Annotated in this window: 107 protein-coding genes, 1 other RNA gene and 1 pseudogene; 41 read left to right on the top strand and 68 right to left on the bottom strand. The window is 57.4% G+C overall.

Annotated elements, in window-relative coordinates; genetic code table 11:
• Positions 1-632: 632 nt before the first annotated feature.
• Both VN577_23695 and truA read right to left on the bottom strand, forming a co-directional pair.
• Positions 633-2,204, bottom strand: coding sequence for an aldehyde dehydrogenase family protein (locus VN577_23695; protein ID HWR17853.1), 1,572 nt, complete (start codon positions 2,202-2,204; stop codon positions 633-635).
• Between the two features lie 15 nt (positions 2,205-2,219).
• Positions 2,220-3,002, bottom strand: a complete 783-nt coding sequence (truA, locus tag VN577_23690; protein HWR17852.1) for a tRNA pseudouridine(38-40) synthase TruA — start codon at positions 3,000-3,002, stop codon at positions 2,220-2,222.
• 248 nt (positions 3,003-3,250) lie between these two features.
• Here truA and VN577_23685 point away from each other — a divergent pair, with 248 nt between their 5' ends.
• From VN577_23685 to VN577_23665, 5 genes are all read left to right on the top strand, one after another.
• Positions 3,251-5,263 (top strand): TolC family protein, encoded by a 2,013-nt coding sequence (locus tag VN577_23685; protein ID HWR17851.1) that lies wholly within the window; start codon positions 3,251-3,253, stop codon positions 5,261-5,263.
• Positions 5,264-5,535: 272 nt separating this feature from the next.
• Positions 5,536-6,294, top strand: a complete 759-nt coding sequence (locus VN577_23680; protein ID HWR17850.1) for a glycosyltransferase family 2 protein — start codon at positions 5,536-5,538, stop codon at positions 6,292-6,294.
• A gap of 121 nt (positions 6,295-6,415) precedes the next feature.
• Positions 6,416-6,892, top strand: coding sequence for a hypothetical protein (locus tag VN577_23675; protein HWR17849.1), 477 nt, complete (start codon positions 6,416-6,418; stop codon positions 6,890-6,892).
• Positions 6,893-6,974: 82 nt separating this feature from the next.
• Entirely contained in the window at positions 6,975-7,505 is a 531-nt protein-coding gene (locus VN577_23670) for a DinB family protein (protein ID HWR17848.1), read from the top strand.
• Between the two features lie 70 nt (positions 7,506-7,575).
• Positions 7,576-9,375: a methylmalonyl-CoA mutase family protein gene (locus tag VN577_23665; GenBank protein ID HWR17847.1), complete on the top strand. Its 1,800-nt coding sequence runs from the start codon at positions 7,576-7,578 to the stop codon at positions 9,373-9,375.
• Positions 9,376-9,438: 63 nt separating this feature from the next.
• Here the strand turns inward: VN577_23665 and VN577_23660 are convergent, their stop codons facing one another.
• Together VN577_23660 and VN577_23655 are read right to left on the bottom strand one after the other, a co-directional pair.
• A complete protein-coding gene (locus VN577_23660; protein ID HWR17846.1) occupies positions 9,439-9,939 on the bottom strand; it encodes an acyl-CoA thioesterase in 501 nt (166 codons plus the stop codon).
• On the bottom strand, positions 9,932-10,354 hold the full coding sequence (locus tag VN577_23655; protein ID HWR17845.1) for a hypothetical protein: 423 nt from the start codon (positions 10,352-10,354) through the stop codon (positions 9,932-9,934). The genes VN577_23660 and VN577_23655 overlap by 8 nt, the downstream gene beginning before the upstream one ends.
• 71 nt (positions 10,355-10,425) lie before the next feature.
• Here VN577_23655 and VN577_23650 point away from each other — a divergent pair, with 71 nt between their 5' ends.
• Positions 10,426-10,737: a tetratricopeptide repeat protein gene (locus VN577_23650; GenBank protein HWR17844.1), complete on the top strand. Its 312-nt coding sequence runs from the start codon at positions 10,426-10,428 to the stop codon at positions 10,735-10,737.
• Here VN577_23650 and VN577_23645 read toward each other — a convergent pair whose 3' ends face one another.
• Positions 10,738-11,562 carry an SDR family NAD(P)-dependent oxidoreductase gene (locus tag VN577_23645; protein HWR17843.1) on the bottom strand — a complete coding sequence of 275 codons (825 nt, stop codon included), beginning with the start codon at positions 11,560-11,562 and terminating at the stop codon, positions 10,738-10,740. It lies immediately after the preceding gene.
• A gap of 166 nt (positions 11,563-11,728) precedes the next feature.
• Between VN577_23645 and VN577_23640 the strand changes: the two genes are divergently transcribed.
• Positions 11,729-13,243: a hypothetical protein gene (locus VN577_23640; protein HWR17842.1), complete on the top strand. Its 1,515-nt coding sequence runs from the start codon at positions 11,729-11,731 to the stop codon at positions 13,241-13,243.
• A gap of 2 nt (positions 13,244-13,245) precedes the next feature.
• Positions 13,246-14,487, top strand: a complete 1,242-nt coding sequence (locus VN577_23635; protein HWR17841.1) for a VWA domain-containing protein — start codon at positions 13,246-13,248, stop codon at positions 14,485-14,487.
• A gap of 49 nt (positions 14,488-14,536) precedes the next feature.
• Here the strand turns inward: VN577_23635 and VN577_23630 are convergent, their stop codons facing one another.
• The 16 genes and pseudogenes from VN577_23630 to VN577_23555 all read right to left on the bottom strand — a co-directional run bounded on the left by VN577_23630 (position 14,537) and on the right by VN577_23555 (position 31,937).
• A complete protein-coding gene (locus VN577_23630; GenBank protein HWR17840.1) occupies positions 14,537-14,806 on the bottom strand; it encodes a CDGSH iron-sulfur domain-containing protein in 270 nt (89 codons plus the stop codon).
• A 48-nt stretch (positions 14,807-14,854) separates the two neighbouring features.
• Positions 14,855-17,068, bottom strand: coding sequence for a glycogen debranching N-terminal domain-containing protein (locus VN577_23625; protein HWR17839.1), 2,214 nt, complete (start codon positions 17,066-17,068; stop codon positions 14,855-14,857).
• Positions 17,065-18,135 (bottom strand): glycosyltransferase family 4 protein, encoded by a 1,071-nt coding sequence (locus tag VN577_23620; protein HWR17838.1) that lies wholly within the window; start codon positions 18,133-18,135, stop codon positions 17,065-17,067. The genes VN577_23625 and VN577_23620 overlap by 4 nt, the downstream gene beginning before the upstream one ends.
• Positions 18,136-18,233: 98 nt before the next feature.
• On the bottom strand, positions 18,234-19,343 hold the full coding sequence (locus VN577_23615; protein ID HWR17837.1) for a glycosyltransferase: 1,110 nt from the start codon (positions 19,341-19,343) through the stop codon (positions 18,234-18,236).
• 24 nt (positions 19,344-19,367) lie between these two features.
• Complete coding sequence (locus VN577_23610) at positions 19,368-20,471, bottom strand: glycosyltransferase (protein HWR17836.1); 1,104 nt, start codon at positions 20,469-20,471, stop codon at positions 19,368-19,370.
• A complete protein-coding gene (locus VN577_23605; protein ID HWR17835.1) occupies positions 20,468-21,583 on the bottom strand; it encodes a glycosyltransferase in 1,116 nt (371 codons plus the stop codon). Before VN577_23605 ends, VN577_23610 begins: the two co-directional genes overlap by 4 nt.
• Positions 21,580-22,683 (bottom strand): glycosyltransferase family 4 protein, encoded by a 1,104-nt coding sequence (locus VN577_23600; protein HWR17834.1) that lies wholly within the window; start codon positions 22,681-22,683, stop codon positions 21,580-21,582. Before VN577_23600 ends, VN577_23605 begins: the two co-directional genes overlap by 4 nt.
• Positions 22,671-23,957, bottom strand: coding sequence for a TIGR04295 family B12-binding domain-containing radical SAM protein (locus VN577_23595; protein HWR17833.1), 1,287 nt, complete (start codon positions 23,955-23,957; stop codon positions 22,671-22,673). The genes VN577_23600 and VN577_23595 overlap by 13 nt, the downstream gene beginning before the upstream one ends.
• Entirely contained in the window at positions 23,954-25,063 is a 1,110-nt protein-coding gene (locus VN577_23590; GenBank protein HWR17832.1) for a GDP-mannose 4,6-dehydratase, read from the bottom strand. The genes VN577_23595 and VN577_23590 overlap by 4 nt, the downstream gene beginning before the upstream one ends.
• 21 nt (positions 25,064-25,084) lie before the next feature.
• Positions 25,085-26,203, bottom strand: a complete 1,119-nt coding sequence (locus VN577_23585) for an NAD-dependent epimerase/dehydratase family protein (protein ID HWR17831.1) — start codon at positions 26,201-26,203, stop codon at positions 25,085-25,087.
• Positions 26,204-27,139: pseudogene (locus VN577_23580) on the bottom strand (glycosyl hydrolase). It lies immediately after the preceding gene.
• A gap of 39 nt (positions 27,140-27,178) precedes the next feature.
• On the bottom strand, positions 27,179-28,003 hold the full coding sequence (locus VN577_23575) for a TIGR04290 family methyltransferase (GenBank protein HWR17830.1): 825 nt from the start codon (positions 28,001-28,003) through the stop codon (positions 27,179-27,181).
• Positions 28,004-28,292: 289 nt separating this feature from the next.
• The gene (locus tag VN577_23570) at positions 28,293-28,778 is read right to left on the bottom strand and encodes a hypothetical protein (GenBank protein HWR17829.1); all 486 of its coding nucleotides are present in this window, start codon (positions 28,776-28,778) and stop codon (positions 28,293-28,295) included.
• Positions 28,779-28,891: 113 nt separating this feature from the next.
• Positions 28,892-30,295, bottom strand: a complete 1,404-nt coding sequence (locus VN577_23565) for a sigma-54 dependent transcriptional regulator (GenBank protein HWR17828.1) — start codon at positions 30,293-30,295, stop codon at positions 28,892-28,894.
• A gap of 255 nt (positions 30,296-30,550) precedes the next feature.
• Complete coding sequence (locus VN577_23560) at positions 30,551-31,276, bottom strand: hypothetical protein (protein ID HWR17827.1); 726 nt, start codon at positions 31,274-31,276, stop codon at positions 30,551-30,553.
• A 364-nt stretch (positions 31,277-31,640) separates the two neighbouring features.
• Positions 31,641-31,937 carry a hypothetical protein gene (locus tag VN577_23555; GenBank protein ID HWR17826.1) on the bottom strand — a complete coding sequence of 99 codons (297 nt, stop codon included), beginning with the start codon at positions 31,935-31,937 and terminating at the stop codon, positions 31,641-31,643.
• Between the two features lie 115 nt (positions 31,938-32,052).
• Between VN577_23555 and VN577_23550 the strand changes: the two genes are divergently transcribed.
• From VN577_23550 to VN577_23510, 9 genes are all read left to right on the top strand, one after another.
• A complete protein-coding gene (locus tag VN577_23550) occupies positions 32,053-32,415 on the top strand; it encodes a hypothetical protein (protein ID HWR17825.1) in 363 nt (120 codons plus the stop codon).
• A complete protein-coding gene (locus VN577_23545) occupies positions 32,412-32,993 on the top strand; it encodes a CDP-alcohol phosphatidyltransferase family protein (GenBank protein HWR17824.1) in 582 nt (193 codons plus the stop codon). Before VN577_23550 ends, VN577_23545 begins: the two co-directional genes overlap by 4 nt.
• A gap of 10 nt (positions 32,994-33,003) precedes the next feature.
• The gene (locus VN577_23540) at positions 33,004-33,528 is read left to right on the top strand and encodes a GrpB family protein (protein HWR17823.1); all 525 of its coding nucleotides are present in this window, start codon (positions 33,004-33,006) and stop codon (positions 33,526-33,528) included.
• 94 nt (positions 33,529-33,622) lie between these two features.
• A complete protein-coding gene (gene cysS, locus VN577_23535; protein HWR17822.1) occupies positions 33,623-35,104 on the top strand; it encodes a cysteine--tRNA ligase in 1,482 nt (493 codons plus the stop codon).
• A gap of 153 nt (positions 35,105-35,257) precedes the next feature.
• Complete coding sequence (locus tag VN577_23530; protein HWR17821.1) at positions 35,258-36,262, top strand: DUF481 domain-containing protein; 1,005 nt, start codon at positions 35,258-35,260, stop codon at positions 36,260-36,262.
• 177 nt (positions 36,263-36,439) lie between these two features.
• Positions 36,440-37,210, top strand: a complete 771-nt coding sequence (locus tag VN577_23525; protein HWR17820.1) for an electron transfer flavoprotein subunit beta/FixA family protein — start codon at positions 36,440-36,442, stop codon at positions 37,208-37,210.
• A 31-nt stretch (positions 37,211-37,241) separates the two neighbouring features.
• The gene (locus VN577_23520) at positions 37,242-37,523 is read left to right on the top strand and encodes a hypothetical protein (protein HWR17819.1); all 282 of its coding nucleotides are present in this window, start codon (positions 37,242-37,244) and stop codon (positions 37,521-37,523) included.
• Between the two features lie 75 nt (positions 37,524-37,598).
• Positions 37,599-37,823, top strand: coding sequence for a hypothetical protein (locus VN577_23515; protein HWR17818.1), 225 nt, complete (start codon positions 37,599-37,601; stop codon positions 37,821-37,823).
• Positions 37,824-37,895: 72 nt separating this feature from the next.
• The gene (locus tag VN577_23510) at positions 37,896-38,876 is read left to right on the top strand and encodes an electron transfer flavoprotein subunit alpha/FixB family protein (protein HWR17817.1); all 981 of its coding nucleotides are present in this window, start codon (positions 37,896-37,898) and stop codon (positions 38,874-38,876) included.
• 46 nt (positions 38,877-38,922) lie between these two features.
• On the opposite strand, the gene VN577_23505 is transcribed toward VN577_23510, so the two are convergent.
• Entirely contained in the window at positions 38,923-39,249 is a 327-nt protein-coding gene (locus tag VN577_23505) for a PilZ domain-containing protein (protein ID HWR17816.1), read from the bottom strand.
• Positions 39,250-39,358: 109 nt separating this feature from the next.
• On the opposite strand from VN577_23505, the gene VN577_23500 reads away from it, so the two are divergent.
• Complete coding sequence (locus VN577_23500) at positions 39,359-41,659, top strand: DUF5916 domain-containing protein (GenBank protein HWR17815.1); 2,301 nt, start codon at positions 39,359-39,361, stop codon at positions 41,657-41,659.
• Between the two features lie 682 nt (positions 41,660-42,341).
• Here the strand turns inward: VN577_23500 and VN577_23495 are convergent.
• From VN577_23495 to VN577_23460, 8 genes are all read right to left on the bottom strand, one after another.
• A complete protein-coding gene (locus tag VN577_23495) occupies positions 42,342-43,382 on the bottom strand; it encodes a medium chain dehydrogenase/reductase family protein (GenBank protein ID HWR17814.1) in 1,041 nt (346 codons plus the stop codon).
• Between the two features lie 126 nt (positions 43,383-43,508).
• A complete protein-coding gene (locus tag VN577_23490; GenBank protein ID HWR17813.1) occupies positions 43,509-44,096 on the bottom strand; it encodes a hypothetical protein in 588 nt (195 codons plus the stop codon).
• A gap of 245 nt (positions 44,097-44,341) precedes the next feature.
• Positions 44,342-44,611, bottom strand: a complete 270-nt coding sequence (locus VN577_23485; protein HWR17812.1) for a hypothetical protein — start codon at positions 44,609-44,611, stop codon at positions 44,342-44,344.
• 364 nt (positions 44,612-44,975) lie between these two features.
• Positions 44,976-46,691: a cation:proton antiporter gene (locus VN577_23480; GenBank protein ID HWR17811.1), complete on the bottom strand. Its 1,716-nt coding sequence runs from the start codon at positions 46,689-46,691 to the stop codon at positions 44,976-44,978.
• Positions 46,692-46,877: 186 nt separating this feature from the next.
• Positions 46,878-48,119: an ABC transporter permease gene (locus tag VN577_23475; GenBank protein HWR17810.1), complete on the bottom strand. Its 1,242-nt coding sequence runs from the start codon at positions 48,117-48,119 to the stop codon at positions 46,878-46,880.
• A 2-nt stretch (positions 48,120-48,121) separates the two neighbouring features.
• Positions 48,122-49,381: an ABC transporter permease gene (locus VN577_23470; protein ID HWR17809.1), complete on the bottom strand. Its 1,260-nt coding sequence runs from the start codon at positions 49,379-49,381 to the stop codon at positions 48,122-48,124.
• A gap of 121 nt (positions 49,382-49,502) precedes the next feature.
• Positions 49,503-50,537, bottom strand: a complete 1,035-nt coding sequence (gene galT, locus VN577_23465) for a galactose-1-phosphate uridylyltransferase (protein ID HWR17808.1) — start codon at positions 50,535-50,537, stop codon at positions 49,503-49,505.
• 33 nt (positions 50,538-50,570) lie between these two features.
• Entirely contained in the window at positions 50,571-51,026 is a 456-nt protein-coding gene (locus VN577_23460; protein HWR17807.1) for a YraN family protein, read from the bottom strand.
• An 83-nt stretch (positions 51,027-51,109) separates the two neighbouring features.
• Here VN577_23460 and VN577_23455 point away from each other — a divergent pair, with 83 nt between their 5' ends.
• On the top strand, positions 51,110-51,976 hold the full coding sequence (locus VN577_23455) for a TlpA disulfide reductase family protein (GenBank protein ID HWR17806.1): 867 nt from the start codon (positions 51,110-51,112) through the stop codon (positions 51,974-51,976).
• Positions 51,977-51,995: 19 nt separating this feature from the next.
• On the opposite strand, the gene VN577_23450 is transcribed toward VN577_23455, so the two are convergent.
• From VN577_23450 to VN577_23440, 3 genes are all read right to left on the bottom strand, one after another.
• Complete coding sequence (locus VN577_23450; protein ID HWR17805.1) at positions 51,996-53,357, bottom strand: Xaa-Pro peptidase family protein; 1,362 nt, start codon at positions 53,355-53,357, stop codon at positions 51,996-51,998.
• A 91-nt stretch (positions 53,358-53,448) separates the two neighbouring features.
• Positions 53,449-56,196 (bottom strand): phosphoenolpyruvate carboxylase, encoded by a 2,748-nt coding sequence (locus tag VN577_23445; protein HWR17804.1) that lies wholly within the window; start codon positions 56,194-56,196, stop codon positions 53,449-53,451.
• Positions 56,197-56,307: 111 nt separating this feature from the next.
• Entirely contained in the window at positions 56,308-57,702 is a 1,395-nt protein-coding gene (locus tag VN577_23440) for an acetyl ornithine aminotransferase family protein (protein HWR17803.1), read from the bottom strand.
• Positions 57,703-58,060: 358 nt separating this feature from the next.
• Here VN577_23440 and VN577_23435 point away from each other — a divergent pair, with 358 nt between their 5' ends.
• From VN577_23435 to VN577_23425, 3 genes are read left to right on the top strand one after another with little or no spacing between them, the layout of a single operon-like run.
• The gene (locus VN577_23435; protein ID HWR17802.1) at positions 58,061-58,480 is read left to right on the top strand and encodes a hypothetical protein; all 420 of its coding nucleotides are present in this window, start codon (positions 58,061-58,063) and stop codon (positions 58,478-58,480) included.
• 6 nt (positions 58,481-58,486) lie between these two features.
• A complete protein-coding gene (locus tag VN577_23430; protein ID HWR17801.1) occupies positions 58,487-59,536 on the top strand; it encodes an EamA family transporter in 1,050 nt (349 codons plus the stop codon).
• Position 59,537: 1 nt separating this feature from the next.
• Entirely contained in the window at positions 59,538-60,203 is a 666-nt protein-coding gene (locus VN577_23425; GenBank protein ID HWR17800.1) for a hypothetical protein, read from the top strand.
• A gap of 20 nt (positions 60,204-60,223) precedes the next feature.
• Here VN577_23425 and VN577_23420 read toward each other — a convergent pair whose 3' ends face one another.
• Positions 60,224-60,499, bottom strand: coding sequence for a hypothetical protein (locus tag VN577_23420; protein HWR17799.1), 276 nt, complete (start codon positions 60,497-60,499; stop codon positions 60,224-60,226).
• A 576-nt stretch (positions 60,500-61,075) separates the two neighbouring features.
• Between VN577_23420 and VN577_23415 the strand changes: the two genes are divergently transcribed.
• From VN577_23415 to VN577_23400, 4 genes are all read left to right on the top strand, one after another.
• Positions 61,076-61,231: a hypothetical protein gene (locus tag VN577_23415; protein HWR17798.1), complete on the top strand. Its 156-nt coding sequence runs from the start codon at positions 61,076-61,078 to the stop codon at positions 61,229-61,231.
• 154 nt (positions 61,232-61,385) lie between these two features.
• Positions 61,386-62,222, top strand: coding sequence for a hypothetical protein (locus VN577_23410; protein HWR17797.1), 837 nt, complete (start codon positions 61,386-61,388; stop codon positions 62,220-62,222).
• A 106-nt stretch (positions 62,223-62,328) separates the two neighbouring features.
• The gene (locus VN577_23405; GenBank protein HWR17796.1) at positions 62,329-63,591 is read left to right on the top strand and encodes an amidohydrolase family protein; all 1,263 of its coding nucleotides are present in this window, start codon (positions 62,329-62,331) and stop codon (positions 63,589-63,591) included.
• Positions 63,592-63,729: 138 nt separating this feature from the next.
• Positions 63,730-64,191, top strand: a complete 462-nt coding sequence (locus VN577_23400; GenBank protein ID HWR17795.1) for a cyclic nucleotide-binding domain-containing protein — start codon at positions 63,730-63,732, stop codon at positions 64,189-64,191.
• On the opposite strand, the gene lgt is transcribed toward VN577_23400, so the two are convergent.
• From lgt to mtaB, 13 genes are all read right to left on the bottom strand, one after another.
• Positions 64,192-65,001, bottom strand: a complete 810-nt coding sequence (lgt, locus tag VN577_23395; GenBank protein HWR17794.1) for a prolipoprotein diacylglyceryl transferase — start codon at positions 64,999-65,001, stop codon at positions 64,192-64,194.
• Positions 65,002-65,061: 60 nt separating this feature from the next.
• A non-coding RNA gene (ssrS, locus tag VN577_23390) (6S RNA) lies at positions 65,062-65,253 on the bottom strand.
• Between the two features lie 185 nt (positions 65,254-65,438).
• Positions 65,439-65,750, bottom strand: a complete 312-nt coding sequence (locus VN577_23385) for a cell division protein ZapA (GenBank protein ID HWR17793.1) — start codon at positions 65,748-65,750, stop codon at positions 65,439-65,441.
• 46 nt (positions 65,751-65,796) lie between these two features.
• Entirely contained in the window at positions 65,797-66,087 is a 291-nt protein-coding gene (locus VN577_23380) for a hypothetical protein (GenBank protein HWR17792.1), read from the bottom strand.
• Between the two features lie 83 nt (positions 66,088-66,170).
• Complete coding sequence (locus VN577_23375; protein HWR17791.1) at positions 66,171-67,292, bottom strand: aminotransferase class I/II-fold pyridoxal phosphate-dependent enzyme; 1,122 nt, start codon at positions 67,290-67,292, stop codon at positions 66,171-66,173.
• 62 nt (positions 67,293-67,354) lie between these two features.
• A complete protein-coding gene (locus VN577_23370; protein HWR17790.1) occupies positions 67,355-67,684 on the bottom strand; it encodes a hypothetical protein in 330 nt (109 codons plus the stop codon).
• Between the two features lies 1 nt (position 67,685).
• Complete coding sequence (locus tag VN577_23365) at positions 67,686-69,800, bottom strand: phenylalanine--tRNA ligase subunit beta (protein HWR17789.1); 2,115 nt, start codon at positions 69,798-69,800, stop codon at positions 67,686-67,688.
• Between the two features lie 11 nt (positions 69,801-69,811).
• Positions 69,812-70,084, bottom strand: coding sequence for a hypothetical protein (locus tag VN577_23360; protein ID HWR17788.1), 273 nt, complete (start codon positions 70,082-70,084; stop codon positions 69,812-69,814).
• A 135-nt stretch (positions 70,085-70,219) separates the two neighbouring features.
• On the bottom strand, positions 70,220-71,314 hold the full coding sequence (gene pheS / locus VN577_23355; GenBank protein HWR17787.1) for a phenylalanine--tRNA ligase subunit alpha: 1,095 nt from the start codon (positions 71,312-71,314) through the stop codon (positions 70,220-70,222).
• A 186-nt stretch (positions 71,315-71,500) separates the two neighbouring features.
• The gene (rplT, locus tag VN577_23350; GenBank protein HWR17786.1) at positions 71,501-71,857 is read right to left on the bottom strand and encodes a 50S ribosomal protein L20; all 357 of its coding nucleotides are present in this window, start codon (positions 71,855-71,857) and stop codon (positions 71,501-71,503) included.
• 168 nt (positions 71,858-72,025) lie between these two features.
• Positions 72,026-72,220, bottom strand: a complete 195-nt coding sequence (rpmI, locus tag VN577_23345) for a 50S ribosomal protein L35 (GenBank protein HWR17785.1) — start codon at positions 72,218-72,220, stop codon at positions 72,026-72,028.
• 110 nt (positions 72,221-72,330) lie between these two features.
• Positions 72,331-72,909, bottom strand: coding sequence for a translation initiation factor IF-3 (infC, locus tag VN577_23340; protein HWR17784.1), 579 nt, complete (start codon positions 72,907-72,909; stop codon positions 72,331-72,333).
• Between the two features lie 87 nt (positions 72,910-72,996).
• Positions 72,997-74,349 (bottom strand): tRNA (N(6)-L-threonylcarbamoyladenosine(37)-C(2))-methylthiotransferase MtaB, encoded by a 1,353-nt coding sequence (gene mtaB / locus VN577_23335; GenBank protein ID HWR17783.1) that lies wholly within the window; start codon positions 74,347-74,349, stop codon positions 72,997-72,999.
• A 159-nt stretch (positions 74,350-74,508) separates the two neighbouring features.
• Here mtaB and VN577_23330 point away from each other — a divergent pair, with 159 nt between their 5' ends.
• The 3 genes from VN577_23330 to VN577_23320 all read left to right on the top strand — a co-directional run bounded on the left by VN577_23330 (position 74,509) and on the right by VN577_23320 (position 76,969).
• Positions 74,509-74,967, top strand: coding sequence for a response regulator (locus tag VN577_23330; protein HWR17782.1), 459 nt, complete (start codon positions 74,509-74,511; stop codon positions 74,965-74,967).
• A gap of 190 nt (positions 74,968-75,157) precedes the next feature.
• Positions 75,158-76,018 (top strand): PilZ domain-containing protein, encoded by an 861-nt coding sequence (locus VN577_23325; protein HWR17781.1) that lies wholly within the window; start codon positions 75,158-75,160, stop codon positions 76,016-76,018.
• Between the two features lie 120 nt (positions 76,019-76,138).
• The gene (locus tag VN577_23320) at positions 76,139-76,969 is read left to right on the top strand and encodes a GGDEF domain-containing protein (GenBank protein HWR17780.1); all 831 of its coding nucleotides are present in this window, start codon (positions 76,139-76,141) and stop codon (positions 76,967-76,969) included.
• Here the strand turns inward: VN577_23320 and VN577_23315 are convergent.
• A complete protein-coding gene (locus tag VN577_23315) occupies positions 76,947-77,792 on the bottom strand; it encodes an isocitrate lyase/phosphoenolpyruvate mutase family protein (GenBank protein HWR17779.1) in 846 nt (281 codons plus the stop codon). The two genes, VN577_23320 and VN577_23315, sit on opposite strands and share 23 nt — an antisense overlap.
• A gap of 124 nt (positions 77,793-77,916) precedes the next feature.
• Here VN577_23315 and VN577_23310 point away from each other — a divergent pair, with 124 nt between their 5' ends.
• Together VN577_23310 and VN577_23305 are read left to right on the top strand one after the other, a co-directional pair.
• Positions 77,917-79,128, top strand: coding sequence for an aminotransferase class I/II-fold pyridoxal phosphate-dependent enzyme (locus VN577_23310; protein ID HWR17778.1), 1,212 nt, complete (start codon positions 77,917-77,919; stop codon positions 79,126-79,128).
• Positions 79,129-79,143: 15 nt separating this feature from the next.
• Positions 79,144-79,869, top strand: a complete 726-nt coding sequence (locus tag VN577_23305) for a CpsB/CapC family capsule biosynthesis tyrosine phosphatase (GenBank protein ID HWR17777.1) — start codon at positions 79,144-79,146, stop codon at positions 79,867-79,869.
• A gap of 63 nt (positions 79,870-79,932) precedes the next feature.
• On the opposite strand, the gene VN577_23300 is transcribed toward VN577_23305, so the two are convergent.
• The 3 genes from VN577_23300 to VN577_23290 form a co-directional block, all read right to left on the bottom strand.
• On the bottom strand, positions 79,933-80,460 hold the full coding sequence (locus VN577_23300; protein HWR17776.1) for a peptidoglycan-binding domain-containing protein: 528 nt from the start codon (positions 80,458-80,460) through the stop codon (positions 79,933-79,935).
• Positions 80,461-80,606: 146 nt separating this feature from the next.
• On the bottom strand, positions 80,607-82,211 hold the full coding sequence (locus VN577_23295) for a Do family serine endopeptidase (protein HWR17775.1): 1,605 nt from the start codon (positions 82,209-82,211) through the stop codon (positions 80,607-80,609).
• 149 nt (positions 82,212-82,360) lie between these two features.
• On the bottom strand, positions 82,361-83,272 hold the full coding sequence (locus VN577_23290) for a DMT family transporter (protein HWR17774.1): 912 nt from the start codon (positions 83,270-83,272) through the stop codon (positions 82,361-82,363).
• Between the two features lie 116 nt (positions 83,273-83,388).
• Here VN577_23290 and VN577_23285 point away from each other — a divergent pair, with 116 nt between their 5' ends.
• Entirely contained in the window at positions 83,389-84,249 is an 861-nt protein-coding gene (locus VN577_23285) for an alpha/beta hydrolase-fold protein (GenBank protein ID HWR17773.1), read from the top strand.
• Here VN577_23285 and VN577_23280 read toward each other — a convergent pair whose 3' ends face one another.
• From VN577_23280 to VN577_23265, 4 genes are all read right to left on the bottom strand, one after another.
• A complete protein-coding gene (locus VN577_23280) occupies positions 84,250-84,510 on the bottom strand; it encodes a hypothetical protein (GenBank protein HWR17772.1) in 261 nt (86 codons plus the stop codon).
• Positions 84,511-84,568: 58 nt separating this feature from the next.
• Positions 84,569-86,302, bottom strand: coding sequence for an amidohydrolase family protein (locus tag VN577_23275; protein ID HWR17771.1), 1,734 nt, complete (start codon positions 86,300-86,302; stop codon positions 84,569-84,571).
• A gap of 35 nt (positions 86,303-86,337) precedes the next feature.
• The gene (locus tag VN577_23270; GenBank protein ID HWR17770.1) at positions 86,338-87,627 is read right to left on the bottom strand and encodes a M20/M25/M40 family metallo-hydrolase; all 1,290 of its coding nucleotides are present in this window, start codon (positions 87,625-87,627) and stop codon (positions 86,338-86,340) included.
• 87 nt (positions 87,628-87,714) lie between these two features.
• The gene (locus VN577_23265; GenBank protein HWR17769.1) at positions 87,715-88,968 is read right to left on the bottom strand and encodes a LeuA family protein; all 1,254 of its coding nucleotides are present in this window, start codon (positions 88,966-88,968) and stop codon (positions 87,715-87,717) included.
• A gap of 154 nt (positions 88,969-89,122) precedes the next feature.
• On the opposite strand from VN577_23265, the gene VN577_23260 reads away from it, so the two are divergent.
• Positions 89,123-89,665 carry a GNAT family N-acetyltransferase gene (locus tag VN577_23260; GenBank protein HWR17768.1) on the top strand — a complete coding sequence of 181 codons (543 nt, stop codon included), beginning with the start codon at positions 89,123-89,125 and terminating at the stop codon, positions 89,663-89,665.
• Positions 89,644-90,492 carry a tRNA glutamyl-Q(34) synthetase GluQRS gene (gene gluQRS, locus VN577_23255; GenBank protein ID HWR17767.1) on the top strand — a complete coding sequence of 283 codons (849 nt, stop codon included), beginning with the start codon at positions 89,644-89,646 and terminating at the stop codon, positions 90,490-90,492. The genes VN577_23260 and gluQRS overlap by 22 nt, the downstream gene beginning before the upstream one ends.
• Here the strand turns inward: gluQRS and tatA are convergent, their stop codons facing one another.
• The 3 genes from tatA to VN577_23240 all read right to left on the bottom strand — a co-directional run bounded on the left by tatA (position 90,493) and on the right by VN577_23240 (position 93,034).
• Positions 90,493-90,669 carry a twin-arginine translocase TatA/TatE family subunit gene (gene tatA, locus VN577_23250; protein HWR17766.1) on the bottom strand — a complete coding sequence of 59 codons (177 nt, stop codon included), beginning with the start codon at positions 90,667-90,669 and terminating at the stop codon, positions 90,493-90,495. It abuts the gene before it with no gap.
• Between the two features lie 76 nt (positions 90,670-90,745).
• The gene (gene nikB, locus VN577_23245) at positions 90,746-91,663 is read right to left on the bottom strand and encodes a nickel ABC transporter permease (GenBank protein HWR17765.1); all 918 of its coding nucleotides are present in this window, start codon (positions 91,661-91,663) and stop codon (positions 90,746-90,748) included.
• Between the two features lie 6 nt (positions 91,664-91,669).
• Positions 91,670-93,034, bottom strand: a complete 1,365-nt coding sequence (locus tag VN577_23240) for a hemolysin family protein (GenBank protein ID HWR17764.1) — start codon at positions 93,032-93,034, stop codon at positions 91,670-91,672.
• A gap of 68 nt (positions 93,035-93,102) precedes the next feature.
• Between VN577_23240 and VN577_23235 the strand changes: the two genes are divergently transcribed.
• The 4 genes from VN577_23235 to VN577_23220 all read left to right on the top strand — a co-directional run bounded on the left by VN577_23235 (position 93,103) and on the right by VN577_23220 (position 98,333).
• Positions 93,103-94,788: a hypothetical protein gene (locus tag VN577_23235; protein HWR17763.1), complete on the top strand. Its 1,686-nt coding sequence runs from the start codon at positions 93,103-93,105 to the stop codon at positions 94,786-94,788.
• 246 nt (positions 94,789-95,034) lie between these two features.
• Entirely contained in the window at positions 95,035-96,243 is a 1,209-nt protein-coding gene (locus VN577_23230) for an efflux RND transporter periplasmic adaptor subunit (protein HWR17762.1), read from the top strand.
• Between the two features lie 115 nt (positions 96,244-96,358).
• On the top strand, positions 96,359-97,357 hold the full coding sequence (locus tag VN577_23225; GenBank protein ID HWR17761.1) for a DUF4097 family beta strand repeat-containing protein: 999 nt from the start codon (positions 96,359-96,361) through the stop codon (positions 97,355-97,357).
• Positions 97,358-97,499: 142 nt separating this feature from the next.
• On the top strand, positions 97,500-98,333 hold the full coding sequence (locus VN577_23220) for an SAM-dependent chlorinase/fluorinase (protein ID HWR17760.1): 834 nt from the start codon (positions 97,500-97,502) through the stop codon (positions 98,331-98,333).
• Here VN577_23220 and VN577_23215 read toward each other — a convergent pair whose 3' ends face one another.
• The 3 genes from VN577_23215 to VN577_23205 all read right to left on the bottom strand — a co-directional run bounded on the left by VN577_23215 (position 98,334) and on the right by VN577_23205 (position 99,669).
• Positions 98,334-98,882 (bottom strand): hypothetical protein, encoded by a 549-nt coding sequence (locus VN577_23215; GenBank protein ID HWR17759.1) that lies wholly within the window; start codon positions 98,880-98,882, stop codon positions 98,334-98,336.
• Between the two features lie 8 nt (positions 98,883-98,890).
• Positions 98,891-99,127: a hypothetical protein gene (locus VN577_23210; GenBank protein HWR17758.1), complete on the bottom strand. Its 237-nt coding sequence runs from the start codon at positions 99,125-99,127 to the stop codon at positions 98,891-98,893.
• Positions 99,128-99,210: 83 nt separating this feature from the next.
• Positions 99,211-99,669, bottom strand: a complete 459-nt coding sequence (locus VN577_23205) for a transposase (protein ID HWR17757.1) — start codon at positions 99,667-99,669, stop codon at positions 99,211-99,213.
• A gap of 230 nt (positions 99,670-99,899) precedes the next feature.
• Here VN577_23205 and VN577_23200 point away from each other — a divergent pair, with 230 nt between their 5' ends.
• Positions 99,900-100,241, top strand: coding sequence for a tetratricopeptide repeat protein (locus tag VN577_23200; GenBank protein ID HWR17756.1), 342 nt, complete (start codon positions 99,900-99,902; stop codon positions 100,239-100,241).
• Here the strand turns inward: VN577_23200 and VN577_23195 are convergent, their stop codons facing one another.
• From VN577_23195 to VN577_23165, 7 genes are all read right to left on the bottom strand, one after another.
• Entirely contained in the window at positions 100,242-100,697 is a 456-nt protein-coding gene (locus VN577_23195; GenBank protein HWR17755.1) for a DUF3592 domain-containing protein, read from the bottom strand.
• A 2-nt stretch (positions 100,698-100,699) separates the two neighbouring features.
• Complete coding sequence (locus VN577_23190; protein ID HWR17754.1) at positions 100,700-102,079, bottom strand: sigma-54 dependent transcriptional regulator; 1,380 nt, start codon at positions 102,077-102,079, stop codon at positions 100,700-100,702.
• Complete coding sequence (locus VN577_23185; GenBank protein ID HWR17753.1) at positions 102,072-103,820, bottom strand: ATP-binding protein; 1,749 nt, start codon at positions 103,818-103,820, stop codon at positions 102,072-102,074. Before VN577_23185 ends, VN577_23190 begins: the two co-directional genes overlap by 8 nt.
• A 6-nt stretch (positions 103,821-103,826) precedes the next feature.
• Positions 103,827-105,035: a type II secretion system F family protein gene (locus VN577_23180; protein ID HWR17752.1), complete on the bottom strand. Its 1,209-nt coding sequence runs from the start codon at positions 105,033-105,035 to the stop codon at positions 103,827-103,829.
• A 27-nt stretch (positions 105,036-105,062) separates the two neighbouring features.
• Entirely contained in the window at positions 105,063-106,172 is a 1,110-nt protein-coding gene (locus tag VN577_23175; GenBank protein HWR17751.1) for a type IV pilus twitching motility protein PilT, read from the bottom strand.
• Positions 106,173-106,193: 21 nt separating this feature from the next.
• Positions 106,194-107,915 carry a type IV-A pilus assembly ATPase PilB gene (pilB, locus tag VN577_23170; protein ID HWR17750.1) on the bottom strand — a complete coding sequence of 574 codons (1,722 nt, stop codon included), beginning with the start codon at positions 107,913-107,915 and terminating at the stop codon, positions 106,194-106,196.
• 276 nt (positions 107,916-108,191) lie between these two features.
• Entirely contained in the window at positions 108,192-108,587 is a 396-nt protein-coding gene (locus VN577_23165; GenBank protein HWR17749.1) for a hypothetical protein, read from the bottom strand.
• A 179-nt stretch (positions 108,588-108,766) separates the two neighbouring features.
• Here VN577_23165 and VN577_23160 point away from each other — a divergent pair, with 179 nt between their 5' ends.
• Positions 108,767-108,985: a hypothetical protein gene (locus VN577_23160; GenBank protein HWR17748.1), complete on the top strand. Its 219-nt coding sequence runs from the start codon at positions 108,767-108,769 to the stop codon at positions 108,983-108,985.
• The coding region (locus VN577_23155; protein ID HWR17747.1) for a chemotaxis protein CheB at positions 108,986-109,960 on the top strand (975 nt) is incomplete at its 3' end.

Below are 109,960 nucleotides of genomic sequence, written 5' to 3'. Positions count from 1 at the left end.
CCTGGAGTTCACCCTCCCCCCCTGTGCTTCTAATGGAATCAACGAGATACCCCGGAGTATCTCTCAATTTGCGTTGCAAACAAAGCTACTTAGATCTTTTAATCACAAAATTTGTCATATCAATCGCAACCACAAGCTGTTGTATTTGGCCGAGTTGCAGCCTGGGGTACCCCCTACCCCCTCCAAGTGAGAAAACAAAGCACTTGCACGACGGACTATGAAAACAAAGGACTTGTAAGTAGATGATTTTACAGCTAGTTAGGCTATAGATTTGATTCTAAAGCACTTGCGAGTAGCACAATCTGTTGTATCTGGCCGTCAGTTTTCGGTTGTCGGTCGTCGGTAAAACCTCTCCTTGTTTCAGCGTCAGGCTCAGAATGACAAAACCCAAACTACAGAGGTTCTTCGGCTGCGCCTCAGAATGACAACCCCCAAAAAACAAGTACAGGGGTTCTTCGGCTGCGCCTCAGAACTCGAATGACAAAGAACGAAAACCAACTACAAATTCAGAATAGCAATTGGGCTGGGGCATCATGCCAACATTCTGAGATTTATATTTGCCGTTAAATCAGGAACTTGCGGGAAAACGGGAGCGCCGACCCACTTGACACCCGAATTCCCGATTCAGGAATTCAGGGCATCTTACGAAACAACGCTCCGGTCGATTTGAGAGTGCCCGATATGCGCGTCAACCAACCACGGGCGAATACCATATCGGCGAAAGCGTACATCTGGTCTCGGAATCGCGGGCCATAGCCATACCACCAGGATTTCTTGATCCCAGGGATCAAGTCAGCGTCGATAAACTTCGGACGCACCATCTCCTCAAGACCCACAAGCCCATGCGTGCGTCCAATGCCGCTGGACTTAACTCCGCCGTGTGGCGCCTCGGAGACGCCAAACCCGCTCAGCACATCATTGATAAGAACTGTGCCGGCCTGGAGTTTCGCTGCAACGCGTTCACCCCGCGCACGGTCACGAGTCCAGACGCTGGCGGCGAGCCCGAACTCCGAATCATTTGCCATGCGTACGGCGTCTTCCTCGGAATCGAAGGCGATGATCGGCAATACCGGGCCGAAGGTTTCTTCGCGAACGACGCGCATATCAGGCGTCACGCCGGTGAGTATGGTGGGAGCGTAAAAGTTGAGCCCCAGTTCGGGAATCAGCTTGCCTCCGAACCGAATCGTGGCGCCCCTCTCGACCGCATCGCGGACATGCTCTTCCACAATCAACAACTGCCGTTCATGGATCATGGGACCCATATCGCAGGCCGGATCTGAAGCAGGCCCGACGCGCATCCTTGAAGCTTTATCCACGCAAGCCTGGACGAACCTTTCGTAGATGCCCCGCTGCACATAGCAACGCTCCACCGAAAGACACGTTTGACCGGCGTTCATGAAAGCACCCCAAACGGCTCCGCTGGCGACGACATCTATGTCCACGTCGTCGAAAACGAGCATGGCGTCTTTGCCGCCGAGTTCGAGCACTACCGGAATCAAACGCCGTGCCGCACTTTCTGCCACGCGTCTTCCGGTCGCGACACTTCCGGTGAAGATGATTTTGTCTACGTCGGCTTCGACGAGAGCCGCGCCAGTGGCGCCCTCACCGATGACGATTGAGAAAACGTCTGCGGGGACGCCAGCCTCGTGCAACAGACGCCCAAGTTCGACGGCGACCATCGGCGTGAACTCCGAGGGTTTGAGCACTACAGCATTTCCGGCAGCCAGCGCCGCGAGGGACTCAACCGCCGGAGTAGAAAATGGGTAATTCCAAGGCGCAAGAATGCCGATGACCCCAAACGGCTCGCGAATGATGCGTCCATGCTTGGCTTTGAGGATGAGGTTCCCGTGCGGGACGGGTTCCGGGCGGAGCGCGCGATACGCATAGCGACGCAGAAAGCGAACGACATCGAGCACAACCAGGACTTCCGACGTAATCGCTTCAGCGACGGGCTTTCCGGCTTCGCGGGCAATCAGCTCAGCGACTTCTTTCTTACGCTTCAACAACAGACCTTGAAAGCGCTGCAAAATCTGAAGGCGGCGGCGAACTCCGATGCGCTGCCAGGCTGGTTGCGCAACCCGCGCACGGGCGACGGCTTCCCGTACGTGCACCGCAGTCGCAACGGGCAATTCTCCGACGACCGTACCATCCGCTGGATTGCGCGAAATCAGAACGGACTGCGCGAGGTCAGTCTGGGGATTCATGACACTTCCTTGCGGCTAATACTCTACATTGACCAGCACAAGTCCGCTTGCCGGAGCCGTGGCGCCGGGGTTGGCGGACCTCTCGCGCGCGGCGAGGATCGAAGGAATGTCGGTTGCTAGCAGCGATCCCTTTCCGACCAAAAGAAACGTGCCTACGAGATTCCGCACCATGTGGTGCAAAAAGCCTGTGCCACGGACCTCGTAGATCAACTCGTCTCCTTGGCGCCTGAAGGTTGAGGAAAAAATGGTGCGGATATTCGAAGGAGCGTCTTCGTCATCGTCATTGGCTTCGGCGATCCGCCGGGCGCGATCGGGGTCCACCGCAGCGAAGGAGGTAAAGTCGAATTCACCCTCAACCTGCCTGGCGCTGTTGATCATGGCAACTTCATCGAGAGGCCAGGGGTGGTGATAGACGTAGCGCGCCACGAAAGGTGAACAGACCGCCTCGCGATAAATCCGATAACGATAAGTTTTGGCTCGCGCACACTTGCGCGGATGGAAATCCATGGAAACGACTTCGGCGGAGGTAACTCGAATGGTGGATGGAAGGGCATCATTCAGAGCGATGGCGAGGTTGGAGGGCGGAATGGGCGACTCGGAGAGGAATGCCGACACCTGTCCCAATGCATGAACACCGGCGTCGGTTCGTCCCGAACCATGGACGGTAACTTGTTCGCGGGTGACGCGCTCGATAGCGCCCGCGAGAGCGCCCTGCACGGTGCTTCGACCGGGCTGGACCTGCCATCCGGAGAAGTCGGTTCCGTCGTAGGCGAGTTCCAATTTGAAATTACGTGCCAAATTCACGTTCCTGTGCCGCAACTTCCGGCGTTGACGCGGGTGTTCTCAATTTGCAACCCAAACAACAATGGCCGTTAACGACTTGGTCCGTCAGATATACTAATTTGTTTCCTAAACCCAAATTCAAGCTCACTGCGGAAGAATTCCAGCAGATTTCTTGAACAATCCGGCGGCAGTTTGCGTATCAACGGTTGACGAATTGGGATTTGGGCAGTCTTAGAGAAGTATTTTTATTTGGAGAAGAGCGAATGCGCTTCTTGGGTCGTAGTTTGTTTTCAGCTCTTGGCATGGTTTTGGCGCTCGCCGGTCTTGCGCAGGCGCAAACCAGCAATGCAACTCAACAGAAAACCAGTTCGGGTCATGCGTACTCGGCGGAAGATTACAGCAAGCCGAAATCCCATATCTTCAATTTCATAGCTCCGTTCACGGCACGGGAAGTGCCGCCGCCGAACTTTTCCAATAGCCCGCGCATCGACCAGGCCGTTCGCGACGGCAAGATCTACATCTCGTTATCGGATGCAATTGCCCTTGCGCTCGAGAACAACCTGGATATCGCGATTGCGCGTTTCAACCTCTCCATCGCCGACACGGACATCCTTCGTTCGAAGGCGGGAGCATCGTTGCGCGGCGTTAATACCGGCGTGGTATCGGGCACTCCCGGCGGCGGCGTAGGCAATATCGGATCGGGGGCAACGGGCGGCGGCGCAGGCGGCACGAGCACGGGTGCGGGCGGCGCGGGCGCTGGTTCCAGCGGCATCGTATCCTCGACCCTCGGCGGCGGCCCCTCTTTGCCATCGTTCGACCCAAGTCTGAGCGGCACGCTTTCCGTGGGACAAAGCGGCAGCCAATCGACGAACCCGTTCACCGGTGTGCCTATCGTTCGTCAGCACACCGGAACTGGCAACTTCTCGTACAACCAGGGGTTTGCCACGGGCACGTCGTTATCAGTGGGCTTCAACAATACCCGCACGTCAACCAACAGCTCTTTTAACTATCTGACTCCTCAACTCGCCAGCAACTTCCGCGCCACCGTCTCGCAGCGCCTGTTGCAGGGACTCGGCTGGAACTTGAACACGCGCAACATCCGCATCGCGAAGAACAACCGCGAGATTTCGGACATCGCCTTCCGTCAGCAGATCATTTCGACGGTTGTCCAGATCCAGAATATCTACTGGGACCTGGTCAACGCGTATGAAGACGTCAAGGTGAAACAGGAGTCCGTTGCGCTGGCGGAAAAGACGCTGGCCGACAACCAGAAGCAGGTTGAAATCGGGACCCTGGCTCCGATCGAGATTGTGCGCGCACAGTCCGAACTTGCGGCCCGCAATCAGGACCTGATCGTTTCTCAGACCAACCTCCAGTTGCAGCAGTTGCTGATGAAGAACGCAATCAGCCGCAACCTGACGGATGCAACGCTGGCCGGCGCCCCGGTGATCCCGACGGACACGATGTCGATTCCAGCCGTCGAGCAGGTGGTTCCAACGGAAGACCTGATCAACGACGCACTGGCGCACCGTCCCGAGTTGGCTAGCTCGCGTATCGACCTTCAGAACCGGCAAATCAGCAACAAGGCGGTCCGCAACGGATTACTGCCAAGCGTTGACGTGTTTGCCTACTACGGCGCTTCGTCAGTCGGCGGCAACATCAATCCGAATTTCTCTGGCCTGGGTGGTACGGCCACTCCGAATGTCACTTACCCGATCAGCTACGGCGGCACTTTCGGCAACTTGTTTGAAAGTATCGCGCCGGATAAGGGCATTGGATTGAACATCCAGATCCCGATCCGCAACCGTGCGGCACAAGCTGACCAGGTGCGAAGCGAACTGGAACTGCAGCAGGCGCAGATGCGTTTGCAGCAACAGCAGAACCAGATCCGCATTGACGTTCGCAACTCTCAGTTCACGCTGACCCAGAACCGCGCCCGGGTGGAAGCCGCCCGCAAGGCCGTGGACCTGGCCCGCGAGAGCCTTGACGCCGAGCAGAAGAAGTATGCGCTCGGGGCGTCGACGAACACGTTGGTGCTGCAAGCACAGCGCGACCTGACGCAGTCACAATCGGGGCTGGTTTCGGCGATGGCCGCTTACGAGAAGTCGCGAGTGGACCTTGACCGCGCCACCGGCATGACGCTTACCAATTACGGAATCGACATCGTCGACGCCGAAAGCGGCAACGTCAAAAGAACGCCGCAGATGCCGGGTGTGGTTCCCAACACCAATGTGCCGGGTCAACAGCCGGTTCCTCAGCAGCAACCGAACAAATAAGCAAGTTTGCATTTCGAGCCCGGGGCTTCGGCTCCGGGCATTTTCTTTTTCTGGAACATGAAATCCCGCTTTACTGATACATCGTATTGCGATACTCTTTGCGGCAATCCAAACAGGCGTTCACAACGCCAGAACCAAAGATCCAACCCTCAACGGGAGAGGCCAATGCCTCTCCTTTTTCGTTGTGTGATGAGTCACGATGAGGTGCGTGCGGTCGCGGCGACGATGAATCTTCGTGTGAGATAATGCGCCTTCATCGCGGAACAATCCTTATGGGTCTCTCCGTCGCCATCGTGGCGCATAACGAAGAAAAGAATATTGCGCGGACGCTTGAGGCGGTCCGCTGGGCCGATGAGATCGTGTTGATGGACTCCGGCTCAACAGACCGGACCTGTGACATCGCCCGAGAATACGGAGCCAAGGTCATTCATGAACCCTGGCGCGGGTACGTCGCGCAGAAAAATTACGTGCTCGAGTTCTGTACGCAGGATTGGGTACTGGCGCTGGATGCAGACGAAGAGGTTACGCCGGGTCTGGCCGAAGAAGTGCGGAAGGCCGTGGCCGCAAACCTTGATCAGGGGTATGCGATTCCACGAAAGAACCTGTTCATGGGACGCTGGATGCGCTTCGGCGGCTTCTATCCCGATCCAAAGTTGAGGCTCTTCCGCTGCGGGGATGGATACTCGACGGGACATGATCCGCATGATCGGTACGAGTTGAAGAGTGGGCGTCCGGTGGTTCGCACAAAGAACCCCATGATTCATTACACCTACCCGACGCTGACGCTGTATCTCGATCACATGAACCGATATTCATCGCTTGGTGCGAAGAAGGTGGTCGGGAAACGTCCGCGCGGATTCAGCTTTATCGACATCGTGCTGCGGCCGGTGTTCACGTTCATCTACAACTATTTCGTGCGACTGGGATTCCTGGACGGGCGGGAAGGGCTGCTGTTGCACATGTATCACGCGGTGTATGTGTCCTGGAAATACTCGAAGGCGTGGGAGATGTCGCGCGAGAAGCAGTTGTAAATGATCCGGGTATGTGAGCCGGGCAATCCGGAGTGGCCAAAGCCACGTGTTCGGCGTCACTGCGAAGCGTTTCGCCTCGGACGAGAATGAGGGCAATCGGTGGTCTGTTGCAGGAGGCGCCATGATCGCCCTGAAACTCGTTCGCCTGATCGAGACCCACTCCGACCAACTTGCCCGAGCACTCATACACAAGGTTGAAACCAGCAGTAAATGTGCCGAACTGAGAAAGCTTGTACCTCACGCGGAGCTTCAGAACCGTGTCCACGAGGTGTACAAGAACCTTTCGGATTGGCTGAATGACAAAACAGAGCACGACATTTTCTTGACCTATACGAATCTCGGAAAGCGCCGCTTCGAGCAGGGCGTGCCGTTCCATGACTTCATGTGGGGCCTGCTACTTACCAAGCAGACGCTCTGGGAGTTCCTGGAATCCGAGGTGGTGGAGGACTCGGGAATACAGTTGCGCAGCGAATTTGAACTGCTTCAACTCATCGCCCAGTTTTATGACAAGGCGCTGTACTATGCGTCACTTGGCTACTGGGAAGCACACCAGTTCGAAGAGCAGACGCATGAACACAAGGTGATGCACGCGGTGTAAAGCGGCACCGTCAATAAGGTCGCCTGTCCCATCGAATGCCTCGAACGCGCCTCATCTGGTAGGCTCGTGTCGAGGCATTTTTATGCAAGAGACCGCCCAGCAGTACATCGCTCGACTGACGTCGTATCTGGAAGGCAAAGACTTCTTACAGGTTCTTAAGGCCACTCCGACACTGCTTCGGCAGCTCACAACGGCTGTGGCGGATGCGGAGTTGCGCAGACGTCCTGAGCCGAACAAGTGGTCGGCCATGGAGCAGGTGGCGCATCTGTCAGATGTGGAGATCGTGCTGGGGTATCGCGTGCGGGTGGTTCTCGGAGCAGAAGACGGCGTGCCGATTCCTGCGTTCGACCAGGATCGCTGGCAACAGGCGTTCCGGTATAACTCGCGCGAACTTGAGCCCACGCTTGCGGCGTTCACCGCCGCCCGGGAGAACAATCTCCGCCTGTACGAGTCGCTGTCACAGGCAGAGTGGAACAAATACGGAATGCACTCGGAGCGAGGCAAGGAGACGGTGGAGGCTATCGTGAAACTCGCAGCCGGGCACGATATCAATCACTTACGCCAGATCGAAGGATTGCTGGGAAAGCCGGCGAGTACCGGGACGGGGCGGTAGTCGCAAAATCGCGCCTCCTTGCTCATGAAACGGGCATCTCTTATGATCTAGGGTTATATAACCCGCACTTATGGCTCCTAAAAATTCAGACAATAAGCAGGTCCGTGAGTCGGCCATTCAGGACGTTTTCGAAGGCCGCCAGCCTTCGGAATCAGAACGTCAGTGGGCCGAACGAACGTTAGCTCCATTGCTCGAGAAGTCACCGGAGAAGCCGATTGGCGCCCCCACCGGCACCAACCTCGACGAGAACGGAAATGCCCGCTTCAGCACCATCTCCAACGTGCCGATCCGCCGTCTTTACACCGAGGCCGACTTGCCGGAGGACTGGAACTACGACCAGTATCTCGGATACCCGGGACAGCCCCCGTATACCCGCGGCATTCACGCGTCAGGGTATCGCGGCAAGCTGTTTACCATGCGCCAGTTCTCGGGGTTCGCCTCTCCCGAGGAGACGAACGAGCGCTATAAGTATCTGCTCGCACACGGAGGCGGCGGTCTTTCGGTGGCGTTCGACCTCCCTACCCTGATGGGTTACGACTCCGATCACTTCTTCAGCGAAGGCGAAGTCGGCAAGTGCGGCGTTGCGATTGATTCTCTGGAGGACATGGAAATTCTCTTCTCCGGAATCGACCTGGAGAAGACGACCGTTTCGATGACCATCAACTCGCCCGCCTCGATCCTCTGGGCGATGTACCTGGTGGTCGCCGAAAAACAGGGGGCTGACTGGAAGAAGGTCTCCGGCACTATCCAGAACGACATCCTCAAGGAATACATTGCGCAGAAGGAGTACATCTACCCGCCTGCGCCGTCGATGCGCCTCGTGATCGATACCTTTGAATTCGGCTCGAAGTTCACGCCGCGCTTTAACACCATCTCGATCAGCGGATACCACATCCGCGAAGCCGGATCGACGGCACTCCAGGAACTCGCGTTCACCATCTACGACGGTGTCGAGTATGTGGAATGGGCGCGCCGCCGGGGACTGGATGTCGACGAATTTGGTCCGCGCCTGAGCTTCTTCTTCAACGCTCATAACGACTTCTTTGAAGAGATCGCGAAATATCGTGCCGCCCGGAAGATCTGGTATCGCCTGATGAAGGACCGCTTCGGCGCGAAGCAGGCACGCACGTGGCTGATGCGATTCCACACCCAGACTGCCGGCGTGTCACTTACGGCACAGCAGCCGATGAACAACATCGCGCGTGTCGCGATCCAGGCGCTCGCGGCCGTGCTCGGCGGAACGCAGTCGCTGCATACGGATTCGTACGACGAAGCGCTCGCGCTACCGACCGCAGACGCCGTCCGCATTGCGCTGCGTACACAACAGATCGTCGCCTATGAAACCGGCGTGGTGAATACCATCGATCCGCTGGCGGGCTCGTACTTCGTGGAACGGCAGACGCTGGATATGGAAAAGGGCGCCTTCGACTACTTCGAGAAGCTCGACGCAATGGGCGGGATGGTGAAGGCCATCGAACGCGGATATCCGCAGAAAGAGATCGCCGAGGCCAGCTATCAGTTCCAGCGCGCCGCCGAAGCCCGCGAGAAAGTCATCGTCGGTGCTAACGAGTTCACAATTGAAGAGGAACCGCCGCAGATCCTCTACATCGACGAGACCGTGCGTCATCAGCAGATGGACAAGCTGAAAGCCTTGAAGGCGCGTCGTTCGAACGAAGAGGTTCAACGCCGTCTGGAGGCCCTGAAGAAAGCTGCTGCCCAGGAACCAAAGGTGAAGGCCGACGGCAGCATCTCCGACGCGAACACCATGCCTTACATCATCGAGGCAGTTCGCGCGTACGCCACAGTGGGCGAAATCTGCGACGCACTCCGGCAGGTGTACGGAACCTACGAGGAGACAAGCATCACCTAGTTTCACCGGGCAAAATGAAAGGCGCGGGCCGAAAAGCTCGCGCCTTTTTGCTGTGTGAGCGATCTAAGCCGGCGCCTTGCGGGCACGTTCTGCCACGCGGTGCTCGCGACGCCGGCCGGCGTCCTCAAAACGGCGCTTTTCCTCGTCGGTCTCGGGAATCACCGGGGGCACAGCCCGACGGCGGCCGTGGCGATCGACGGCAACGAAGGTGAGATAGGCTGTGCTTACGACCCGTCGTTCGCCGGTGATGTAGTTCTCCACAAAAGCCTTCACGCCAACTTCCATGGAAGTGTGAAACGCCCGGTTCACGGTCGAACGAAGGATCACGAGATCACCAACGTGGACGGGGGTAAGGAAATCCAGATGATCGATGGACGCCGTTACCACGTAGCTCTTGGCGTGACGGTGCGCCGACAACGCGCCTGCAAGGTCGATCCAGTGCATCAGGCGTCCGCCAAGCAACGCCCCGAGAGGGTTGGCGTCATTGGGAAGCACAACCTCCGACATTTCCGATTGCGATTCGCGTACAGGCCTGCCCGTCGTCTCAAAGGTGGCTTCAGCCATGGTTCTTCCCTTTCCTATCCAAATACGAGTTCAGAAAACATTCTGCCAAAGGCATGATGCGAACATTGCGCGCGGGTTGAACCCAGCGCCGTTCCGCAACCTGGTAATGCAACATGCCGTGCTCTGCCGGCAGATAGTCCAACTCTGAAACATAACAGATTGAAATCTGGCCGTCTCGCTCGCGTTGGACCGAGAAGCGAACTGCATCGGCGTCGCGATCGTGTGGCAGCCGAGGGCAAGTGCGGGCATAACCGAGATTGCAGCCCGACTTCAGTTCCTCGTCGGTCGGTTGATAGCCTTCCGCTCCGGGCGCACAACACGAGCCTCGAAACCCAGCGCCAAGCGGCAGTCGAAGAGGATGCGCCCATCCAGCGTCGTCGAAGCGCTCCAGTGGAATGAAAAAGGGACAAGGCATGAATCCATGATTCTACTCATTCCAGCCTGTGGATTCTCTCGATGCTTCGCCTGAATTAGAATGAGCTGCCTATGGACCGGATGGAGATGCTGAAGGACTTACTTACCCAGGACCCCAACAATCAACTCGCCCGCTACGGCCTGGCGATGGAGTACTCCAACAAAGGTGACGTGGATTCTTCAGTAGCGGAGTTCAAGAAGCTTCTGGCCGTCAATCCCGATTACGCCAACGCTTACTTCATGGCGGCGCAGGCGCTCGCGAAGGCCGAACGCACCGATGAGGCCAAGGCCATGCTTCAGCAGGGGATCACCGCCGCCGGTAGGACGGGCAATCGTCACGCCGAAAGTGAAATGCAGGCATTTCTCGATGAACTGGAGTTTTAGCTACTTTCCCGCTGCCTTTTCGACTGTGACTTCCTCGCCGGCGTAGATCATTTTCCGCATCGCGCGCTCAATTGCGCCCGGCCAAATCTGGTAGGCCTTAACGATCCACCCGTCACGCCGGGGAACCACGACCTCGCGCTTCCCTTTCAGGTACCCGTCGAGAGTAGCGAGGGCTACCACGTCTGGCGACGGTCCCTTTCGAACCGACGGACCGAGATGTTTGCGTTCGCGCCCACGCACCACATTTTTCGAGAAGTTGGTAGCGATGTAACCCGGACAGACCGTGAGCACGTTTACGCCGCTCCCGTGCAGTTCCACCCGGGCCGCCTTGCCGATCGCGTTGAGGGCGAACTTCGTCGCACTGTAGGCGCCTTTGTAGGGAACGGGAATGTGTCCGGCGACGCTGGAGATATTGATGATGGTTCCCGAGGCCTGCCTGACCATGACGGGGATTGCGACCTGCATTCCCTGAATCGCGCCATAGAGGTTGGTATCGAACATGGCACGGCAAGCGTCCATGTCCATCATCTCGATGGAATCGGCAAGACCATAACCCGCATTGTTGACCCAGATATCCACCCGGCCGCCGAAGTTATGCAGCGTGAGGCTCATGAGACGTTCGAGGTCCTCGCGGTTGCGGACGTCACAGAACAGTCCAAGCGTCCGATCCTGATGCCCGATCCGTTGCCGAGCAGCCTCAACACGGGCCTCGTCACGGGAGCTGAGGACCACCCGGGCTCCTTCTTCAACAAAAAGCCTGGCAATCGCCTCCCCAATACCCATGGAGGCTCCGGTAATTACAGCTACTTTCCCTGCAAGTCGCATGGGCTGCTTGTATTAGGTATGAAGGATGAAGTCAAGGCTTCGCCTGTGAAGAAAACATGAGCCGGTCTTTCCGCGGTAATTCGTGCACTTTCAGGGACCGGCGGCATCTCTTTTCAGGTGCTACATGGGGTAGAATCGCATCAAAGTGGGTGAGGTCCCCGGCCTTATGAGTTATCCCCGGACGCTTGGCGAACTTCGCCAAAGCGAATTGTTTTCTGAGTCCCGCCTGCGCTCCCGCCGTGTGAAAGACGAGATGCGTGAGAACCTGATCGCAAGATTGCGCGAAAAAGGTGAGAACGTCTTCCCCGGAATCGTCGGTTACGAAGATACGGTAATTCCACAGATCGTTAATGCAATCCTCTCGCGGCATAACTTCATCCTGCTAGGCTTGCGCGGACAGGCGAAGAGCCGGATCCTGCGAGCCCTGACTTCCCTTCTCGATGAAGCCACGCCCTACATAGAGGGATGCGAGATCCACGACAATCCTTACGAACCGATCTGCCGGCGTTGCCGCGAGCTGATTGCCAAGTGCGGAGACGCAACAAAGATTGCGTATCTCTCGGCGGACGACCGCTACGTAGAAAAATTGGCTACACCGGACGTGACCATCGCCGACCTGATCGGCGACATCGATCCGATCAAAGCGGCGAAGGGCGGCCACGAACTCTCGAGCGAGATGACAGTGCACTACGGCCTGCTGCCTCGCGCCAACCGCGGGATCTTCGCCATCAACGAGCTTCCCGATCTCGCCGGAAAGATCCAGGTCGGCCTGTTCAACATCATGCAGGAAGGCGACGTGCAGATTAAGGGCTATCCGGTGCGTCTGCCGTTGGATGTCGCCCTGGTATTCAGCGCCAACCCGGAAGACTACACGGCTCGCGGCAAGATCATCACGCCGTTGAAGGACCGTATTGGTTCGGAGATTCGTACGCATTACCCAGCGACGGTGGAGGAAGGAATCTCCATCACTGCACAGGAAGCGTGGGCACAACGCAACGGGCACGAGTTGAGTATTCCGAAGTACGTGGCGGAAGTGATCGAGCGAATCGCCTTCTGCGCCCGCGACGACAAGCGAATCGACAAGCGCTCCGGTGTGAGTCAGCGGCTTCCGATTTCATGCCTGGAGAACGTGATTTCCAACGCCGAGCGGCGAGCGTTACGCAATGGCGAGAACCGCGTGGTGCCGCGCATGGGCGACATCTATGCCGCCATGCCCGCCATCACCGGGAAGTTGGAACTCGAGTACGAGGGCGAAGTAAAGGGTGCCGACACGGTCGCGCGTGAATTGATTCGCGCCGCTATCGCCGGGACCTACGATCAGTATTTCCACGGTGTGAATATGCAGCAGGTCATCCAGTGGTTCGACCTCGGCGGGAACATCCAGATGTCGGACACGGCCTCTGCTGCTGAGCTGGCGAAAACGTTGAGGGACATTCAGGGGCTGAACGAGAAACTCGGCACACTCGGGATCCACGCCAAGGATCCTGCGGAGATACAGGTATCGGCGGCTGAGTTCGTCCTTGAAGGCCTGCACGCGCACAAGCGGATTGGCCGCAATGAAGAGCGAGTCTTCTCCGCCGGAGAACGCCAACCCCAGGCACGGCAACCGGAACGCGACACTCGAGACCGTGAACGGTATCGCGATGAACTCCCGTTCCGCAACAAGCGAGGCTACAACTAGTCGTGAAGCGTATTCGCTATACAAAATACGTACCCGATCCGGCGGGCGAGATGAGCATGGAAGACCTGCTCAACGCGTTGTCGGACTATCTGCTCCAGAGCGGGTTCCAGAATTCATATGGCATGTACGACATGCGCGACATGGAGCAGACGCTTGAGGAACTGAAGAAAGCCATCGAGCAGGCGCTGATGAGCGGCGAACTTTTCGACGAACAGATGCAACAGCAGATCGAAGAAATGATGCTCGAAGGAAAGCTCGATGAATTGATCGAGCAGATCATTCAACGCATGCAACAGGAAGACTACATATCCATTGACCAACCGCACGATCCGGCGCAGAACCCGAGCGTCGGCGGGCAAGTGGGTCAGTCGGAAACGCAGGCGAAATTCGAGATTACGGACAAGAGCCTGGACTTCCTTGGCTATCGGACGCTGCGCGAGTTGCTGGGATCGCTGGGCAAATCGAGCTTCGGGCGCCATGACACACGCGACCTCGCAACCGGCATTGAGGCGAGCGGTTCGTCCAAGACGTACGAGTTCGGCGACACCCTGAACCTGGATATCACGGCGACATTGTCGAATGCGATTCAGCGCGAGGGACTCACCCTGCCGCTGAATATCGAATACTCCGATCTACAGGTGCACCAGTGCGAGTATCAGTCGTCGTGCGCGACGGTGTTGATGCTTGATTGCTCGCACTCGATGATCCTGTACGGAGAAGACCGATTCACTCCCGCGAAGAAAGTGGCGATGGCGTTGTCGCAACTGATCCGGACCCAGTATCCGGGAGATTCGTTGTCGCTGATTCTGTTTCACGATTCCGCGGAGGAAATTCCGCTATCGCAACTAGCACGCGTAAAGGTTGGACCGTACTACACGAACACACGCGAAGGGCTTCGACTGGCTCAGCGCATCCTCAAGCAACAGCGCAAGGACATGAAGCAGATCGTGATGATCACCGACGGGAAACCCTCGGCGCTTACGCTGGAAGACGGGCGCATCTACAAGAACGCATTCGGACTCGATCCGCTCGTCGTGAGCCAGACACTGGAGGAAGTTTCGAAATGCAAGCGCGCGGGCGTGATGATCAACACGTTCATGCTTGCGTCCGATTATGGACTAGTGCAGTTCGTGCAGAAAGTCACAGAGATGTGTCGCGGCAAAGCCTACTTCACCACGCCGTATACGCTTGGGCAGTATCTGCTGATGGATTACATGTCGCGGAAGTCGAAGACGATCCACTAAACACGAAAACCGCGAGCGCACTGCCCGCGGTCGTGTACCTCTTGTCCAGTTAGCCCTTGGCCGGAGTTCCGGGTCCGGGCGGGACGCTCGAACCTGCTTCCTTCTTGACCGCAGCTTCCGCAGCCTGAAAACCGATCTTCGAATGTGTCCCGTCGCAGAAGGGCTTGTTCACGCTTGCGCCGCAGCGGCACAGCGAAAATGCCGGCTTGCCGGTCAGGTCAACTGGCGTTCCGTCCGGATTAATCAACTCGATGCTGCCCTCGGGGGCTTCCACACGATAAGGCCCATTGGGGCGAATCGTGATCTTCACTTGCGCCATTCCGTCCTCCAAGATGAATGCTGATGTCAGTGTAAATCAGTGGCTTGGTCACTGCTTTTTGAACACAACGTTGACCACGCACTTGTCGCCTTCCACATCGACGACATTGCAGAATGTGCGTTCCCCGCGCCGTGAAAAGTCCAGACCCACGCGGCTATTGCCGATTCTGAGGTTCCGGATGTGCAGGTGGTCGAGCCACTCCGGCAGCACCGGATTGATGATGTTCACTTCTTTGCGCGGAGCGCTCGGGCGAATTCCAAGGAGCGAGTTCAGAATCAGGAACAGCGCGCCCGACGCCCATGCCTGCGGCGAACACGAAACGGGATAATGAACAGGGACATCGTGCTCGCGACGCTGGACTCCGCAAAACAACTCGGGCAGTCGATAGTCGCGGAACGTGAGCGCAGCCTGGAAGAGCGTGGAAAACAGACGCAGGGCGGGAGCACGGAATTCATTCAGCGCCATGCCGTGGGCGATCAGCGAATTGTCATGCGGCCACACCGAACCGCGGTGGTAGCTCAATGGATTGAAGACGCTCTCGTCGCACGACATGGTGCGCCATCCCCATCCGCTGAACATGTCGGAGCGCATGAGACGGTTCACGATCGACCGGGCACGCTCGCGGCCGATCATACGCGTGAAGAGAAGGTGTCCCGGATTGGAGGAGATCACCTCCAGCGGTTTCTTCTCGGAATCGAGCGCCATAGCGTAAAAGCCGCGTTGCGGCATCCAGTAGGCTTTCTCGAAACGCTTTGCCATTTCGGTGCAGTCTTTCTTCAGTCTGTCGGCGCGGTCGGAATCCCCGAAGGAGCGCAACAGCGACGCCATGCGATACTTCGCGTCATACACGTACCCCTGCACCTCGACCAAAGCGATCGGCGGAGTAGCGACCTTGCCGTCGCGATGCATGTTGGCATCCCAGGAATCTTTCCAACCCTGGTTGATCAAGCCGCGCTTGGAACGCCGTAAATACTCCACGAAGCCGTCACCGTCGAGGTCGCCGTAGTTGTCGATCCAGTCGAGGGCCTTGTACGCGGCCGGCAACAGGTCGCCGATCAGTTCCTCGTCTGCCGTCCAGTTCCAGGTTTCGCCGAGAAGGATGAGCCACAGGGGAGTGGCGTCAATGCTGCCGTAGTAGGGACCGAACGGCATTTCGCCAGAACGCGTCATCTCGCCCTGGCGATACTCATGCAGAATCTTTCCCGGCTCTTCGTCGAGCCAGTCGTTGTATTCCTTACCCTGGTAGCGCGCGAGGACGCGCAGTGTCTCGGCCGCCAACGTCGGGTTTAACGATAACGATTGGTATGCGGCAATAATGGAGTCGCGCCCGAACATTGTCGCGAACCACGGAATACCTGCGGCGATTACATGCTCGTCGCCGTCCGGAATTTGCAGCGCGTGGAAGTCGCTGACGCATGTGTGCAGGGTGGCGTCAAATACGTCGTTGCTGCTTTTGAACTGGGTCGCCTGTTGCTCCCATTTATGGAAGTTCTCGCGACGTCGCTGGAGGTTTTCGTCGAAACCGCCCTTCGACACCGCCGCGCGCGAGTTCTCCACGACCGCCCGGACCCGAATGTTGAATTCCATCCGCTGGAGGGAGTCCAGCTTGACTTCCCATCGCGCCACTCCGTCTTCGATGGCTGCCGGTGCAGGTTCCATCTCTACGAGTGTGTGTCGCAGGACATTGTCGCGGCCGCGGTAATAGAACCCGATGGAGCTCTCCTTCACGACCGGCTGGAAGTATTGGCCGTGCTGATTCCGGCCCATACCTCTGACCTGGAACACATCGACAAAATCGGCCTGGTATTCGATCTCTACCCTGAACTCGACGCTGTTCAGGTTGAAGTTTTCGAAGGTGATGTGTTCGAAGAGCGCGTCACCGCTGAGCATTTGCTCACGGCGAATGTGAATCGTGTTCTCGGGCAGGTCGAACGAATCGCGCAGGTGAATGTTCGAGGTGGTCAGTTCGATTTGCGACAGGAACGTCTTTTCGGTATTCGACGACAGGAGTACCGTGCGCAGGCCGCCGACGCGCATTTCCATGAAACTGAGAAAACGCGTGTCGTCATGGAAGAAGCCTGTGTCCGGCGCGCCCGGAGGCGCAATGTCACCAGACACTCTCGTCGCCAGGAAGGTCTTGCCATCGATCAAGGTGAGGTTGTCCACCTTGCGCGGACCCATCATCTGGAACTCTGCTTGTGCAGAATACGGGACGGGGATCGGGACCAGGTCGCGCTCAGTCACCATCGTTCGATTCGTCATGCTACTGCCTGTTCGTTGGGCTCATTGAGATCCGAATGAAGCACCGGCGACACGCCGCCAATCTCAAGGTAGAGGTCGGCATAACTCTTGACCATCTTTTCGATGGAGAAATTCTCGTTTACGTACGCCCGGACAAGATCAGGCTTGAAATCTCCAGCTTTTGCGATTCGCTCCGCCATGTGCTCCACGGAGGTGCAGATGTAGCCGGAAACACCGTCCTGCACGACTTCCGCGACCGAACCACCCGGGAACGCGAATACCGGGGTGCCGCAAGCCATGCTCTCGATCATGACCAGCCCAAAGGGCTCGTCCCACTCAATCGGAAACAGCAGTCCGATGGAATTACCCAGTAGCTCGTTCTTGGCGTCGTGATCGGCTTCGCCAATGAATTCGATGAACTTGCCATCAATGTGCGGTTTGATTTCCTTCTCGAAGTACTCCTGGTACATCGGCTGCACTTCGCCCGCAATCTTCAGTGGAATTCCGGTACGCTTGGCGACCTTGATCGCGTTATGGGCTCCCTTCATGGGAGCAATACGTCCCAAAAAAGTCAGATACGAGCGCTGCCCATCGCCGACGCGATACTGAGAAACCTCAAGCCCGTGATGAATGGTGCGGATCTTCGGTACGTTTTCGAGCTTCTTTTGAAACTCGCTGATGGAGACATACCAGATATCAGGGTAGAAGGAATAGAACTGGCTCAGGCCATCTTCGCGCGCGTGGTGAATCGTATAGACGAACGGCACGTTGGAGAACCGGGAGTGTACGATCCCCGGTGCATTGTTCAGGTGAATCAGGTCGCATGACTCCACAGCATCGCGTACCGCCCAGGCGCCATGGTTGATATCGCGAAGGCTTGAATGGATTTCTCCATCCAAGGGCCACTTGCCTTCGGGGTAAATCCAGCGCCTTTCCACCGGGACGGTCGACTCCCCATTGGTGTAAACAACAACATCAAACCCAAGTTGACTAAGGCCTTCCGCAAGATGGGCAGCGAACAATTCCGTTCCGCCGTACCCTCTGGGTGGCACAGAAATGAACGGAGGAACAATGAGGCCAATCCTCATAGCACCCCTCGCTAGGAAAAATATGGGATTCCGCTTGCCATCAGCGGTCATTACTTCTGATGCACTTGGAGGGGTGTATGTTGGCGCACTGCGCATACCTACGCGGTGCTGAGAGCGGGCGCAATCTCCGGTATGTTCGGCGTTCCCACCGATTGGACATAGGATTCAAACTCCTCTGCCCGCTTGCTGTTTGTGTGTTCCGCGAGCACGCGCTCCTGCGCCCGTTTTCCGATCTCAGCTAGTTCCGCCCGCGCAGCATGGGTGAGAAGCCGCACCACGTCGTCGCCTGAAGTTGGCAACAGGATCTCTTCTCCCGGCGTAAAGAAAGTATTAAGACCGGGCCAGTTGTCCGACACGATCGTTGCACCACAGGCGGCAGCCTCGAAGAGGCGCACGGAGGGCGAGTAACCGGCCTGCACCATGTCGCGTCGCGTCACGTTGAGCGTCAGCCGCGACGATGAATAGAAACGTGCGTGCCAACGGGGATTCAGGTGGGTGATACGCCGAACGTTCCTGGGCCAGTGAATCGATTTCGGATACTGCGGTCCCGCAACAATGAATGAAAGGCCCGGCAGCGCCGTCGCCGGCTTACACAGGAACTCGTCGATTTTCGGTTGACGGTCGGGCGCGTACGTCCCCATATAACTGAGGTCACACGCAAACCGCTTGTTCACGCTGAAGCTGCGATACTCCTTTGGATCGAATGCGCAATACAGCGGCACGGCGCGCTTCGCACCGAAACGGGATTCGATCTCCGCCAGTAACGGCCCGCCTGTAAAACTGAAGTAGAAGTCAAAAGTTGGGAGTTGATCGGCGCGAAGGTAGTCCGTGCGGCCCGTTTCACGCAGTTGTGAAATCGTGATTGGCGTATCGATGTCGTAAAAGGTCTTCACCGGAACCGGCGAATCGGCCAGATCGTCAATGAGTTGTAAGCCATCCGGGAAATACGACCCAACCACAACCACGTCCGCGTCAGCCACTTCAGCCAGTGCCTTCGATCGGACCGCAGCATAATCGCCATACAACTCAACGCGGCAGAACGGCGGTTCGGGCATATCGCGGTTGGACGCATACCACTCCACGTCCTTCTCGAAAAACACAATGCGATGTCCGCGTGCATGCAGGCCCTTGGTCAACGCACGAAACGTCGTTGCATGGCCGTTGCCCCACGATGATGTAATCGACAGGCCGAAGATGACGATCTTCAACGATGAACCTCGCACAAGTAAGCGTTAGGCCGATACCACAGTTTCAACACCGGCGCTCGCCGTTTCTGGTTTGCCTTGCAGGATGGAATCAACCGCCTGCACACGCAATTGATAGGTATGCGCATGAAGCGCGCGCCTCCGCGTTGATTCTCCGATGCGATGGCTCTGCTCAACGGAGTGCGAACGCAGATGTTCAACGATTTCTTTGGCCGACGACGCCACCAGAATCTCCTCGCCAGGCACGAAGAAATGATCAATACCGGGCCACTGGTCGGTAATCAAACAAGCTCCCGCGCCTGCCGCTTCGAAAACCCTGGTGGGCGGAGAGAATCCCACGTTTGCCATGGAATCGCGATTGATATTCAGCACCATTCGCGCCGAGCAATTCACAACATTGTGCTGATGAGTGGCAACGTGCCCGATCCACCGCACGTTAGAAGGAAGCTTTTTGCCGCCCCACCCCTCGCCTCCAAGTACAAACTTCATCTCGGGTGCGAGTTCCGCCGCACGGAAGAAGAAGTCCTCGACGCGCTTTTCGCGATCTGGCAGGCGGTGTCCCACAAAGGCAAGGTCGCACTGGAATTTTTGATCCCGCGCAACGGGATGATGGTGATCCGGATCCACACCGTTGTAGATCGGATGGCAGTTCTGCGCCCCTAACCTCAAGTAATGCCGAACTATTGGTGGCCCGCCGCCGTAGGTGAAAACAAAATCATATTGCGGGATGAGTTTACGGAACGGGTCATCTGAATGGCCCTCTACGCGGGCCAGCGTTGCTGGAGCATCCACATCCCAGAAGGCCACGCGCGTGTTCGCCGACCTGCATTCGAGCACCCCGGCTTCGAGCAACTCATCATCCGCGCCAACGCCGCTGTGCTTGATGACAATATCGCAATCCGCAGCTCGCGCCAGGAGTGATTCGATGTCGTCCGGTGTTCGATAGACGACGACATCGACGTAATCGATGTTGCCGGTATCACGATTCTGCTGACGTTTGTAGATGTCCGGCTCGGCGAACGTAATGTCGTATCCGAGCCGCGCCAGATACTTGTAGATGCCGCGATAGTACGTTGCCGCGCCGTTCCAATATGACGAGGTAATACTTGATCCGAAGACGAAGACTTTCATGCGGCCAACTCCCGGCAGATCTCGACCAACTGCTCCGCGCGATGCCCACAGGTATGGCGCTCTTGGATGGTCTCCATACCGTTGGCGGCGATCTGGTTACGTGCGTTCTCGTCTTTGAGAAGGTGCTCGATCTCCGCTCGCATCGCCTTGCCGTCTGGCACACAGACGTAGTCCTGCCCCGGACGGAAGAGTTTCTCCACGTCTTCCCAGGGCGAACACAAAAGCGGGATGCCACACGCAAGCGTCTCGAAAACTCGAATCGTCGGGATGCCGCTCAGTCCGTTGGTGTACTGGCGGCGCGGCACGTGCAACGTAAGTTTGCTGGCGCCGTATACGCGCGGTGCGCTGAGATTCGGCAGGTATCCACGATACTCAATCCCAGCGTCCTTCAGCATCTTCACCGCTTCGTCCGGATAGCGAACGCCGTGCACTACCGTCCGATGCGTGGCTCCGTCGGCTGCCGGTTGAACCAGGAACTCCTGCAACTCGCGCGTCCGCTCTTCGTCTCCCCAGTTCCCTACCCACACCACATCGATCTCTTTGCGAACGCGCATCGGTTTGAAGTTCTCTACGTCCGCTGCCTCGTGGAAGGTCCAGGCCTTGGCGATGCCGAAGCCATCTGTGTAGATACGGCGAATCGCTTCGCCGAAAGCCAATACTCCGTCGAACAGGTCAAGGCGAAACTTGAGGATATCGCCGGCATTCGTATAGGCACGATGATGCGTGTCATGAAAGAGCGCCTTGAATCCGTACTTCTTCTTCAAATCGAGAATGGAATTTACGACCTGCGGATCGTTCCACTCGTGGATGACGACGACATCGGCGTCTCGCAGATGTGCCGCGGCGAATTGCGGAAACGTGTGGTCGTTGTTGTAAAACTGGACGGGAAGTTCCGGAAACTCACGGCGGAAGTCGTCAATGGCGGTAACGGCAAGGTCCCGCTCCTGCCGGACAAGGTTGGTGAGCGACCACGAGCCCAGTTGCTCGTAGCACCGGACGGAGTGGCCAAGCCGCTTCAACTCACGCGCCAGACCACGCAGAAAATGTGCGTTCCCGTGGTTCCAGTCAGATACCCACGAGTGCGCAAAAATGTGGAATCGAAGACTACTCATGCAACAGCTACTCCCGCAGGCACCAGGGTTTGATACAGGTTCATGTAGTCGTCAACCATGCGTTCGGCTGTGAATCTCTGTCGCGCGCGACCGTAAGCAAGATTTGCATAGGTCATGCGCAGTTCAGGGTCGTTCTGTAGACGTTCGAGCTTTCGCGCCAGATCCCTGGCATCGTTGTGCTGGAAGTAAAGCGCAGTTTCTCCCCATAACTCGTGGAATGTGGGAATGTCATTGGCAACGATGGCACAGCGCGACAGGGCTGCCTCCAGAGGCGCGAGACCAAAAGGTTCGTACCGCGATGTCGCTGCGTAGATGGAAGCGCGGCTGAACAGTTGTCTCAGTTGCGCTTCCGACTGCTTGCCGCAAAACCGGACACCCCGTGCCCGCAGCTTCTGGTCGGAACGGAATGCCGAGTCGGGATGCTGCTCTTCGCCGGCGATCCACACGGGCACTTTATGCGAAGCGTCCATCAGCAGTGATACCTGTTTGGCTTTATCCCATAGCCGGCCAACGGCGATCACCAGGTCATCTTTGCCGACATGAGGGTTGAACAGACCAGGGTTGCGTCCGTTATAGATAACGGTACCGCTCTTGCGCGTTCCGTACAGTTCGTTGATCTGGCCCAGCATCCACTTCGACGGGGCAACAACCGTGTCTGCGCCGTCCAGCCCTCTCTGTACGACTTCGCGGTAACCCTTAATCCATTCGTTAGTTGGAGGCTCTTCACCGTGAACGGTGACCCACCAGCTCACCACGTCGCTATGCGCCACCACGACCTTCGGCACCGCAGTATCCATGGCGCCGAAACAGTACTGGCTGAAGTGCAGCAGGTCGGGCCTTTTCTCGGCAATGATGTCGCGCAGGAATTCCGACGCTGCGATCAAGTCGTCTGCCGACTCCTGCATCCACTCGAGTTTGAAAGCCGTGGCTCGAAAATCGACGCCCGGCAAAGCATCCAGCCATTCTGACTGCGCATTCGTTGGAATTTCGCCAAAGCTGACCAGGGTGACCTCGACGCCACGCTTCGCGAGCCCGGTCACGAGCTCGCGCGTGTATGTCCAGACGCCACCCACCGTGTCAGCGGTGACTAACACGCGCATTCAAGATCCTCGAGCGTCGCAGGTTTCTGTTCCTGGATATCGCTGTAACCTTTATCCGAAAACGTCTTGGTGTAATAACGATGTGCACGCTCCCATGCGTCATCGTCCGGATTGCCGAAGAGCTGCACGTAAAGCGGCGAACCTGGGAATGGGAACATCGGCACCGGTTCACTCACCCACACACCGTGAGCCTTTAAATGGTCCTGCCATCTACGGATCTCTTCCTTGTTGTCCTTCTCAGTCAGGATGAGATTCGCCTGTACCCAGTGGATCCGCTGCTTCGCATAGATAAGCAGTTCCGAGATGCGATCGGTGTTCATCTTGCAGTTTTTGTTTAGCTCGTCGCGACCTTCCTCCGTGATCGACTCAATGCCGCACTCCATGGAGATACACCTTGCGCGTCCCAGCAGATCGAGTGTCTCTTCGTCCCAGAGATCAATGCGCGTCTGGAATCCGATGTTCACATTGCGCTCTGCAATGCCCTCCAGCAGGCGTCGCACGTTCTTACCCACGCCGAATATTTCGTCGATGAAGTAGATGTAGTCCACGCCGCGCGCTATCACGCGATCGACTTCGGCCAGCACGGCGTCGACGTCACGCTCCCGGAATTTGTTGCGGAAGAGCGTCTTATTGCAGAAGGTGCATGACCACGGACATCCGCGTGCAAATTCCAGTTCCGCTCCGTGACCTTCACCCCAGAACACATGGTGACGGTGCTTGTGCGCCTCTACGTTGTAGTTCTCGAAGGTGAGCGCCTTAAGCGACTTCATGTCGGTAACGCCCAATCCGGGCGCCACGTGCATGCCGCTTTCGTCTCGCCAGCAGCAGCCGACGATATCGGCCCATCCCTTCGATGCCAATTCCGGGATGGTCTGGTCCGGTTCGCCGCGCAATCCGACGTCGCACCCCATCTTGCGGATCGCCGCTGCCGGCGTGGCAGACGTGTGCGGACCGATGGCGACCTTCACGGCCTTCCCGCCAAGCTGGGCGAACCACTCCTTTGGAATGCGAACTTCCGGCGGAGGACACCGCCAGAACAGATACGACGGTGCCGTAGGAATCACAAGGAAGTCTGGCGCGAATGCGTCAACCCGGCGTTTCGTCTCTTCGGTGGTCAGGTTGTCGGTTTGCGCATCCACCAACATCGGCTCGTGGCCGTCCTCGATGATTTTGTCGAAGGCGAACAACAGTTCCAGCGGATAATGCGGATCGCGGCAGCCGAAATATGTCGAACCGCTGAAATCCCAGTTCGGATTTACCAACGCGAATTTCATGCGGCCCCCTGCAAATCCTGCAGCGTTGGGCTCATCACCGGCTCCGCAACGCGCACGGGCTCGAAGATGTCGCGGTTGTTTTTCCACCAGTCCTGAATTTTCAGCAACGTCTGCCTTACGTTGAACTGCGGCTTCCAGCCGGTGTGGCGTTTGAGTTTGCCGTAGTCGGTCACGTAGACCAATTGATCGCCCGGCCGAGAATCGTCTTTGACGTACTGAACCTTGGTGCCAATGAGCTTTTCGATCTCCGCGAGCAGTTCGAGCAGCGAAGTCGTGTTCTCCGGACCACCGCCCACGTTGTACACATTTCCACGAGTGATCGTCTCATTGCTGCGCACCACATCGAATGCGCGCACCAGATCGTCCACGCAAAGGACGTCACGCACCTGCCGGCCGTCCCCGTAGATTACGAGTGGAATTTGCTGGATCGCGGAGTAAAGGAAGTGCGCGACCCAGCCCTGGTCTTCATTTCCAAACTGTCTCGGCCCGGCAATGCACGACATACGGAACACAACAGTGGGGATGTCGTAAATGCGGGCGTAGTCGTGAACGTACTGATCCGCCGCTCCCTTTGAGCAGCCATAAGGAGAATAGAAGTCGAGCGGCTGAAGCTCGGAGACTCCCTTGATTTCGCGGAATGCCCAACGAGATCCGGCAAGCGTAGTCGAATGTTCGCCCAACTCGCCATAAACCTTGTTCGTGGAAGTGAACAGCAGGAACGGCTTATGCCCTGCCTTCCGGATCCCCTCCAGGACGTTGAATGTCCCTCGGAGGTTGATGTCAAAATCGAGTCTCGGGTCGAGCACCGAAGTCGTCACCGCAACCTGGGCGGCAAAATGGTAGACCTCGGCCACGTCGCGGACCGCGCGTTCCACTTCATCGGCTTCGCGAATATCCGCCACCGTCACCCGCAGTCTCCCAGAGCGACCTGCAATCTTCTTCAGGCTCTCCAGATTGAAGCGCACCCCTCGGCGCGACAGATTGTCGTAGATATGAACGTTGGCATCCGTGTTCTGCAGCAGCCACGATGCCCAGTTCGAACCGATGAATCCGGCCCCTCCAAAAATTAAAATGTTCTGTTTCGAATCGTACTTTCTCATCTTCATTGGCCCCACGCCCCTGGATCCCTAAGCAGTTAAACCGTAGACGGTCAGTTTTTCGACCGCTTCTGCCGCACGGTCTTCCGCCCTTTGTTCCTTCAACCACCCCACCAGTTCTTTCACGCCTTCGGCGAATTTCACCTTCGGCTCATATCCCAGGTGTTTCTTGATCGCCGAAATGTCAGCGAAGCAATGCCGGATGTCTCCTGCACGGTACTTCCCGGTCAACTCCGGCTCGATCTCTGCACCTAACGCTCCGGCTAGAGCAGTCGCTACTTCGCGGACCGAAATCGGCTCACCCGATCCGACATTGAGTGCCATACCATCGGCGCCGCTCTTCTCCATCGCAAGCAGGTTTGCCTGGACAATGTCGTGAACGCTCACGAAGTCACGCATCTGGTTGCCGTCTTCGAAGACCAACGGCGGCCTTTCATTCAGCAACCGTGACGCAAAGATCGCCGCGACGCCCGTGTACGGGTTCGAGAGTGCCTGCCGGGTTCCGTAGATGTTGAAGAACCGCAGCGCCACCGCGGGCAGCCCATAGGTGCGTCCGAAGAGCAGCACCATCTCTTCCTGGTCCTTCTTGGAAAGCGCGTAATACGAACTCACATTCAACGGCTTCGATTCGTCGGTAGGTATGGGCACCAGATCGCGGCCGCACCTAGGACACGCAGGCTCCCACTTCTTTTGCTTGAGTTGATCTTGAGTTCTCTCCTTCGGCGACACCTCACCGCATTCCACGCACAGGTATTTGCCCTCGCCGTAAATGGACATCGACGAGGCAACTATCAGCTTCTCCAGCTTGATCTCCGAATCCAAGATGGCCTGAAGCAGGTTTGCCGTACCCTGGGTATTCGCGCCCATGTAGTGGGATATCTCGTACATCGACTGCCCAACCCCTACGGCTGCCCCGAAATGGAAGATCACGTCGATGTCACGGATCGCGTCCCGAACCGCATCGAGGTCGCGAAGGTCTCCCGTCAGGAAATGGACTTCGCCAGCCAGGTAATCCGGAACCCCGTCTGGATGCACCTGCGGAGTAAGATTGTCGAACACCCTTACTTCATGGCCCTGTTTCAAAAGTGCGTCTGCAAGATGCGAACCAACGAAACCAGCCCCACCCGTTATCAGTACCCTTTTCCCCATTTAGTCCTCTGCTCCTACGCTTAGTCCTTTCGCCCCGGCGCTCACGCTCTTACCTGCCGGCGCGTAGCGTTCGGTCGCCCATGTCACGAAATCGGCAAAGTCGTTCACGTTCTTTGGCGGTGCCGTGTAATGCGGCCAAGTCCCAAGATGCTCCGGGGTGAAACACAGCGTCATGGTCGTCTGGAACGGTGCGAGCGCTTTCATCTGCCGATCGAACCACTGCTCGGAATTGGGCCGAAACCAATCTGCCCAACTCACGCCCGTACGCAGGTACTTCACACCCAATTTCTTCAGCCACTCCACGCCTGGATCCAGCCGGTGATCTTCGAAGTGGAACCACTGGCAAATTCCAAGGCCCTTCGGAAATTCGAACGCTGCCGGCTTTGGCGTCATGTCCTCACGCACCAGGCCCATGTAGTAGTGGCGGTAGTAGGAACTTCCTTCCGATTCCTTGTGTCGAGTGGTGGCCGTCCACGTTGCCGGCAGGTCGAAGAGGCTGTACCAGTGCACGCGATCCACGCGCGGCAACAACAACTCCGCCGTCTTCTGCATTCCGAACACCTGGACCTCTTCCGCCCCGAACGAAGAAGCCCCTGCCTCGGAAACCCAGATCGGCTTATTGGTAACTGCGCGTATCTCTTCGAGCTTTGCCGGCCACTCATAGATATTCCAGTGGTTCCAGTCGAGAGGAAATCCATGTACGGCAACGATGTCGACGTGCTGCAGCACACCGTGCGACTTCATCAGTTGCATGAAGTTGGAATCGATGGGAGAAATCCCGCCGAGGACGATCGGGATTTCCGGATTTACCTTGCGAACCGCTTTCGCTCCTGCAATGGCCAATTCGGCGAACGCCTTCCACTCGGGATCCGACTTGAAGTCCCAATGCGAAAGGTTATTCGGCTCATTCCAGAGCATCACTGCTTCAACCATGAATCCTTCCTCGCTCGCTTCATGCGGGTAGTCCCGCGCAGGTTACAGAGTCCCTTCCAGTTCCATATCGAGGACGTACTTGCCATCGCGCGTTACTTCGCGGGGCTCGCAAATCCAGCTTTCAGGTTCCGGATGAGAAACAATCGTCAGCCCCGAGCTGCGCAGCATCCCTTCGCAGGCGCTGGCGTTCGGAATCCACCAGTTCGTCGGATCATTTGCGTACTGGTGCTCAACGAAGTACATCTGCGGATACTGCGGATCCTGGAACACTTCTTTGTTCCAGAAGTGATAGTTCATTTCGAACGCTTTGGCCTGCTCCGAACCACGAACCATGGTTTGGAACACCAGCTTGCTCCGCACTTTCTTGATGATGTTGTCGAGGGCAAACAGCGGATAGCGCAGGTGATAGAACACACCCATGAAAAACACGTAATCGAACTGGCCGGGAATATTGACCACGTCGTACACGGAACGCTTCTCGAACTCGATTTCGAGTTCAAGCTCCTGTGCGGCGAAGCGTGCCTGGTTGAGGTATCTATCGTCTACGTCGATGCCGAGTACCCGCTCTGCGCCGCGTCGCTTCAGCTGTATGCAATAAAAACCGCCGTTGCAGCCGATATCGAGAACGGAAGCCCCGGTCAGGTCCTCGGGAATTTCCGCGGCAATGTGTTTCCACTTGATGTTCGGGAAGTCGCCGAGAAAGTGGTTCGGCGCAGTGGCGACACCGTGCAGGTCCAGATTGTGAAACCACTCTCCGAGTTCCCTGACCCTGCTCTCCAATTCACTTCTGTCGAAGGCATGCGGCTTCTGAGTCTGGTTTTCCCGGATGGTTTCAGGATTCGTTACAGTATGCAGTTGAGTGGCCATTGGTCCGTGATCATGGGACGACTTCAGCCCATGTGCACGGTTAGAAGTTCTCGAAGGTACTTAGGATGCTTCCCGCGCGCAACCAATTCAGTTTCATGGAATTGCGAACCATCTCTGCTGCGATTGCACAAAACGCGTTTCAGGGGATTTAGATCGCGAAACTCTCACGTAAGCAAATCTAAGAAATTGCAACAGTTCGTTTGCTGCGGAAGAAAGACTCCGGCCAGAGGCGATTGATCCACCCCGGGCCGGACAGAAGATCATTCACGCTCTTAACACTTACGTCAATTTATGCCAGCTCCAGTCGTGATTTGATTCGTCGCGCGATTTCCATGATGTTGTTCATCTGGTTCACCGAAACCGCAGAGAGTCCATCGCCTTTCAAGGCCAACTCGGTCGAGATCAGGATTCCCGTCAGGTCGTTCTTCAGTTCGCTTTGCAGCTCGAATATCGCCTGCTTGCGCAGAATTCCCTCCTCCAGTTGTCGACGACGATTCGCCTTCACCACATGCTTGGCCACGCCATGCGGACGCAGACACGCCATATCCACGATGACCGGAATGGCGGTCCCCATTCTCTGGACCAATCCATCAAGACTGCCCGGGTGACACTCGAGCAGGTTCTCGTCCGCCACCACGGCAGTGAATTGATTGTCGCGAAGCGCAGCCTGTGCACTACGAAGGGTATCGACGGTTTTGACGGAGTCGTGCGTGGCCTGTTCGATCTGGGCCGCGCATTCAGGGGCATTCTTGTAAGACGAGATGAGTAAGATCATGCCCGTTGTAAATGCAATCCGCGGACCGCAAACTGTTCAACGGAAACAAAGGACTTAGAGCGCAAACAAAAAGGCCGGTTTCCCGTAAAGGAACCGGCCCTCCGTTTTAGAGTTCAGAATTGGGAATATTCCTTGAGCTTGCGATAGAGCGTTGTCTTTCCAATTCCCAGCATCCGTGCCGCCAGCAACTTATCGCCACGGAGTTGTTCGATGGCTTCGAGAATTGCCTTTCTCTCCACTTCGATCAAAGGCAGGATTTTCGGAATCGCCTGCTCCACGCCCGCCGCTTTCTGCTCGTGCGTGTTCTTGATGTACGTCGGCAGGTCCGGGAAACTGAGGGTCTGGCCCGAGGTCAATGCCCAGGTCCGCTCCATGCAGTTCTCCAGTTCGCGTACGTTACCTGGCCAGTCGTAGTTCATCAGCGCGTGCATGGCTTCTTCACTCACCATCTTCCGCAAGCCATTCGCCCGGGTGAGCCTATCCATGAAGTGTTCCACGAGGATTGGAATATCCTGCTTGCGCTCGCGCAGCGGCGGAATCCGAAGCGTGAGAACGTTGAGCCGGAAATAAAGATCCCGGCGGAAGTTGCCATCCGCCACTTCCGATTCCAGGTCCCGGTTCGTGGCTGCGAGAATCCGAACATCGATCGGAACCCGTTTTGTGCTTCCCACCGGACGAATCTCATGTTCCTGGATGGCGCGCAGCAGCTTCGCCTGAAGGTCGATGGGCAGTTCACCTATTTCATCGAGGAACACCGTCCCGCCGTTTGCGATCTGAAGCAGGCCTTCTTTTGAACGCACCGCGCCGGTAAACGCGCCGCGAACATAGCCGAACAGTTCGCTCTCGATCAAGCTGGGAACCAGGGAGCCGCAATCAATAGGAATGAAGGGCTTATCGCGGTTCGGGCCGCTGTAGTGAATCGACCGCGCCACCAACTCTTTGCCCGTACCGCTCTCACCAATGATCAGCACGGGATGCGAACTCTGGGCCGCCTTCGTAATAATCCGGTATAGCCGTTCCATCTCTGCAGACTTTCCGACCAGCGATCCGAATCCCAACTTCGAGCGGAGATCGTCACGGAGCGCACGTTTCTGCGTCACTCGCTTCAGTTCATCGGTGGCACGCTCGAGCAACAGGCGAAGTTCTTCCAGCGTGAATGGCTTCGTAATGTAATCGAACGCGCCCTGCTTCATGGCATGGACAGCGGATGCCACCGTCGCATATCCAGTAATGATGATGACGGCCGCATCGGGCTTGCGCTTCTTCACTTCCCGCAACGCTTCCAGTCCACTGGCGCCGGGCAGCTTCAGGTCCAGAAGCACGATGTCGATCGCCTGCGTATCGAGGATTTTGTAAGCCTGCTCGGCGCTTTCCGCTACCAGCGTATTGAAGCCATTCATCTGTGCCGCGTCGCGACAGCTTTCACGCACGGCTTTTTCATCATCGATGATCAGCAGCGTTAGCAAGTCGGCTCCCGCAATTTGCCTGCGGCTCGGTGTGGATTCCATTGTTTGCATCAAGACTCCCGTGGACCAAGCCGATCTGTCCTTGCTCAGACGGGTATTGGTTTTTGTGCACTCTCCGGCGTCCCGAAATGGAACAGTCAAGTAAAAAGTGCAACTTAGGGCGAAAGAGTACCGTAATGGGAATGACTCCGCTGTGACGTAAAACACAATCCCGAGTGCGTTTATCGAACCGTCACCAAAGCAAAACAGGCGACCACGGTAAACTTTCGACCGTGATCGCCTGCTTTTTATGAAACTGTTGCTTTGTTAGCTCTTGGTTGTTAACGACTGAGTCAACCGGAAGCTCAGCCGGCGTTCCGCCGCAAACGAGACATCCTTCTTGCCCGTGGCATATGCGCCGCCCGTTCCCGCGCCGGCGCCAACCGCCGCGCCAATCAGGGCTCCCTTGCCACCACCGGCTAATCCGCCGATCAGAGCACCCGCACCGGCGCCGCCACCAATCATAGCCGCGTTGCGCTTGTTGTGGTTTGCGCCTTTGGCAAACATGCTCGACGTCTGGATCGCATGTTCCTTGCCGTTGATCGTGATGGATGCCAGCGTCAGCCGGAGGTATCCGGAGTTGTGCAGGCGACCCGAAGATTTCGCTTCCACGACGCGGCCCGTGACCGGAGCTCCGCGCGGTGCAACCGTTTGTCCCTTCACTACGAGCGCCTCATCGAGCACGGCGTCAAAAGAATCGCCGGGCTGTGCGGTCGCGCTGGAAACCGTATTCTGCAAACGCACGGCAACAACCGTGCCGGCCGGAATCGTTATGCTCGAGGGAACCTTGGGACTCGAACCGAATAGTCCCTTCTTCCCGGTGTCGGCGCTCTGCGTGTCCGACGATGCAAATGGAGCCGTCGAATTGCTGCCCTCGGCCGTGGTCGCAGGTTGGTCAGCCGCCGCCTGATCGCCCTTCGGGGTCCCGGAACAGGCGGTGAACACCATACTCAGGACTAATACGGCCACAACACTATATAGACGAACCCGCATATCTCAATTCTCCTTCAGTGGCTAAAAGTGCAACTCGGATGCCAACCTAAGCGTCGGCTTTTCAGTGACTTAGAGGTGAGACGCGAATCGCCGACTGTGTATTAATTGCACAGTTCCGGTCAGAGTTCCTGAACCTTTCTCTGATGCTTTCTGCCCCACAGGCGGATGCGTGTCTCGGCCTCGGATTATAGAAAAACAGCTCTCGTCTGAGAACCCGGTATTTCGCTGGTTACTTCGCCTGTTACCACTTCACTTCCAACGTCTAAGGAATGTCGAAAAAGAGGAGTAGATGCGGATCAATCCTCATGGCCGCCGGGCAGCCTCGACCGTGGACGATCTTCGCAAGCGCGTTTGGGCGGCTGAACTAGTCCGCTGCCGTTCTGCGGATACTCAGGGCTTCATGCAGGTAATTCACGACGGGCGTTCCGGTGACGCCGGCAGTCTTCATCGCCGCCTTCAGTGACTCCGAGGCGATGTATTTCCTCGCGTGCTCCAGCGAATCGAAATCGCACAGCACCATCACTTCGTTGGCGTTTTCGAAATTGCGGAAAATGCGGTAGTTCAGCTCTCCGGCATTGCGGCGCATCATCAACGCGTCGTCGAAAGTCGCTCTCCACCGGGTGTAATCCTGCACATCGTGTCGGACCAGTATATGAACCATGAGCCACCTGCCTGGATTGGGCGCAGAGCTTACCTCAGGATGCCCTTGTTCGGCTAGGGCACTCCGCACAACTGAGCTGTTGATTTCTGGCGTGCCAGCCACCAAAATCAAATCAGTGAGCACTTCGACTCAATCGGAAGCAACCAGGTCCGCCTTTGCCCAGGGCACCGTGGTGCTGGTGACACTGAACTCTCCCCGCGAGAAGTTCTGGGGTGCCGTGCTCGACATCAACCCCGCCGGGGTGTCCATTCGCGGCGTTGATCTGAACTCGTTTGACGAAGTCACCGGCATGCTGCGCGCACACGAACCGGTCATGCCCGCAACCGTTTTCTTCCCACTGAACCGCGTGGAACGGATCGAAACCGAAGTCCTGAATGGGCCGATTCCTTCGCTGTCCGATCGCTTCGTGTCCAAATCCGGGTGCCAGATCGCCGACTTCCTGAACCTGACCATCGCCAGTTCCGGAGAGTCCCGGTGATCGGTCAGCTCGCTACCATCGCCAACCAGCTCACGCTGATGCGACTGGTGTTCGTTCCATTCATCATCATCAACGTCGCTGATGGAAACTACGGATGGGCACTGGGCCTGTTCATCGCCGCAGGAATCAGCGATGGCCTTGACGGTTTGCTCGCCCGCTGGCTGAAACAGCAGACTATTGTCGGAGAATACCTTGACCCCATCGCCGACAAGCTTTTGCTGAGCAGCCTCTTCCTGGTCCTCAGCCTTATGCACCGGATACCGTGGCGCTTTACGGTGCTGGTTTTCACGCGAGACGTCGGCATCCTTATGGTCTCGGCCGTGCTCTTCGCAACCATCGGATTACGGGATTTCCGTCCCAGCATCTTCGGCAAGCTGAATACCGGCGCTCAGATCGGCGCGGTCTTTTTCGTGCTCCTGTTTGAGCTTCATTCCGTGCCTTGGCTCTTCATCGCCAAGCGCGGATTTCTTTGGCTGACCCTACTGTTCACTGTTCTCTCTGGGATCCACTACATCTACCTCGTTGGACTTCGGGTAAAACTCCACTCCCAGGCAAAGGGCGCCGCGCAATCTAAGTAAAGAAGCTGCTATGCCTATACCGTTGGAGATTCTTCCGTACGATCCGCAATGGGCGGTTGAATTCCAATTCGAACGCGACCGCCTGGCAAAAGCCCTTGCCGACGTTGCCCTACGTATCGACCACCACGGCTCCACTTCGGTACCTGGCCTGGATGCCAAACCGGTGATCGACATCCAAGTCTCGGTCGAACATCTCGAACGGTTTGAGCGATACGCGGCGCCGTTGCGGTCGCTCGGATACACGCACGTGCCGCATCCAGACGATGCTGTGTGCCCATTCTTCCATCGGCCGGCAACTTGGCCGCACACGCATCACGTGCACGTGGTGGAGTTCGGAGGAGACGAAGAGCAGCGCACACTTCGCTTTCGGGACTACCTCATCACTCATCCTGAAACCGCTGCCGAATACGCTGCCCTGAAGAAGAAATTGGCTGCTTCCGTGGACGCTTCCAACTCGGCTTCACGTCAGGCATATGCGGACGCGAAGACCACGTTCATCTCGAGAGTCCTGGGATTGAGTGCGCGGCAACCCTGAACCGGCACCGTCTTTTATTCCCGTGCTTTGTGAATAGCTGATTTCGCGCGGCATCCTCTACAATCAAAGGTTCCGTCTCACGCTCGATTACTTTATGGATCCGCAATTCTTCAACACGCTGACCGGCCGCATCGAATCGTTCAAACCCCTGCACGACAACGAAGTCCGCATGTATGCCTGCGGACCCACCGTTTACGACTACGGCCACATCGGCAACTTCCGTACGTTCGTCTTCGTTGACCTGCTGCGCCGCTACCTGAAGCAGCACTACAAACTGCGCCACGTTATGAACATTACCGACGTGGACGACAAGATCATCCGCAACGCCGCAAAAGCGGGCGTCTCCATCAACGAATACACGAAGAAATACACCGAAGCCTTCCTGGAAGATTCCGCGGCTCTGAACACCGAGCGCCCGGAAATCGTTCGCGCGACCGAACACATCGAGGAAATGGCTCAGTTCATTCAACAACTGGTGGATAAGGGCATTGCCTATAGGACCGACGATGGTTCCTATTACTTCCGCATCGCCAAGTTCCCGGAGTACGGCAAGCTTTCCAAGAAAGACTTCGCCGGCATGGAAGATGGCGCTCGCGTCGATGTGGACGAGTACGAGAAAGACAATGCTCGCGATTTCGCGCTCTGGAAATCACCCAAACCCGGCGAGCACTTCTGGGAGACATCGATCGGTCCTGGCCGGCCCGGCTGGCATATCGAGTGCTCCGTCATGTCGATGCAGAACTTGGGCGAGACGCTCGACATCCACCTCGGCGGCGAAGACCTCGTCTTCCCGCACCACGAAAACGAGATCGCCCAGTCTGAGTCGCTGACTGGCAAGCCGTTCGCACGCTTCTGGATCCACGCTCGCTTTCTGCTCGTCGAGGGCGAGAAGATGTCAAAGTCTCTCGGCAACTTCTACACCCTCCGCGACCTTGTCCTGATGGGCCACAAGCCGTCGTCGATCCGTTACCTGCTTTCGTCCGTCCCGTACCGGAAGCAACTGAACTTTACGTTTGACGGACTCACCCAGGCTGCGAACGCCGTCGAGCGCATTCGCAACTTCAAGCGCCGCCTCGAACAGGAGCAGCGGCCGGACGGCATCACCGAGGCCATCGCCAAACTGGCCGATGAAACGCGGGCGAAATTCGACGCCGCTCTCGGCGACGACATGAACACCGCACAGGCCCTCGCCGCTATTTTCGACATGGTGCGCGACGCCAACGCTGCCGCCGATAAAGGCGAACTGAAAAAAGGCGACGCCGCACCCCTACTCAAAGCACTCGATGCATTCGACTCCGTTTTCGCCGTCATCCACGACGATGACGCCCAGAAGGTGAAAAAGGCCGTGGAGTGGGCCGAAGCCGAAGGACTCAGCGACAAGATTTCGCCGCAAGCACGTGAGATTGCCGCAGCCGCGGGAACCAGCGATGCCCGCATCGACGCGCTCGTCAAAGAAATGCAGGATGCACGCAAGGCCAGAAACTTCACTCGCGGTGACGCCATCCGCAATGAGCTGAATCAGATGGGCATCATCGTGGAAGTCACGAAAGATGGGGCACGCTGGCGGCGCAAATAGTAGTTCCACTTTTTGTCCATATCACCGTCCAGAGTGTTGCGAAATGATTTCTCGCTTGGGTACCATCGCAGTATGCGGAGCTTCGCCTTTTTTCTTCTATTTTGCTCGTTCGTAAGCGCCTCTGAGGTGGTTCACCTTAAGAACGGGGACCGCGTGACTGGGACCGTGGAGAAGCTGTCCGACTCGCGACTGGTCATCAAGTCGAAGGTCCTGGGCGATCTCAAGGTATCGCTCGACGAAGTAGCGAGGATCGAGTCCGACAAGAAGGTCACCGTAACCTCCAGCACTGGCGTTTATGAAGCTCGTTCGATGAACTTCAAGGATGAGCGGGCGAACCTCTCGATTTCCGACTCTCGAGCCGTTTCCATTCCGCGCGAGGAAGTCGTACAGCTAACCTCCGTCATTCCTAATCCGGCAATTCCCGAATCAGTTCCGACGTTCTGGTCCAACTGGTACAGTTCTCTGGACGCCGGCATGAGCGCCGCTCGCGGAAACTCCAGCACCACCAACGTCAATCTCGGGGCGAAGGCCATCCACAGCACGGAACGGGACCGATTGACCCTCGGCGTGACCTCAATTTTCGCGCAGAACTCCACTGACGGTAACGTTGTCACCAGTGCCAACGCCACCCACGGCGCAGCCCGCTATGACCTCAACGTGAGCGACAGAACGTTCACCTTCGCGCTCGCGAACTTCGATTCCAACCAGCTACAGGGTCTGGACCTGCGTGCCGTCCTGGGTGGCGGACTCGGCGTCCGCGCCGCGCAAACCCGGCGTACATCCTTCGATATTTTCGCCGGTGCTTCGATGAACCAGGAAATTTTGTCTGACGACCCCGACCGGCGCTCAGGCGAATTCATCACCGGCCAGGAACTGAACTTGAAGCTCTCCTCCCGTGCCGACTTCCTCCAGCGTCTCATGTTTTTCCCGAACTTCACCGACGCCGGACAATATCGCGTCACTTTCGATTCCACTGCCAGCCTCAAGTTCAATAGCTGGCTTGGATGGCACTCCACCCTCAGCAACACGTACCTCAGCAACCCCGCTCCGGGTGCGCGTGCTAACGACATGTTGGTCACCACCGGTATCCGCTTCTTCTTTGGAGAATCTATCCCCTTCAAGCCAAAGCTTAAGCTGCCCACGTCATTCGCAAATTGAAGAACTTACACGTGCCAGACGTGCTACACGTATGGCACGTGTGCATATAGCTTCCGTCTTCTTCGTAGTGGCACTTCTACTGCCGACGCGATTTCCCCAATCCCTACCCTGCCATTTATACTCAGCTGTTTTCTTCTCCCTGCCGCGGGGTGCGGTAGTTCTCATACGAGGTGGACTTTGAAGATCCTGGTCTGCATGAAGCAGGTCCCGCAGAAAGACGCTCCGCTCAAGCTGAACGAGAGCGGCAAATGGATTCGTGAAGACGTCAGCTACGAAGTCAATGAGCCCGATGCCTACGCGCTCGAAGAGGCTCTGCGCCAGAAAGAAAAGCATGGCGGCGAAGTTGTCGTCATCACGGCCGGGCCCGCGCGTGCCCAGCAGGTGCTTCGCGAAGCCCTCGCCAAGGGCGCCGATCGCGCCATTCATCTCGAGGACGATAAGTTCACCGGGCTCGACGCACTGAATACCGCCAAGGCCTTCGCCGCCGCCATCAAGGACGAGCAGTTCGACCTGATCTTCACCGGCTTACAGTCAGACGATTACGGCTATGCTCAAACCGGCGTCATCATCTCCGAACTCCTTGGATGGCCTCACGCCACCATCATCATGCAGATCGAGTCGAAAGATGGCGGCATCCGCGTGAAGCGTGAGCTCGAGGCAGGCTTCTTCCAATTTGTTGAAATGCCGATTCCGGCCGTGCTCACGATCCAGTCCGGCATCAACAAGTTACGTTATGCAACGCTCATCGGCATCAAGCAGGCGAAGAATAAACCGCTCCGTAAAGTAACTTGGGCGGAAGTCGAAGGTTCAATCGGGCAAAACCTTCAGCAGATCCAGCGCCTCTATATACCTCAGAAGACGAAGAAGACCGAGCTGCTGGAAGGTCCGCCGGCGGAAATCGCCAAGAAACTGGCGGAGAAGCTGAAGAACGATATCAGGGTTCTGTAACATCCTTCAGCGGTTCGGTCCGGAGGAACTCATGGATGTTGTTCGGATCACCGCTGGAGACAGTACCAGCAAGTTTCAACGGGCTGCGCTCGTCCTTCGTACCATCGGCTGGTTGAGCATCGTTTGGGGATGCATGATCTCGATCTGGATCTGGATGGGCGAGAAGGCGGGTTCGCAGCTCTGGTTGTGGTGGACCTTGGGGCAATTCGCGTTTGGCGGCATCTGCCTGGGAGCAGCGGGCGTGTTGCGGGCGCGGGCTGCCGTATATGCCGGACGTTCCGATCTCGAAGAGCGGGGCGGCCGGGCAGCATAGGACGAACATCGATCTGTGTCGGACTTCACAGAACTCCGTGACCGCCTGTCACAGAATCCGCGTTGGAGGAGACTTATGGCCGTACCTGTGGTCTCAGACAATTCGGAACAGCGTCGTGAAACCGGTCTGAGCCTGATCGTCATCGGCGTCATGCTCTGGTGCTTCGACGCACTCGTTTTCTTCATGCTGCCTTCCGGCACGAAACTCGGTTACCAACGACCTTTTGCGATCATCATCTTGACGGTTTTGTTTGCCGGGCTGGCAATGGTCGGACTCGGCCTTCATCTACGCCGGGAGTAGTTGGGATCAGTCGTGCCGCGGTCGATGCATTCGCCGCGGAGCAGTTAAATTTGTTTCGCGGACGAATACATCATGATTCTTGTCATCATCGAGCAGCGCGAAGGTAAGCTGAACCGCGTCTCCTACGAAACCATCACCGCCGCACAGGCCATCTCGGCCGAAATGAACTGGCCCATTGAGGCGGCCGTGCTCGGCAGCGGCATCTCTGGCATCGCTTCGGAAATCGCTGCCAAGAAGCTCCAGAAGGTGTACGCGGTCGAGAACAACTTGCTCGAACCCTACACCCCCGACGGCTACGTTGCCGCCCTCAAGCAGCTCATCACCGACAAGCAGCCCAAGCTCGTCCTGATGCCGCACACATATCAGGTCCGCGACTTTGCCCCGCAACTTACGACGGCACTGGGACGCACGTTGATCAGCGACTGCACCGGGTACCGCAAGGAAGGTGATGGCCTCGTCTTCACCCGCCAGATGTTCCAGGGCAAGTTCGCGGCCGACGTCGCCTTCACCTGCGAAGCTCCATGGTTCGCCACGTTCCAGGCCGGCGCGTTCCGCGGTGATCAGGCCCAGGATGGCGGATCCGCTGCGCCCGTCGAAACCGTGAACGTCAACATCGACGCCGCTTCCATCCGCAACAAGCCGGAAGCGCCGTTCAAGGAAGCCAAGCAGGCCGTCGATCTGACCCAGGCGGAAATCATCGTGGCCGTCGGACGCGGCATTAAGGAACAGAAGAACATCGATCTAGCCAAGCAACTGGCTGATGCTCTCGGCGGAGAGATCGCCGCATCGCGTCCGATCTGCGACGCCGGTTGGCTGCCCATGGATCGCCAGATCGGTTCCTCGGGCCAGACCGTTTCTCCCAAGCTCTACTTCGCGCTTGGCATCAGCGGTGCCATTCAGCACATTGTCGGAATGAAAGGCTCGCGCGCGATCGTCGCCGTGAACAAGGACGCCGAAGCGCCGATCTTTGAAATTGCCGACGTAGGTGTTGTCGGCAACCTGTTCGATATCGTTCCGCCACTTATCGAGGAAGTAAAGAAAGCGAAGGCTTAGACCGAATAGTCCCACATCTGCCTGCCGCAGGTGTGGGACTGCGCCGCTAGTCTTCTTCCCAATCGGCGGGAGGGAGCGGCACACCCCATATATTCTGCGGTTTTTCCAGTTCGATCCCGACCTTCAGCGGATTATCCGGCGCCACGTACACCACCCGCGCGAGCGCGCTCTTGCTGGTGATGTACACCGTCACCTTTATGTGCGATCCAACCGGCAGAGGGTCCACGATCATGATCAGTGCGCCATGCAGGTTCACCACAGCCGTCGTGCCTTTCAGTGGATGGCCGAAATCTCCCTCCACCTCAATCGACACCTGTAGCGGCACGCGCGTACTCCTCCGGAGATCCGGGAATGTTTTCAGTTCGGGTGTCATTGCGCATAGAGTACTACTCGGAAACGCAAACGAATACAGGCAGTCACGTTAGCCGGACGCCAAGAAACGCCCCCTTCCACTCCCTACATCTCCACAAATACGCTCGGATGTGACATACAACATTGCGCACTGCCTCTCCGATTTTGATAATCTCCCGGTGCTATCTGGCCGACTACTGCCGATTCTGCTCGCGGTGACCTCTCTGGTCGCATATGCCCAGAACAAACCGATCCGCTCCGAGGCCCCGCGCAAGTCCGTCCAGATTCAGCGACTCGATTTACCCTCAATCAAAATCGACGGAAACCTCACCGAGCCTGCTTGGCAGCGAATAGCCCCAATTACCGACTTCATCCAGACCACACCCGATCTCGGCCAGCCCGTCAGCGAGCGCACCGAAGTCCGCATCTTCTACGACGAGAACAATATCTACTTCGGCTTTACGTGCTTCGACCGCGAACCGGAGAAGATCGTCGCCCGCCTCGGCGCGCACGATGGCGTCACAGGGTCTGACAGCGTCAACATCTTCATCGATACCTTCCATGATCGTCGTACCGGATACTTCTTCAGCATCAACTCGCGCGGCATTCAGTTCGACGCACTCGCTAATGAAGGACGCGGCGATGGATTCGAAAGCTACGACGAAACCTGGGATGGTATCTGGCACAGCGCGGCCACCCTGCACGACTGGGGATACTCCGTCGAAGTGGCCATTCCCTTCAAGTCCATCCGCATTTCCAGCGCTGCCAATCAGGATTGGGGCATGAACGTAAGCCGCGACATCGTCCGCAAGAACGAGAGCGCGTATTGGGTTCCGGTGACTCGCTTCGACGGCGTGATGAAGCCCTCGAAGGCCGGCGATATGACCGGACTCGAATCCGTTCGCGTCGGACGCAACCTCGAAGTAATCCCCTTCTTCAGCACCGGCTATCGACGCGCGTCGTGGACACCCGAACTCGACGGAGCCAAAGGAACCGCGGGTGTCGACGTGCGCTACGGACTCACGGCCAACCTCACCGCGGTTGGCACGCTGAATCCAGACTTCGCCGACACCGAAGCCGACGAGTTCACTGCACAGATCTCCCGCTTCGAGATCTTCTTCCCCGAGAAGCGTAAGTTCTTCACCGAAGGCGCCAACTACTTCGAGACGCCGATGAAGCTCTTCTTCTCGCGCCGCATTGGTTCCGTGCTTCCCAACGGCGAACCGCAGCGCATCCTTGAGGGCGGCAAGATCACTGGACAATCCGGCTCATGGACGATCGGTGCACTTCAGGCGCTCACGCAGGAAGAGACCTACGTCGATCCGCAGGACGGCCAGCAGAAGATCGCTCCGGGCGGTTTCTTCGGCGTCATGCGCGTCCAGCGCAAGATCTTCGAGAAATCCGCTGTCGGACTGATTAGCGTGAACCGCATGCAGAAGCCGGGCAGCGTGGGACAGCGCGAGAGCTCGCACGGTGTCGATCTGCACCTGCTCAAGGGCGAGAACACCAACTGGAACTCGCAGTTCATGGTGAACCTGAATTCGGCGAATCCCGGCGTTGACTGGCAACACGTGGGCTTCCAGTCGGAATTCGAATACAACACCGAAAGCTTCGAATACGAGACGGGCGCGAAACTGCTTGGCCGAAAGACCGATCTGAGCCATACCGGTTTCGAGCCGGAGGTTGACCGCTGGTCGGGATGGATGGGCGCGGAATATAAGCCCTTCATCAACCGATTCGGCATTCGCCAGATTTTCACCGGAGTGAACTACGACGAGGCGAACAATACCAGCGGCGCACTGGAAGACTCCGGTGCTGACGTCTGGACTTACGCGCAACTAAAGAACTTCTGGACCGTGCGCTTCGAGCACCGGTACGATCGCGTTCGCTACAACCAGTTCACTTCCGACTTTCAACCGGTCGACTGCGCGACCAGGACATCACTGTGTCCGACGCGCATTTACACCACGCCACAATGGAAGTTCGAGCTCGAAACCAACCGGAACCGGGCGGTGTATCTACTGTTTCGCCACGAGTGGGGAAAGACCGCGCAGTTCGAGGAGTTTTTCTACGGCCACCACAAGACGTATGAACTGCGTTCGAATATCCGGCTCGGAGGCAAAGCACGCCTGGAGGCCGGCGCGGTGCGGGTGCGCGAATGGCTACACACCGGCCAGTTCTATCAGAATCGCGATTACCTGATCTCGCGGCTAACGTACCAGTTCACGCCGAAGATGCGCGCCAGGGTTCTGACACAGTACTTCCAGGACCGGCACGGCCACAACGTCAGCGTAAATTCCCTCTTCGCCTACGACTTCACCGCCCGCAGCGCCCTGTTCGTCGGCTACAACCGCCAGAAGAATTCTCCGCTGGACCGCTCGGCACTGGGCGACTACTTCTACATAAAGACGTCGTACCTGTTCGGGTTCTGATTCGTTTCAGGGGGGACCCCCTCCCCCCTGTTTTGCCTTTATATAAGAAAACAAAGCGGTTACACGTGCGACGGGCTCTACATATATGATTCCAAAGGATTTATAAGCCCTTTGTTTTCATATATGGAGAATCTGTATATGAAAGCAAAGGAGTTACACGGCGCATATATGAAAACAAAGGAGTTAGAAGAGGCCAGTCGTTAGTCCTTAGTCGTTGGTTATCGGCAAAAGCTCTCCTCCTGAAGAGTCGGTGGTGACTAGAGGGATTCTTCCCCTTCCGCTTCAAAACCCAAGTACAGAGGTTCTTCGGCTGCACCTCAGAATGACAAAACAAAAACAAAATTTGTCTTCACCACCTACATTTTCAGGATAGCAATTTGGGAGTGGGCATCATGCCAAGGTTTTGAAATTAATTTTGCGAGTGTTTTCAGTGAGATGCAGGGAAAAGGGTGCGGTGACCCCCTTGACACGTTTCGGAGAGGGTTGTGCCGAAATGGGAAAGAGCAATTGGTAAGTTGGTGATTTGGTAATTGGGTAATTTGAAAACAACTGGCTGCCAGCATTTGCGTTAGCTCTGTGGTGGGGTGAGTCCGCCTGACCCCACCCTTACGCCGCTCCGCGGCTAAAGGATGGGGCACCCACCGAGCTTAACGTTCTTGTTTGACCGCGCCACCCGCACATTTCACTTACACAGCAGCACGATCTTGCCGGTAACTCCGCCTTTACCGAGTAATTCGTGCGCTTGTCTTGCTTCCACCAGCGGAAGTCTTCTTGCGATGATCGGCTTTATCTCGTGCCGGGCAAGCAGTCCAAACAGAGTCGTCAGGTCATCCCGAAACTGCTCAGGCTTTACCCGCTTCAACGTCTGGATGCTGTACGGGACTACGCGCTTGCGGCCCGGGAACAGATATCCCGCGGCGATAAACACGCCAAAGATGGCCAACGCACGGTAAGGATGGCGTCCGCCGGAACGGCCCGACGCTAATCGTCCGCCGCTTAACTCTCCAGTGAGGCCGTAGGCGACGACGGTTCCTCCGCGGCGAAGGGCTTTACGCGAAAGCCAGATGTGCGTGCCGCCAAGACTTTCGTAAACGACATCTACTCCGGGCGGCGTGAGTTTCTGGACTTCCTGAACGAAGTCCTGCGTGCGGTAATCGATCGGAACGCCACCAAGCTCAGATACCGTGGCCGCTCCTCGCGACGAACACGTGCCGTACATCTCAAGGCCGACAAGGCGTCCGAGCTGCAAAAGCGCGGTGCCGACTCCGCCCGAAGCGCCGTGAATCAGCACGCGTTGGCCGGCACGGACCGGTGCGGAACGATGCATCATCTGGTAGGCGGTGATGTAGTTCAGCACCAGGCTTACGGCCTCGGCAGGATCCAACCCGGCGGGCACCGCAACCAGTTCACTTCCTTTCAGGCAGAGAAACTCCGTATAAGCGCCGCTAATTGGCATGGCCGCGACCGTGCCGCCAACTTCGACGCCAGATACGCCTTCGCCGAGTTTATCGACGACACCAACCAGGTCCCAACCAGGTGTGTAAGGAACGCGCGGAGTTTCAGGGTGAATACCCTCGCGGGCCATGACGTCGGGGAGAGAAACACCGGCAGCCAGCACACGCACCCGGACTTCACCGCGCTTCGGTTCGGGACAATCTTCCTCTATGACTTGAAGCGCATCGGGCCCGCCGTAATGCGTTACGACGATTCGGGTGTTCTTCACAAAACGGTGTTGCTTCGCAGAGCATACCGCCGGGGGTGATTAACGCAACGAATTTTTGAAGGGCTCATCTAACTCCACCCTTGCGCCAAAAGAAGGCTAAAGGGTGGGGCACCCACCGAGTCTGCGTTATTGTTTGGCTGGGCCAGCCGCGATTCTTAGAAATCCGATGAAATCATGAATAGATATTCCGATTAACACAACCGCCCAAACAAGAAGGATCAGTGGCGGAAGGATCACAAGGGCTATCCCAAAGTTAATTCCGCCGAAATGCATCCACAGTCGCGATTGCTGATCGGTAATGGCACAGACAATAGCGCCGATTCCGAAGCCGAACAGACCAACTGCCACTGCCAGCTCTCTGAACCAATCAGGAAATTTCAACAGGCTCTTTCCTTGCTTTCTCAGCTCAATTTCAGTGACCACGAAGTACCAAAATAGTGCAATGCTTAAAACAAGAATTAACCCGAACACAATTATTCCGAGGATCAGCGGTGCTCCACCCTCGGGTGATAAGTATGGACTTGCGTGTTCAAGCAGCCAGAGAATGGGGTACCAAGCAAAGACAAGAGGAATGTTTACCGCCCTGATTATGCGTTCTGTGGGTGCTACATAGGTTTGATAAATCGTAAGGCTCTCCCAATGTTTGGCCCACAATAAAACCAGCACCGCTAACACCTGGACAATTGGAACTATGAGTTTTAGCCGTTTGTACATTGATCTGTCTTCGATTTGTGGCACCTCAATCACTGTCGCCGCTTGGTAGCGCCTGAGACGAGAGGGCACAGCACAGGATAACGGGACAGTGAGAAGGACGGATGTGATACAGATCTCAGGGTGAGAGTTCGTCTAACCCCACCCTTACGCCAAAAGAAGGCTAAAGGGTGGGGCACCCACCGAATCAACGTTATTGTTGCCACGCGTCGTTAGGTGGCCACCAGCCGATAGCAGCGGATTCCACTTCACGGCTTGATGTAATGGAGAACATCCAGAATCACCGGCTCACCGAAGACAAGCCCCTGTTCATTCATTGCTTGTTTGAACTTGGGGACAAATGCATAGTAGGTTTCGCGATCTCTCCAAACAGTAACAGTGAAAAATTGTTCGCCTTCTCCAATACCAGCATGAAACAACAGCCCATCAGGCACCGCGACTGGCGTACCTTGACTCCAACTTGCCCTGTACTGTTCGGCAGTTATCGCAGGTGGTCGATACACAACAGCGACCGGCATATAGCACCTCTACCAAGTCTGTCTTCTGTCTAATGTCCGTTCAGACTATAGCTGAAACGGGAATTTAGGGATTTGGGTTGCCGTTGTGGAAGTGGGGCAGTTTCCGTCATCACGCATTTCGGGGAGCGGGCCCATTGCGGTGCTTCGCACCGCCTCTGACAGATGTTTACGCTCGATACCCCGGGTTACGCGCGTAAAGAACACGCGCTCCACCCGGGGCTAATGAATGACGTCCGCTGCGCGAACTGGTGCAGTGGTGAGACGGAAGTGTTTTGCTTTTCTCAGGCGAATGCAAAGACAAAGGCGCGGACAAGAGTGTCTGGCCCAAACAGAAACAAGGTCACAGAATCCCTACCTGCCGGCGTTATGGCAGGACTTCCGCCCGCACCTCGATTTCGGCCATGGCGCGCTGGCGTGTCTCTTCCAGGTCGCTATCGAGTGCGGAGAGCACCACGTCGCGCAGTTCGCGGACGCTCATCAGGCGCGGCAGGTACACGAATGTGGCTCCGAGCTTGTAAAGGTTCTGGGCCTCGGCGAATTTTTGCGAAGTCACCACGGTTTTGGCCGTGGGGGAAAGCCGGCGTAACTGCCGCAGGAGCCGGTGGTTGGTGGTTCCCTTCAGCAGCATGTCGGGGATGGTGCTCACCAGCACCTTGGAGTTGATTACGTGGGCATGCAGCAGGGTGTCGAGGTGGCCGATGTCGCCGTACACGCACTCGATGCCACGCCGGTCGAGTTCGTGCTTCACCTCTGGGTTGAAATCCACGACCGAGATACGCTCAGCCAGCGCCGGATTGACGGCAAGCAGTTCGTGCAAAAGCGAGCTGGCGTCCTGGGCGAAGCCGAGGAACAGGATTTCCTTGCTGTGCTCGCGCGAGGCCTCTCGCCGATCTTCATCGAGATCGCGCATGCCGAGTTTTTTCAACACTGGACGCAGCGCCACGTAGATCTCATGGTTCTTCATGATGGCGTACGTGGAACCGACCGCGGTCAGCACCAGCATGTACACAATGACCGTGAGCAGACGGTTATCGATGTGTCCGCTGGCAACGCCGAGCGCGCAAATGACGAGTGAGAACTCGCTGATCTGCGACAGATTAAGCGCGGGAATGAAACTCGTCCGCATGCCCATTTTCAAGGACGCGAGAACGGGCGTAACCGAGAGAAAGCGGGAGAGCACCAGGAATCCGCTGGCGCCGACGGCAGTGAGGAAGATATCAGTGGTCGGGCGCGGAATACGCGCGCCGAGCGTAACGAAAAAGAGCGTGATGAAGAAGTCGCGAAGGCTGACGACCTTGGCGATTACGTCCATGTTGTAGGGGAAGGTGGAAATCGAAACGCCGGCAATGAGTGCTCCCATCTCGCGCGAAAGTCCGAGCCTGGCCGCGAGCATGGAGATGCCGAAGCACCAGCCAAGCGCGCCGATCACCATGAGTTCCGGCAGTTTGGCGATGGAGCGGAAAAGGACCGGCAGTCCGAACCGGCTGACGAGAAGGCTGAAGCCAACGAGCCCGACACCCTTGACCACCGAAAGAGCAATTGGCACCACGGACGGATTCGCAAGATTTGTTTGCAAGCCAAGAAAGAGAATGGCCCACAAATCCTGGAAGACCAGTACCCCGAGCGTGATGCGCCCGGCAACCGTATCGAGTTCGAATTTGTCGTAAAGAAGCTTTACGACAATCATGGTGCTGGAAAGCGCGGCGGCAACGGCGAAGTAGATGGGCGCGTAATTGCCCTGGCCGAAGCGGAAGCCGAGCAGCGGCGCGACCAGCAGACCTAGCCCGAAGCAGATGACAAACTGAGTGAGTCCGGTGACGCTGACGGCCGCGCCTGCCTTCTTCAGCTTCTTCAGATCGATTTCCAGGCCGATCATGAACAGCAGAAGGATCAAGCCGAGTTCGGAGATCTCTTCGATGTCGCGGGTGGAAATCCAGCCGAGGCCCTCGGTGGGTCCGATCACCAGTCCGGCGGCCATGTAGCCAAGCACCACGGGCTGGCGCAGCAGTTTGGCCACAAAAGCGAAGATGGTGGCGGCGACAATGGCAATCGCGATTTGGGCAACTATGTCGGCGTGCATGTGCACCGGTCCTGGATCAGGTTGTCTGCTTCGGCGGAACCGTGGTGCCGCACTGCGGTGTGGGAACGAACGGCGACACGAGCACGCAGAACCGTACTGGTGCCGCTAAAAGCGCCAGAATCGATTTGGAATAGCGCCCCACGGAGCAACATCTTACACCGGCAGCAACTCCGGACAAAGACTGCGTTATTCGTAGCGGAGAGCTTCGATGGGGTCGAGATTGGCGGCGCGAATTGCCGGGAAAAGTCCGCTGAGAATGCCGACGAACGCCAGAATGGAAGTGGCAATCAGCAGGATGTTTGGCGCCACCACAAGCGTGATATCGGCGGCCTCGGCGTTCTTGGCCAGCGCGCTGTACAGGGTGAGTCGGCCGACGCCGAAGGAGACGATGTAGGAGAGCAGGACTCCGATGATGCCGCCCACGGCGGTGATGACCATGGCTTCGGCGAGGAATTGGAAGAGGATGTCTTTCTTGCGGGCGCCAAGAGCTTTTTCGACGCCGATCTCGCGCGTCCGCTGCGTAACGGAGACGAGCATGATGTTTGCCAGTCCGATGCCGCCGATGGCGAGGGTCAGCGTGCCGATGAAGGTGAGAAGTAGCTTCAAGCCAAAGATGATGATGTTGAACTGATCGAGCTGCTTCTGCGCGTCGCGGATGAAGATGGCGCGCTGATCGTCGACCTTGAACTGGTGCGCAGCGGCGAGTGCTTCGCGTATCGACTGCGTGAGCTTGTTGTGGTCCATACCCTCGAAGTCGAGCCAAATGCCACCGACGTAATAGATGTCCTTGAGCGCACCCATCGAGTTGTATGGAATGTAGACGACCCGGTTGATGTTGTCGTCGCCCTCCTGCATTCGCGCAGCCATTACGCCGACCACCTCAAACGTGACACCGTTGGCGCGGATCGTCTGGCCAATGGCGTTCATGCCCGAGAAGAGTTTCGTTTTCGCCTCTGCGCTAATGACCGCGATCTTGGCACGTTGGACGTTATCTTCATCGTTGATCCAGCGTCCTTCTTCGACTGTCATGTTCCAGATGGTGATAACTGACGGATCGACACCGCGCACCGGAAATGGGAACGAACGGTTCCCATTCTGCACCGTGGCTTGCATCCCGTTGGTCCGCGCAACGTGGCGAACGAGCGGTGCGACGTTGCGTATCATCTCGACGTCGGCATCGGTGAAGCGAATCGGAACTCCGGCTTTGTTTCCACCCGCTTCCTGCGAGGTGCGGCCCGGGAAAATCCCAACGGAGTAAGCGCCGAAGCTTTCGAAGATGGTGTTGATGGCGCGGCCGAAACCATTGCCATAGGCAAGCAGCAGCACCACGGTCGCGATGCCCCAGGCCATGCCGAACATGGTGAGCAGGGTCTTGCGAAGATCGTGGCGCATAGCGCCGTAAGCCTGTTGTAGAAGGTCGCGATGCATGGCTATTCCTTACGCAAGGCCTCCACAGGTTCCAGAAGGGCGGCACGACGCGCGGGATACAAACCGGCGACGGTTCCCGCGACTCCGAGCGACAACACAGCCAATGCAGCGGTCATTGGAACAAGCTTCGGTGGATCGAAGCCCGCGGCAGGATTGTTGCCGAAGAGTCCGGTGAGCCCTGCCATCACACCGGCGGCGCAGAGGATCCCCAGGCCGCCACTGAGCAAGGTTAGAAACGCTCCTTCCACGAAGAACTGGAACATGATGCTTCGGTTGGTAGCGCCGACTGCCTTCCGCAAACCGATCTCCTTGGTGCGGTCGGCAACGGCGACAAGCATGATGTTGATGATGCCGATGGCGCCCAAAGCCAGTGTCACCAATCCGACGCTGCCGAGGAACATGTTCATGGCGTCGAAGATCTTTCCGACGGTGTCCACGGTCTTGATGGTGTCCCATTCGTCGAAGGAGTCTTTGTTGGTGTAATCGAATCCGTGATTGCGGCCGACAATCCGGTGGATCTGCTCTTTCGCGCTCTCGTGCAGGTCACGCCGACGCGGCTGGTAATTCATCATCGAGATCGGGTCGATGGTGTCGCCTACGTTCGTGGGCGGAAAGAGCATCTTCATCGTATTGAAGGGGACGATACCGAACATATTCCGGTTCGTGTTATCGCCGCGTCCAATGCGCTGGACGGTACCAATGACGAGGAAACGAGCACCGTTCAGAAGAAGCGTGTTGCCAATGGCGGGACGGCCCGGAAACAGAACGCGTTTGGTTTCGTCGCCGATGACAATGACGAGGCGCTTTTCGGCGTTATCGGCTTCGGTAATCCAGCGGCCCTGGTCGATGGGGAAATAGCGGATCTCGTTGAACTTCGGGAGAGTTCCGGTGATCCCCGGGCTGCCATTGGCGTAGTCGCTGACGGCACGGAGATCGCCGCGCTGAATGACGGGGACTGCGTCGCGAACGTCGGTGGCTTCGTGCAGAACGTCTTCGTAGTCTTTCCAGGTCAGGTAGTACTGACGCAGAGCGGTGAAGCTGCCGTTCATGGCCGGAGCACGTCCGCCCCAGAGGAACAGCACGTTTTCGCCCAGCGATTCGAACTGCTTTCGGTTGCCGCTGCGGAAGCCCTCTCCGAGGCCGACGAGCAGAAGGAGCGAGAAAACGCCCCAGGCAATTCCGAACATGGTGAGGAACGAACGAAGCTTGTGCGCCCAAAGGGTTCGGAGCGTTTGTCCGAAAATGTCGAAGAGTATGCGCACGTGTATCTCTAGGATACCGGAGTTCATCCTTAAATACGCCGCCAACGCCCAGGTTGTTCCGGGATTTCGTCCCTAAAACGAAAAAGGTGGGCCCTAGCCCACCTTATCGAACTAAATCGGATTACCGAGTGCCAATGGGAATTTCAACGTTCGCTTCACGAAGGAAACGGGCGGCCTCTTCCGGAGGAGTCGGGTTGATATAGAAACCGGTTCCCCACTCGAAGCCCGCGGTCTTGGTCAACTTCGGCATGAACTCGACGTGCCAATGGTAGTGATCGTTCTGAGCGTCCTGCAGCGGCGAGGTGTGAAACACCATGTTGTACGCAGGATTATCGAGAACGAGATCGGCCTTGTTGAGCAAAGTCTTGATGGCACGAGCGAGATTCTCGTACACGCCCGACGATGAATTCTCGAATCCGGATTCGTGCTGCTTCGGAAGGATCCAGGTCTCAAACGGGAATCGGGGAGCGAACGGCGCGATGGTGACGAAGTCGGCGTTCTCGTCGACGACACGAATACCGTTGTCAATCTCCTGCCGGATGATGTCGCAGAAGACACAGCGCTCCTTGTAGATGTAGTACTGCTTGGCGCCTTCCAGTTCCTCGACGACCTGCTTGGGGAGAATTGGCAGGGCGATCAGCTGTGAGTGACTGTGCTCAAGGGATGCACCGGCGGTTTCGCCATGGTTCTTGAAAATAAGGACGTACTTGAAACGCCGGTCCTTCTTCAGGTCGACGATGCGGTCGCGAAACGCCCAGAGCACGTCCTCGATCCGCTTCTCGGGTAATTGCTCGAGGGTAGCGTTATGGTCCGGCGTCTCGATGATGACCTCATGCGCGCCGAGGCCATTCATTTTGTCGAACATGCCGTCGGCCTGCCGGTTGAGGTTTCCCTCGATACCCAGCGCGGGGAACTTATTGGGAACCACGCGGACGGTCCATCCGGGAGTATCTTTCTGGGCCGGCGGTCCGCCGTTCTGACTAGGCCGGTAGGCTAAGACTTCCGGAGGTGTCTTCGATTCGTTTCCATAGCAAAATGGGCAAAATCCGCCCTTGTTCTGTACATCTTCGCGCACGAAATCCGTCGGGCGCTTGGCCCGATCGGTGGAAATAATCACCCAGCGTCCGACGATGGGGTCTTTTCTTAATTCTGGCAATGAAGGGTCCTCTCGCTCTGTCCTTATTGCATATTACGACATTGGGAAGGCGTCTTTGAATAGGGTGAACTCAGGTGTCCCGGATTCGGTGTTGCGGTAGAGACTGACTACGTCGAAACGCACAGGCGGAACCTCTTTCAACTTTCGCAGGTAGGTCCGTGCGGTGGCTCGCAGCGTGGCCTGTTTTGGAGCATCTACCGCAGCTTCGGCCGGGACGAACGAGTGCCTGCTTCTTGTCTTCACTTCCACGAAACAGAGCTCTTTTCCGTCCCACGCGATCAGATCGATCTCACCCCGATGACGCGGAGAGCGGAAGTTACGAGCTACGACGACATATCCCTGTTCACGTAAAAAGAAGTAGGCCGCTTCTTCCCCAAGCTGTCCAGTAACCAGATGCGCTGGTTTTTCGGCAGGATGCGATTTCCCGTTCTCGAGCCGGAAAAACGCGTCCAGGAGCCGCAAAACAGCGCGTGTGAATCTGCCCTTCACGAGGTGCAATCTAACGTAGTTGTGACCAAACCGCTGTGATGTGCAAACCTGAAGCCGTTGTGTCCCGGAGGTAAACTGCCATCATGCTTCGCGCCATAGTGGTTCGCTCATTGCTGGTTGTCTGCGTGCTTTCCGCATTCGCGGCGGCGCAGAAAAGAGAGATTTCCTGGTCGGACCAGGAACGACCGATCGTGGAAAAGATGCGCACGTTGCGGAAGACGTCTGATGAAGTTCGTGGCGGCGTGACGAGGGCCCTGGCGCGCGAGGTGCGCGCACTTGCTGCCGGGGAAAACAAGGTGATGCTGGCAACCAACCTCGCTTCTCTTTCGACGGAAGGCGATTTCGGGATGGAGACTCTGCAGGAGGTGGCAAACACGCTGGCCGGCGCGCTGCGTGAAACACCGCAGCCCGATAAGGATGGCGAGCCTTCCTATTCCTATACGGCGCTGGCGCAGTTGGTGAGGTACGAAGGCGTGCACACCGACCTTCAAGTTCCGCAGTACGCGGCGGCAATGGCCAGGCTCGAAAAGGCCGACGAGGTTCGCGCGAATCTCGACTTCACGCTAACGGACCTGGAAGGCAAAACGTGGAGTCTGAAGGCGCTGAAGGGGAAAGTTGTGGTGGTGAACTTCTGGGCGACCTGGTGTCCGCCGTGCAACAAGGAACTTCCGGATATGCAGGCACTTTATGAACAGCACAAAGACAAGGGTTTGGTTGTGCTGGCAATTACCGATGAAGATAGGGCAAAGATTGTTCCGTTCGTCGAGAAGCGGAAGCTGACGTATCCGATCCTGCTGGACAACGGACGCAAAGTAAACGACGCATTCCAGATCGACGGAATTCCGAAGACGTTCGTTTATGACCGGCAAGGAAAACTGGTCGCACAAGCGATCGATATGCGCACGCGCGACCAGTTCAAAAGAATGCTCGCCAAGGCCGGGGTGCAGTAGCACCCCTTCTTCCCTTCCTTTACTTCGAGGCCTCGCTTCCCACGAGGCGCTCCACTTCGGCCATTTCCTTGGGAATCCCGACACTCAAGATTTCCGCCTCGCCGTCGGTGATCAACACCGTATCTTCGATGCGGATGTGGAGTTGCTTGTCGGGGAAGTCGATGATGGGTTCGATGGTGACGACCTGCCCTTTCTTCACCGGGCCTACCGGACGCTTCACGTCGTGGGTAGACAAGCCGACGAAATGTCCGGGAAAACGGGATCCGAAATAGCCACTCTCGAGCCCGGCCTGCTCAAATACTTTCCGACCGGCAGCACTCGCATCTTCATACGTGTTGCCCGGCTTCAACATGGCAATGATGGCTTTTTGTGCGGCGAGTCCAACCTGGTACCACTTCGCTTGTTCGGGAGTGAACTTTCCGCTCACGCTGAAAGTGCGCGTGATGTCCATGGCCAGGTGATGGAGATCGGCGCCGAAATCGAAGACGACGATTTCGTTGGGCTGCATCTGCTTACGGTTTTCGAAGTAGTGCCAACGATTTGAGTTCGCGCCGGAGCCAACGATCGCAGGATAGGCGACACCTTGTGCACCGTTCATGGTCATCCAGTACCGGGCCTCGGCTTCGACCTGATACTCGAACATGCCCGGTTTTGCTTTCGCCATGGCTCGACGCAGAGCTTCGGCACTGATTTTTCCATTCTTGCGAAGGATAGCGATCTCCTGCGGCGTTTTGATATTCCGCATTTCGTCGACGATGCCAGTGAAGTCTCTGAGTTGAAGTCCAGGAAAACGCTCGGCTAGTTTCTTCAGTGCGGAACGATCACCCGGCGTTGGATCGCCAAGCGGATGCGAATACTGTTTCGCATAATCTCCGGCAGTTTCTGTGCGCGCGCCATCGACTTCATCAGGGAAGCCTGCACGTACCCACAGTTCGCGCGCCGCTGGGTCGCCGAACATTCCGCCCATGATGCTTTCGAAATCGTGCAGCGGAAATATTTGGGAATAACCGTACGCCTTACGTTGTGCTTCCGGTAATCCCAGAAGATTGGGGCCACTGAGGCTGATTTCCCGAGCGGCCTGGATCGGCTCAAACAGAATGCTATGGCCAGTCTCGTTGTTCATCAGCAGAATGGCGCCGGGGTCCTGCAAACCCGTGAAGTAGTAGAAGTCGTTGTCTTCGCGGTAGGTCAACTGTTCCGGTTCATTGATGCGCGCCCAGAGCAGCGTGTAACCGGTCTTCAACTGTTTGCCGAGTTCCGCGCGGCGACGGGCGAACTCCTGCGGGCCTCCGAGTTCGTTCATGGCCTGCAAGTCAGTGAATTGCGCAAAGGCAGCGGAACTGGATATCAAGAGCAAGAAGACAGCGAGCAAACGTCGCACGATTCCTCCAAAATTTGTTGAAAGATGGCGGAGCGAGTGTAGAAGGGAAAACGATAGTTAGCAAATTTCCGAGACTAACACCGCGATTTCATTAACCGGTGTTGTGCAATCCGGCGGCGATCCCGTTGATCGTGGCTGCCAAGGCGTAGTTCAAGTCATCGCTGGTGTCGCCCGCGCGCTTGCGGCGCAACAACTCAACCTGCACCAGACTCATGGGATCTACGTAAGGATTACGGAGGCGAATCGAGCGCTCGAGCACCGGGTTCGTTTCCAGCAAGCGCTGTTGTCCCGTCACTTGCAGCACCATGCGCAGCGTGCGGTCGAATTCTTCGGTGAGCATGGCGAAGACGCGATCACGCAGGTCACGGTCTTCGACAAGCTCGGCGTACAGGCGCGCGATGCTGAAGTCGGCCTTTGCCATACCGATTTCGATGTTGCGAATCATGACGTGAAAGAGCGGGAACTTCTGCATCATCTCGAGCAGCAAGGCCGGATTGGCGTCGTTGGCCAATGCGAACTTCTCCAGCGCATAACCGACTCCGAACCAGGCCGGAAGTCCATTGCGGCTCTGCATCCATCCGAAGACCCAAGGAATGGCGCGGAGATCATCGAGGCTGTGGCTGGTCTTGCGACGAGTGGGCCGTGATGCGATCCGCGCGTGCTCAAGTTCATTCACGGGCGTCGCCTGCTCAAAGTACGGGATGGTGTCGGGATTTTCAGCGATGTTCTCCCGATAGAACTGAAACGCGATTTCCGACATCACTTCCATCGCGGCGTCCCATGCTTCGTGGCGAGGCATCTCGGAGTTGCGCAGAGGCGAGAGCGCCTCGATCGACGCCGCTGCCATGAGTTCAAGATTCCACTCGGAGAGAACCATGTCCGAGTACTTCCAACTCATGACTTCGCCCTGCTCGGTGATGCGTATTTCCCCGGTGAATGCACCGGGCGGCTGGGCGATGATCATGGAATGCGTAGGTCCGCCGCCGCGTCCGACGGTACCGCCACGCCCGTGGAAGAGACGGAGGCGTACGCGGCACTCAGTCGCCACCTGATGCAGTGCACGGTGGGCCTTGTAGATCTCCCACGTACTGGTAAACATGCCGCCATCTTTATTGGAGTCGGAATAGCCGAGCATGATCTCCTGGCGACGGCCCCAGGAGTCGAGCAGGACGGAATACTCGGCCGAGGTCCACAGCCGTTTGCAGATGTCGGGACAGGTGCGCAGGTCTTCAATGGATTCGAATAACGGGACCGGCATGATGCCGGGATCGGTGTCGGTTGAGCCTTCGGCCTTCGCGCCGGCAATTCGCGCAAGACGAATGACATCGAGCACATCCTGCTCGGAGCGCGCACCGCTGATGACGTATTGACGTATGGCCTCAGGTGGGAACTTCGTCTTCAGTTCGGAGACGACGCGCAGCGTTTCGAGGACCTCATGCGATGTATCGGAAAGGGACTCGAAGCTGCCCAGCGTCGAGCCGACTTCTTCTATCGCCTGTCTGTGTATGCGCGCGTGCTGGCGAATGTCGAGCGTGTGGAGATGAAATCCGAAGGTCTCAATCTGGCGCATGAGCGGGTCAAGAACCCGTGATGCGAGCCGCTGCGCACCATTGGCGGCAAGGCTTTCGTAGATGAGATGCAGGTCTTCAAGAAATTCGTGGTGCTCGCGGTATGCGTCGTTGTGGTCTGGATTGTACCGGCTGTGATGGAGTCGCCAATGGATGTATGCCAGAAAACGGCGGTACTTTTCGGCCTCGGGATAACGCAAGCGATCGAGCTCAATTGCGGTGATGTTCTGCTCGTACCGCAGTAGAGAATCTGCGAGGGCCGTTGAGATCGGAGTCTGGAGAACCGAAATGCTCATCCGCGGATAAAGCGAGTCGAGTTGCGAGAGATAGAAGTCGAGGATGAGATTTCTCGCCATCGACAGCGCTTCGGCGGTGCAGCCTGAGGTCACGTGAGGATTGCCATCACGATCGCCACCGATCCAGGATCCGAAAGTGAAGATGGTCGGAAGGTCGCCGGGATCAACGTCGACGCCATAGACATCTCGGAACGAGGTCGCGATCTCCTGGTAGAGACGCGGAATGGTGTTCAAGATCGAGATCTGGTAGTAGTCGAGACCCATGCGAATTTCGTCCGCAACGGAGGGCTGCTTGCGGCGAACTTCGTCGGTCTGCCAGAGCGCGGTGATTTCGCCAGCGATGGCGAGTTCACGTTCGGCGGCGTAGCTTTCGGTGAGCGGGAGCGAGTCGAGTTTCTGGAGTTCGTGCGCGATGCGGCCGCGAGCCTTGAGGACGGTTCTTCTAGCAACTTCCGTTGGGTGGGCGGTGAAGACCGGCGTGATGTGGACGCGGTGGAGAAGTTCCATCGCCTGCCCGAACCAGACTCCCGCATCTTTCAGGCGCCGCAAGGTTCCACGAAACGAACCGGGCATGGGCGAGTGTTGCGTCTCGAGCATGCTGGCCCGACGGCGGCGCTTGCGGTGGTTGGTTTCCGCGAGGTTGGTGAGTTCGAAGTAGATGGCGAATGCTTTGGTAATTTTGTGAGCTTCGGCGAGATTGAGTTGCGCGATGAGTTCGCGAGCTTCTCCGGTGAGTTTCTCTCGGGTCGCACCGGGCTGTGCTTCTTCGCGCTGGCGGGTGAACAATTCGCGCAGGCGCTCAACCTTGGTGAAAAGCTCGTCTCCCTCCTGCTCCTTTAACACGCGGCCGAGCAGCACGCCAAGCGAGCGCACATCGCGTCGCAAAGGCGCGAGCTTGAGCTCAGGGTCGTTGCTGATCAGTTCCAGCAACCGCACCGATTGCTGTTCAGGCTTCCAGAGAGGTTCCGTCGACATTGAAGCTTGCCCCACCCAACCTATGGTAAATGTGCGCTCCCTAAAGACACGAACGCCCGGCTTGTGACCGGGCGGTTCGTGCTCCTGTACTGCTGGGTAAAAGGGGCAGTGCTATGCGCCTACGGGCTGGCCAGCTTTGCTGCGAGTCCCGTGGTGCTCTTTCTCGACAATGCCGATGCACTCTTCGAGGATGTCGAGAGCGATGTCGGCTTGTTCTTTGGTGACGATAAGTGGCGGGCAAATACGGACAGCCGAGGGGCCTGCGCCCAGGATCAGCAGTCCGCGCTCGAACGCCAATTCGGTGACGCGATCACGCTCCGGACCAGCATACGCTTTCGTCTGCTTGTCTTTCACGAGATCGATTCCAATCATGAGGCCGCGGCCGCGGACGTCGCCAACCAGTTCGTGTTTCTTCGGCCACTCCGCAACGCGCGCCATGATGTAGCTGCCGACTTCGGCTGCGTTCTGGATACCTTCGCGCTCAAGAACGTCGAGCGTGGCGAGTGCGGAAGCGATGGCTACGGGATTTCCGCCGAATGTGGAAGCGTGCGATCCGGGCACCCAGTCCATGATCTCGGCTTTCGCCATCAGGACGCTAAGCGGCATGCCGGAGGCGATGCCCTTCGCGATGGTGATCATGTCGGGCTCGACACCAGTGTGCTGGACGGCCCACATCTTGCCGGTGCGTCCGCAGCCGGACTGAACTTCGTCGCACACGAGCAGGATGCCGTGCTTGTCGCAGATTTTCCGCAGTTCCTGCATGAAGATGGTTGGTGCAACTACGTATCCGCCTTCGCCCTGGATGGGCTCGACGAAGATCGCAGCGACTTCTTCCGGCGGCAACACGGTTGTTAAGACCTTTTCTTCGATGAAGCGCGCACAGCCGAGAGCGAACTTCTCCGCTTCCTGCGTGCCGCCGACGCATCCGCGATAGACATCGGGATAGCGCACATGGTGTACGCCCGGCATGAACGGAGCAAACCGGCGCTTCTGCTGCGGCTTGGAAGCGGTGAGCGAGAGCGCTCCCATGGTGCGTCCGTGAAACGCGCCGTAAAAGGCGATGATATTCGGCCGCTTGGTGTGATAACGCGCCATCTTGATCGCAGCTTCAATGGCTTCGGCACCGGAGTTCCCGTAGTAGAAGCGGTGAGGTCCCTTCATCGGCGCCAGCTTCGACAGGCGCTCGGCGAGGGTGACCATGTTCTCGTAATAGAAGTCGGTGCCGGACATGTGGATGAGTTCCGCCGACTGCTTCTGGATGGCGGCAACGACTTCCGGATGGCAATGCCCGGTGGAACACACGGCGATGCCAGCGGCGAAATCGAGGAACTCGTTTCCGTCAACGTCTTCAATCATTACGCCGCGGCCACGCTTGGCAACGAGCGGATAGGAACGGGTGTATGACGGCGAAATGTACTTCTCGTCTCCCGCGAGCACGCGCTTGGCGTTCGGTCCGGGGAGTGCGGTGCGAATGTTGGGACCGGCTTGAGTGATGGTGGTCGGCATGGACTTTCTCCTGTTCTTCTGCTGGGGCGCATACGCGCGAGAATCGGTGCTCAATGAGCAGGAACAACGCGCAAATCAGGAGGGGGACTTAGTCGCAGCCGAACAGATTGGGGCGCTGCTTGGAGGGGATAAACTTCAGGCCCACGCGAGGATAGCTCACGATCAACCGCAGCCTGCAAGGCGGCGCCGCCTGTAAACCAGTGCGGAATGTGGCCATCAGCTTCATCACTATTGATTATAGCCCGACTCCTGAGATGCCGTAACCCCCTGAGTCGAGTTCCGTGTAGCCGCTTCGCAGGCAGACCAATGATTAGCGGCGGCATCTTGTTATCAGGACTTCAAACAGGAGAGATTTCCAATGGACCCACTCGACCGAGTACTCGACCAGACACAACGTATGCCGAAGTTCGTTGATCCGGCAACGCATGCCGTTCTTGACCATCTGACGACTGCCGCTTTCATGATCATGGCCAGCTTCTTCTGGGGACGACATCGTCGCGCGGCTGCAACGGCGTTGATTAACGGATTGATGGTGATGGGCATGTCGATACTGACGGATTATCCCGGTGGACTGAAAAAGCTGAGTTTCCGCACGCACGGTAAAGGCGATGTGCTGCAAGCGCTGGCTGCCGCCGGATTACCGAACCTGCTCGGCTTCAGCAACGAATCCGCTGCACTTCCCTTCCGGCTTCAAGCGTTGAATGAAGCATTGGTGATTGGAATTACCGATTTCGACAGCGAACAAGCACGCGCGCAGGAATACTCGGAAGCCGCATAAACACACATGAGCGGGCGAATTCGCCCGCTCGCATTAACTTCTCTGCATCCGTCACCGATTCTGGCCCATCTATTCTGCTATTGTTCCAACTTCGATTTCATGACGCAGTCCGAACAGCATCGTTGGCGAGTACTGCTCGCGTTCGCCCTGGTTTATGTGTTCTGGGGCTCCACGTATCTCGGCATCGGGATCGCGGTGAAGTACGTGCCGCCATACGTGATGACCGGCGTTCGCTTCGTGATTGCCGGCGCAGTCATGCTGCTTTACTGCTGGCGGACTAATCGCGGCATTCGCGTCACTCTTCCGCAACTTGCAAAGCTTAGTTTGATTGGCGTACTGCTGCTGAGCCTGGCGAATTCCCTGCTGGCATGGGCGGAGGTCGTCGTACCCACAGGACTGGCAGCACTCATCGTTGCGATTACTCCGCTGTGGTTCCTCGTAGTGGACAGCTTCGCGTTTCGCGGAGACCGACCAGGCGGAAAAGGCTACATCGGTCTGGCGCTTGGGATCGTCGGCATCGGCGTTCTCCTGTGGCCCAAGCTAATGTCCACCACGACTCTCGGGCGCAAGCAGTTTTACGCCGCGAGCGTCCTGATGTTGGGATCGCTTTGCTGGTCGATTGGCTCGGCACTGTCGAAGCGGTGGCAGAAAGAGATTGACCCGTTCTCCGCGAGCGGATGGCAGATGACCATCGCGGGACTGGTGAACCTTGGCATCGGAGCCGCATTCGGAGAGTTCAAAGACGCACACTGGACACCACAGGCAATTGGAGCTGTGGCCTACCTGATTGTCTTCGGCTCGTGGGTTGGATTCAGCGCATATATCTGGTTGCTGCAGAATGTGTCGATGTCGAAGGTGGCAACGTACGCATACGTGAATCCTGTGGTGGCGGTGTTCCTGGGATGGATTGTTCTTCACGAACGCGTGGACGCATACATCCTGGCGGGAACGGCGATCGTGGTGATCTCCGTGGCGCTGGTGACCCAATCTAAAGTGAAACGCCGCGCTGGCCGCGCAGAAGAAACCCTGCCTGCCTGCGAAGCGAGCGCAGATTAACATGCACGGCACTCATAAACCACGCGTGAAGATCTGCTGCATCAGCAGCGTGGAAGAAGCCGAACTCGCAATTCGCTATGGGGCGAGCGCACTCGGGCTGGTTTCGAAAATGCCGAGCGGGCCCGGCGTTATTGATGAAGAGCTGATCACCGACATCGCCGCACGCGTGCCACCCGGGATCGCTACGTTCCTGCTTACGTGTGCAACAGAGACTGACGTCATTGTCGAGCAGCAGCGTCGGACCGGCGTAAACACTATTCAGCTTGTCGATCGAGTCTCGGCCAGGGTTCATGGCGAACTTCGCCGTGCACTGCCCGGTATCGCGCTGGTGCAAGTGGTGCATGTAACGGGAGAAGAGTCGGTTCAGGAAGCCGTAGAGGCAAGCGAGAGCGTGAATGCGATCCTGCTGGATTCCGGCAATCCTAATCTGAAGGTGAAAGAACTCGGGGGCACCGGCCGCGTTCACGACTGGACGCTAAGCCGGCGTATCCGCGAGGCAATCAACGTACCGATGTTTCTGGCAGGTGGACTGAATGCACAAAACGTCGCGCAAGCGGTACGCGACGTGGCACCTTTCGGACTGGACATCTGTAGCGGAGTAAGGATGAACAGTAAGCTCGATGAAGCGAAACTCGGCCAGTTTATGAACGCCGTTCTATGTAGTTAAAAACCTGCGGCTTTCGAGAACTACTCCAGAAAAGCGACGGACTGCACTCCGCTGACTTCAAAACGCTTGCGGCAGCGAACATTCTTACAGGCAACCAGGTCGTCTTTCCGCACCATGTAGGAACGCGCTTTTGCGAACTTGGCGCGATCGCGCTCATCGGCACGCCCGGGAAGCTGCTTCTTTTTGCGACGAACCATCCATCCCAGCTCGTACTCGGCTTCCTGCCGGCAGTGGGGACAGATGAGATTGGTTTTCCGTGTTTCCGGCTTCTCGTCGTAGAAATCGCGCTCTTCCATTGCCGATTCGCTCCAGTTCGATTTTAATCTAGCCAAGTTAGGAGCATAGCCCGATGGCGAAAAAGAAGGGTAGAAAAAAGGTATTCACGGCGGAAAAAGCGGTGAAATCAGCGGCCCGGAACGTTATCGGATCCCCGCCTCCGACGAAACGAGAGGTTCCCCGCACGAAGCGCGCTACGGAAAAACACAAACCTACCCTCGGAAGCCTACTTTCTCAGGACGAGTAGTCCTCTATTCCCGGTTATTCCCGATTCCAAAACGGGAAATTTTTCCTACGGTTTTATTCCCTTTAACTTCGTTTTTCTTCGTGTTTTTAGCCGAAATAGCCTGTAATGAACCTGGACATGGAAGTCTGGTGAATTTCGAAGTTTGGAAAAATTTTTTCCTGATACTTCACGTTCACATTACTTTGGTTTAGACTTCCGGCCAAAGTAGTTTGACAGGTTCTGTGGCATTTGCTCCGCGTTCCGATTTGGAACTCGGTTCATACCTGTAGACTACCCAATTTAAAACAACAAAAACGGCCAAAAAGGCCCGAAAAGTACAGAAAAAGTACCGAACTCAGGAGAGAGAATCGTGAAGAATCTATTGCGCGCTACGGTATTAACCCTCGTCACCGCAGGCATCCTGTCAGCAGCAGTCGCCCCCAAGAACGTACAACCGGTATCACCGAATGCCTCGCCGATTCCGTGGTGCGATCCTGGCACGCCGCACTGCCAATTGATCCCCTAGTTATCGGGGGGGGCCGGTTATGAACCGGATATAGAACATTACCCTGGTACTAGTACTGGGATGAAATTTGTCTTGCGATAGGGCACGTAAGTAGGTATTCTCCGCAAGTCGGCGCATTCTTGCACCCTAAAATAGCGTCGTCGCGGACCAGCCTATGATACGTGCCTTAATGCTTAGCTTCTGGACGGCCTCCTGGATCGTGTCACTGGTCCTAGTGGCCTTTGTTTTCAAGAAGAAGCTGAACCGCGACTACCCTATTTTTACTGCTTATCTGGTGGCCCTTACGGCTGCCGATATTCTGAATTTCGTTCTGAACTTCATCTCCTATAAGGCCTATTACTATTGTTATTGGACCAGTGCGGCCATCATTACAGCGCTGGGCTTCTCGGTCCTGCACGAGGTCTTCCGGCACGTTTTCCGGCCCTACGAGCAGCTTCGGACCTTCGGCAGCACCCTTTTCCGGTGGTCTTCGCTGGTACTGCTGATGATCGGCTCGGTGATGGCGCTGAGTTCATCGCCTGGTACGAACAACCCGATAACCAGCTTTATCCTTACCATTGATCGCAGCGTCAGCTTGATGCAATGCGGACTGGTGGTGTTCCTGTACATGTTCTCCCGCCAGCTTGGCCTGACGGATGCCCATCGGGTGTTTGGAATTGCCATCGGCTTCGGCCTTACAGCCGGAAGCCACCTTTCAGTGGTCACATTGCGTTCGCTCTTTACCGGCGTTACTAGTGGCAACGTGCTCAACACCTTGAACCAGTTTGCGTACCTGGCGGCTGTCAGTCTCTGGCTGGTTTACATGTACCGGCCGGAACCGGAACGCCGCAGCGCCTCGGTGTTGGAACAGCCGGAGTCCTGGAACTATGCCCTCACTGCCGCAGCGAACGGCAATGGTGGCGCAGCGTTCCTGCCAAACGTGGTCGATACGGTTGAGAAAGTCCTGACCAAGCGCGCCACGCACATCACCAGCGAGTTCAAACACCGCTAATCCTTTTTTCTACCTGGAACATCCGAATGGCGCCGGTGTGCGCCTGCACCGCGACCGTGCTTTGCGTTAAACTGCTCCGCTTGCAAAATCTTCACCGGAGCAGATCATGTTCATCCGCGTTGCCTCAGTCCTTCTGACACTCCTGGCATCTGCCGCGGCCCAAACCGTCCTGCACTGTGGCTCGGTTCTCGACGTCAAATCGGGGCAGTATCAGCGAAATGCCTACATCGCCGTGGACGGGGAGAAGATCGCCTCGGTCGGCGCCTCTGCCCCAAAGGGAGCCAGCGTCGTCGAACTTGGCAATCTCACCTGCCTTCCCGGGTTGATCGATGCGCACACCCACGTTCTACTTCAGGGCGACATCACGGCCGAAGATTATGACGTCCAACTCCTGAAGTGGTCGCAGGCGTATCGAACGATTCTGGGCACCGTGGCAGCACGGCGAGCGCTCGAGTACGGATTTACCACCATCCGGGACCTGGAAACCGAAGGTGCGATGTACGCGGACGTGGACATCAAAAAGGCCATCAATCAGGGTTTCATACCCGGCCCACGGATGCAGGTAGCGACGCGTTCGCTGAACGTAACCGGAGCGTATCCGCTCCTGGGCTACTCGCCCGATATCCAGGTTCCGCATGGAGTGCAGGTGGTGGATGGGCCGGATGAAGCCCGCAAGGCGGTTCGCGAGCAGATCAGCTACGGCGCTGACTGGATCAAGGTCTACTCCGACCGCAGCTACTTCCTGCGGCCGGATGGAGTGCTGGACGACGTTCCTACCTTCACTATGGAGGAACTCCGGGCCATCGTGGACGAAACCCATCGGCAACGCCGGAAGGTGTCTTCGCATGCATCGGCACTTCGAGGCGTTCATAACTCAGTTGAGGCGGGCGTGGACACCATTGAGCACGGGCAGTACATCGCGCCGGAGGACTTGAAGGCGATGGTGGCGAAGGGGATCTACTACGTGCCGACGCTGTACGTCGGAGAATATGTGGCGGAGGGCCGAGCGAAGGCAGGAGCGAAGGTGTGGCTCGACATGGTGAAGATCCATGCCGATACGTTCAAGCGAGCCCTCGATTCAGGTGTGAAGATCGCCTTCGGTACCGATGCCGGCGGCTTCGATTGGAAGATCAATCCGGCGATCGAGTTCCCGCTGATGGTGAAGTATGGCATGACGCCGCTACAGGCAATCCGCTCGGCAACGACGGTCGCTTCGGAATTGATGGGCATGCAGGATCAAGTAGGGACGATTGAAGCCGGAAAGTTGGCTGACATTGTTGCGGTCCCAGGTGATCCCCTGAACGACATCGCCGCACTGCAGAAGGTGAGCTTCGTCATGAAGGGTGGACAGGTATTCAAAAAGCCTTGAGGATGATTTCGAGTAGTCCACCGAAGTTAGCCATGAGAGGCCGAATCGGCGGATTTTCTGGGTTTTTCGTGACCTGTACACGAAATCGTGTGACTGTTATCACTGCCACTGTTCGCATCCGCCAGCCACGATGGCTTAGTGCCAAGTTCCGGCTCAGCTTCGGTTTTCGGAGGCGATGGTGGCTCCAGCGCCGCTTCGCTGCTGGAGTTTATCCGCCAGGCGGGCGTGTCACTTTCGGTGCCTGCGGGTGCGGTCCTCTTCCAGGAAAATGAGCCTTGCCGTGGAGCCTATTACGTCGATTCGGGTGAACTGGAACTGGCGATCTTCTCAGGCGACCGAAAGCTGCTGCTGGGAGTAGCCCACGCCGGACAGTTGATGGGCCTGCCTTCTGTCCTTGCAAACAGTCCGCACCAGCACACGGCGACGGCGATCAGCGACTGCCGAATCCTGCTGGTCGATTCTGAAACGATGCGGAATCACCTGCAAGCGCATGCGGAATCCTGCTTGTTCACGATCCAGCAGTTAGGAGCGGAATTGCTCGATTTGTCGGCGAACACAATCCTGCCGCTTCGGCTACAACCGAGATATCCCAAACATTAACTAGCGCTGTGCGACCGCGGAGAGATTGGATGCCGGAGCTTTCGTCCGCTTCATCCAGAGAATGCCGCCGGCAATCACCAGGCAGATGGAGATGAACTGCGTGCCGGTCATAGCGCCGCCGAACATCGATCCGCGCTCGGGATCATCGCGGACGAATTCGATGAAGTACCGCGCTACTCCGTAGAGAAACAGGTACGAGCCGATCACCTGGCCTTCGAACTTCTTGTTGCGGATCAGCAGCAGGAGGATGAAGAAGTTCAGGAGTTCAACCACGGACTCGATCAACTGCGTGGGCACCAGCGGGACGTTCAGTGGAGTTCCGCTGATCTGGTTCGCCAGTGCGTTCGTGAACGTCACCCCCCACCATGCATCCGTGTGCTTGCCGTAGCAGCACCCCGCGGAAAAGCAACCGATGCGGCCAATGGCGTGGCCGAGCGCCAGTCCGGGCGCGAAGGTATCGCATGTGCGAAGCACGGGCATGTTGTGCTTGCGGATGTAGTAGATGGCGGTTGCGATCGCGGCCAGCACGCCACCGTAGAACACTCCGCCCGCCTGCAGCATCGAGAGGCTGAAGATGTCTGCCGGGTGCTTCATGTACCAGTTGAAATCGTTGATGATCAGCAACACCTTGGCACCAACGATGGCAGCCAGCACCACCAGCACGCCGAGGTTCCAGGCGTAGTCGGGATTGAGGTTCTGCGACCTTGCGAGCTTGACCGTGACGATCAGCCCGGTAAGTACACCGAGTGCGACAAGAAGTCCGTAGGTTGGAGGAGCGAAATGTCCGATATGAAAGAGGGTTGGGTGCACGTTACGTTTCGGTTCTAGAACCGCCGGTTGGCCTGCATTTAGTGTAGCAGGAAAAGAAAAAGCCAACCCGCGTCGCCGTGAGATGGGCCGTCAATGAACCTAGCCCAGCTAGGTGGGGAGCCTCCGTGATCCATTAGGCATTTCCGTACTGGCGGAACCTTGCTCACCGGACCAATTTCGAGTCAGCTCCCCGAATCATTGACTAATGGTTCAAAAAAACGGTTGCCATCAGCACCAACGTTGCAGGTCGGCTTTGTGGTTCGATGCTCTCAGAAAGCTGCTGCCCACGCAAGTGGAAGCCGCGATTTTCTTGGAAACTGACGTGCTCTGGCGTTCCTTTTCAAGAGCGGTTCTTTTGTGTTAGATGAGGCAATCGGGTGGAAGTCGCAACAGAAAACCCCTTGCGCTTCGGCAAGGGGCTCCAGAAAAATGCGAGCTTATCCGACCTTGCGATTATCACTTAGTACTTCGTCCAGCGCGTCGGAAAGATTGTTGGTGCGCTTGGTCAGGTCGCCGGCGATAGCGTCATATTTGCGCTTCAGGATGTGGTACTCGTCCGCGATGTTCAGTGCGGCAAGCACGGCGAGACGCAATGCTTCGACCGTGGAGGTTTGCGAAGCGACGGCACGTATTCTCGAGTCCACGAATTCCGCCAGCTTGAAAATGTATTCCGGATCGGTTCCACGCAGGTTATATGCCTGGTCGTAGATTTCGACCCTCACGCTGCCGTTGCCGTTTGTCTGACTCAAAGCTCCTCCGTTGCGCCTTTCTCTATTGGCGAAGTGGCTGATTTGATTATCCCGCCGATTCCTCCGCCGTCAACTCATCAATTTGCTTCAGCATCTTTTCTACTCTGGTACGTACCTCTTCCCGTTCCTTGCGCAGGGCGACGACTTCGCCCTTCAAAGATTCGATCTCTTCCTCGCGCATCTCAAGCTGTTCGCGGACACGGGAGGCATCGCGTTCCGCGGCCGCCTTGGCGTCGCGCGCGGACTTGAGCAATTCGATGGTCTTATAGACCTTTTCTTCTAATGAGTGGAATTCGTCAGCAGAGATTTCGGGGGCAATCACGGCGTTTGAAGGCATTATTGAAATTATCCTGTTTCAGTCTTGAAGCGCAGTATAGCGCACCGATGCGCAACGGTTTTCCACAAAAACAACTTAAGCCGCTACGAATTGATCTGGTCCCACGCTTGCCAAAACGTCTTCATCTCTGCTGGTTGACCAAACGAAACACGCAGATAATCCAGCATCGGCGGGAACGGCCGTCCGACAATAATGTTTCTGGCGCGAAAGGCAGCATTCAAGTCCTTTGCAGGGCGCCCGGTCTTAACCATAGCAAAGTTGCAGCTCGACGGGATCACCGCCAGTTTCCTTGCCGCGGCCTGTGCCATGAACTCCGCTCGATCCGCGGCGTTCCGCTCGGCCGCAAACTTCATGGCTACATCGTCATCTAACGAAGCCATTCCAGCCGCAGCGGCGACAATGTTGATACTGATCGGCAGGCTATACTCCGAGAGCTTCTTTGCCGTGGCCGCGGACGAAACCGAATAGCCAAGCCGCATGCCCGCCATGCCGTAGATCTTCGAGAATGTCCGAAGCACGATGAAGCGGTCGCCGGCGCGATCGATGAAGGAGCGGTACCCTGGCATACCGTCGGCGAAGTGATGGTACGCCTCGTCCATCACCACGGTTACATGGGCCGGCAGCTTTCCGAAGAACGTCTCCAGATCGCCCGCAGGGGTAACACTCGCCGTGGGATTGTTGGGATTGCAGATGTAGACGACCGCGGTGTTGGCGTCCACGCGCTTCAGCATGGCATCCAGATCGTGAGCAAAACTGGACGATAGAGGTACTTTTCGGATTTCCGCCCGCAGCTCTGAAGCAAACTCGCCCATGGCCTCAAAGGTCGGGTCGGCGACTACGACATTCTTTCCCGTCCCAACTAGAGCCTGTGCCGAAAGCCGCATTGGTTCGGTGGAACCGCTGCCGATGACCACTTGCTCCGGCGAGATGCGATGATAGGCAGCGATCCGCTCCACCAACGGACCGTACAGCACAAAGGGGTACCGGTTCGCGCGACTGAGCGCATCCTGCATGGCGCTGACGGCCGATGGTAACGGCCCGTATGCGTTCTCATTGCTGCCGAGCTGGATGGCTCCGGCGAGAGGAAGCGTGCGCTGTGGCTCGGGCGAAGCGAAGATGCGCTGCGCCAGCGGCACCTGCAAAACTGCGGCCGAGCCCGCTCCGATTGCGAGCCGCGAAAGGAAATTGCGTCGAGTGAACCCCATCTCCCCACCTCCGATTGGCGGAATCCTACTCGCACCGCAAAGCGAAAGCCAGCAGTATGGGATTACTTACTTAGTTCGAAGTTGTCGCAGCAGAAGAGGTACCCTTCGCGCCCGTCGGCCAGCCGCACGCGAATAGCTTCGTAATCGTCGCCGAAGCGGATACGGAGTACCTTTACGTCGTTTGACGGGGTGAGCATGTCGACAACGCCATCCTCGCGCGAGTGGCGGCTCAGGGAGATATTGGGATCGTAAAGCCGGACGGGGCCGGTGATCCGGACGCGATACTGGCGGTCGTTGTTGATGTCAACGAGCAGCATGGCAATGGCAATCGCGGCCGCCGCGGCTACGATTGCCAGCACTCCCACCAGCATGTTGCGTCGCATGGCCGCCATCTTAGGCTCGCTGGGCTCCCCCAAGGGCATTCAGGGCCGTCACGATCTGAGCCGCCCACAACGCGACTTCCTCGTCGCGAAGGGTGCGATCGTTGGACTGGAACTCCGCCCGCAACAGCACAGAGTACTTCCCTGCCGGCACCGAGCCGCCACGGAAGACCTCCACCGGCCAGAACCTTGTGAGATCCGACAGGCGCAGCGCATCAACGGCGTTGCTGATCTTCTCGAACGTGACCGCATCGTCGAAGATGAACGAGAAATCACGATCCACGGCCGGGAAGTTCGACAGCTTGCGGTATGAGATATCTCGCAATGACTGCTGATACAAACGCTCCAGGTCGAACTCCGCCACGAAGATGTCCTGCTTCAGCTTGCGCTCGGCCGCGACCTTCGGATGAATCTGCCCGAATTGGCCGATGCGGCGACCGTCGATCACGACGCGCGCCGATCGGCCTGGGTGAAAGTACTCGGCGGCGGTCGCGTCAAAGTAGATATTGCTGTACTGGAAGGCCGACAGCATCGTTTCGATGTCGCCCTTCATGTCGAAGAACGTGTAGGGGCGAGACTTTTCGTGCACGTCGCCCGGGACGGCATTGCCGGTAGCGCCCATCGCAAGGCGACGGTACTGCTCAGCCTTCTCGCCAAGCTTTTCGTAGGCGTTGCCGAACTCGAAGACTCGGACGTCGGTGGTGCCGTAATTCAGGTTGCGAGCGAGCATGTCGAGCATGCTGGGCACGAGCGAGGTTCGCATTACGCTGGCTTCTTCGCTGAGTGGGTTTGCTACTTCGACGATGTCCATCGAAGCAAACGCCTTGGCCTCTTCGTGCGAGATGAAGCTTAGCGAGATCGCCTGGTCGTACCCCATCGCCAGCAGATCACGACGCATACGCGTCTCCTTGCGCTCATCCGGAAGTTCCTGAACGGCGCCAGAGAACGTAGGCAGCGTGTTCGGGAAGCGCTCGAAGCCGTAGATGCGCGCGACTTCTTCAATCAGATCGATTTCACGCTCTACGTCGAGACGCCAGGTTGGGACCTGGACGGTGAAGTCGGCGGGCGCTTCGGCAACGGCAGCGTGGGTGCCGCCACTGCCTGCGGTTGCGCCGCTCGTTTTGCTTACCACTGTTGAGCGGCCTGCTGTCACGCCGAAGCCGAGGTGGCGCAAGATGCGCTCAATCTCGGTGGCATCGATTTCCTGACCATCGCTGTTGCGGCCGAGAATGCGTGTGACTTCGGAACGGCGGAGCGAAAGCGTTGGGCGCTCGACCTTCCGGGCAACTACGTCGATCTGTCCGCCTTCGAGCGTTCCGCCTGCGCTTTCGAGAATCAGTTGCGCCACACGGTCGCAGGCCAGCGGAGTGCATCCCCAGTCGGCGCCGCGCTCGAAGCGATGCGACGCGTCGGTGTGCATGCCGAGGCGGCGCGATGTTCGGCGAATCGCTGCCGGATCGAACCACGCTGCTTCGATCAGGACGTTCTTTGTCTCTTCGGTAATCATCGTGTCGAAGCCGCCCATGACGCCGGCAATGGCAACGGCCTTTTTGGCATCAGCGATGACAAGATCGTCCTTCGTGAGTTTGCGTTCCACGCCGTCGAGGGTCTTTACCACTTCGCCGTCGTGCGCGCGGCGGACGATGATCTTCCCTTCCAGTTTGTCGAGATCAAACGCGTGAGTCGGATGCCCAAACTCCTGCAAGGCATAGTTCGTCGCATCGGCCACGTTGTTGATCGGACGCGAGCCAAGCAGCGTCAAACGGTCCGCCACCTTCTGCGGCGACGGTTTGATCGTCACGCCACGAACGATGCGCGACGTGTACCGCGCGCACAGGTCGGCATCGGCGATTTCGATCGTAAAGTTCGCCTTGCCCTTGCCGTCCGGCAACTGCGCCGTTGCTGATATCAGGTCGGCGTTATAGACCGCCGCGCAATCACGCGCCACGCCGTAGTGGTTCATCGCGTCCACGCGGTTCGGCGTGATGTCGATGTCGTAGACGGTCTGTCCGTTCTCCGAGGTGACTCCCTCGATGGAGATGCCGGCCATGGTCAGGTCATCGGCGAGTTTGGTGTCGTCCACCGGGATATTTACGAATTCACGAAGCCATGAAGGTAATAAGAGCATGAGTCCAGTCTTTAGTTCTTAATCTTGTTGCGCTTGATCCCGCGCAACGTAAGCCATAAACGAACGGCAAAATACACGCTGCCCAGTGTTCCCATCAGCAACTGCGTGTGTGGATCGGTTTTCGGCATGCCGAAGTGAAAACGTGCCAGCGGCTTTAGCCACCGCAGAGCCTGCAACGCATCCATGTGATACGCGAGCCAGTGCCAGGCCATGTAGCTCAGGAACAGGCACAGCAGCAGTGCCACTGAGTACAGCACCACGCGAAATTGCACCGCCCGAGTCATCGTGCCGCCCCTCCGGGGCTCTTCCTTTGTCCTGCTCTGCGACCCAGGGCTTCCGCCCTGGGCTGAAAACGCGTCACGCCGCTCCGCGGCTAAAAACAGATGTGCGGCACGGTTAAGCCGTGCCCTTTCAAAACCTCAGGCGAACTGCCGCAGGAACCGTACGTCTCCGTGGAAGAACAGTTGAATGTCATCCACGCCATATTTCATCGCCGCCAGCCGGTCGGCACCCATGCCGAAGGCGAAGCCGCTGACCTTGTCGGCATCGTATCCGACGTAGCCGTAAAGCGCCGGGTCGACCATGCCTGCGCCGAGCAGTTCGATCCATCCGCTCATCTTGCAGACGCGGCATCCCTTGGTGCAGAACGGGCATGTCACCAGCACCTCGGCGCTGGGTTCCGTGAACGGGAAGAACGACGGGCGCAGCTTCGTCTTCACCCTCGAGCCGAACAGCATCTTCATCGCGTGATCAAGCGTGCCCTTCAGGTCGCTGAAGGTGATGTTCGTGTCCACGGCGAGGCCTTCGATCTGGTGGAACATCGGCGAATGAGTCGCGTCGGGCGCGTCGTTGCGGTACACGCGGCCGGGGATCACAACCCGGATCGGCGGCTTATGCTTTTCCATGTAGCGGATCTGCACCGGCGACGTGTGCGTGCGCAATAACAGGCGGTCGCGCTGCTGCTTCCGCTCCTGCCCGGCGATGAAGATCGTATCCTGCATGTCGCGCGCCGGATGGTTCAGCGGGAAGTTCAACGACTCGAAGTTGTAGTAGTCGCTTTCGATCTCCGGTCCTTCGGCGACCGAGTAGCCCATCGCCTTAAAGACGCCGACGATCTCGTCCATGACGAGGGTGATGGGGTGCGTTGCACCGATCTGACGGCGCGTGCCGGGAAGCGTGACGTCGACCTTCTCCGCGAGCAATCGTTTTTCGCTGGTGGCGCCAGAGAGCGATTCCTTCGTCTCCTCGACGACGGCTTCCACCTTCTGCTTGACCTGGTTCACGCGCTGACCCACGTCGCGCTTCTGCGGACCGGGTGCGGCCTTAAGCCAGCCGTCGTTGATCTGCGTAAGCACGCCGTTCTTGCGCGCCATCCAGCGGTTGCGGAACTCCTGCCACTGGGCGTCGTCGGCGACGGATTTGGATTCCTGCTCGAGCGCCGCAAGCATATCGGCTACAGCGCGATCGAGTTCGTCGGATGAGTACGTTTCGAGTTTGGGGACTGTATAAGGCATGTCGTTGGTCGTTAGTCGTTGGTTGTTAGCCAAGCGTCGCAACTTAAGGGTAAATGAGCGAACGACTAAGGACTAACAGCTAACGAACTGTTTTTCTAAACAACAAGGCCGGAGGGTTCTGCCTCCGGCCTTCGCTGACTATGAATGAATTGCACCCCGGGAGTGAATCCCGGGACTAAAGTTGCCTTACGCCAGCGCGGCCTTGGCCTGTTTGGCGAGGGCTGTAAAGCCCGCGGCATCGTTCACGGCGAGGTCGGCGAGGATCTTGCGGTCAAGTTCCACACCAGCCTTCTTCAATCCGTTGACGAACTGGCTGTAGCTCAAACCGTTCTCGTTGGCGGCGGCGCCAATGCGCACGATCCACAAGGACCGGTACTGGCGCTTCTTCTGCCGACGGCCGGCATAAGCGAATTTCAACGCACGCTCAACCGACTCTTTTGCTGAGCGATACAGTTTTGACTTTGTCAGGAAATAACCGCTTGCGCGGTCTAATATCTTTTTGCGCTTGGCGCGCCGTTTGGTTCCACGTTTTACGCGGGGCATTTCAATTCTCCTTTTTCAATTCATTTCTGCGGCTGGAGGCAGGAGATCGTGAGATCGATTACCTCTTCACTCGCGTTTGGTCGTTGGTCCTAAGTCGTTGGCCGTTAGCAAACCAACCTGATTTAGCACGTTCGACCTTCCCGGAAGTCAATTCCGGAACTACCACGTCTAGTAGGGGATCATCCGCTTCACCTTTGCGGTGTCGGCTTTATCCATCATGGTGTCCTTGTCGAGCTGGCGTTTCCGCTTGCTGTTCTTGGACGTTAAGATATGGCGCGCGAACGCGTGACCGCGTTTCACTTTGCCAGTACCCGTCTTCTTGAAGCGCTTGGCAGCGCCGGAGTGCGTCTTTAGCTTCGGCATAATTCCTTTTAGGACCGGGGACAGAACTTCCCCCGATCGGGTCCCTTCATCTCGCATTGTGGCGAGGTTTACTTGCACCCGCAGTGCGCGGGCGCAGTGCGGGGATAACTCTACTGGCTCGGAGCGGCCGGACCTTGCGATCCGCCACCACTGGCCTGCTGTTGCGGCTTCGGCGGCTTCGGTGCCGGGGCCGCTTTCGGCGGCGCCAGGATAGCGTGAAGCGTGTTGCCTTCCTGCCGTGGCATGTGCTCGACAATGACTTTGTCGCCCAGTTCCTGGATCAACTTCGACAGTAATTGTCTTCCAAGGCCTTGGCGGGTCATTTCGCGTCCGCGGAAAAAGATGGTCGCCTTAACTTTGTCGCCTTCGCCCAGGAATCGCAGCACGTGATTCTTCTTGGTCTCGTAGTCGTGATCGTCCACATTGATGCGGAACTTCACTTCCTTGACCGTGATCACCTTCTGGTTCTTCTTGGCCTCGCGTTCCCTCTTTTCCTGCTGGTAGAGGTACTTGCCGAAGTCAAGAATGCGGCAAACCGGCGGCTGGGCGGTTGGTGAAACTTCCACCAGATCCATGTTCTTTGATTTGGCGATCCTGAGCGCGTCCTGCGGTGCCATGACGCCGAGCTGATTTCCCTCGTCGTCGATTACGCGAATTTCGCGGACCCGAATGCGCTCATTGGTGCGAATGAACCTTTTGTCGATACAGAGCCTCCAAAACTCACAAGAGCTTAAGAATTATAGCATTAGGCAGAGTAGGACGGGAACTTGCTGGTATCAATCGGCAACGGCGAATGCAGGCACATCCGCTGAACCAAAAACCGCTTCACCACTGATGCCGCCGATGCGCGCAGAAACCCACTGATTCGCCCCATGACGCCCTTCCAGCCACAGCTTTTGGTAGTTATCGGTCAGGCATTCAGTCCGCGTTCCGTCGAAATTTGTCAGCGTAATGGCTTCCAGCGTGTGCCCAATGAACTGTTCCTGGAATTGCCTTTTCTTCTCGGCCGCCAATTCCCGCAACAGGCGGTTCCGCTCTTTCATCACCTGCGGATGCACCTGGTTTGGCATGGCTGCCGCCGGCGTCCCCGGACGCGCCGAGAACGTAAACACATGCAGATACGTCATCGGCAACGAGGCAATGAATTGGCGTGTTTCCTCGAAGTCCGCGTCGGACTCGCCGGGGAACCCGACCATCACGTCGGCTCCGATGGCGGCTGTCGGCATGGCGGCACGGATTTTGCGAATCTTTTCCTCGTAATGCCACGGCCGATACTTGCGGTGCATCAGGCGCAGGATACGGTCACTGCCGCTCTGCATCGGCACATGAGCATGCTTCGCGATCCTGGGGCTCGTGGCGCACAGTTCGATCAGCTCATCGGTCCAGTCCATCGGCTCAACGGAACTGATCCGGAGCTTCTCCAGCGGGGTTTCGTCCAGGATCCGTCTCACCAAGGACGCGAACTTCGCGGGCTTGAGAAGATCTCTCCCCCAGCGTCCCAAGTTGATACCGGAAATGACGATCTCACGGTAGCCGCGCGAAACCAGCGTGTTAACTTCGCCGATAACGACAGACTCGGGCAGCGAACGGTTGCGTCCCCGGACACTCGGAATAATGCAGAAGGAACAGCGATTGTTACATCCGTCCTGAACTTTGAGGTTAGGCCGGGTTTTCTCGGAGGCGGTGTCGGCCTCGAAGACCGGTGCGGCCATCAGTTCGGTATGGGCAAAGATGTCGCCCACCAGCACTTCTGCCTGACCCAGCGAGGTTACCGGCACAAACTGCTGCGTGCTAACGCCGCAGGCTACCTCGCCGATCTGGTGCTTGTGCGAGTTTCCCACGACCCAGCTAACGCCGGTGATATTCGCCAATTCTTCGGGGGCGCGCTGGGCATAACAGCCTGTAACCAAAATTTTACAATCGGGATTCTGGCGGTGAATTCGGCGTATGGAATTGCGAACATCCTGGTCCGCCGAGGCGGTCACGGTGCATGTATTCAGTACGACAAATTGCGCCTCCTGCGCGTTTTCGGCGCGTTGGAGGCCTTTTTCGATAAACTGGTGTTCAATAGCCGCGCCGTCCGCCTGCGTAGCACGACACCCAAAATTTTCAACGTAGAACCGCGACATGACTTCGGTTATTATAGCCGTCAGCGGTGAGGATTCTCTTCGTCACTTCGAGATCGTTGCGGTACTAAGTCCGAAACCAACTACTCAGCCCGTTGGTGCATCCAACGGTTCACGTTTGGAAACGATTCATTGCTCGACCCGATCCCCTGGAGGTCACTTATGAAACGTCGCATTCTGTTGGTTGATGACGAGCTTGCGATACTGCTAACTCTTAGAGCCATTCTCGAAATGAACGGATTCGAAGTCGAGACGGCCGCGTCCGCTCGCGAGGCCGAGGGCAAGTTAGGCGAAGGCAGTTACCACATGGTCATCACCGACATGCGAATGGAAACCGAAACAGCCGGCTACGATGTGATCCGGGCCGCCAAGCAGCAGGAATACAATCCGGCGGTCGCGATTCTGACGGCATACCCGTCGCTGGGCAGCGATTGGAAGAGCCGCGGCGCGGAGTCCATGCTGGTGAAACCGATGAATGCCAACGACCTGCTCCGGCAGATCGAAGCTCTGCTCATCACCCACGAAGATCACAAGCGCAAGCTCGAAACCCGCAATACACCCGTCAAGGCGGCCACCGCGTCCAAGGACACGCAGGCCGGTCGCGCTCGCCGCGTCAGCTAGCCGAAGGCGGCTTTCGACCGCCTTCCCAACCATCCCTAAGCTCCTGTACATTGCAAGACATCGCTCTTATCCCGCCATACCCCAAAAACCGCGGAAAACACCCCTTCCAGCCAGAGCCGTAAGTAACATTTGCCAGCGCCAAAAATTGTCATATCATGGCCGGAAGTGCAGGTATTTTCGGGAGAATCCTGTGGACCAGTCGGCTGCGGCAGAAAAAGAGCAGGCACTAAGGCGTAGCGATCGAATCCGTTATGCGTTCCGGATCCAAATCGCCGGAACCGATTCGGCGGGACATCCGTACGACACCGAGGCGCTCACCGACGTCGTAACGCGTGACGGCGGCCTGCTGGCTACCTCGCAGTCGCTGAAGAACGGATCACAGTTGACGATTTCCCGCGCCGACAAACAAGTGACGGCGCGCGTCGTCGCGCAGGTGGGGGTTCGCGGAGAAGACTACCTCTACGGTTTCCATTTCCTGCCACCTGCAGCTTCCGATTTCTGGGACATTAACTTTCCCGATCCGCAGGCGACCCCGCAGGTAGGCCGAACCGTGCTGCAGTGCTCACGCTGTTCGCGCCAGGAACTGCTGCACCTCGGCGAAGTCGATCTGATGGTTTACGAGCAGACCCGCACGGTTCCGCATGAATGCGAAGTGTGCAAGCAGGAAACGCTCTGGCAGAAGCCAGTCCTGCTCGGCGACAACGGACTGGTGACCGGCAGCGAGTCGTACCTGAGCCCGCTCAGCGCGCCGGAGCGCAAAGCTCGTAAGGTAAACGACCGAAAGCATCCGCGGGTCGCACTCAAGAACATAAAGGCATGCCTCAAGCGGCAAGGCTATGATGACGATGTCGTAGACGTCCTCGACATGTCACGTGGTGGCATCCGTTTCCTGAGCCTGGTGGACTACCCCCCCGACACACAGATAACGGTGGCGGTACCTTATATGAGCGATGGCGCCAACGTATTCCTGCCGGCCAAGATTGCCCGCGTGCGTTGCCGTCCGACGCTCGACATTCCCGGAGAGTTCGGGCTTCAGTACAAGCCTCGATAGTTTCGAGAGCTTTCGTCCCGCCAAATACGCCAGGTGCATGGACTGTCGTGATTACCCATCGTCCGATTTTCTCCGTCCCGCGCGCATTTTGAAGTAACATCCGTTTCAACGAAGGCGAACATGGACAAGAGCATTCAGGCGGCGGAGCCCGAGGACCGCATCGAAGTTTTGCAGCGCGAACTTGAGGGACTGGAGGGCCGCGATTTTGAGATTTGGGCGATCGGTGCGCTGATCGGTTTGGCCGGGGCTGCCGCCCTGGTGGCTGCAGTCAATCCTCAACTGGCGCTCGATTTCCGGTCGATTGTGAAATCGAAAAACTCTCCGGAACTCGTGCTTGGGCTGTTTGCGTTGATCCTGCTGCTAAACGCCTATCTCTATTACGAGCGCAGGGTGATCCGGGCGAATCGCCGCGAGTTGTTGCGGCAATTGATTATCGTGGAGCGCAGCGCGCAACTGGATCCGCTGACGGGGGCTTTCAATCGCCGATGCCTCGACCGGTTAATGGTGAAGGAAATCAGCCGCGCCCAACGCAAGAGCACGCCGCTTACAGTGCTGATGGTAGACGTCGACAACTTTAAGGACTTCAATTCCCGGTTCGGGCACCTGGTCGGCGACAACGTCCTACACCAAGTGGCGGAAGTACTGGGAAGTTCAGTGCGCGCTTCGGATACCGTGATCCGCTTCGGCGGTGATGAATTTGTGATCCTGCTGGGTGACACGTCGGTGGCACAGGCCGACGTCGTCGTGCACCGCATCCACGAGTACCTCGGGGCCTGGAGCCGGAAAGACAAACAGAAAGAGAAGCACTCGTACGAAGTGACGGTCACGTGTGGCATGTCTGAACTGGCTCCCGGGCGTACGGCCACCGACCTGCTGCGGATAGCGGACGAAGACATGCTCGCCAGGAAAAAACCTCGGGCTGACGAGACTACTTTCTCAACAGCGCATTGACCTCAGGAAATGGGATCGCATACTCGCTGATCAGGTCATAACTGCCGCCGGTCTTTATCTGCTCAACCAGCCGTCGCATCAATCCCATGGCGGTGCGGTATCCTCCCGACCCGATACTCACGCGGCGCACACCTGCTTCCTCCAATTCCGCGATTGACGGCACGCCGGGGAAAGCCAGGATATTGAGAGGTCCAGGACTTTCGCGCAGAAAGAGACGGATCTCGTCGAGATCTTTCAAGCCGGGGATGAAGATGCAATCGGCGCCCGCTTCACGGAAGGCGTTGGCACGGCGAATGGTTTCCTTCATGCGCGTGGCCGGCTGTGCGCCCTTCCACCAGTACGCGTCGGTACGGGCGTTCAGGACGAGAGGAACGCCGGTGTCTTCGGACGCCTGCCGAACCGCCTTGATCTTTTCGAGCTCAAGATCAAGATCGACGAGACGGGATTCGTCGTTGAGGCTGTCTTCCAGATTCAGGCCGACGGCGCCGGCGCGGATGATCTCTTCCGCCGTGTCGTACATCTGGAGGGCGGTGTCTGCGTATCCGGCCTCCATGTCGGCGCTGACCGGAACGCTCACCGCAGCGGCGATACGGGCGACCATCGAGAGCATTTCGTCCCGACTGATGATTTGGCTGTCGGGATAGCCGAACAGGTTGGCGATACCGGCACTCGTGGTGGCGATCGCCGGGAACCCGGCGGCTTCGACGATGCGGGCACTGGTGACGTCCCAGGCATTCGGAAACACGACTGCATGGGGTCCGTGGTGCAGGCGGCGGAGAGCTTCGGCTTTGCGGGCGAGGGGCTGGAGGTCGGCTTTCGTCACAGTGTGTTTAGACGGTCGCGTCCTTCTGGCCGATACAAAAGATGGTTTGGGTGGGGCTAGATCACGGGACGGGGTGTTGCAAGCGGTTCCTTCCCGCGTGGTTAACAAATAGAATAGACGGCGTATGTCCACCACTGAAACGCTTCGTCCCATAGCCCCTGCTTCGCGCCTGGATAATGTCCGCTATGCCATTCGAGACCTGGCCGTACTGGCCGATGAGGTGGCAAAGACCGGCAAGAAAATCCTGCCATTGAATATTGGCGATCCTTTGAAGTTCGATTTCGCGACGCCTCCGCACATGGTGGAGGCTGTCTACAAGGCGATGCGCGACGGCAAGAATGGCTACTCGCCTTCGTCGGGCACGGCCGAAGCTGTCGCGGCAATCAGGGGTGAGGCTGATCGCAAGGGCATCCGCAATGTGCTGGATGTGTTCGTGACCAGCGGCGTGAGCGAGTGCGTTGACATCTGCTTTGCGGCTCTGCTGAACAAGGGCGAATCGGTGTTGACGCCCAGCCCGGAGTATCCACTGTACTCGGCGGTGCTAGCGAAATTGGAGATGCCGCTGACGCCGTACGACCTCGACGAAGAGAACGGCTGGGCTCCGGACATGGAAGACCTGGAGCGGAAGATCACGCCGAAGACACGCGCGATCGTGGTCATCAATCCCAATAATCCGACTGGTGCGCTCTACAGCCGCGACACGCTGATGAAGATCGTGGACTTGGCACGGCGTCACAACCTGGTGATCTTCGCGGATGAGATTTACGACAAGCTGTTGATGGGCGAGAAACCGCTGGTTCCGCTGGCCTCGTTGGCAAGTGACGTGACAATGGTGACGTTTGGCGGACTGTCGAAGTCCTACCTGGCCCCGGGATGGCGGATTGGCTGGGGAATCATAAGCGGCGATCCAGTGGCCTCGAAGGATTACGTGGAGGGCATCAACAAGCTGCTGCGGTCGAGATTGTGCGCGAGCCATCCGATGCAGTGCGCGATCAAGCCAGCGCTGGAAGGTCCACAGGACCACTTGAAGGAAGTGCAGGCGAAACTGAAAGGACGCCGCGACATCACGATGGAGTGGGTGAATTCGAATCCACGCGTGTCGTGTGTAGCGCCAGAGGGAGCCTTCTATGCGTTCCCGAAGATCAATATCCCGGAAGACGACCTCGACTTCGTAAAAAAGCTGCTGTGGGAGAAGGCCGTGCTGGTGGTGCATGGTAGCGGCTTTGGCCAGAAGCCCGGGACAAAACATTTCCGGTCGGTGTTCCTGCCGCAGGATGACGTGCTGCGGCAGGCGTATAACGCCATCTCGGAGTTTATGGCGGAGCACTACAGGTAATCAGGCGGGACGGCGATGTTCGATATCCATTGTCACGTCATTCCTGAAGTCGATGACGGCGCACGCAACTGGGAGATCGCTCTCCAGATGTGCGCCATGGCGTGGCAGGATGGGATCGAACATATCGTCGCGACGCCGCACGCGAACGACGAGTACATCTACGATCGGCGATACCTCGAAGAAACCCTGGATCTTCTGCGCCGGAAATGTGGCGGGCAGCCGGCCCTCTCGCTCGGATGTGACTTCCACTTCAGCTTTGAGAACATCCAGGATGCCCTGACGCACCCCGGCCGATACACAATCGGCGATACGCCGTACATCCTGATCGAGTTCAGCGACTTTTCTCTTCCGCCGTCGATCGACGGGCAACTTGCGCAGATGATGAACATGGGTTTTCGGCCAATCCTTACGCATCCGGAGAGGAACCCGATCCTGCAAAAGACGCCGGATCGCGTGCTCGAATGGGCGAGGGCAGGATGCGTTGTACAGGTGACGGCCAACTCGCTTACCGGCCGATGGGGCAAGCAGGCCGAGGCGCTAGCACGATGGCTTATCGATCAGAATGCCGTGCACGTAGTCGCCACCGACGCGCACAGCACCAATTCAAGGCCGCCAATTCTCTCGGAAGCGCGCGAGCAGGTGCGCAAGATGGCCGGAGACATGGTGGCGGAGGCGCTGGTGAGGGACAATCCCCGAGCTATCGTGAAAGGCGAACTACTGCCCTACCTTCCTGAAGTCTAACTTCCAAAATCAAAACCCCGCATTCGGCGGGGTTCTGAACTGAGTTCTAACGAATTGACCGGGTTACCGGATGGCCGTGACTGCCGGCTGAAGTGCACTCTCCGGAGAAGAGATTTTCTCTCCGCCGCCCGGCTGATACGGACTGGTGGCGGCCGTTTCGGGATTCAGGACCTTGCTGTGGTCGGGTCCGAGTCCCAGCTTGATGAGTGCGCGGGAATCGGGCAAGACCTTGGTCTGCCAGCCATTGTCGCCCTGATAACGGCGGCAAGCTTCCTGTGTCCGGGCATCCCAGGCACCGGTGGGTTCGCCGGAAAGGTACTTCTCGCGGATGAGCGCTTCCTGGATCTCCCGGGCGCGCTCGGAACTCATGGCCTGTTGTCCGCGGCTCTTCCAGGACTTCTTCGCAGTTCTCCTGCTCTTCTTGTGTGACTTCGAGTGCGAAGTGGCCTTGGATTTGGTGGTGGCGGTCTTCTTGACGGTGGTGTGCGAACTGGTCTTCTTGGTGGTTGTACCGAATGCCGAACTGGTGATCGCCAGCGTGGCGATCAGGATGAGCCCGAGTTGTAGTGAAAAATGGCGTACGAATCGCAAACAACACCTCAGCCGGAAGGGATCCAGCTATAGTTCTGGATGCTTGTCCGGGTTTATACGTTTGCTATCAATGTAAGTGCCTGATTTTACAGGAACAGGCACCAGCGTGGAAAGCATTAGACCGCTGGTGCCTGCCTTTGACCAGATTACGGAAGGGTTCCGCCCAAGAAGGCGGTCCCGCTGGACCGTCCGGGGGGGCGGACCAGGAATACGACGTCCTGACCAGATTTGTACCCGGAGACGATCCGGTTGAAATCGGCCTGAGTATTGACCGCCTGCTTGTTCACCTCAAGGATGATCATGCCGCGGGCCAGACCCACGTCGTCGGCGAACGATCCCGGCTTCACGCTCGTGACCACAACTCCTTTGTTATTCGGGAGTTGCAGCCGCTCAGCGATATCCGGCGAGACGTTGTCAACGGAGACTCCGAGTTTTGATTCCTCGGGCTCGGAGGTTTCCGGTGTCTCATCCTCAAGACCCAATTGGCTGCCGAATAGCTTGGTGCGGCTGCCCACGGTAACCGTGGTTTCCGCCGGTTTGCCGTTTCGGATATAGCCGACTTTGATCTTGGAACCGGGTTTACGGCCGGAAATATCCGCCACGAGTTCGTCGCCCGATGTGATCTTCTTCCCTTCGATGGTGGTGATAGTGTCGCCAACCTGGAGACCCGCCTGGGCCGCCGGGCTGTCTTTCACTACGTCACTCAGCGTCACACCTGCACCGCCGCCATAGACACGCGCCACGGCCGGGTTCGGTGTCGCCTGGAAAGTCACGCCAATGGAGCCGCGGGTGACCTTGTGGTCGGGACCGATCAACTGCTTGTAGACGTCGGCCACCAGGTTCGACGGCAGGGCAAAACCCACGCCTTCGTAACCCTGGCCGCCGGTAATGATCGCCGTGTTGATGCCGATCACCTCGCCGGCCATGTTGACGAGCGGTCCACCCGAGTTGCCGGGGTTAATGGCTGCGTCGGTCTGGATAAACGACTGGAACTGGCGCTGCGGAACGATATTCGAGCGTCCCTTGGCCGAGATGATACCGGCCGTCACAGTGCTCTCCAGTGAAAACGGGCTGCCAATCGCAAGCACCCAGTCGCCAACGCCCACGCCGTCCGAGTTGCCGAGTTTGGCGACCGGAAGCGGCTTATTGACGTCGATCTTGATGACGGCGAGATCCGTCTCTTCATCCACACCGATGACCTTCGCGTCGTGTCCGGGGTCTCCTTGGGATTCGCCCTGAAGCTTCACGCGAATGCGATCAGCTTTGTTCACGACGTGACGATTGGTGATGATGTATCCCTTGGAGTCCACGATCACACCGGAACCCAGCGAGCGCTGGCGCAGTCCTTCCGGAGAAGCGCCGGGGCCCTGGCCGCCGAAGAAGCGGTCAAAGAAATCCTGGAAAGGATTCTCTTCATCGCCCTGATCGTCGCCCGGCGGATTGTCGGGTGTAATGCGGCCATGCGGCGAACGGCGTCGGGTGGACGGCTTGATGGTGGATTCAGTGTTGATGTTTACAACAGCAGGTTCTAATTGTTTGGCAATTTGCGAGAACGTCGTTGAAAGTTGCTTTGGCTCCGGGATGGTCAGCGGGGTCGCATCGGCTGAGATGTTTTTGTCTTGTCCGCGAACACCGTAGGAAATAACCGTGCCGATAAGGATGCCGACTGCGAGCGTAATCAGCATCAACAGCGCGGAACCCGGACGATGGGCTTTGACCTTCTCCCAGAAAGCGCTTACGCGCTCATTCATAGTTTGTTCCTCCACTTACTAGAACAGAGATTTGGATAAAAACTGCAGGATTCAGGCCGCCAGATGAATTCGCAGTCAAAGTGTGGGAAGTCCCCTACCACTTAGACGCAATAAATATCCGTTTCGTTTCTGCAATCGCTCTCAAGTCCCTAATGTTTGGACGGAATCGCCGTCTCAAAGTTGCGGTCAGGCTCGAGAGCGCTCCCACGAAGCTCCGAGACAAGGATACCGCCGAGGATGAGGATTGCGCCAACCGTACCCCTCACACCAAGGCGCTCGCCCAACAGTACATACGACGTCAGCGCGGCAAAAACGGGTTCCAGCGCGAAGATCAGAGCCGTGTGAGTAGGCGGAGTGAACTGCTGGGCCCATGCCTGAATCGTAAAAGCAAGGGCGGTACACACCAGCCCAGTGAACAAAACGGCAAATACCACCTGGTTGGTCCAGGCGAGGCGCGGAGCTTCCACGGGAATGATGAACGTGGTCAGCACCGCGGCCGTCGCTACCTGCATGACCGAAATCTGCTGGAACGGGTGCCGCTGGGTCATGTATCCGGTGGTGAAAATGTGAAACGCAAATGAAACTGCACAGGCAAAAGTAAGCAAATCCCCACGATTAATAGACGCCAGCGAGAAGTATTCGTTAGCGGGGATCGTCATCAGGTAAAGGCCGAAAAAAGCACAGACTACGCCCAGCAATGTCCAGCGGTTCGGAACGCGGCGGCCGCTGACGGCAACGATGATCGGCACGAGAACGACAGAGAGTCCGGTGATGAACGCAGATTTGCTGGGCGTGGTGAGATGAAGCCCGGTGGTCTGGAAGGCGTACCCGAGCCAGAGGAAAACGCCGACAAGAAGCCCTCCCAGTGCGGCCGGACGCGTCATGCTCTTCAGCGGCTTATGAAGGATGATGATGAGCGCGATGAGCGCGACGGTCATCCGCAGGGCGTTAAAGACCAGCGGCGAAACCTGCGCGAGCGCTTCCTTGATGACGACAAACGTCGCTCCCCACGCAAACGTGATGAAGACGAGAAGAAGATGTGCCTTGAGCGAACGGGACACGGAAGTAGGGTAGCAGACGGCTGAGAGCATCCGCAGCGACGACAATATCGGCCTGACAATCGCGCGCGTTTAGCGTTTAATGCTGCGGAGCTGTTCCGACGACAGGAGACCTCTTCATGCGGACTACTTCGCTTCGTGCTTTCATTCACACGGTTGTCATTATCCTCTCTGCCGTATTTGCGTGCGCTCAACAGAAACCAGCCAGCGCGACCACCGCCCTTCCGAAGGTCTCCATAAGTGGCTCGGAACTGCATTCAATGAAGTCGGCGAACACGGGTCGCGACTACGACATTTACATTCGCGTGCCGAGTGAGGCCGCCAAACATCCGGAGAAGAAGTATCCCGTGGTGTATATCCTCGATGGCCAATGGGACTTCAAGCTGATGGATTCGGTGCTGGGCGGGTTGGTGTATGACAAGTTCGTGCCGGAGATGATGCTGGTGGCGATTACGTATTCGGGCGAGAACGCGGACTATAACCGTCTGCGCGCGATGGACTATACGACCGCAGCGCGAAGCGACCTGAAGGGTTCCGGAGATGCGCCGAAGTTTTTCGCCTTCCTGAAATCCGAACTCATCCCCTATATCGAAGCGAATTACCCGGCCGATGCAAAGAAACGTGTTTTGATGGGAAGCTCCTTCGGCGGACTCTTCACGCTCTATTCGCTCTTCAATGAGCCAACTTTATTCTGGGCATACTTGTCGGCGAGTCCGGCTGTCACCTATGTCTCCAATTCTTCCTTCAAGCAAGAGGCCGAATACGCGGCGAAACACACTGATCTGCCAGCGCGCGTTTACATCGCAGTCGGAGAAAAAGAGGACTTGGCGGGTCCCGTGAAGGAATTCGTCAAAGCCGTTTCCGCACGCAACTACAAAGGGCTAACCATGAATTCGGTGGTCGTCACTGGCGAAGGGCACGCCAGCAACAAGCCGGAAGCGTATAACCGCGGCCTGCGCTTTCTGTTTACGGGGAAATGATCAGTTCGTAATCACGATTGCCAGCAGCACGCCGCTGCTCGCAACGACAACCAGCAGCGTAACGATCACACCCACGGCGAAGAACGACAGTACATCGAATTCGCTACGCAACGTTTCGGCGAGCCGCGAAAAGCCTGCTACTTCCGAAACGGCCATGACTGGCAGCAGAAGCAATCCGAGCAGTCGGGCGTAGGCAAATGCCGGATACATCAGAAGCGACACGGCAACCGGTACGAGCGAAAGCGCCGGGGCTATGACCATGGGAGCCCCCCAGACGAGGGCGTCCTCACGCCGCCTCCACATGGGTTTTTCGTCCACCCTACTTGGATGTCTTTTCTTCGGCGTTGAACACCGTCTTTCCGGCGACCACCGTTCGCAATACTTTCGTTTTGAGTATCTCCTCGGGCGCGACCTTGGTCAGATCGCGGTCGAGGACTACAAAATCAGCCAGCATGCCGGCTTGAATAAGTCCTTTGTCCCGTTCGGCGAACTCGGCATAAGCCGCTCCGGTTGTGTATGCGGCAATCGCCTGCTCGATCGTCAGCTTTTGTTCGGGATAGTACGTCTTCGTTCCAGCTTCGTTCTTACGAGTGACCGCTGCGTACACGCCGCGGAAGGGAGTGATCGGCTCCACGGGATAGTCGGTGCCGAAGGCGAGCATGACCTTGTTCTTCACGTAGTCAGCCCAGGGATACGAGACCTTCGCCCGGGCAGGACCGATGCGCTCCTCCGCCCAGTTCATGTCAGTGAGCAGGTGATTCGGCTGCACTGAGGCAATCACGCCCAGCTGTTCGTAACGCGGCACCTGTTCGGCGGTCACCACCTGGTCGTGCTCGATCCGGAGGCGGAAGTCGTCGGTGCGTTGCGTGGTGTTGGGATGGCGGAGCTGGTTCTCGCGAATGGCAGTTGTGGCGTCTTCAAACGCCTCCAGCGCCATCTCGACGCCATTGTCACCAATAGCATGGAAACCTATTTGGAACCCAGCCGCGACGCGCTCGCGCGTCATGCGATTGAGTTTCTCCTGATCGAACTGGGGAAGCCCGGTGTTGTGCGGGTCGTCACTGTAAGGCGCAAGCAGCGCGGCCGTACGCGAGCCGAGCGATCCGTCCATGTAGCCCTTCAGCATTCCGGTGTGAAGGTGCGGGTCGGTCTGCGGATGTCGGGCGCGATGCTGCTGAAGTGTCTCGACAGAATCGTTGAAATTAAGCCACTCGGTGACGCGGATGGGAAGCACGCCGTCGCTCTGCATGTCCTCCATGACGAGAAAGTCGTCCCACGAGGAGTTGTCCTGCACGGACGTGATGCCATGACGCACGGCGTCGGCAAAAGCGAGTTCGAGGCCGCGACGGCGTTGTTCTGCCGTCGGATGCGGAATTTTCGAAGTGACGAGGTCCTGCGCGCTTTCGCGCAAAATGCCGGTGGCTTCGCCGTTCGAGTCGCGGTCGATCGTGCCGCCGGATGGAGCCTTGGTGTCCTTCCCGACCCCGGCGGCTTTTAGTGCGGCAGAGTTGGCAACAGCAATGTGCCCATCGACTCTCACAAAGTAGGCAGGGTGTCCGGCGGTCACAGCGTCGAGATCCTGACGCGAAGGAAGCGTCTTGCCGGTCCAGGCAGTGTGGTCCCATCCCCGCCCAAGGATCCATTCGCCCGGAGAAGCGGTCTTCACCCTTGCGGCGATACGCGATTTCATTTCATCGAGCGACTTCACCCCGACAAGATCGACGTTCAGCTTTTCGAATCCACCGTTAGCGAGATGGAGATGAGCGTCATTGAAACCCGGCATGACGAATTGGCCCCGAAGGTCGACCGAGTGCGTCTTTTTGGCTGCGTATTTGCGGACCTCCTCGTTGGTTCCAATGGAGAGAATGCGGCCGTTCTTCACGGCGATGGCCTGCACACGCGGTTTCGCCGGAGGCTTCGCGCCTGGCATATAAGGCAGGACGGCGCCGGTGTACACGTCGCCGTTAAGGAAGATAATGTCGGCGGGTTCACTGTTCTGGGCCACTACTTGCATGGAAGTCATGAGCAGAAAAACAACGACGATAATTTTCATGGCAAACGTATGCGGACTGCGCGGGTCAGTTTATTTCACTTCGGTTGGGTCTGCACGCCGGAAAGCGCCAGCAGAGTGAGGATGATGCGCTTCAGGCCAAGCTCCCGCGTAGTCGGGTCGTACCATTCGTGAAGCGTGTGAGCGCCACCGCCGCTGCCACCGGCTCCGATGGCGACGGCCTCACGTCCGAGCGAGAGCGGGATATTCGCGTCGGTCGAAGCGCGTTGCAGCCGGGCTGCATTGTTGAGCAATGCATCCACAGCCTGCACCGTCGCGAGAATGCGAGAATTCGGCTTGAGTTCGGCGGCCGGGCGATTACCGATCAACTTCATTTCGTAGGAAAGCTGCTGCGTCACCGGCTCACGCCTGCGGCCGCGGACAACGGCCGAAGTTTCAATCATGGCTCTGTCCAACACCTCGCGCAGCGACTTCTCCAGTTTGGTAATTTCGTCCGGTGAAGCGGAACGCAGGTCCACGCGCATGGTGGCTTCTTCCGGAATGGAATTCACCGAGGTTCCGCCTTCGATCACGCCAATGTTGAACGTTGTTTTCGGGTCGGTGGGGACAACCGTCTTGTTGAATTCAGCGATCGCCCGCGACAGGGCGACAATCGGATTCGGCACGCCGAAGTCGCTCCAGGAATGGCCACCCGGCCCGCGCACAACGACCTGAAAGCGCTTGCTGCCCAGTGCCTGGGTGACGATGCTATCTGTACCAGCCCCGTCGAGCACGAGCGTGTACTTGATCACGTCGCCCCACTCGGACTTGTTGAAGAGGTAACGCATCCCCCTGACGTCACCCTCGCCCTCTTCGCCGACGTTGCAGACGAAAAGGATCGGCATAGTGGGCTTAACGCCACTCTGCTGCAATGACTCCGCAAGGGCCAGAAGCGCGGTCAGGCCAGCGCCGTTGTCGGAAACGCCCGGCCCAAGAATGCGATCTCCCTGTCTGCGAACCTTTAACGGAGTGCCGCCGGGAAACACCGTATCGAGGTGAGCCGTAACAGCCACCACGCCCTCAGAAACGGGTGTTGCTCCAGGCAAATACGCAACAACGTTCCCGATTTCATCGATCTCAACTGCGCTCAGGCCGGCCGCCGAGAATCTTTCCTGGAACCATTCGGCGCGCGCCCTCTCCCCGAATGGAGGTGCGGGAATCGCCGTAAGCTCGATCTGTGCATCGCTGAGGTCGCGCTGGTGATCACGAAACCACTGGAAGGTTCGATGAACTTCGGGCAGCGCGGCGACTTGCGTCACCTGCTGTCGAGCCGACCGCGACAGTTCCGATTCGTTCGAGGCACCAGTCTGGGCCGGGAGTGAAGGCATAAGTGCGAATATCGATATTACAACGTGAATTGTGACGGAGGATATGAGTGTTCGCACGATTGTCCGTTCTGCACTAAACGGTCAATTCTACGAGGGAGAACCGGTTGCGGGAATACGGCAACAATCAAGAATTTCCGCTTCGGTTAATACCCGATCAGAATTCTTCGCCCGCGCCAGAATCCGCTCCACCATGTCGCTGTGCACCGGAATGCCACGCTTTTCCAACCAGTACAGGATATTTGACTTTCCGCTCATCGGGCCGATCTCGATGATCTGTTCCAGCCCGAAATAATGCGCCGGCACGCCCGAATACACGTTATTCGCAAGCTCAAGGTCCTTTTTATTGAATGCCTTGATAATCGCCGCAGCATGGACGCCCGTAGCCGTGCGATAGGCGTCTTCACCGATCACAGGGTAATTCTTCGGGATCGGCACTCCCGTGGCAGCGGAAATCTTCTCGCAGTATTCCTTCAGGCGGGTCAGGTCCTGCTTGTCCCATGGCTCGATGCCCATAAGACGCAGGTTCACCAGCATCTGATCCATCTGCGTATTGCCGACTCGTTCCCCGATTCCGAGCGCCGTGGCATGGACGCAAGATGCTCCGGCGACGAGCGCGGCGAAGGCATTGGCCAGCCCCATACCGCGGTCACAATGGCCATGCCAGTCGATGCGTATGTCCTGCCCTGAAGGCGCCACCACTTCCCTGCCGACAAAGCGAATCAGGTTGATGACGCCCATCGGTGTGGCATGGCCACAGGTGTCAGCCACAACCACGGCGTTCGCTCCGGCGTTGATGGCCGTGGTGTAAAGCTTCTTCACCGTCGCAGGATCGCAGCGGGTGGTGTCCTCGGTTACGTACATCACATCGAGGCCTAAACTCACAGCAAACCGCACCGCACGATCGGTTGTAGAAAGCAGGAAGTCTTCGGTCCAGCCTTCCGTGTATCGGCGGATCGGACTGGAGCCGATAAACATCGCCACCGCGATGGGTACGCCCGTGCGCTGAACCAATTCAGCAATCGGCTTGATGTCGTTCTCGTGGGTCCGCGCCGCGCAATTCGGTCGAATCTTCAACCGCGCATCAGCGATTTCTCGCGCAATTGCCTCGCAATGCTGGAACGCACGCGGCCCAGCGCCCGGGAGCCCGATGTCGGCCAGATTGATACCGAGCGCTTCCATCAGGTGCAGAATTTCCAGTTTTTCCGGAATGGAGGGATCGCGGACCGAGGGCGATTGCAGTCCGTCGCGGAGCGATTCGTCGTCCAGCAGCACCGGTGTCTTCGGTTTGAAGTCCGGACCTGGGATGTTATTCCAGTCGTAGATCAGTTCTGCGCAGTTCACGCGAAGAGATGCCCTCAACTACTTGGATGCTTGTTTCCCCACAAAGTCTTGGTGACATTGTATCGCGAGTATCAAGCCCCAACCGGCGCCCATAAGGACGAGCCCTCATAGATGAAACAGCGCCTGGCAAAAGGGCCATCGGTACAATTGACTCATGCCCGAAGTCCAATTGCGCACTGAGCGACTGCTGTTACGACCGATACAGGAGAGCGATATCCCGGTATTGGTGCCGCTGCTCGGCGCTTGGGAGGTCGTCGAAAATACGCTGCGGGTTCCCTACCCTTACACTGAGGCCGACGCACGTGCCTTCCTGGACAAGGTTCGTTCCAACCCCGTCGGCTGCCATTTCGGAATCTACGAAGCCGCCTCGTTAAAACTTTGTGGGGGCATCGGACTTACCGTCGACCCTGACCATCGACGCGCGGAGCTGGGCTACTGGATCGGACATCCATACTGGGGAAAGGGATACGCAACCGAAGCCGCCAGGACAGTGGTTCGCTACGGCTTTGAGGAGTTGAAGATCAATCGCATCTTCGCTGGTGTCTTTTCCGGAAATAAGGCGTCGGAGAATGTCCTTCGCAAACTCGGATTCCAGCATGAGGGCTGCCATCGCGAGGTCTATCACCGATGGGGCAAGTTCCTCGACAGCGAAGAGTATGCTCTGCTGGCACGCGAATGGCGAGGCGACGCGCATTGAGCGGCTATCGAGGACGCATTGCGCCTTCTCCAACGGGCTACATGCACCTCGGGCACGCCCGCACTTTCTGGACGGCCCACGAACGCGCCCGCGCTAACAACGGAATCCTTATCTTTCGGAACGAAGACATTGACCCGCAACGCTCAAAATCGGAATACGCCGACGCCATGATCGAGGACCTGCGCTGGCTCGGGATCGAATGGCAGGAGGGCCCCGACGTCGGAGGTGACTTCGGTCCTTATGTGCAAAGCCAGCGCCGCGACTGGTATTTATCCGTGTGGCGCAAACTGCTGGAAGACGGCCGGATTTACCCCTGCACGTGTTCGCGCAAGGAACTCGCGGAAGTCGCGCAAGCACCGCACGAGTCCAACGACGAGCCTCTCTATCCCGGCAAATGCCGTGGCAACAAGAACAAGGATCCCAAAACCCCGGCGGGAGTGAACTGGCGCTTTCAGGTTCCTGACGGCCGCACTATTCACTTCAACGATCTCAGACAAGGGCCACAGGAATTCGTTGCCGGTCGGGACTTTGGAGACTTTGTCGTATGGCGTCGCGACGACGTACCCGCTTACCAACTGGCGGTTGTCGCCGACGACGCGGCAATGCAGGTTACAGAGGTGGTTCGCGGTATGGATCTACTGAAGTCCGCGGCAAGACAGATCCTTCTGTTTGAAGCCCTGGGCTTAAGACCGCCGGACTACTACCATTGCGAACTTCTGACTGACGAAGAAGGTGTGCGGTTGGCGAAACGGCACGACGCGCTCAGCCTGCGGCAATTGCGCCTGCGCGGACTGACACCTGAGCAAGTGCGTGGAATGTGGCGGTGATTACTGCGCGGGCTTTGCGGGCTCTTCTTTCTTTTCATCGCCACGAATGGCTTGCTTGAAACTGCGGATTCCCTCTCCGAGGCCCTTCCCCAACTCACCCAGTTTCTTGGGTCCAAACAATATCAACGCGATTCCAAGAATCAATAAGAGTTCCGGAACCCCGATTTCCCCAAACATATCTACACTCCTCCCACCCAACGAATTCCATAACCCCCTTGGATGTGAGTAGTTGTGTGGGAAATTTATAAAAAGTTCATTGTCGAATGCGCGGATTTACTGCGCTGTATAGAACGTCGGTAAGCAGGTTGACCGCTATATACGTAAGTCCGATGGCAAGAATGCAGCCCTGCACCAGGTAATAGTCGCGGTTGGAGATAGCCTGGACCGTCAGACGCCCGATCCCCGGCCACGAGAAGATTGTCTCGGTCACGATCGCTCCGGCCAGCAGCGCACCGAATTGCAGTCCGATGACGGTGAGCACCGGAATCATCGCATTGCGCAGCGCGTGCTTGTACACAACAGTCCGCTCCGGCAGTCCCTTCGCGCGGGCGGTGCGGATGTAGTCCTGGCTCAGTTCTTCCAGCATGGCGGTGCGAACCATACGGGTAAGGATCGCCGCCAGCGCGCCGCCCATCGTGATCGCCGGCAATACAAGATGTGCCATCGTTCCCGATCCCGAAACCGGCAGCCATCCAAGGTAGATCGCGAAGAACAGGATCAGTACAGGCCCGAGGGCAAAGTTCGGGAACGATAATCCGAGGAGGCTTACGAACCCAAGCAGTCGATCGTCCCATCGGTTACGCCGTCGTGCCGAACGCACTCCCGCGGGAATCGACAGCACAATAGCGACCAATAACGACGCCAGCGTGAGCCGCATCGTGAACGGATACCGCTCCGCGATAATCTTCCCTACATTCTGGTTAAAGCGGATGGACTGCCCGAGGTCGCCCCGGACTACACCTTTCCAATAATTGATGTACTGCTTCGACAGGGGCTGATCGAGTCCATAAGCATGACGTGCCGCTTCGATGTCGGTGGCAGCCGCGCCTTCTCCGAGCATCTGCTGAATTGGATCGCCGGGGACAAGGTGTATGAGCAGGAATACCACAGACACAACCAGCCACAGAACCGGCAACGTGTACAGCAGGCGTGATGTGATGGTCTTAAGCAACGGGAGCTAATCCGTCTGGACGTCCTGTGGTTCTTGTTTCGCAGCGGTCTCGATTCTCACCTTCGATATCCGCATCCCGTCCATCTCTTCCACAGTGAAGGTTCGTCCTTCGTACTCGAGACTCTCACCTTTTCGGGGAAGCCTCTGCAACTGCGTGAGCATGAATCCCGCAAGAGTTTCGAACCCTTCGTCTTTCGGCAGCGGAAGCTGGTACATCGTCTCCAAATCACGAACGGTCAGCGAACCGTCGAGCACCATCACTGCGCTCGGACTCAACGGCTGCGGAATAATGTCGAATTCGTCCTCGATTTCTCCCACCACCTGTTCGAGAACGTCTTCCACGGTAACCACACCTGCCGTGGAGCCGAACTCATCGACCACAACCGCAAGATGCCGCCGGCTTTTCTTGAACTCGATCAGCAGGTCGGTAATGGGCTTGGTCTCCGGTACTACCAGAACGTCGCGCATGATGTCACGGATCCGCATGCGATCGAGTCTTGCGGCCCAGTCTTCTGTTTCGGCATAAGTGAGCCGAAGCCGCGACCACCGGCTCATGTCTTTGCTGTAGAGCAGGCCAACAATGTACTCGCTTCCCCGCACCGGGTCGTAAACCGGCACGCGGGAGTGTTGTTCTTCGACAACCGGTGTCAGGGCATCCTTCAGCGTCATGTCGGCGGGCAACGAGAATATCCGCGTTCGCGGAGTCATGATCTCACGCACGCTGATGTTGCTGAGGTCCAGCGCACGCAACACCATTTCTTCCTGGTATTCCGGCATCAGGCCCAGGCGGTGTGCGCCGGTCACGATCAATTTCAGTTCTTCCGGCGAATGGGGATGCCCTTCGCTGACGTTTCGAATGCCGAATGCCCTCAACACTAGCGCCGCCGATCTGGTCATGATCGCCAGGAACGGTTTGGAGAGCGTCATGAAGAAGTCCATCGGTCCGGCCACGGCGAGGGCCACTCGTTCCGCTCGCTGAAGCGCCAGCGATTTGGGTACCACTTCTCCGAGGATCACGTGCAGGTAGGTGATGATCGTGAACGCGACGATGATCGCCAGCGTGTGCGACGCCACCTGGCCTAGAGGCGTGCGTCCGAGCCATCCTTCGAAAATGTGGGCAAAGGCCGGTTCGCCGATCCAGCCTAAAGCGAGGCTGGTAAGCGTGATGCCGAACTGAACGCCGTTGAGGACACTATCCAGGTGTGCATGAAGCTTCTGGACCGTGCGGGCGCCGATCCGTCCCTGCTCGATCAATTGGTGGATGCGTGTGCTACGTATCCCAACCAGCGCAAACTCAGCCGCCACGAAGAACGCATTCGCTGCTACGAGCAAAAGGACGGCGAAAACTCGCAGCAGGATTGATCCCAGCATGTCCCGAGGATTCTAACAAAAGCGGTTTCCGCTGGAGTGCCGCGGAAAGTCGCGGTATAAGAACGGTAATGCCCGTATCCGCAGGAAAAGAAACCACTTCGCACCAGCTGCCTTCATGGCTCCTCCGTGCCGCTCTCATCATTACTTTCCTGGTTTACGTGCGCACCGTCGCATTCGACTTCGTCTATGACGATCACTATCAGATCTCGCTCAACGCTTGGTTGCACGACTGGCGCTTGATTCCCCAGTACTTCACTCATCAGCTTTGGGCTTTTCGCGACTTGTCGTCCCCGGCGAACTTCTACCGCCCAATGTTCTCGGTGTGGCTTGCGGCCGTTTATCACCTCACCGGCGGCGCTCCCGGCTGGTATCACATGGCAACCATCCTCCTGCATTTAATAGTGGTGATGGAAGCTTACGTCCTCGCGCGATTGTTGCTCCAAGACCGGCTGGCGGCAGCTATCGCGGCGGCGCTGTTTGCGCTGCATCCGTCCAAGGTCGAAGCCGTGGCATGGGTATCTGGAGGCGGTGAGCCGCTTTTCGCCGCGTTCTTTTTTGCGACTTTCATTCTCTATTGGAAGGGTCGCGAATCGGGATCTTGGGCTGTGCGCTCTGCCTCCGTCATTACTTTTCTCGCCGCATTGTTCACCAAGGAGCAGGCGCTTGTAGCGCCTTTCATCATCGGCATATTCGAGATCGCCAGTCATCGGCAAGAATCCTGGCGGATGCGGCTCTGGAAGGCCACACGAGTCGTGCTTCCCTACTTCATTGTGTTCGCCGCTTTTTGGCTGGCGCGCATGCAGGTGATGAAAGGCGTCGGCGACGGGCTTCCCGGACTGTCGCTGTCGAGCACGCTCTGGACGCAACCTATCGCCTGGCTCTGGTACATCGGACACGTGGTCTTCCCATTCAACTTGAGCATGATCTATCCGCGGATGATCGTGCGCGGCTTCTCGGTGGTTTGGGTGCTGCTGCCCGCGATAGCTCTGGCGTTCCTGGGCATTGCGGCATGGCTTTGGGCCCGGAAGTCGCCGCGAGGCGTAATGCTCCTTGCATGGTTCATCCTGACTCTGGCGCCTCCCGTTGCAATGATTTTGCTGGTGCAGCCACATGATCGTTACCTGTATCTGCCGACCTTCGCCGTCGCAGTCGGGTTGGCAGGGGTGCTGCGCAGACTGCCTCCAAGGTGGCAGGTTCTTGTAGCCGCATGCCTCTGCGCGATCTTTGCCACTGGCTCCTTCTACGAGTCGCGTTACTGGGACAGTGACCTCTCGCTCATGCAGAGGGCCGTTGAACGCGCCCCATCGAATCCGTATTCCCATCTTCTTTTGTCGGTTGCCTATGGTCAGCAAGGCGATCTTGCGAGAGCTAAAAAGATTCTCGTTAACGCCGCTGATCGTTTTCCGCATGAATTCGACATCTGGCAGGCGCTCGGCATTCAGGAATACTCCGCTGGTAACTACGACGAGGCCTACGCCGCCCTGACGCGAGCCGCAAATGAAGCAGGTAAAGGCCAACTGCAGTTGCCGGCCGTGTGGTTCCATCTCGGTCTCGTTTGTCAAAAACTCGGTCGCGCCGAGGAATCCGAACGCTGGTATCGCCAGGCGATCGCCGCCGACGCGAATCGTGCGGTTTATCACGCAGGGCTTGCCTCTCTGCTGGAGAGTGCAGGCCGTACCGATGAGGCATTGGCCGAAAGAAACCTGGCTCAGCAGTTGCGCCAGCAAATTTCCACAGCCGCTCTACGTCCTTAGTAGTAGTGCAGTCCCAAATAGGGAAAACAGCCAAATCAGCGGATGAAATCTCACATTGGGACGCATAAAATAAGCGTTACCCGCCCAGAGTTCGATAGGTCCAATTTGGGATGAATTTCCCTGCTTTCCTTTTCTTCTTCCCGAGGTCTAAGGAAACGAGTCCCGGGGCTCAAACTTTTTTCATATTCCGGGAACAAAATCGCACGGGGCGGCGTATTTAGGACTAGCACCAAGCAGGAGGCTATTGTGGCAAACGGTAACGGTAAAAAAAAGAAGAAAAGATGGATATGGGTAGTAGCAGTCGTCGTCGTGCTGATGCTTGGTGCGGGGGTCCTGATTGCCGCGAAATCGGGCGGCACGAAGATTGACCCATCGAAGCTGGCAAAGGTTGAAAAAGGAGACCTCGCGAAGAGCGTGGTTGCCACCGGCAAGGTGGAACCAATCACCAAGGTCGAGATCAAGTCGAAAGCCAGCGGTATCGTCAAGAAGCTCCATGTCGATTACGGCGATCGCGTGAAAGCGGGACAGGTGCTCGCCGAATTGGATAAGGAAGAGATCGAGGCACAGGTTCGTTCCCAGAAGGCCAATGTTGAGGCCTCCGAAGCGAGCCTCCGTTCTACCCAGGCCGACTACGAGCGCGCCAAGGTTGACGCGGAAGGACCGGATGTCCCTCTCCTCCAGCGTGCTTATGAACGCGCCCAGAAGATGGCTCGTGACGGGGTCGTCTCTCAGGCCAATCTCGATGAAGCCCAGAAGGGATACGAGCTGGCTATGAACAAGCAGAACGTTGCCCGCGCGCAACTCGGTGTGCTGAAGGCCAAGATTGCACAGGCCACGGCCCAGGTGGCGAGTTCACACGCACAGCTTCGGCAGCTCCAGGAACAGCTTGGATACACCACGATTTATGCACCGATCGACGGCCTGGTTCTTTCACGCGACGTGGAAGTCGGCGATGCCGTCAGCTCGATCCTTGTGCTAGGTTCCTCGGCCACGCTGGTCATGACCATCGGCGACACCAGCGAAGTCTACGTGAAGGGCAAAGTCGACGAGAGCGATATCGGCAAGGTTTATCTTGGCCAGCCGGCGCGCATCAAAGTCGAGTCTTTCAAGGACAAGACCTTCACCGGCAAGGTGAACAAGATCTCTCCGATGGGCGTGGAGAAGGACAATGTCACTACCTTCGAAGTTCGCGTCTCGATCACGAACCCGGGCGGCGAACTGAAGGCAGCGATGACGGCGAACGCTGAAATCATCATGGAAGAACACAAGAACGTCCTTCTGATTCCGGAAGGCGCAGTGATCTACGACAAGGACAAGAAGGCGTTCGTCGAACAGCCTGACCCGAACGCCAAGGAAGGAAAGAAGAAGATCGCCGTCAACCTGGGCATCTCCAACGGCGCGAAGGCTGAAGTGCTCAGCGGTTTGAAACAGGGCGACCAGGTAGTGCTGCAGTAGCGAACCCACCCCTTGGGAGCAGCACAATGGGGTCTTTGCGGTCCCTCCAGCGCGAAGACCCCTTCCTCACATCAGGGCGTGGGTGAGGGACCGAGTTTCACTCGAGGTACGGAAAATGCCAACACGCGACAAAATCCTCATCGCAATCGTAGTGCTCATCAGTGCGGCCATCCTCATCGGAAAAGGTGCCGATTCGAACGTTCTCGCCGCTGGATCGTCACAGGGTGCTTTCGACCGCTCACTTACGGTCAACGGACCAGTGCAGTTGAGTCTCGAAAATGGCTCCGGCAGCGTCACCATTCGGCGCGGAGCAGCGGATAAAGTCGAGGTTCACGCAAAGGTGCGGGCACGCTCCTGGTTCTCCGATACCGACGACCAGATCAGGAACATCGAGCAGAACCCTCCCATCGAACAGAATGGGAACTCCATACGAATCTATAAGCCTGAACCTCACGACACCTTCAACGGCGTCTCGATTACTTATGACATCACTGTTCCGGAAGATACTCGGCTTTCCTCTTCCACAGGTTCGGGTTCACAACTCATTGAATCGGTGAAAGGCCCGGTGACAGTCCGCTCCGGTTCCGGTTCGCTGGTCGTTAATGGCATCGGGGCAGACGTTGAGGCGCGGACGGGTTCGGGCAGCGTGAAGATGGATAAGGTCAATGGCCGCGTTGACATCCAGACCGGCAGCGGCAGCGTGGATGCCTTTGACGTCGCTGGCGGAGCAAGGATCCGCACCGGAAGCGGCAGCATCGAGTTTCGCCAGACAGCACCTGGAGACGTGGACGCCGAGTCGGGATCGGGCAGCATCAGCCTGGACAATGTCACCGGCGCGGCTATCGCGCGTTGTGGGAGCGGCGGGATCAGGATCAACGGTGAGCCCAAGGGTAACTGGGAGTTTCACAGTGGCTCCGGCGCGATCGACATCCGTACCAGGGGCAATGCTGGCTTTGACCTGTATGCCCGTACTAATTCCGGACGCGTGAACATCGGATCGCCGATAACCGTCGAAGGCGGACAACTAAACCCGCGGGAAGTACGCGGTAAGGTACGCGGCGGTGGTACCACTCTCGAAGCCGTTACCGGTTCGGGTTCCATCCGAATTGAGTAGTTAGGCCTGTGTTTCTCCTCTCGGGGCGGGTGCAAACCCGCCCTTTGTTGTCTCTGGTTCGCGTACCAGTGGGTAATAGACAACCGGCGCGCTGAAATAGCACAATTCCCTCGCACGCATCCTGCGATCCAACGAGGAATACTTGGCTCAAGAGCGCATTGTTACGTTCACCACCGACTTCGGCCTCACCGACCACTACGTCGGCACGATGAAGGGTGTGATCCTGAACATCAATCCGTCAGCCCACATCGTAGATATCTCGAACGCGGTCCAGTCGTACGACGTACTCGACGGCGCATTGGCGATTTCGCAGGCTTACAAGTACTTCCCTACGGATACCATTCATCTGGTGATCGTTGATCCTGGTGTAGGAACATCGCGACGCCCGCTGCTGGTCCGGACGGAAAAGCACTTCTTCCTTGCGCCTGATAACGGAGTGCTCTCGTTTGTGTTCGAACAGGAAGCCGAGCGCCTCCAGGTACGGCATATAGCCGCAGACCATTATTTCCTTCAGCCGGTCAGCCAGACATTCCACGGGCGCGACATCTTCGCCGCGGTTGCCGGATACCTCAGCAAAGGTGTGGATTCATCCGCGTTCGGTGAGGAAATCACCGACTATGTCCGTTTTGCGGCGCCGAAACCAAAAAGCATGGCGCCGAACACCATGAAGGGCGTGGTGCTGAAGGTGGACAAGTTCGGCAACCTGATCACCAACATCCGTCCGGCGGATTTCCCCGAACTCTTCCAACCGGAACCGCCGCCTTTCCGCATCATCATCGGCAAAGCCGAGATCACCAAGATGAAGACTGCCTATGCGCAAGGGACACCCGGAGAGACGTTTGCGATTCTCGGGAGCATGGGTTTCCTTGAGGTCGCCACGAATCGCGGCCACGCTGCCCGGCTTGTCGGTGCCGATAAAGGGAGTGATGTTGGCTTGGTAATGGAAGCCAAAGGGGCAACCGGAACAGGACAATAACTACGGTTTCGCCGGAACGGCTTCCATTTCGCAAGTCGCTTTTGAATCGGCCGTAATGGCCGTGATTCGCTGCTCCAGCACGGTTTCGAGCTGTTCCAGTTCCGGGCTTTGCAGGTCGCCACGGTCAATCTTCCGCACGATCATCCGGCCAACTCGCACGCTGACGATCCGCTGCGTGCCTCGCGCCACCGTGACCAGCGACTCGCTCGCAGTCGGCAGATCGTTGAACTTGTTCTTGCGGAATAGATCGAGCAGTTTTCGAAAATCGCTCCGCGACATCTTCGACCGACAAACTTGTGCGAGAGATCCGGCACTTGCCGAATTCCATCGCACCAGGTCGGTACGGCCGTCGTAATGAATCCGCAGCATGTCGGTGCTGCCGGCGTCCTTAACCACGTAGCGGATCTCAAAGTCCCACGGCAAGTTGGGGAAATCCGCAAGCAGCCGGTCGAAGTCGATGCGCGGCTTGGTCTGAGCGGAAGAGGCAATTACACAAAGTAGCAAAACCGCACAGGCAACAATCCCTGTGCGATGTTTCCTGGTTGCCACGTGTGATCTCAAAACGGGTTCTTCGGTTTCGGACGTGCGTACCGCTCCATTTTCGCGGTCCACTTCAGGAATCGTGTGAGTTCCTTCCGCTCGCGTATCAGGAATCCCCAGAACTCGAGGAATCCCACCTTGTCCATTTTGACGCCACAATAGGTCTCGATACGCCAGCGCAGGTAAGGACTGCGCCACGGCGTGAGGTGATGCCCTCGGGTTGCGTTCCACAGAAAGCGGAGGATATACCACATAGTCCGTAGTGCGGGATTTCACATCCCGCGTCGGGATTTCACATCCCGCTCAACAGGTTATCATCTCGTGGTAGTCCGGCATTTTACATGCCGGATCTTCCGCGCGGGATAGACACTTCTGGTCGCGAAAAGCAGGTGGGCGCCGGATCCATCTCGAAATGGCCAGAAGCAGAACCAAACCCCCACTTCTCTGGCTCGTCAACGAGTCGGGCGCGCACAGGATTATCGCGAATGTATGTTCGAAACGCGCTATAAGCATTCGAATCCCGAACGCGCCGCTCATAAAAACTCGGTTGCCAAATCTTCTGTTTAAAGTGGAATTCCTTGATCGCACGGGTTGAGAAACATCCCTTGATCCTTTTCACCGCGAACTCGACAGTCTCACAAGTCGTCAAAAGGGCATGCACGTGGTTTGGCATTACGACGAACTCATGCACCAGCATTTTCTGCTCGTGCCGATAGCGTTGAAGAACATCCGCAAAGAGGCCGGCCATGCAATCCGATTGAAGGATGAACGCTTTGTTATACGAATCAATGGTCACGAAGTGACTGGTCCCGACAAACACCTCCGGATAATAGCTCTACGGCAATACAGGGTTTGTGATCTTCGCTCTCTCATCTCGGAAAGGAAAGGATTTGACATCCCATATTGGGAGTTGTTGCATGACAATCGCCAATGAAGAGGTGGAGCGGTGCACGTCCCGCAAGATCCCGGACAAACTTCGGGTAAAATCGGAGTTACGCGGCATGTGAAATGCCGCACTACCAAAATATGTCCCGAGATATTGCCGAAGACCACTACTACGCCGCGCTCGACCTCTATGCCGACGGCAAACACGAGGAAGCCGTCGCCGAGTACAACCGTTCGCTTGAGGCCGACCCCACCTTTACCGAGGCCATGCACGGTCTCGCCCGCGCTTATCAGGACATGGAGCGATACGACGACGCCATCGCCACCGCCAGGCGCATCGCGGAGATCGACAAGGATGACGTACTCGCACACACCAGCCTGTCCATCCTGTACCAGAAAAAGAACATGATCCCCGAAGCGGAAGAAGAGGCGAATAAGGCCAGGATATTGGGATGGAAGCAGCAGCTTAAGAAGAGCAAATAGCTACGAAGGATGCAGTTCTTCAGCAGACTTCACCTGCATGCGTTTCACCCACCACTGAATGGTGAACACCACGAATATCGGCGCGAACGCCACCAGCAGAACAATCAGCCGTGTTTCACGGTTGAGCCACGACTCCGGCGATCCGGCGCACGAGACATTCGGATCTGTGGGCAGATAGTACACGTTAATAGTTTGCCCTACGGCCACACTCGCATACGGAGGATTACCCGTTCCCAGATGGCCGATCCGGTCAAAGGTCTGCCCCGCAACGCTGAAACGATATCGCACTTCCTGGTGAGCTTCCTTCGCGACGACAAGGGCCTCGGCGCTGACACCTCGGCGGCTCAAAGCGTAGTAGCGCGTCCAGTTCACGCGGGCGAAGCCTGCGCCGAAAACCACGGCCAGTATCACCCACAGCGCCAGCCAACCGATCCATCGGGTGTTACTTGCAGGCATTTCTAGATATCGTACTTTTTAAGCAGGTGCCGAAAACTGCGATAGCTCAACTTCAATAAGTCTGCCGCCTTGGTCTGCACGCCGTTCGACTGCTTCAGCGCATTCAGGATCATTCCCTTTTCCAGGTCGGCCACGTAGCGTTCCATATCGATGCCGTCGGTCGGGATCGTTGGAATCACACCTCCGCCAACTCCCGCGGCAGCCGCACGCGTCTTCGGACGCTCTGACGGAAGGTCAACATGCAACTCCTCCGTCTGTTCCAGGGCTACCGCTCGTTCGACGGTGTTCTCTAGCTGACGGACATTTCCCGGCCACTCGTAGGCGCACAGCATCTTTAATGCTTCAGGCGCGATCTTCAGGATGGTCTTCCCTGCCGCCGGAGCGTACTTCTTGAGGAAGTGGTTCGCCAGCAGCGGAATGTCCTCGCGGCGGTCGCGGAGCGGCGGTACTTCGACGGGAATCACGCTCAACCGGTAGTAGAGGTCTTCGCGAAACTGGTTCTCGGCCACAAGGTCGTCGAGGCTCTTGTTGGTTGCGGCGATCACACGCACATCAATTGCAATTTCATTCGTTCCTCCTACCGGACGCAGGCAGCGTTCCTGCAACACACGCAGAAGTTTTACCTGCATGGTCAACGACATCTCGCTGATTTCGTCGAGGAAGATCGTGCCGCCATTGGCGACTTCGAACAGGCCGTTCTTGTTCGTGTTCGCGCCGGTGAAGGCTCCTTTCACATATCCAAACAGTTCGCTTTCAAGGAGGGTTTCCGGGAACGCGCCGCAGTTGATGGAAACAAACGGCTCTGCCGCACGCAACGAGCATGCATGCACTGCGCGCGCGACAAGTTCCTTACCAGTGCCGCTTTCACCATGAATCAGAACCGTGCTCGCCGTCGTTGCAACGGTGCGGACCGTCGCCTTTAGCTTCTCCATCGCGGCGCTGACGCCCACGATGTTATCCAGCGAATTCCGTCCCGCTGCGTCGCGACGCAACGCAATGTTCTGCCGCTGCAGGTTTTGTGCTGTAACCGCCTGCTTTAACGAAACCTTCACGTCCTCGAGCAGCCCGGGGCCCTTGCGGATATAGTCGTAGGCTCCGCCGGCTTTTACGGCGTCCACCGCGGCCTGCATATCATCGACGGCTGTGATCAGGATGACGGATGTATCTGGCGACACATTGTGAGCGTGTCGCAGCACTTCGATGCCATTGATGTTCGGCATACGAATGTCGGTGATCACGACGTCGAACAGCGCCGAATCGATCTTCTTCTTCGCCGCTTCTCCCGACATTACGGTCTCTACCCGATGACCTTCCTTGCGCAGCGAGATCTCCAGCATCTCGCAAATCGAGCGCTCGTCATCGCAGACCAGGATGTTACCCATGGTGTACCTTCCCTGAACCCACAGAAGCAGCCGCCGGAATTGCCACCTCCGGCGCTTCTTCGATAACCGGCTCGGCCGAACGCTTCAGCCGGATGATGAACTCGGCGCCCTCGCCGGGAGCCGAACGCACGGAAATCTTGCCGTCGTGCGCCTGAATGATCTGGTAGACGATTGCGAGTCCCAGCCCGGTGCCGCCGGCAAAATCCGACTGGAACGGCTCGAACATCTTTTCGATTTGCGAACCCACCATTCCTTTGCCTGTGTCGGCAAAAGAGATCAGCCAATTCGCTTCTTCTACTTCCTTTAGCGACACAGTTAGCGTGCCGCCGTCCGCCATCGCGCGCATGGCGTTGTCGCAGATATTCCAGAAGACCTGTTTCAACCGGTCGCGGTCGGCGACCGTCACCGCGCGCTGAGTTCTGAAATCGCGAACGATATTGATTTTGCCTGAAGCATCGTTCGCGGCCTGGCTGTTTTCGAGCAACACCAGCGTCTCGTCCAGCACCGGAACGAGATCCACGTGAGCGAACTCGTACTGCTTCTCTCGCGTGTACATCAGAAAATCGGAGATGATGGCGTTGAGCCGCTCCGACTCGCGATTTACGATATTGACGAGCACCTTTTGCTCATCGTCGAGCGCAGCGACTTCGGAGAGAACCTTCACCGATCCCGCAATGGAAGACAATGGATTGCGGATCTCGTGCGCGATTCCGGCAGCCATGCGTCCTACAGCTGACAGCCTGTCACGCAGACGCACTTCGCGCTCCAAGCGTCGTATCTCTGTGAGGTCCTCGAACATATAGACATAACCATCGGGACCGCTGTGTGGCGAATTCAGGACCGCTGCCGTAATGGCAAACGTCTTCTGCCTTCGGGGACCGGTTTCACATTGCAGGCGTACTTCGCCGTGGGTCATGCTCGAACCGGGAGCCGGCAGCCGATCCAGGAACAACTGCGCTACCGGAACCCCAATCAATTCTTCCGCCGATTTGCCCAGCAAACTCTCCGCCGCTGCATTCACCACGCGAATCCGTCCATCAAGGTTCGTCGTGACCAGGCCGGTATTGATCGATTGCACGATGTTCTCGTGCAGTGCCTGCAAATCCTCGAGTTCGCCACTTTTGTCTTTTAGTTCAACGTCCACCTGTCGCAGCTTCGTGCTCAGGCGGCTCGCAAGGTAAGCAATCGCAAGATACGCAACGAAGTTCAACAGGATGCTCGCCTGAAGGGAACGCAAGTCCGGTTTCAGCAGCGAGTATGACTTGATTACCTCAAAGTACGACAACTCCAGCATGGCGCCGTGGAAGATGAACGCCAACGCGGCGACCATATATGCCCACGAACGAGTCAGCAGGATGCTGCCGATGATGATGATCAGCGGAAAAAGAAAATTGAAGGAACTATCGATTCCGCCAGTAACGTACACCAGGGCGGTGGCCATCCCCAGGTCCGTGAGCACCTGCACTTTGGGCTGCAACCGTACTTCATGCCACACCCAGAGCAGCACGGCGTAGAACATGGCAAGCGTGTAGCAGAGCGCCACCACCGCCACGAATGCCGTCTTGTCGACGCCAGTCGGGACCAGGCTGGTAATCGCTAACTCGATTCCCAGCAGGAACGTGATGATGATGATTCGGACTTTGATGAGCCACGCCAACCAAGCGCGGTCATTGAAGTTGCCGGAAGATACCTGGACGCCAACGCGTCCAGGTCCGGTCGTATCTGTAGTTCCTCTGCTCACTACCTATTATCCGGAGAGTTTTGCGATCATCGAGAACAGCGGCATGTAAAGCGAAATCACAATGCCACCGACGGCGGTACCAAGGAACGCGATCATGATCGGTTCGAGCAACGTCAGCATGTTCTTGGTGGCAGCGTCCACTTCGTCTTCGTAGAAGTCGGCGATCTTCTGCAGCATGGCATCCATGGCGCCGGTCGCTTCGCCGACGCCGATCATCTGCGTCACCATATTCGGGAACACGCCGCTTTCCTTCAGCGGATCCACGATGGTCCGGCCTTCTTCGATCGCCTTGCGTACCTTGAACAGCGCGTGCTCCAGAACGGCGTTCCCAGATGTCTTTGCCGTAATCGTCAGCGCTTCAAGGATTGAGACGCCCGAAGTGAGCAGCGTACCGAGGGTACGGCTGAAACGAGCGACGGCGATCTTGCGAAGCACCATGCCGAAAACCGGCAGCTTCAGCATCATCGAATCCCACGCCAGGCGGCCCTTGGGATTCTTCTTCATCTGCTTGACGACAATGACTAAACCGACGATCAATCCGATCGGCACGTACCAGAAATTGCTGACGAGGTTGCTGAGGCCGATAACAATTCGAGTCGGCAGCGGGAGGTCGACCTGCAAGCTGGCGAACAGGTTGATGAAGATCGGCACCACGAACTTCAGCAGGCAGCCGACGATGATGACGGCGATGCTGATAACCGATACCGGGTAGATCAACGCCGACTTCACCGCTGCTTTCAACTTCACGGCCTTTTCTACGTAGGTGGCCAGGCGCTGAAGAATGGTGTCGAGAATACCGCCGGTTTCACCGGCTTCGATCATGTTTGTCGTCAGGTCATCGAAGACCTTCGGCTCTCCGCGCATGGCGTTGGCCAGCGTGGCGCCGCCTTCCACCGTGGTCCGGACGCGCGTGAGTGCTTTTTGGAACGCCACGTTTTCCTGGTTCGCCGCGAGAATCTCAAGACATTGCACCAGCGGCAGGCCGGCATCGATCATCACCGAGAATTGCCGAAAGAAGATGGCAATATCCTTCACCGGCACCTTGCCCGAGCCGAACGTGGGCAGTGCGAATTCCTTGCCCTTTTCCTTGATCGTGAACTCGCTCAGGCGCTCGCGGCGCAATTGCCCCTGCAATACCTGCTTGTTTTCGGCGACGCGTTCGCCCGCGACTTTCTTGCCGCCTGCGTCTTTCGCCGTGAATGTGAAAACTGGCATAAGCCACCTCGTTCGGTGCCGAACTCGTTATCTCTTGCCTGGAGCCGCCGCGCTCGTCTTGTTAAGACCGGCGCCGCGGTTGATCATTTCCTGTAATTCGTCCGGTGAGGACGAGCGCTGCAATGCAGTTTCCAGCGTGATCTGCTTCTGGAAATACAATGTCGCAAGCGACTGGTTGAACGTCTGCATTCCGTACTTGTCCTGCCCCGACTGCATCGCCGAATAGATCTGGTGGATCTTGTCTTCGCGAATCAGGTTTCGCACGGCGGCATTCGGAATCAAGATTTCCATCGACATCACGCGGCCCTGTCCGCCGACCTTCGGCAGCAGCGCCTGGCAAAGAATTCCTTCCAAAACCATGGAGAGCTGCGCACGGATTTGCGGCTGCTGGTGTGCCGGAAAAACGTCGATGATGCGGTTGATGGTCGACGATGCTGAATTCGTGTGCAACGTTCCGAAAGTGAGGTGGCCCGTTTCCGCAATGCGCAGGGCCGATTCAATCGTCTCCAGATCGCGCATTTCGCCGATCAGCACCACGTCAGGATCTTCACGAAGAGCGGCACGCAGCGCGTTTGAGAACGATTTTGTATCCGCATGGACTTCGCGCTGGTTTACCAGGCAGTTCTTGTGCTGATGCACGAACTCGATCGGATCCTCGATCGTCAGCATGTGCTCATGCCGTTCGCTGTTGATCTTGTCGAGCATGGCGGCCAGCGTGGTGGACTTACCGGAACCGGTTGGCCCGGTCACGAGAATCAATCCCCTCGGCTTGTCGCACAGCTTCGAAACCACGGGAGGAAGATTTAATTGCGCAAACGACTTGATCTCGTAAGGAATAACGCGGAACACAGCCGCCGACGCGCCGCGCTGGTTGAATACGTTGGCGCGGAATCGGGCCAGTCCTTTCAGTCCAAATGAAAAGTCGAGTTCCAGATCTTCTTCGAAGCGGTGCTTCTGGGCGTCGGTCATCACGCTATACGCCAGAGCCTTGGTTTCAGCGGCCGCAAGCGGTGGCAAATCCAAAGGCTGCAGGTGTCCGTGCAGGCGAATCTGCGGCGGTGTATTCGTAGTAATGTGGAGATCGCTGCCGCCCATCTCCACCATTTTCTTGAGCAGGTCGCTCAAACTAGCAGCCATTCTGTCGTCCTCTCCTCAATCTCAATGCACCGTCTCGCGAGCGACTTCTTCCAGTGTCGTGACGCCTTGCATCACCTTAACCAAGCCGCTCCGGCGGAGTGTAAGCATGCCTCGTTCGATAGCTTTCTTTTTCAGTTCCAAGGCGGACGCACCCACAAGAATCAGCTCACGGATGTCGTCGTCGATCTCCATCACCTCGTAGAGTCCCGCGCGTCCCTTATAGCCCGTGTTATTGCAGGTTCCGCAACCCTTGCCCTTTTTCGGCTTGAAGGTCTTCGCCTCTTCTGCAGTGAATCCGGCATCAAGCAGCGCTTGCACTGGGAGGTCCAGTTCCTCCGCGCAGTTCGCGCAAACGCGACGCACCAGACGTTGCGCACAAATCAAGTGAACGGCGGTCGCCACCAGGAACGGTTCAATACCCATGTTCATCAAGCGGCTGATGGTTTCGGGAGCGCCGTTGGTGTGCAGGGTTGAAAGCACCAGGTGGCCCGTCAATGCGGCCTTAATAGCAATTTCAGCCGTTTCAAAGTCTCGGATTTCGCCCACCAGGATGATGTTCGGGTCCTGCCGCAGGAATGACCTTAGTGCCGCGGCGAAGTTCAACCCGATCGATTCCTTCATTTGGACCTGGTTCACGCCCGCCAACTGGAACTCGACCGGATCCTCGGCCGTCATGATGTTGGTGTCGGGCTTGTTGAGCTGCGAAATCGATGAGTACAGCGTATTCGTTTTGCCGGATCCTGTCGGCCCCGTTACCAGCACCATGCCGTATGGCTTCAGGATGGCGCGCGAGAACTTCTCCAGCGACTCGCTCTCGAAGCCGAGCTTCGTCATGTCCAGCCGCAGGTTTTCTTTATCCAGCAGACGAAGAACAATCTTTTCGCCGAACAACGTCGGTAGGGTGCTCACGCGATAGTCGAGCTGTTTCTTCTTCCCCCCCACGTTGACTTTCAGCATGATGCGTCCGTCTTGCGGCAGGCGCTTTTCGCTGATGTCCAGCTTCGACATGATCTTGATACGTGAGGTGATGGCGTCCTTCAGCTTCGCCGGCGGATTCATGATCGTCTGCAGCACGCCGTCAATGCGGAAGCGGACGCGGAAATCTTTTTCGTACGGCTCGATGTGAATATCGCTGGCTCCGCGCTTCACCGCGTCGGTGAGTACCATGTTCACCAGCTTCACAATCGGCGCTTCTTCGGCCGCCTTTTCCAGCTCTGCGAGCGCGGCTTCGGACTCCTCCGCCTGCAATTCCACGTCGCTGTCGGCGATGTCGGTTAACGACGACATTACCGTTTCCAGATCTTCCTCAGGCTGCGACGGACCGGAGTAGGCCTTTTCGATGCCCTCGAGGATCGACGTTTCCGACGCGACTACCGGCTCGATGTTGAAGCCGGTCATGAACTTGATATCGTCCATGGCGAACACGTTCGTCGGATCCACCATGGCGATCGTCAGCGACGCACCCACGCGGCTCAGCGGCAGAATCTGGTACCGCTTTGCGGTTTCGTGCGGTACCAGCTTTACCACCGCTGGGTCGATCTCGAAATAGTTCAGGTTGATTGCGGGAACGCCGTACTGGCGTGAAAGGAAATTCGTTACGTCTTCGTCAGAAAGAAACCCTAGTTTTACCAGGATAGAGCCTAAGCGGCCGCCCGTATCTTTCTGGGCTTTTAGCGCAGAATCCAACTGCTCAGAGGTGATGACCTTCTCGCGTACTAGAAGATCTCCCAGCCGTTGTGACATCCCTTTAGGCTCCCCGTACCGACAAAAACTGCTATTGGCGTCCGCCCAGAGGTGTAGAGACACCCCTCTTAGTCGCGCACAGACACACAAATTTCGCGAGTAGCAGAATTATTTAGGAGTGACACAAATTGTCAATCGGGAAAGTTGCTAGGTTAGTAACCATAAGGACGCTCCCGAGGGTAATGTATTCCTCTTGCCGTCCTGGCTCAGAAGCCTCGGCCCGTCTCTCGCTAGACCTTCTCGGGCCTCTTCGGTTCTGTTGATTCGACTGAAATCTCAATACTCTTTTGCGATTTCAGTTGGTGGGACTCGGCGCAATTGAGACGCCTTCTCACATTTCTTCAGAACTTCCGCCACCTTCTGCTGGGTCATTCGAGTCTGTTGCAGGGTAACTTGCACAAGTTCTCTCATCCGGCGTACGTTCGCATGCGACGCGGCGTGCGGATGATGCCCATTTCCGTTTCCGGAACTCGCCGTCTTCGATTCAGAGTCGCGATTCCGACGAGCCCATTGCTCCAGTTCCGCAGGAAAGGCCAGAACAATGTGCCGGTCCTCACCGGGTCGGCGGACGGGAAGTCCAAGTTCTTGCTCCCACCTTTGCACAGTCCTGACACCTTTTCCCATGTAAGAGGCAATCTCTTTCCACGATGTAAGAACCTGTCCGGTGCTCATTTGATTTTCCTGCATGACGCGTGTAGCTGGTGATCTTCGACCGTTACGCAAACTGTATACCTGTTCTCTACCGGAGACAACGCTGGCCTCTGCCCAAATATAGATGCCGATTTTGTGTGTACGGCAGCCGTATAGGCCATAAGACCTCTGGCTGTTCGCCCCGGGCATCCAAACCTCCGATGCCTAAGAAGCCAAACACCCCACCGGCACGGCTAGACGTGGCGCAACAAGCTGAGGCCTTGGAGAAGAAGGCTCGTGAACTTCACCAAAAAGTGGAGAAGTTGCATGCCGGCGTCGATCAAGCTCACCTGGACGCTCAGGATGCTCACCTCCGAGCCAAATCGATTCGTGAAGAAGCGGCCCACGATAGAAAGCAGCGCCAAAAGCGTGAGGTGTAAGTGCCCAGGAACGGGTCCCCGAATGACCGGTTGTTTGTAATAGGCGGTTCCGCAGGAGCTATCGAAGCGCTCCGTCAACTTCTGAGTGCCTTGCCGCGTAGCTTCCCCAGTCCCATTCTCGTCGTTATCCATACGCCACTGGACTCCCCCGGGCAGCTTAGTTATGTGTTTCAGCGCGACAGCAAACTGGTCGTCAGGCCTGCAACCGACGGTGTTCACATGAAGCCTGGAACTGTCTACGTCGCACCCCCCAACTACCACCTGACCGTGCGGGATGGGCATATCCGCCTTGTGACCGGACCCGTTGAGAACCGTCATCGTCCTGCCATTGACCCGCTCTTCCGGAGTGCAGCCCGCGAATACGGATCTGCCGCGGCCGGAATCGTTCTCAGCGGGTACCTCGACGATGGAAGCATCGGCCTGTGGTCCATCAAGGAAGCCGGTGGTATCACCGTCGTTCAGGATCCCGACGACGCGATTGTTCCCGATATGCCACGCAATGCACTCGAACGAGTGCAGCCCGATCACATTGTCCCAATACGGGAATTGGCGACATTGATGGTTAGCATTGCCACCGAGCCAATGCCCGTCTCGTCACTTGAACAGGAAACACCCATGGCGACGAACAATGAACACGCCGGAAATACCTCGGTCTTTACTTGTCCCGAATGCCACGGCACTCTGTGGGAAGCAGATGAGGGTGGGACGCTGAGGTTCCGTTGCCGCGTAGGCCATGCTTTCACGGCCGACACCATGCTCCAGGATCAGTCTCTCGATGTCGAGCGAGCACTCTGGGCCGCTTTACGCGTTTTGGAAGAGAATGCCGAACTGTCGCACCGGATGGCGTCCCGCTCCCGAAAATCCGGCAGACACCACGCCCATCAGCTATATGCGAATAGAAGCGAAGAGTCTCGCCGCAACGCCATGGTTTTGCGTGAACTGTTGACCAGGGGCATGCGCCAGGAACCCCAACCC

Source organism: Terriglobales bacterium (genome assembly GCA_035561515.1).
Taxonomy (GTDB): domain Bacteria; phylum Acidobacteriota; class Terriglobia; order Terriglobales; family Acidobacteriaceae; genus DATMXP01.
This window is presented reverse-complemented; position numbering and strand designations above follow the sequence as displayed.

Excerpts from the sequence above, each read along its gene's own strand:
- VN577_23695 (HWR17853.1), bottom strand. The coding sequence starts at position 2,204 with ATGAATCCCCAGACTGACCTCGCGCAGTCCGTTCTGATTTCGCGCAAT.
- VN577_23685 (HWR17851.1), top strand. The coding sequence starts at position 3,251 with ATGCGCTTCTTGGGTCGTAGTTTGTTTTCAGCTCTTGGCATGGTTTTG.
- VN577_23680 (HWR17850.1), top strand. The coding sequence starts at position 5,536 with ATGGGTCTCTCCGTCGCCATCGTGGCGCATAACGAAGAAAAGAATATT.
- VN577_23675 (HWR17849.1), top strand. The coding sequence starts at position 6,416 with ATGATCGCCCTGAAACTCGTTCGCCTGATCGAGACCCACTCCGACCAA.
- VN577_23670 (HWR17848.1), top strand. The coding sequence starts at position 6,975 with ATGCAAGAGACCGCCCAGCAGTACATCGCTCGACTGACGTCGTATCTG.
- VN577_23665 (HWR17847.1), top strand. The coding sequence starts at position 7,576 with ATGGCTCCTAAAAATTCAGACAATAAGCAGGTCCGTGAGTCGGCCATT.
- VN577_23660 (HWR17846.1), bottom strand. The coding sequence starts at position 9,939 with ATGGCTGAAGCCACCTTTGAGACGACGGGCAGGCCTGTACGCGAATCG.
- VN577_23655 (HWR17845.1), bottom strand. The coding sequence starts at position 10,354 with ATGCCTTGTCCCTTTTTCATTCCACTGGAGCGCTTCGACGACGCTGGA.
- VN577_23650 (HWR17844.1), top strand. The coding sequence starts at position 10,426 with ATGGACCGGATGGAGATGCTGAAGGACTTACTTACCCAGGACCCCAAC.
- VN577_23645 (HWR17843.1), bottom strand. The coding sequence starts at position 11,562 with ATGCGACTTGCAGGGAAAGTAGCTGTAATTACCGGAGCCTCCATGGGT.
- VN577_23640 (HWR17842.1), top strand. The coding sequence starts at position 11,729 with ATGAGTTATCCCCGGACGCTTGGCGAACTTCGCCAAAGCGAATTGTTT.
- VN577_23630 (HWR17840.1), bottom strand. The coding sequence starts at position 14,806 with ATGGCGCAAGTGAAGATCACGATTCGCCCCAATGGGCCTTATCGTGTG.
- VN577_23625 (HWR17839.1), bottom strand. The coding sequence starts at position 17,068 with ATGACGAATCGAACGATGGTGACTGAGCGCGACCTGGTCCCGATCCCC.
- VN577_23620 (HWR17838.1), bottom strand. The coding sequence starts at position 18,135 with ATGAGGATTGGCCTCATTGTTCCTCCGTTCATTTCTGTGCCACCCAGA.
- VN577_23610 (HWR17836.1), bottom strand. The coding sequence starts at position 20,471 with ATGAAAGTCTTCGTCTTCGGATCAAGTATTACCTCGTCATATTGGAAC.
- VN577_23605 (HWR17835.1), bottom strand. The coding sequence starts at position 21,583 with ATGAGTAGTCTTCGATTCCACATTTTTGCGCACTCGTGGGTATCTGAC.
- VN577_23600 (HWR17834.1), bottom strand. The coding sequence starts at position 22,683 with ATGCGCGTGTTAGTCACCGCTGACACGGTGGGTGGCGTCTGGACATAC.
- VN577_23595 (HWR17833.1), bottom strand. The coding sequence starts at position 23,957 with ATGAAATTCGCGTTGGTAAATCCGAACTGGGATTTCAGCGGTTCGACA.
- VN577_23590 (HWR17832.1), bottom strand. The coding sequence starts at position 25,063 with ATGAAGATGAGAAAGTACGATTCGAAACAGAACATTTTAATTTTTGGA.
- VN577_23585 (HWR17831.1), bottom strand. The coding sequence starts at position 26,203 with ATGGGGAAAAGGGTACTGATAACGGGTGGGGCTGGTTTCGTTGGTTCG.
- VN577_23575 (HWR17830.1), bottom strand. The coding sequence starts at position 28,003 with ATGGCCACTCAACTGCATACTGTAACGAATCCTGAAACCATCCGGGAA.
- VN577_23570 (HWR17829.1), bottom strand. The coding sequence starts at position 28,778 with ATGATCTTACTCATCTCGTCTTACAAGAATGCCCCTGAATGCGCGGCC.
- VN577_23565 (HWR17828.1), bottom strand. The coding sequence starts at position 30,295 with ATGCAAACAATGGAATCCACACCGAGCCGCAGGCAAATTGCGGGAGCC.
- VN577_23560 (HWR17827.1), bottom strand. The coding sequence starts at position 31,276 with ATGCGGGTTCGTCTATATAGTGTTGTGGCCGTATTAGTCCTGAGTATG.
- VN577_23555 (HWR17826.1), bottom strand. The coding sequence starts at position 31,937 with ATGGTTCATATACTGGTCCGACACGATGTGCAGGATTACACCCGGTGG.
- VN577_23540 (HWR17823.1), top strand. The coding sequence starts at position 33,004 with ATGCCTATACCGTTGGAGATTCTTCCGTACGATCCGCAATGGGCGGTT.
- cysS (HWR17822.1), top strand. The coding sequence starts at position 33,623 with ATGGATCCGCAATTCTTCAACACGCTGACCGGCCGCATCGAATCGTTC.
- VN577_23520 (HWR17819.1), top strand. The coding sequence starts at position 37,242 with ATGGATGTTGTTCGGATCACCGCTGGAGACAGTACCAGCAAGTTTCAA.
- VN577_23515 (HWR17818.1), top strand. The coding sequence starts at position 37,599 with ATGGCCGTACCTGTGGTCTCAGACAATTCGGAACAGCGTCGTGAAACC.
- VN577_23510 (HWR17817.1), top strand. The coding sequence starts at position 37,896 with ATGATTCTTGTCATCATCGAGCAGCGCGAAGGTAAGCTGAACCGCGTC.
- VN577_23505 (HWR17816.1), bottom strand. The coding sequence starts at position 39,249 with ATGACACCCGAACTGAAAACATTCCCGGATCTCCGGAGGAGTACGCGC.
- VN577_23490 (HWR17813.1), bottom strand. The coding sequence starts at position 44,096 with ATGTACAAACGGCTAAAACTCATAGTTCCAATTGTCCAGGTGTTAGCG.
- VN577_23485 (HWR17812.1), bottom strand. The coding sequence starts at position 44,611 with ATGCCGGTCGCTGTTGTGTATCGACCACCTGCGATAACTGCCGAACAG.
- VN577_23480 (HWR17811.1), bottom strand. The coding sequence starts at position 46,691 with ATGCACGCCGACATAGTTGCCCAAATCGCGATTGCCATTGTCGCCGCC.
- VN577_23475 (HWR17810.1), bottom strand. The coding sequence starts at position 48,119 with ATGCATCGCGACCTTCTACAACAGGCTTACGGCGCTATGCGCCACGAT.
- VN577_23455 (HWR17806.1), top strand. The coding sequence starts at position 51,110 with ATGCTTCGCGCCATAGTGGTTCGCTCATTGCTGGTTGTCTGCGTGCTT.
- VN577_23445 (HWR17804.1), bottom strand. The coding sequence starts at position 56,196 with ATGTCGACGGAACCTCTCTGGAAGCCTGAACAGCAATCGGTGCGGTTG.
- VN577_23440 (HWR17803.1), bottom strand. The coding sequence starts at position 57,702 with ATGCCGACCACCATCACTCAAGCCGGTCCCAACATTCGCACCGCACTC.
- VN577_23435 (HWR17802.1), top strand. The coding sequence starts at position 58,061 with ATGGACCCACTCGACCGAGTACTCGACCAGACACAACGTATGCCGAAG.
- VN577_23430 (HWR17801.1), top strand. The coding sequence starts at position 58,487 with ATGAGCGGGCGAATTCGCCCGCTCGCATTAACTTCTCTGCATCCGTCA.
- VN577_23425 (HWR17800.1), top strand. The coding sequence starts at position 59,538 with ATGCACGGCACTCATAAACCACGCGTGAAGATCTGCTGCATCAGCAGC.
- VN577_23420 (HWR17799.1), bottom strand. The coding sequence starts at position 60,499 with ATGGAAGAGCGCGATTTCTACGACGAGAAGCCGGAAACACGGAAAACC.
- VN577_23410 (HWR17797.1), top strand. The coding sequence starts at position 61,386 with ATGATACGTGCCTTAATGCTTAGCTTCTGGACGGCCTCCTGGATCGTG.
- VN577_23405 (HWR17796.1), top strand. The coding sequence starts at position 62,329 with ATGTTCATCCGCGTTGCCTCAGTCCTTCTGACACTCCTGGCATCTGCC.
- VN577_23380 (HWR17792.1), bottom strand. The coding sequence starts at position 66,087 with ATGCCTTCAAACGCCGTGATTGCCCCCGAAATCTCTGCTGACGAATTC.
- VN577_23375 (HWR17791.1), bottom strand. The coding sequence starts at position 67,292 with ATGGGGTTCACTCGACGCAATTTCCTTTCGCGGCTCGCAATCGGAGCG.
- VN577_23370 (HWR17790.1), bottom strand. The coding sequence starts at position 67,684 with ATGGCGGCCATGCGACGCAACATGCTGGTGGGAGTGCTGGCAATCGTA.
- VN577_23365 (HWR17789.1), bottom strand. The coding sequence starts at position 69,800 with ATGCTCTTATTACCTTCATGGCTTCGTGAATTCGTAAATATCCCGGTG.
- VN577_23360 (HWR17788.1), bottom strand. The coding sequence starts at position 70,084 with ATGACTCGGGCGGTGCAATTTCGCGTGGTGCTGTACTCAGTGGCACTG.
- pheS (HWR17787.1), bottom strand. The coding sequence starts at position 71,314 with ATGCCTTATACAGTCCCCAAACTCGAAACGTACTCATCCGACGAACTC.
- rplT (HWR17786.1), bottom strand. The coding sequence starts at position 71,857 with ATGCCCCGCGTAAAACGTGGAACCAAACGGCGCGCCAAGCGCAAAAAG.
- rpmI (HWR17785.1), bottom strand. The coding sequence starts at position 72,220 with ATGCCGAAGCTAAAGACGCACTCCGGCGCTGCCAAGCGCTTCAAGAAG.
- mtaB (HWR17783.1), bottom strand. The coding sequence starts at position 74,349 with ATGTCGCGGTTCTACGTTGAAAATTTTGGGTGTCGTGCTACGCAGGCG.
- VN577_23330 (HWR17782.1), top strand. The coding sequence starts at position 74,509 with ATGAAACGTCGCATTCTGTTGGTTGATGACGAGCTTGCGATACTGCTA.
- VN577_23320 (HWR17780.1), top strand. The coding sequence starts at position 76,139 with ATGGACAAGAGCATTCAGGCGGCGGAGCCCGAGGACCGCATCGAAGTT.
- VN577_23310 (HWR17778.1), top strand. The coding sequence starts at position 77,917 with ATGTCCACCACTGAAACGCTTCGTCCCATAGCCCCTGCTTCGCGCCTG.
- VN577_23305 (HWR17777.1), top strand. The coding sequence starts at position 79,144 with ATGTTCGATATCCATTGTCACGTCATTCCTGAAGTCGATGACGGCGCA.
- VN577_23295 (HWR17775.1), bottom strand. The coding sequence starts at position 82,211 with ATGAATGAGCGCGTAAGCGCTTTCTGGGAGAAGGTCAAAGCCCATCGT.
- VN577_23285 (HWR17773.1), top strand. The coding sequence starts at position 83,389 with ATGCGGACTACTTCGCTTCGTGCTTTCATTCACACGGTTGTCATTATC.
- VN577_23280 (HWR17772.1), bottom strand. The coding sequence starts at position 84,510 with ATGGTCATAGCCCCGGCGCTTTCGCTCGTACCGGTTGCCGTGTCGCTT.
- VN577_23275 (HWR17771.1), bottom strand. The coding sequence starts at position 86,302 with ATGAAAATTATCGTCGTTGTTTTTCTGCTCATGACTTCCATGCAAGTA.
- VN577_23270 (HWR17770.1), bottom strand. The coding sequence starts at position 87,627 with ATGCCTTCACTCCCGGCCCAGACTGGTGCCTCGAACGAATCGGAACTG.
- VN577_23260 (HWR17768.1), top strand. The coding sequence starts at position 89,123 with ATGCCCGAAGTCCAATTGCGCACTGAGCGACTGCTGTTACGACCGATA.
- gluQRS (HWR17767.1), top strand. The coding sequence starts at position 89,644 with ATGGCGAGGCGACGCGCATTGAGCGGCTATCGAGGACGCATTGCGCCT.
- tatA (HWR17766.1), bottom strand. The coding sequence starts at position 90,669 with ATGTTTGGGGAAATCGGGGTTCCGGAACTCTTATTGATTCTTGGAATC.
- VN577_23240 (HWR17764.1), bottom strand. The coding sequence starts at position 93,034 with ATGCTGGGATCAATCCTGCTGCGAGTTTTCGCCGTCCTTTTGCTCGTA.
- VN577_23235 (HWR17763.1), top strand. The coding sequence starts at position 93,103 with ATGCCCGTATCCGCAGGAAAAGAAACCACTTCGCACCAGCTGCCTTCA.
- VN577_23225 (HWR17761.1), top strand. The coding sequence starts at position 96,359 with ATGCCAACACGCGACAAAATCCTCATCGCAATCGTAGTGCTCATCAGT.
- VN577_23210 (HWR17758.1), bottom strand. The coding sequence starts at position 99,127 with ATGTGGTATATCCTCCGCTTTCTGTGGAACGCAACCCGAGGGCATCAC.
- VN577_23200 (HWR17756.1), top strand. The coding sequence starts at position 99,900 with ATGTCCCGAGATATTGCCGAAGACCACTACTACGCCGCGCTCGACCTC.
- VN577_23195 (HWR17755.1), bottom strand. The coding sequence starts at position 100,697 with ATGCCTGCAAGTAACACCCGATGGATCGGTTGGCTGGCGCTGTGGGTG.
- VN577_23190 (HWR17754.1), bottom strand. The coding sequence starts at position 102,079 with ATGGGTAACATCCTGGTCTGCGATGACGAGCGCTCGATTTGCGAGATG.
- VN577_23180 (HWR17752.1), bottom strand. The coding sequence starts at position 105,035 with ATGCCAGTTTTCACATTCACGGCGAAAGACGCAGGCGGCAAGAAAGTC.
- VN577_23175 (HWR17751.1), bottom strand. The coding sequence starts at position 106,172 with ATGGCTGCTAGTTTGAGCGACCTGCTCAAGAAAATGGTGGAGATGGGC.
- pilB (HWR17750.1), bottom strand. The coding sequence starts at position 107,915 with ATGTCACAACGGCTGGGAGATCTTCTAGTACGCGAGAAGGTCATCACC.
- VN577_23165 (HWR17749.1), bottom strand. The coding sequence starts at position 108,587 with ATGAGCACCGGACAGGTTCTTACATCGTGGAAAGAGATTGCCTCTTAC.
- VN577_23160 (HWR17748.1), top strand. The coding sequence starts at position 108,767 with ATGCCTAAGAAGCCAAACACCCCACCGGCACGGCTAGACGTGGCGCAA.